Here is a 115343-nt window from a genome sequence, read left to right as displayed (position 1 = left end):
GCCACGTGGATGTAGTCGCGGACGCAGGTCCCGTCGGGGGTGGGGTAGTCGTCGCCGTAGACGGAGATGAACTCCCGCTCGCCCAGGGCCACTTGGAGCACCAGCGGGATCAGGTGGGATTCGGGGGCGTGGCGCTCCCCGCACCTTCCGTACGCGCCCGCCACGTTGAAGTAGCGCAGGGACACCGCGGCCAGGCCGTGGGCCGCGCACTCGCCGGCGATCATGTGGTCCACCGCCAGCTTGGAGGCGCCGTAGGGGCTGGTGGGGGCGGTGGGGGCGGTCTCGGTGATCGGGGTCGAGACGGGCTCGCCGTAGGTGGCCGCGGTGGAGGAGAACACCAGCGTGCGCACGTCCGCGTCGCGCATCGCGGCGAGCAGCGCCATCGTGCCGCCGACGTTGTTGCTCCAGTACTTCTCGGGGACCGCCACCGACTCGCCGACCTGGGAGAACGCCGCGAAGTGGAGGACGGCGTCGAAGGACGGGTCGAGCCACCGGGCGGCGTCCTGGATGCGGCCCTCGATGAAGGCGGCTCCGGCGGGGACGGCTTCGCGAAAGCCCGTGGAGAGGTCGTCGAGGACGGTCACGGCGTGGCCGGCCTCGACGAGGTGGGCCGCCACCACGCTGCCCACATATCCCGCACCGCCCGTCACCAGGTACTTGCTCACTTGCTGGCCACCTCTCGCAGTCGCTCGGCCGCGGCCTCCGGCGGCACGTCGTTGATGAACACGCTCATGCCGGACTCGGAACCCGCGAGGTACTTCAGCTTGCCGGAAGTGCGGCGGATGGTGAAAAGCTCAAGATGGAGCCCGAACTCGCCCCGCTCGGCGGCGCCCTCGCCCCGGAACGGCGCCTGGTGCCAGGCGGCGATGTAGGGGGTGGGCGGCTCGTCGGGGCCGAAGATCCGGTCGAAGCGGCGCAGGAGTTCCAGGTAGATCCGGGGGAACTCGGCGCGGGCGTCGTCGTCGAGGGCGCGCAGGTCGGGGACGCGGCGCTTGGGGTGGAGGTGTACCTCGTAGGGCCAGTGGGCGGCGTACGGCACGAAGGCCACCCAGTGCTCGCCCTCCAGGACCACCCGGTCGCCTTCGGTGAGCTCGCGCCGGACCACGTCGTCGAAGAGGTTGCGGCCGCCGGTGCGCTCGCGGTGTTCGGCGAGCGAGCGGAGCATGAGGGCGGTGCGCGGGGTGGTGAAGGGGTAGCCGTAGATCTGGCCGTGCGGGTGGCCGAGGGTGACGCCGATCTCGGCGCCCCGGTTCTCGAAGCAGAACACCTGCTGGACCTGCGGGAGTTCGGCGAGTTCGGCGGTGCGGTCGGTCCAGGCCTCCAGGACGAGGGCGGCCTGGTCCTCGGTGAGGTCGGCGAAGGACGCGTCGTGGTCGGGGGTGAAGCAGACGACCTCGCAGCGGCCGGAGTCGCCGGCGAGCGAGGGGAAGCGGTTCTCGAAGACGACGACGTCGTAGTCGGCGGCCGGGATCTCGCTGTCGCGGCCCGCACGCGAGGGGCACAGGGGGCAGGCGTCGGCGGGCGGCAGATAGGTGCGGCCCTGGCGGTGCGAGGCGACGACCACCGTGTCGCCGAGCAGCGGGTCGTGGCGCAGCTCGGACGCGGTGGAGACCGGGTCGAGGGGGCGGTGGTCGGTCTCGTCCCGGACGAGGTCGTCCCGCGCGTCGTAGTAGAGCAGCTCACGTCCGTCGGCGAGCCGGGTCGACGTCTTCTTCACCTGCAACCTCCACCATCCAACAGAATCGCACACAACAAACCACAAGCCAACAGCGTCCGTCAATGGGCGCGCAAGCGCTTGCCGCGCCCTGAACGATCACCGCCAGCGGCGATGCCGAAACGCACCCTCGATCACAATCAAACAAACAATCTCATCAAAACTGTTCAGTTTCTGAACACGGAGGCGTAGGTTCCCGTCCGGATCAGTAAGCGCGACGAAGCGAGTACGCATGCAATATCTGGCCGCGGGGCTCCGGCTCCCCACCAACGGGCTCGACTACACGATTCTGGCGATCTACTTCATCGTCGTCCTGGGCATCGGCTTCGCCGCCCGCGCCAGTGTGAAGACCAGCCTCGACTTCTTCCTGTCGGGCCGCTCACTGCCGGCCTGGGTCACCGGCCTCGCCTTCGTCGCGGCCAACCTCGGCGCCACCGAGATCCTCGGCATGTCCGCGACCAGCGCCCAGTACGGCGTGGCGGTCGTGCACTGGTACTGGATCGGCGCCATCCCGGCGATGGTCTTCCTCGGGCTCGTGATGATGCCCTTCTACTACGGCTCGAAGGTCCGCTCCGTACCGGAGTTCCTGCTCCAGCGCTTCGACAAGTCGGCGCATCTGCTCTCCTCGGCGCTGTTCGCGTTCGCCGCCGTGCTGATCGCGGGCGTCAACCTCTACGCCCTCTCGATCGTCGTGGAGGCCCTGCTCGGCTGGCCGCAGTGGGTGGCGATCGTGGTCGCCGGTCTCTTCGTGCTGGCCTACATCACCATCGGCGGCCTCTCCTCGGCGATCTACAACGAGGTGCTCCAGTTCTTCGTGATCCTGGCCGCGCTCATACCGCTGACCATCCTCGGCCTCAAGCGGGTCGGCGGCTGGGACGGCCTGACCAGCTCGCTCAAGAGCAGCCACGGCCACAACTTCCTGTCCGCGTGGGGCGGCACCGGCATCGGCCAGTCCAACCCGCTCGGCGCCAACTGGCTGACCATCGTGCTCGGCCTCGGCTTCGTGCTGTCCTTCGGCTACTGGACGACCAACTTCGCCGAGGTGCAGCGGGCACTGTCCGCGAAGAACCTCAGCGCGGCCCGGCGCACCCCGCTGATCGCGGCGTTCCCGAAGATGTTCATCGTGTTCCTGGTGATGATCCCGGGCCTGGTCGCGGCCGTCCTGGTGCCGAAGATCGGCACCCCCGGCTCGTCCCTCACCTACAACGACGCGATCCCGCTGCTCATGCAGGACCTGCTGCCCAACGGCGTGCTCGGCATCGCGGTGACCGGTCTGCTCGCCGCGTTCATGGCCGGCATGGCGGCCAACGTGTCGTCCTTCAACACCGTGTTCACGTACGACATCTGGGCCAAGTACGTGAAGAAGGACCAGCCCGACGGCTACTACCTGCGCTTCGGGCGGCTGATCACCGCGATCGGCGTGCTCGCCTCGATCGGCACGGCGTTCATCGCGTCCTCGTTCTCCAACATCATGGGCTACCTCCAGACCCTGTTCTCCTTCTTCAACGTGCCGATGTTCGTGGTGTTCGTGATCGGCATGTTCTGGAAGCGGGCCTCGGTGAAGTCGGGCGTGTGGGGCCTGCTCGCGGGCACCACGGCCGCGATGGTCAACTACTTCTGGATCTACAAGCAGGGCGTCATCTCGATCCCGACCGACCAGGGCGCCAACTTCGTCTCGGCGATCGTCGGCTTCGTGGCCGGCGCGGTGGTCATGGTGGCCGTCACCCTGTTCACGGCGCCCAAGCCCGCCGCCGAACTGGCCGGCCTGGTGTACGGGACGAAGTCGCCCGGCGTCGAGGAGCCGCCCGCCGAGGGCGACAGCGCCTGGTACCGCAAGCCCGCCCTGCTCGGCTGGGGCGCGATCGTGCTCGCCGCGCTCTGCTACGTCCCCTACTCGTTCTGACCGGAGGCCAAGACATGTCCGAACTGCACCGTGAAGTCTCCGAGTTGGAACAGAAGTCGGCGTCGGCCGCGCGGCTCTTCGACATCCGCCGGATCATCGGCGGCCTGTTCACCCTGTACGGGGTGATCGTCGGCGCGGCGGGGGTCTTCGCCTCCGACGCGGATCTGAAGAAGGCACAGGGCATCAACATCAACCTGTGGACCGGGCTCGGCATGCTGGTCCTCGGGGTGTTCTTCCTCGTCTGGCTGAAGCTGCGGCCCACCGCGCCCCCGGTCCCGGAGGAGGGCTGACGCAGCGGAGGCCGGCCGGGCGAGGGCGGGGCGCCGCGGCCGGGGCCCGAAGGGAGCCCGGCTAGGGCGCCTTGGCGTGGGCGGCCCGGTCGAGCAGGCCCGTCCGCGCGGCGAGGGCCGCCGCCTCAAGGCGGGAGCCCACCCCCAGCTTCATCAGGACCCGCTGGACGTGGGTGCGGGCGGTGGACGGCGCTATGCCCATGCCGGCCGCGATCAGCCGGGTGTCCTCGCCGTCCGCGACCCGCACCAGGACCTCCACCTCGCGCGGGGTCAGCAGATGCAGCAGCCGCTGGCCCTCGTCGTCGGGCTGGGCGGCGGGGTTGAGCAGTTCGGCGAAGGCGCCCTGGAGGAGCTGCGGGGCGACCGCCGCCTCCCCCGCCCTGGCCTTGACCATGGCCCGTTCGACACCCTCGATGCGCTCGTCGTGACGCACATAGCCGGACGCCCCGGCCGCGAACGCCGCCGCGATCCCGCGCGGGCTCGGCACCGGGCCGAGCACCACCACGGCGACCTGCGGCCGCTCCCGCTTGATCCGTACGATCGGGTCGAACACCCCGGGTTCGGCGGGCGCCGCCGTGCCGAGCAGGCACACCTCCGGCGCCCGGCTCACCACCAGATCGGCGGCCCCGGCGACCGGAGCCGTCGCGGCGAGCACCCGGTGGCCCCGCAGTTTCAGCGCCGAGGCGAGTGCCTCGGCGAGCAGCCGGTGGTCGTCGACCACCATGAGCCGCACGCCCATCGAGCTACCCCCATCCCCCCGGCCCCTCTTGCCCCGGCAAGCTACACGCTTGTTCGACGCCGCGCGCCGCTTACCTGTAAGAAGCCCCCAGAATGCCGAATTCTCCTGCACTCAGGCGTGGTTGAGGAAGTACGAGGGACGGCGAAACGACAATCTCGGCCGTTTTCCGGCCCGCCCCGCAGGCCCCCACCTGCGGCGCAGGACACCGGGAGGAGCCGTACGGAAGGGGCCGGAAAGGCGAAGGCCCCGGCGGCGGAGCGCGAACTCCGTCGGCGGGGCCTTCGTCGGGCGGCGGCTCAGTTCGTGCCGGTCGCCATGAACAGGAACTTCTTCGCGGCGTCGTTCGCCGAGTACGGCTTGCTCAGGAGCTGCGCGCCCAGGTAGAGGCGGCCGTTGCCGTACAGGATGTCGGCGTACTTCCCGGAGAACGACGTGATCGCGTCGCGGACCGTCCGGTCGGCCGGGTTCTCCAGGAGCAGCGTCGACTTGAGGCTGCCGCCGTCGATGCTGACGACCTGCGTGCCCTTGTCGTACGGGGCGTCCTTGTAGGCGATGACGTTGTTGCCGTCCATGCGCAGCGGGAACATCGTGTAGCCGTCGCCCGCGTCCGCCCTGCCGGGGACGGGCCGGCCGGTGGCCAGGTCGAAGGCGAGGATCTCGTTGGTGCGGCCGAGCGAACCGGTGGAGCCGCTCGCCGCGTTGTCGTGCTCCTCGGTCGGCACATACAGCTTGCCGCCCCCGGCCACGACCATCGTGCACTTCTCCACGGAGGTGCTGTCGCAGCTGGCCGAGTACTTGTCGCCGGGGGCCGGGATGCGCGCGAGGAGCTTGCCGGTCTTGTCGTCGACGGAGAAGAAGTCGGAGATGCCGCTGCCGTCGCCCGCGCTGTCGCCGACATCGGCGGCGAGCACCAGCGGCTTGGAGGAGACGATGTGGAGGTAGTCGATGCCGGGCAGCACCTTGTACGTGGAGAGCGGCTGGCCGCTCTTGGGGTCGAGGGGCTGCACGGTGATGGTGGGCTTGTCGTAGTCGCCGCACTTGCGGACGGCCACCAGCGCGTCACCGCCGCCGTAGCCGACGTCCTTGCACTGGTCGGCGGTGGTGGTCGGCTTCCACAGTTCCTTGCCGGTGTTCAGGTCCCAGGCCGCGCCGCCGTCGAGCCCGCCGGCCGCGACCGTGCCCGCGCCGACGGTGATCTCGTCGAACCGGGTCTTGCGGTCGCCGGTGGCGCCCTTGATGTCGGCCTGCCACAACAGCTTGCCGGTGTTGAGGTCGAGGCCCGCGGCCTCGGTGCAGGAGGCGTACTTGGAGCCGCCGTCCTGGCTCTCGAAGGCGAACGCGGTCTTGCCGTCGGCCGAAACGTGCGGGCTCGCCTCGCACACGTTGCCGGTCAGCGGGAGCTTCCAGACCTCGGTCCCCTTGGCGGGGTCGTAGCCGACGATCTCCTTGACACCGGCCTTGACGTACACCTTGTCGGTGAGCCAGGAGCCGTGCACCGAGGTGAGGTCGGTGACCTTGGGCTGGGGGGTCTGGAAGAGCACCCTGGCCGCGGTGTTGGCGGGCTTCTTCTCCTTGCCGCCGCCCCCGGTCGTGCTGCCGCCGTCGCCCTTGGCTCCGCCGGTGTCGCCCTGGGCGCTGTTCGTGCCGTCGTCCTTGCCGGAGGCGTACCAGATGCCGCCGCCGACGATCAGGGCCACCGCGACGACCGCCGCGATGATGATCGACAGCTGGGTGCTGGGCCTCTTGCCACCGGGCTGCCCACCGGGGCCGGGCGCGCCCGGCATCCCGTACTGCGGCTGCATCGGCTGGGTCGGCGGCTGCCCGGGATAGCCGTAGCCGGGCTGCGCGGGCTGGGTCGGGGGCTGGCCCGGGTAGCCGTAGCCCGGCTGCTGGGGCGGGGTCGCCGGGTAGCCGTAACCGGGCTGCTGGGGCGGGGTCGCCGGGTAGCCGTAACCGGGCTGCTGCGGAGGGGTCTGGGGGTAGCCGTAGGCCGGGGGCCCGGCCGGCGGCGGGGTGCCCGGCGGGCCGGCGGGCGGCGGCGGGGTGGGTGCGCCGAAGCCGCCGGCGGGCGGCTCCTGGGGCGTGCCGAACCCGGGGGCCGGGGGCTCCTGGGGCGCGCCGAAACCCGGGGGCGTGTCCTCGGGGCGTGGGGGCTGCTGGGGCTGCTGGGGTGGCTGGCTCATACCGGGGGGACCTCTGACTGGAAGGCGGGGAGGGGGAGTTGGGGCGTCACTTGCCGAAGGACAGGAGTGCGTGGTCCTTCTTGTCGCCCTTGGGGCTGTTCACCCGCCCGTTGAGGACGAACACGCGCCCGCCCGCCCAGGTGATGTGAGGGCTGTAGAAGTTCTGCTCGGTATCGACGGCGGCCGACGGGCTCTGGAGCGTGATCTGCGGCGTGCCTCCGCCGGTGGGCACGGTCGCGATCGCGGCCGCCTGCTCGTCGATGCCGGGCTCGACGTACAGCACGACCTTGCCGCCCTCGACGGCGATCGGCTCCATGGTGCGGCCCTTGGGCGCGGACGCGTGCCACTTCTCCTTGCCGGTGCCGAGGTCGATGGCGACCACGTCGTTGGTGCGGCCCACCCCGAGCTCGCCGCTGTCCTTGCCTTCGGTGGAGATGTAGAGGGTGTCGGCGTCCGCCGCGGTGCCCGAGCAGTCCTGGAGCTGCCGGTCGACGATGCCGAACCCGCTGCATTTCGCGGTCAGTTGGGACTTGGAGTCGACCTGTGAACGGATCTTGCCGTCAGCGGTGAACGTGGCGATGTTCCACGTCTTCTTGTCCTTGTTGGTGGCGTAGACGACGAGCGGGTCCATCGAGTAGATGCGCCGGATCGACCAGCCCTTCTCGTACTGGTAGTTCCACTTGGACTTGCCGGTGGCCGGGTCGAGCTCCTGGAGGAGTTCCGACTGGGGGGCGTCCGCGCCGCTGTTGTTCGGGTCGGTGCAGGTGCCCACCGAGATGAGCTTGGGGCCGCCCGCGAACGCGTCCGAGCGGCAGTTGCCGGTCTTCGGGGTCCCGTACAGCTTCTTGCCGTCGGTGACGGAGAACCCGCTCGCGCCGCCCATGCGGGCGAGCGCCACGGTGTTGCCGCTGATCGCCATGTCGAAGCTGACCATGATGTCGAAGGCGTTCTCGGACGGCACCGGCGCCTTCCAGCCCGCCTTGGCCGCGGCCAGGTCGACCATCTGGAGCTGATTGCACTTCGCGTTCTTGTCGTTGCTCTCCTCGACACCGAAGACGATCTTTCCGTCCGCCGTGGTGTCGTGCGGCGCGCCGCAGATGGGGGTGTCCAGGGGCACCTTCCACTTCTGCTTCCCGTCGGCGGCGCCGTAGCCGACGACCTCTTTGTACATGGCCTTCACGACGACGTCGCCGAGGCGCCAGGGGCCGTACTGCTCGGCGCCGTTCTGGGTCAGGGGCGTCTCGTTCTCCAGCAGCCAGACCGGTGCCTCGCCGGGCTTGATACCGCTGTTGATCCCGCCGTCGGACCCGGCGCGGCCGGTGCCCTTGCCGTCACCCTGGTCGACGGAGGGGGAGCCGGAGGGAGCCGCGCTGTGGCTCTTGTCGGCGACGGGCTTCTTGTCGTCACCGCCGCCGCTCGTCGCCAAGTACACGCCCCCGCCGATGACCAGGAGGCCCGCGACCGCCGCGGCCACGATCATCGCGGGCCTGCCCTTGAACGGGTTCTTGCCACCGCCCTGCGGGGGCGTCGGAGCACCGGGGTACTGCGCCTGACCGGGGTACGGCGGCTGACCGGGGTGGCCGTAGCCGGGCTGCGGGGTCCCCGCGTACGGGTTGGGCTGCGTGGGCGGCTGACCGGGATAGCCGTAGCCGGGCTGCGGGGGCGGGGCCGCGGGATAGCCGTAGCCGGGCTGCTGCCCGGGCGCCTGCGGATAGCCGTAGCCGGGCTGCCCGGCCGGCGGGGCCGGGGGTGCCTGCGGCGGCCGGGCCGGCGGGGTGGGCGGAGCGGCCGGCATCTGCGGCGGCTGCGCCGGCGGCCCGGGCGGCTGCGCGGGCGGTTGCTGGGGCTTGTCCTGCGGTGCTCCGAAGCCACCCTGCGGTGGCTGCGAACTGGGCGGCTGAGTCACAGCGAGATACCCCCGAATTTGCGTCTGTGCGTCTTTACGCCAGTCGAACGGAGCTACTTTCTATCACTCGGGGCAGAACAGGCCACGGGCCGGTCATCCCTGTTCCCAAGGGAGAACCGGCCCGTAATGCCGCCGTTACTGAGTTCCCACGCCGTCTCTACGCGAGCGCCGCAACACGCCCCCGGAGGTATGCGTCAGGCGTCCTCGGCCAGTTCGAGCCAGCGCATTTCCAACTCGTCGCGTTCGACGATCAGTTCGCGCAGTTCGGCATCCAGTTTCGCCACCTTCTCGAAGTCCGTGGCGTTATCGGCGATTTGCGCATGCAGATGCGTCTCACGCTCATTGATCTTGTTGAGCTGCCGCTCGACCTTCTGGAGTTCCTTCTTCGCGGCGCGGGCGTCCTGGGCCGAAACGGCGCTCGCGGGCCGGGCGGCGGGGGCCGCGCTCGGCGCGGGCGCGGACTCGATCATCCGCTGCCTGCGCTCCAGATACTCGTCGATGCCGCGCGGCAGCATCCGCAGCGCGGCGTCGCCGAGCAGCGCCCAGACGTGGTCGGTGGTGCGCTCGATGAAGAACCGGTCGTGCGAGATGACGACCATGGAGCCCGGCCAGCCGTCGAGGAGGTCTTCGAGCTGGGTCAGCGTCTCGATGTCGAGGTCGTTGGTGGGCTCGTCGAGGAAGAGGACGTTGGGCTCGTCCATGAGGAGCCGCAGCAGCTGGAGCCGCCTGCGCTCGCCGCCGGAGAGGTCACCGACCGGCGTCCACTGCTTCTCCTTCGAGAAGCCGAACTGCTCGCAGAGCTGACCGGCCGTCATCTCGCGGCCCTTGCCGAGGTCGACGCGGTCGCGGATCTGCTGGACGGCCTCCAACACCCGCAGCGCGGGCGGGAGTTCGGCCACGTCCTGGGAGAGGTAGGCGAGCCTGACGGTCTTGCCGACGACGACCTTGCCGGCGGCCGGCTGCGCCTCGCCCGCGGTGCGCCAGGCCTCGGTGAGCGTACGCAGCAGCGAGGTCTTGCCCGCGCCGTTCACGCCGACCAGGCCGATGCGGTCGCCGGGGCCGAGCTGCCAGGTGAGGTGCTTGAGCAGCAGCTTCTCGCCGGCCTGTACGGTCACGTCCTCCAGGTCGAAGACGGTCTTGCCGAGCCGGGCGTTGGCGAACTTCATCAGCTCGCTGGTGTCGCGCGGCGGCGGCACGTCCGCGATGAGCTCGTTGGCGGCCTCGATGCGGTAGCGCGGCTTGGAGGTGCGGGCCGGGGCGCCGCGGCGCAGCCAGGCCAGCTCCTTGCGCATCAGGTTCTGCCGCTTGACCTCTTCGGTGGCGGCGATGCGCTCGCGCTCGGCGCGGGCGAAGACGTAGTCGGAGTAGCCGCCCTCGTACTCGAAGACCGAGCCGCGCTGGACGTCCCACATCCGGGTGCAGACCTGGTCGAGGAACCAGCGGTCGTGGGTGACGCAGACGAGGGCCGAGCGCCGGGCCTGGAGGTGCCGGGCGAGCCAGGAGATGCCCTCGACGTCGAGGTGGTTGGTGGGCTCGTCGAGCACGATCAGGTCGGGCTCGCCGATGAGCAGCTTGGCGAGCGCGATGCGGCGGCGCTCGCCGCCGGACAGCGGCGCGATGACGGTGTCCAGGCCCTGCGCGAACCCGGGCAGGTCGAGCCCGCCGAACAGGCCGGTGAGCACATCGCGGATCTTGGCGTTGCCGGCCCACTCGTGGTCGGCGAGGTCGCCGATGACCTCGTGCCGCACGGTGGCCTGCGGGTCGAGCGAGTCGTGCTGGGTGAGCACGCCGAGCCGCAGCCCGCCCACGTGGGTGACGCGGCCGGTGTCCGGCTCCTCCAGCTGCGCGAGCATCCGGATCAGGGTGGTCTTGCCGTCGCCGTTGCGCCCGACGACACCGATCCGGTCCCCTTCGGAGACGCCGAGGGAGACTCCGTCGAGCAGGGCACGGGTCCCGTACACCTTGCTGACTGCCTCGACATTGACCAGGTTGACGGCCATTTCACTCCTGAGCAGGGGGATGGATCGTCGTCCAGAGTAGTCGCCGCGGCGGGGTGGCGGCGGGCGGCAACGATCAAGGGGGCGTCCGCGGGGTCATACGATGGTCAAATCCTCGAATTACGAGGTTTATGGGGCGGACGATGCATATAAGGGGCGGGATCTTGAAGCGGTATGTGGCGCGGGGCGCGGTCGCGGCGGCACTGGCGGGGGCGGCCCTGGTCGGGTGCGGCGAGCAGCAGGAGTCGGCGTCGCGGAACCCGTCCCCCGCCGCGGGCTCCACGAGCGGGACTTCGACGGCCGGGACCTCGCCCGCACCTGGCCGGACCGCGGTGACCAAGGACGGCAGGGTGGGCGCCCCGGGAACGGTCTGCGTCATGCCGGTCTCCTTCGAGCCGGCGCCGGACTGGAAGCCGAAGCCGGTGCCACGGTTGGCCGCCGACTCCCCGCTCGCCTCGTGGACCAAGCACGGCCCGTTCGATCTGGCCTGCGAGATCGACGCGAAGCCCGCGGGGCACCTCGGCTATCTGCGGGCCTGGGTCCAGAACTCCTCAACGGGCATGCCCCGTGCGGCACTTGAGTCCTTCGTCGGCGCCGACCGGACGGCGAGCAGGGCGACGTACCGGGAGACCAAGGCGGGTTCGCTGCCCGCGGCGGAGGTAGTCTACGAGACGTACAGCAAGCTGCTGGACGAGTCGAAGCAGGAACACGCCCTGGCGGTCGTCACCCCCAGGGGCACGCTGGTACTGCACCTGGGCGGCCTGGACACCCAGGAGCACCAGGACATGCTTCCGGCGTACGAGCTGGCCAAGCGGAGCATGCGGCTCGCGTCGTAGCGGGCGGGCGGCGCCCGGACACCGCTCGGGCGAGCCCCTCCCGAACACGCCATCCCCTCGTCACCCTTCGTAGTGACGAGATCGGAAAGCGGCGGCTACCGTGGACGGGCAGGCCCGAGAATCCCGTCCATGGGAGGAACCATGACCGCCGCCAAGTCCGTGGAGCACCGCCAGTCGTGGCCTGTGCCGCCCCTGGACGGCTACACCGTGGACGACCTGTTCACGCTGCCCGATCTCCCGTCTCACACCGAGTTGATCGACGGGAGCCTGATCATTGTGAGCCCGCAGCGATACTTCCACTTCCTCGTGATGGAGCTACTGATGAAGGGCATTCGCCAAGCCCTGCCGCCGGAGCTGAAGGTCGTACGGGAGATGGCCGTGGTGCTCGACCGGCAGAACGTTCCCGAGCCGGACATCAGTGTGGTCCATGCCTCCTCGATCAGCGGGCCGGATCTGACCCGCTTCGAGGCGGAGGACGTCCTGCTGGCCGTCGAGGTCGTGTCACCGGAATCCGAGTCCCGGGACCGCACGACCAAGCCGATGAAGTACGCCGCCGCCGGCATCCCGAACTACTGGCGGGTGGAGCGGGGCGGTGCGGACGACATTCGGCCGGTGGTTCACGTCTACGAGCTCGACCCGATGACGCACGCGTACGTCCACATGGGCTTGCAGCGCGAGCAGCTCAAGGTGGGTAAGCCGTACGCCATCGAGGTCGACCTCACCGCGATCGACGAGCTCTGACTCAGTCCGTCAGCACCGTCGCCCCCGGGGCCGGGGACGTGGTCGCGCGGGCGGTGCGGCAGGTGCCGGAGTCGGTGAGGGCGGCGGCCACCTGGTGGGCCGCTTCGGCGTCCGCGCACAGGAAGGCCGTGGTCGGGCCCGAGCCCGAGACCAGGGCGGCGAGCGCGCCCGCCGCCGTGCCCGCCGCGAGGGTGTCCGCGAGCGAGGGGCGCAGCGAGAGCGCGGCGGCCTGGAGGTCGTTGGCGAGGGTGGCCGCGAGAGCCTTGGCGTCGCCGGTGCGCAGCGCGTCGAGCAGGGCCGGGGCGGCGGCGGGTTCGGGGGCGTCCGGGGTGAGGCGGTCGAACTCGCGGTAGACGGCCGGGGTGGAGAGCCCGCCGTCGGCGACCGCGAACACCCAGTGGAAGGTGCCGCCGACCTCCAGCGCGGTGAGCTTCTCGCCGCGCCCGGTGCCGAGCGCCGCGCCGCCGACCAGGCCGAAGGGGACGTCGCTGCCCAACTCGGCGCAGATGTCGAGGAGTTGGCCCTGGCTCGCTCCCGTACCCCACAGCGTGTCGCAGGCCAGGAGCGCGCCCGCGGCGTCCGCGCTGCCGCCGGCCATGCCGCCCGCGACGGGGATGTCCTTGTCGATGTGGATGTGCACATGGGGCTGGATGCCGTGGCGTGCGGCGAGCAGTTCCGCGGCGCGGGCGGCCAGGTTCGTACGGTCCAGGGGGACCTGGGCGGCGTCCGGTCCTGTGCAGGTGATGCGGAGTTCGTCGGCGGGGGTGACCGTGACGGTGTCGTGGAGGGCGACCGCCAGGAAGACGTTGGCGAGGTCGTGGAAGCCGTCCGGGCGGGCGGGGCCCACGCTCAGCTGCGTGTTGACCTTGGCGGGGACGCGGACGGTGACGGTGCGGGGGCTCACGGGGGGCGGGGCTCCTTCGGCTGGGGCGCCCCCATTTTCCCCCACCCCGGGGGGTTGAACTGCCCTCGGCTCCGCCCCGGACCCCGTTCGCGCCTCAAGGGCGCTCGTCCTCGAACTCCCCCAAGGCCTCCAGGGACAGGGGGGACCCCCATGACGGGCTGAAATGCCCGGTGCGGGCCCGCACCGGGCATTCAGGGGCGCGGGGAACTGCGCGACCAGCCACGCACGGCCCGCAGCCGAACTGAAGGGGGCCCAGGCGACCGTCAGCTCGGCCGGTGCTCAGCGATCGCCGCGAACTCCTCCACCGTCAGCGCCTCGCCCCGCGCCTGGGGCGACACCCCGGCCGCGACCAGGGCCGCCTCGGCCGCCGCGGGCGAGCCCGCCCACCCGGACAGCGCGGCCCGCAGGGTCTTGCGGCGCTGCGCGAACGCCGCGTCGACCACCGCGAACACCTCCGCCTTGGCGGCGGTCGTCTCCACCGGGGCCGCGCGGCGGACCAGCGAGACGAGCCCGGAGTCGACGTTCGGCGCGGGCCAGAACACGTTCCGCCCGATCGATCCGGCCCGCTTGACGTCGGCGTACCAGTTCGCCTTGACCGACGGCACCCCGTACACCTTGTTGCCCGGCTTCGCCGCGAGCCGGTCGGCGACCTCCGCCTGGACCATGACCAGGGTGCGCTCGATGCTCGGGAAGCGGTCCAGCATGTGGAGGAGGACCGGGACGGCCACGTTGTACGGGAGGTTCGCGACCAGGGCCGTGGGGGCCGGGCCCGGCAGGTCCTGGACGAGCATCGCGTCGGAGTGGACCAGCGCGAAGCGGTCGGCCCGCGCGGGCATCCGCGCCTCGATCGTCGCGGGCAGCGCCGCCGCGAGCACGTCGTCGATCTCGACGGCCACCACCCGGTCCGCCGCCTCCAGGAGCGCGAGCGTCAGCGAGCCCAGACCCGGTCCCACCTCGACCGCGACGTCGTCGGGGCGGACCTCGGCGGTCCGCACGATCCGGCGGACCGTGTTGGCGTCGATGACGAAGTTCTGGCCGCGCTGCTTGGTGGGGCGTACGCCAAGCGCTGCGGCCAGTTCGCGGACATCGGCGGGGGTAAGGAGTGCGTCGGGCTCAGTGGTGCTCACCGATACAGCCTACGGCCGCAGTGCGGCCACGGGCTCGCCCCCCGGCTCACGAAGAGCTTCTTCGCCCGGAACGTCTGCTCGGCGGCCGGTGCCTGCTCGGCCCGCCCGCTGCCGCCGAGCGCGTGCCAGGTGCCGGGGTCGAACTGGTAGAGCCCGCCGTAGGTGCCCGACGGGTCGAGGGCGGCGGGCCGGCCGCCGGACTCGCAGTGGGCCAGGCCGCTCCAGTTGAGGTGCTCGGCGCCGCCCACCGAGGACGGCAGTGCCTTGGTGCCGATCCTGATCTGCTGGGTGACCGGCGCGCGGACGACCTCCTCGGCGATCTTCTTCGGCTTCTGCTTGACGCCGTTGACGGTCCGCAGCGCGTACGTGACCTTGCGGGCGCCCTTCTCGCCCTGCCGGACCACGACCTGGGTGCCCGCGAAGAGCGTCGCGTCCTTGGTCTTCTCGACCTTGAACGGGATGGGCTCCTCGCGCACCTCCTTGGTGCCGCTGATCCGCATCACGGTGACCGTCTGCCCGTCGCGCGGGAAGGAGGCGCCGGGCACGGACGTGGTGTCCTGGCCCTGGAGGGAGATCCCGGCCTCCTGGAGCGCCTCGGCGACGGTGGCCGCGTTGGTGCGCAGGGTGCGTTCGCGGCCGTCCGCGAGGAAGGTCACCGAGCGTTCGGTGCGTACGTCCAGGGCGAGGCCCGCGCGGCCGATCTCCGAGGAGCGGGACGCCGACAGATAGGCGCCCTCGGCGCGCACCCCGAGCTGGCGCAGGGCGCCCTCGACGGTGCGGGCCGTCGTCCACACCTGGCGGCGCTGTCCGTCGAGGGTGAGCTGGACCGGGCGGCCGTAGCGGACCACGACCTCGTCGCCGCCGGCCAGTGCGGCGTCGGGGCCGGGCGCCACGATGTCGTGCGTGCCGACCGGTACGTGTTCGTCGGCGAGGAGCTCCTCGACACTGCCGGCGAAGGTGTGCATGGTGCGGGGCACGCCGTCGACGGTGAGTTTGACCGCCTTGTCGGTGACCAGGAACGCGGAGGTGCCGCCGGCCAGGAACGCGACGACCAGGGCCTGCGGGATGAGCCGGCGCAGCTTGTCGGGGCCGCCCGACGACTTGCGGCGCCGCGCCGCCCGGCGCGCCCCGGCCCGCCCGCCGCCGTCCGCGTCCGGAGGGGGTGCCGGCTGGAACGCTTCGGGGCCACGCGGCTCGGGGACGGGGGCCACGGGCGCGGTCCGGGTCTCGTGGTCGGCGTACGCGGTGGCGTAGGGAGGCGGCGCCGTGACGGTGGCGGCGCGGTGGCCGCCGCGTGCGGCACGGTGACTGCCCTGCGAATTGCTCACGACGCTCCAGGGTCCGGTCCGGTGGTGCGGGCCGGGACATTAGCGGAGGGACGGTCACTCTCCAAAGCGACTCGACTACGCAGTGTCGTGGCATTACCCTGCGCGCCACCGCCGAACGGCGCCGAAGGGCCGGATTCGTTATCGCTCAGTAATCAAACGCCCGCGCGGTGTTGTCGGCGATCGCCGCGGCCAGCACGTCTTCGTGCACGCCCTTGACGGCGGCCATGGCGCGTACCGTGACCGGAATGAGATACGGCGCATTGGGCCGTCCGCGGTACGGCGCCGGCGTGAGGAACGGCGCATCCGTCTCGACGAGAACGAGTTCTTGCGGGGCGACCGCGAGAGCGTCCCGCAGCGGCTGGGCGTTCTTGAAGGTCACGTTTCCCGCGAAGGACATGAAGTACCCGTATTCGGCGCAGAGTTCGGCCATTTCCGCGTCGCCGGAATAACAGTGGAAGACGGTCCGTTCGGGGGCGCCTTCCTCGCGCAGAATACGCAGCACATCGGCGTGCGCCTCGCGATCGTGGATGACGAGCGCCTTGTTGTGGCGCTTGGCGATCTCGATGTGCGCCCGGAACGACCGCTCCTGGGCGCCCTTGCCCTCGGGCCCGGTCCGGAAGTGGTCGAGGCCGGTCTCGCCGACGGCCTTGACCCACGGCAGCGCGGCGAGGCGCTCGATCTCGGCGAGGGCCTCGTCCAGGGCCCCTTCGCCGCCGGGGCCGCGCGCGCCCTGGCGCGACCATCCGTCCGGATCCCCGTGGACGATCCGGGGCGCATCGTTGGGGTGCAGGGCGACGGCCGCGTGGACGGCCGCGTACGCCTCGGCGGTGTCCGCGGCCCATTGGGAGCCCTTCACGTCGCAGCCCACCTGGACCACAGTGGTGACGCCGACGGCCGCGGCCTTTTCCAGGGCCTGTTCGACCGTGCCGTCCTGCATGTCCAGGTGGGTGTGCGAATCGGCCACCGCCACGCCGAGGGGTTCGGGCAGCGGGGGCGGGGCGTCCTTCTTGGCGGCACTCATGCCGCCGATCCTACGAAAGGGCACGTGCCCCCTGCGCCCTGGTGCCTACTTGCGGTGGAAGGGGTGCAGGAGGTCGGACAGGTGCCAGTGGTGCTCCGGCTTCACGGTGGCGTCGGCCGCGTCCTGGGGTCCGGGCTGGGCCGGGGCGGACGCGCGGTGCTGGACCTGCTGCGCGGAGGACACCCGCCCGGCGCGCATGATGCGCACCACGTGTCCGCCGCAGTTGAGGCAGGTCGGGGCGGACAGCGGGGAAGGCACCCGGTCGCCGTTGGCCTTGTATATGACGAATGCCTGGCCGGAGGCGTCTACGTGGTGCTCTATTTCGTACGCCTGTTCCCAGCCGTATCCGCACCGCATGCACGCGAAGGCGTACGCCTCGTGTGCCGTGGTCTCAGCGATCTCACTCATGTGCCGGCTCCTCTTGTCCGCTGGACAAGCTCTTGCGAGCGCTCTTACGAGCGGGGGCGAAAGGTCCCCCGATCCAGGAGACGCCTTTCGCTGCCAAAACGCATCAGGTGCTGTCGAGAGTTGGCGCGGTCTTGGCCTTTCCTAGGGCTGCGTGCATTTCCCTGCCCCGGTGCGCGGCCTGCGTTTTACTTTTTACGATAGTCCTTTACCGTCCGCGGGGCTCTGACGTGCCGCGTTCTTTGCCGCGACCACCGCGTCGAAGACGTCCCGCTTGGGTAGACCGGTCTCGACGGCGACGGCCGCGATGGCCTCCTTGCGCCGCTCCCCCGCCTCCTCCCGCACCTGCACGCGCCGCACCAGCTCGGCCGCGTCCAGGTCGGCGGGCCCGCTGTCGGGCGCGCCCTCGACCACGACGGTGATCTCGCCGCGCACCCCCTCGGCCGCCCACACCGCGAGGTCCTTCAGGGGGCCGCGCTTGACCTCCTCGTACGTCTTGGTCAGCTCCCGGCACACCGCGGCGCGCCGCTCGGCGCCGAACACCTCGGCCATCGCGGCGAGGGTGTCGTCGAGGCGGTGCGGGGCCTCGAAGTAGACGAGGGTGCGCCGCTCCCCGGCGACCTCGCGCAGCCGCCCGAGGCGTTCGCCGGCCTTGCGCGGCAGGAAGCCCTCGAAGCAGAAGCGGTCCACCGGCAGCCCGGACAGGGCCAGCGCGGTGAGCACGGCGGAGGGGCCCGGCACCGCCGTGACCTTGATGTCCTTCTCGACACAGGCCGCGACCAGGCGGTAGCCGGGATCGGAGACCGAGGGCATGCCCGCGTCGGTGACGAGCAGCACCCGGGCGCCGCCTTCGAGCGCCTCGACCAGCTCGGGGGTGCGCGCCGACTCGTTGCCCTCGAAGTAGGACACGACCCGGCCCGTGGTGTGCACGCCGAGCGCCTGGGTGAGGCGGCGCAGACGCCTGGTGTCCTCGGCGGCGACGACGTCGGCCCGCTCCAGTTCGGCGGCGAGCCGGGGCGGGGCGTCCGCGGTGTCGCCGATGGGGGTGCCTGCGAGTACGAGTGTTCCGGTCACGCCGACCATCCTCGCAGCCCGCCGGGGCGGAGGCCGCCGGGCCCGGCCACGGGACTCCCATAGGCGAGTTCCCTACGATGGCGCGGTGACCAGTACTGCGCCACCGACCCTTCCGGGCCACGAAGCCGGGGACGAGCCGCCCTCCTGGGCGCACCGCATGCGCCGGTTCGGCCATGTCGTGCGGCCGAGAAGCGGGCTGCGCGAGCGCCTGGTGCCGCCCTTCGCCAAGCCCGCCGGGCAGCTGTGGACGGTGCTGGGCATCGGACCGGAGGCGGCGGCGCGCATCGTGCGCTGGTCGGCGTGGGTCGGGCCGCTCCTGGTGACCCTGGTCGCGGGCCTGATGCGGTTCTGGCACCTGGGCTCCCCGCACGCGGTGATATTCGACGAGACGTACTACGCCAAGGACGCCTGGGCGCTCATCAACCACGGCTACGAGGGCGACTGGCCGAAGGACATCGACAAGTCGATCCTCGCCAACCCGGACCTCATCTCGGTGCCCACCGCACCGGGTTACGTGGTGCATCCGCCGGTCGGCAAGTACCTGATCGGCATCGGCGAGAAGATGTTCGGCTTCACGCCGTTCGGCTGGCGCTTCATGGTCGCCGTGCTCGGCACCCTGTCGGTGCTGCTGATCTGCCGGATCGGGCGGCGCCTGTTCCGCTCGACGTTCCTGGGCTGCCTGGCGGGCGCGCTGCTCGCGGTCGACGGGCTGCACTTCGTGATGAGCCGCACCGCGCTGCTCGACACGGTCGTCATGTTCTTCGTCGTGGCCGCCTTCGGCTGCCTCCTGGTCGACCGCGACCGTACGAGAGCCAGGCTCGCGGCCGCGCTGCCCGAGGGCGAGGACGGGCAGCTGCGCCCGGACGCCGGGATCGCGGCGAGTCTGCGGTTCGGCTGGCGGCCCTGGCGGATCGGCGCCGGGATCATGCTGGGCCTGGCCTGCGGCACCAAGTGGAACGGCCTGTACATCCTGGTCTTCTTCTGTGTGATGGCCGTCCTGTGGGACGTGGGCGCGCGGCGCACGGCGGGCGCGGTCAGCCCCTACCGGGCGGTGCTCCGCCGGGACGCGTTCTGGGCGTTCGTGTCCACGGTGCCGGTGGCGATCGCCACGTACATGGTGTCGTGGACGGGCTGGTTCGCCACCGACAAGGGGTACGGGCGGCACTGGGCGGACGGCCGCGCGGGCCTGTCCCCCGACCACATCAAGCTCCCGGTCATCGGCACGATCAACCATCTGCCGCAGTTCGACCTGAGCTGGGTGCCGGCCTCGCTGCGCAGCTTCTGGCACTACGAGACCGAGGTCTACAGCTTCCATGTCGGCCTCACCGAGGGCCACACCTACCAGTCGAACCCGTGGAGCTGGCTGGTCCTCGGCCGGCCGGTCTCGTACTACTACGAGAGCCCCGGCCCCGGCACCGACGGCTGCCCCTCGGACGCGGGCGGCAAGTGCGCCGCCGAGGTCCTGGCGCTCGGCACTCCGCTCCTGTGGTGGGCCGCCTGCTTCGCCCTCCTGTACGTCCTGTGGCGCTGGATCTTCCGGCGCGACTGGCGGGCGGGCGCGATCGCCTGCGGCATCGCGGCCGGATACCTGCCCTGGTTCCTGTACCAGGAGCGGACGATCTTCTTCTTCTACGCGGTCGTCTTCGTGCCGTTCCTGTGTCTCGCGGTGGCGATGATGGTCGGCGCGATCATCGGGCCACCGGGCTCCGGGGAACGGCGGCGCGCGGTCGGGTCGATCGGGGCCGGCGTGCTCGTGCTGCTCATCATCTGGAACTTCGTGTACTTCTGGCCCATCTACACCGGTACGCCCATCCCGCTGGACTCCTGGCGCAGCCGGATGTGGCTGGACAGCTGGGTGTGAGGCCGGTCGCGTTCCGGTAACCGTTCGGACAACTGCGAGACCCGCTGTCACTCCTGTCCCGTAGAGTCGCTCCCAATCAACTCCTTGAACATGTTCAAGGAATTCGGGGGACTCCTGGGGAGGGGAACTGCGGGATGCGCAGCGGAGCGAAGGTCGCCATCGTGGGCGGGGTGTTCGTGGTGGTCGCCGGAGGTGTGGCGTACGGGGGGTACGCGCTGGTCGGCGGCAGCGACGACAAGGGCCCCGGCGGTACGCACACCCAGGGCGCTCCCGCCCGCACCGGGCCGCCGGGAGCGGACGAGATCAAGGAGACGTCGACCGCGTTCCTCCAGGCCTGGGCGAAGGGCGACGCGGCGGGGGCCGCCGCCCTCACCAACAACCAGGCGGACGCCTCGGCGGCCCTGTCCGGATTCAGCGAGCAGGCGCACATCACGAACGTGACGGTCACGCCGGGCGCGCCGAACGGCGCGGTCGTCCCGTACACGGTGAAGGCCGACGTCTCGTTCGGCGGAAAGACGGCTCCGCTGGCCTACGCCTCCCAACTCACCGTCGTACGCGGCCAGTCCACGCACAAGCCGCTGGTCGACTGGCAGCCCGCGGTGCTCCACCCGCAGCTGAAGAAGGGTGAGCGCCTGGTGACCGAACCGGCGCAGAACCCGGAGATCCAGGCGGTCGACTACAAGGACCGTCCGCTGACCAAGGAGAAGTACCCCTCGCTCGGGGCGATCCTGGACGGGCTGCGCGAGAAGTACGGCGCGAAGGTGAACGGCACGCCGGGCGTCGAGCTCCAGATCCAGGGCAACGGCACCCCGGCGCGCACTCTGATCACCCTCCAGAAGGGCACGCCGGGCAAGCTGAAGACGACCCTCGACGCGGATGTGCAGGCCGCCGCCGAGCAGGCCGTGAAGCGCTTCGGGGAGTCCTCGGTGGTCGCCGTCAAGCCGAGCACCGGCGAGATCCGGGCGGTCGCGGACAACCGGAACGACAAGTTCCCGGCCTCCCTCCAGGGCCGGGTGGCCCCCGGCTCCACGATGAAGATCGTCACGGCGACGATGCTGATCGAGAAGGGCAAGGTGTCCGCGGACAAGCCGGCCGTGTGCCCCGCGGACGTGCAGTGGGAGGGCGTCACCTTCCACAACCTGGACAACTTCTCGCTCCCCAGCAGCGAGCCCTTCTCGAAGAGCTTCGCCAAGTCCTGCAACACCGCCTTCATCAAGCACATCCACGAGGTGAACGACGACGGAGCGCTGGGCCGGGTCGCCGCCAACTACTTCGGCATCGGCCAGGACTGGAAGGTCGGCGTGCCGACCTTCGACGGCAGCGTGCCCGCGTCGGCCGGCGCCGAGACGGCCGCCGCCTACATCGGGCAGGGCAAGGTCCAGATGAGCCCGCTCGACATGGCGTCGGTCGCGGCGACCGCGAAGTCGGGCCGGTTCCGCCAGCCGGTGATCGTGCCGCAGTCCCTCGACGGCCGCGAGCTGGCCCAGGCCGACCCGCTGCCGTCGAACATCGCCGCCCAGCTGCGCGCGATGATGCACATCACCGCGACCGCCTCGTACGGAACCGCGACGGAGGCCATGGCGAGCGTCGGCGGGGAGAAGGGCGCGAAGACCGGCTCGGCGGAGAAGGACGGCCAGAACAAGTCCGACAGCTGGTTCACCGGCTACAGCGACGACCTCGCGGCCGCCGCGCTCGTGCAGTCCGGCGGCCACGGCGGGACGGCGGCGGGGCCCATCGTCGCGCAGGTCCTGCGGGCGGGCTGAGACCGGCTCGCGGGGGCGTCCCCGGCCGCGGCCGCCGGGGGCCTCACACGTCGTCGTCCGTGCGCCGGAAGCCGGTGTTGACGGCGAGGATGCCGCCGTCCACGCGCAGGGTGGTGCCGGTGATCCAGGACGCGTCGGACGAGGCCAGGAAGGCGACGGCCGCCGCGATGTCCTCGGGCCGGCCGACGCGGCCCAGCGGGTACAGCGCCGACAGCCGCTCCAACTGGGCCTCGCGGCCCTCCCACGCGGGGGTGCGGATGGTGCCGGGGTGCACGAGGTTGACCCGTACCCCGCGCGGCGCGGCGTGCCCGGCGAGCGTACGGGTCAGGGAGGCGAGGCCCGCCTTGGCGGCGCTGTAGGCGTGGTTGCCGAAGTCCTGCTCGCCGTTGACCGAACCGATGCTCACGATCGCGCCCCGGCCGGAGGCCGCCAGGTGCGGGAGGGCGGCGCGGGCGCAGCGGAAGGCGCCGGTGAGGGTGACGTCCAGATCGCGGGCCCACTCCTCGTCGTCCTCGTCCTCGAAGCGGTCGGCGTCCGGGGAGCAGGAGTACGCGTTGTTCACCAGGACGTCGAGCCGGCCGAACTCCTCGACGGCGAAGGCGACCGCGGCCTCCACCGAGGCGCGGTCGGAGACGTCGCAGTGCCGGGCGACGGCGCCCTTCAGCCCGGCGGCCGTCGCCTCCGCACTCGCCAAGTCGATGTCGGCGAGGAGGACTTGGGCGCCCTCGTCGGTCAGTCTGCGCGCGACGGCGGCACCGATGCCGCGTCCCGCGCCGGTGATCAGCACGGTGTGGCCCTCGAAACGTGCGGTGCGCGAAGGGAATTGAGGATGCGTCATACGGTCGAACGTAGCGCCCTCACCAGGGCCTGGGCACGGGGGTCCGCGGTGACGCCCTTCTGGAGCCCGTTGGTCACATAGCCGAACGCGAGGCCCGACTCCGGGTCGGCGAAGCCCAGCGAACCGCCGCGCCCGGGGTGCCCGAAGGAACCCGGGGCGAGCAGCGGGGCGGCGGGGCCGTGCAGCATGTAGCCGAGCCCGAAGCGGGTGTTCACGACCAGCACCCGGTCGGGCCCCGCGCTCTCCTCGGTGCGGGCCAGGGTGAGCGTGGCGGGCGCGAACAGGCGCCGCCCGCCGTCGACTTGACCGATGGTGGCGGCGTAGAAGCGGGCCAGCGCGCGGGCCGTGGAGATGCCGGCGGAGGCGGGCAGCTCGGCCGCGCGGTAGGCGGGGTCGTTCTCGTCGGGCATCGGGTCGATCGCGCCGAACGCGCGGCGGGTCGGCGAGTCGGGGTCCGCGTAGGCCTCGCTGACGTTCCGCTTGGGCCGCAGCCGCAGGCCGCCCTCGCCCTCGGGCGCCTCGACGGGGCCGATGCGGCCCACCCGGTGCGCCTCGGTGTCCGGTACGCCGAGCCAGAAGTCCAGGCCGAGCGGTCCCGCTATCTCCTCGGCGAGCCAGCGGCCGATGGTGCGCCCGGTGACCCGCCGGACCAGCTCGCCGAGCAGCCAGCTGTACGTCTGGGCGTGGTAGCCGTGTGCGGTACCGGGCTGCCAGAGCGGGGCCTGGGCGGCGACGGCCGCGGGGCCGCTCTCGCCGTCGGCGGCCTCGGCGGGGGTGAGCGGGCGGTCCAGCGCGGGCACGCCCGCCCGGTGCGCGAGCAGATGGCGTACGAGCGTGCGCTCCTTGCCGGCGGTCTTGAACTCCGGCCAGTACGTCGACACCGGGGCGTCCAGGTCGAGGCGGCCGCGCTGGTGCAGGAGCAGGGGGACGGCGGCGGCCACGCCCTTGGTGGCCGAGCGCACGATCTGGGCGGTGTCCAGCGCCCAGGGGGCGGGGCCGTCCACGTCCTTGGTGCCGGCCCACAGGTCGACGACCTTCTGGCCGTCGCGGTACACGGCTACGGCTGCGCCCCGGTCGCCGCGGTGCGTGAAGTTCCGCACGAACGCGTCCCTCACCGGTTCGTAGCCCGGTGTTACGGCGCCCTGTACGTCGACCACGATCCGCTCCCCACGCTGCCGGGCGCCCCACCGACCCCCACCCTCCCATGGTGCCCGACCCCCGACTCCCCCTGGGGCTCCGCCCCAGACCCCTGCGGGGGCTCCGCCCCCTGCACCCCCGTTCGCGCCTGAACGGCGCTCGTCCTCAATCGCCGGACGGGCTGGGTATGCCTGTACGGACCAGCACCGAGCCATTCGGGGCCACCTACAGGGGCGCGAGGAACTGCGCGAGAAGCAACCACGGCCCGCGCACGCAGACGGGGTTAGGGGCGCGAGGAACTGCGCGAAAAGCGACCACGGCCCGCAGACCAAAACGGGGTTAGGGGCGCGAGGAACTGCGCGAGAAGCGACCACGACCCGCAGACCGAAACGGGGTTAGGAGCGCGAGGAACTGCGCGAGGAGCGACCGCGGCCCGCAGGCGAACCGGGCGGGGCCCGGGGGCGCAGCCCCGGGAGCGCGCCCACCCACGCTCCGCCCCCGGAGGGTTTGGGGAAGGGGCGGGGAGGGGCGAAACCCCGGGGCCCGGGGCGGAGCCCCGGTGGGCCCCGTTACGCGCTCGCACCCCCCAGCGGAGCAACCGTCGACGACGGATCGAAACCGAACGGCAGCTCCAGGCGATGCGCACGCATCAGCGCCCCGTCCGACAGGACATCCACCGTGGCCCCGTCCGCCGCGATGACCCCGTCACTCAGGATCACCGACCGCCCGCACAACTCCAGCGCATAGGGAAGGTCATGGGTCACCATGAGCACCGTGACGTCCAACCCCCGCAGAACGTCCGCCAGTTCACGCCGCGACGCCGGATCGAGGTTGGACGACGGCTCGTCCAGGACCAGGATCTCCGGGGACATCGAAAGCACCGTCGCGACGGCGACCCGGCGCCGCTGCCCGAAGGACAGGTGGTGCGGCGGCCGGTCGGCGTACTCGGCCATCCCGACCTGGGCCAGCGCCCCCATCACCCGCTCCTCCAGCTCCGCACCCCGCATCCCGGAAGCGGCAGGGCCGAAGGCGACGTCCTCGCGCACGGTGGGCATGAAGAGCTGGTCGTCGGGGTCCTGGAAGACGATGCCGACCCGGCGCCGGATCTCGGCGAGGTTCTTCTTGGCGACGGGCAGCCCGGCCACCTGCACCGATCCGGCGCCCCCTTCGAGGATGCCGTTGAGGTGCAGGACGAGGGTGGTCTTGCCGGCGCCGTTGGGGCCGAGCAGCGCGACCCGCTCGCCGCGGGCCACCGTGAGGTCGACGCCGAAGAGCGCCTGGTGGCCGTCGGGGTAGGCGAAGGCGAGCCCGGACACTTCGAGGGAGGGAACGTTCATGGTGGCCTCAGGAGTAGGCGTGGGGGCAGGCACAGGAGCAGGCGAGGGAGCAGGCACGGAGGCAGGCGTGGGAGCCACCGGGTGCGGGGAGGTGCCGGGCGTCGTCACAGCGTCCAGCCGAGCAGGCAGACGGCCAGCGCCGCCACCGGCAGCGCGGCGGCCCGCGTCCACTGGGCGCGGGTGGCCGTCACCTCGTCGATCACCGGCATGGACCCGGCGTACCCGCGGCTGACCATCGCGAGGTGGACGCGTTCGCCGCGTTCGTAGGAGCGGATGAAGAGCGCGCCCGCCGATTTGGCGAGGACGCCCCAGGAGCGCACCCCGCGCGCTTCGAAGCCGCGCGAACGGCGGGCGATGGACATGCGCCGCATCTCGTCGGTGATGACGTCCCCGTACCGGATCATGAACGACGCGATCTGGACCAGCAGCGGCGGCAGCTTGAGGCGCTGGAGGCCGAGCAGCAGGGCACGCAGTTCGGTGGTGGAGGCGAGGATCACGGACGCGGCGACGCCGAGCGTGCCCTTGGCCAGGACGTTCCACGCGCCCCACAGCCCGTTCACGCTGAGCGGGAGGCCGAGGACGTGCACCTGCTCGCCGGGCACGACGAACGGCATGAGCACCGCGAACGCGACGAACGGGATCTCGATGAGCAGCCTCTTGAGGAGGTAGCCCGCCGGGATGCGGGCCGCTCCCGCCACCAGGGCGAGCAGCACGGCGTACAGCGCGAAGGCCCACATCGCCTCGCGCGGTGTGGACACCACCACGACCACGAAGAGGAACACCGCCGCGAGCTTGCAGTGCGGGGGCAGTTCGTGGACCGGCGAGTGCCCGTGCCGGTAGAGCCGGTGGGAGTGGCCCGCTCCCATGTCAGACCGTTTCCGGGGTGCGCTCGGGGGCGCTGTTGGTGCGGCGCCGGCGCACGGCCCAGAACACTCCGCTGCCCACGGCGACGGTGGCACCGACGCCGATCACCCCGGCGAGGCCGCCGGCCAGCCGGGCGTCGCCGACGTCCTTGACCGAGTAGTCGGCGAGCGGCGAGTCGGAGGACGCGTGCTGAGTGGTCTTGGTGTCGATGCCCTTGTCGTGGGCGACCTTCTCCAGGCCGTCGGGGCTGGCGGAGGCGTAGAACGAGACGAACCCGGCGAGCAGCAGGGCGGTGACGATGCCGAAGCCCCACACCTTGCGGGTGGACCCGGCGCGGGCGGCGGCCGGGGCGGCGGCGGGCGCGTCCACGAGTTCGCCGCCGACGCGCAGCTTGAGCGGCGCGGTCAGGCCGCGGGCGCCGTGCACCAGGTCGGGGCGCACCGCGATGACGGCGCCGACCGTGAGCGCGGTGATGGCGGCCTCGCCGATGCCGATGAGGATGTGCACGCCGACCATGGCGGTGAGCACCTTGCCGATCGGCACGTCGGTGGTGCCGCCGAGCGCGTAGATCGCGGTGAAGACGAGGGCGGCGGCCGGCACCGAGACGAGTGCGGCCACGAAGGAGGCGGCGGTCACCGAGCGGCGGGTGCGGGGCAGCACCTTGACCAGGGCGCGGAACAGGACGTAGGCGACGACCGTGGTCGTGATCGCCATGTCGGTGATGTTGACGCCGAGCGCGGTGAGGCCGCCGTCGGCGAAGAGGATGCCCTGCATGAGCAGGACCACGGAGACGCACAGCACGCCCGTATAGGGCCCGACGAGTATCGCGGCGAGCGCGCCGCCCAGGAGATGGCCGCTGGTGCCGGCCGCGACGGGGAAGTTCAGCATCTGCACGGCGAAGATGAACGCGGCGACCAGGCCGGCGAGCGGCGCCGTCTTTTCGTCCAATTCCCGCCGCGCCCCGCGCAGGCTGACGGCGATGGCGCCTGCGGCGACCACGCCTGTGACCGCCGATACAGGTGCGTTGATGAATCCGTCGGGTACATGCATGGGTGGACTCCGATTTCCCGTTGGCGCCCTCTTCCCTGCGCGGCATGCGCAGAACCGTTTGATGATAGTGCCCTGTTGCGAACCTCTTGCAAGAGCGGCCGAGTGACACATGCCAAGCCGACTCACCGAGGGCTTACCGAGAAATTATGGGACATTGGATAACAAATAACGCGTACTGATAGCCGCCAGCAGCACCCAGCGTGAGGAGCGATCGATGTCCCCCGCAGTCGAGGGCCACGCCGAGGACCACGCCGCCGCCGATCGGCCCTCCGCAGGGCCCTCCGTGCGCCCCTCCGTGGAGGATCACGCCCGCGCCAGAATCGTCACGGACGCCCCGCTCTCCAACCCGGTCCCGGTGGCGCTGCGCTACGACGCGGCCGGCTCGCCCGGCGCGGTCTGCTTCGCCTTCCCCGGCGGCAACGAGTGGATCTTCCCGCGCGACCTCCTGGAATCGGGCCTGCGCGCCCCGGCCCGCAAGGGCGATGTGAGCGTCTGGCCGTGCGGCCGGGCCCAGACGGTGCTCGAATTCCACTCGCCGGACGGGGTGGCGGTGGTCCAGTTCGACAGCTCGCCCCTGGTCCGCTTCCTGCGCCACACCTACGCCACCGACACCTCCGCCGCCCCCGCCCCGGCCGGCCCCCGGCGCTGAGCGCCGGTCACCCGAACGGCCCCATGCGAAGGCCCCCCGTGCGCATCGCGCACGGGGGGCCTTCGCGGCACTGGCGGTCCCGTCCCCACAGGCCGCCCGCACCGGCCGGGACCCACGGCCGCTCGGTTCGTGGGGCCCGGCGTTCAGGGGGCGGGGGTCAGACCCGCGCCAGCTCGCGGTCGCCGTCGGCGTCGCCGGACTCCTGGTGCTTGCGCAGCCCCTCGCCCTCGACATCGACGTTGGGCAGCACCCGGTCCAGCCAGCGCGGCAGCCACCAGGCCTTCGCGCCGAGCAGCGCGAGCACCGCCGGCACGATCGCCATCCGGACGATGAACGCGTCGAAGAAGACCGCGATCGCCAGGCCGAAGCCGATCATCTTGATCATTTGCTCGCTGGAGCCGATGAAGCCGGAGAAGACCGCGATCATGATCACGGCCGCCGCCGTCACCACCCGGGCGCCGTGCTTGAACCCGGTGACGATCGCCTGTCCGGGCCGCTCGCCGTGGACGTACGCCTCGCGCATCCGCGTGACCAGGAAGACCTCGTAGTCCATCGCGAGGCCGAAGACCACGCCCACCATGAAGATCGGCATCATCGACATGATCGGGCCGGTCTGCTGCACCCCGAACACCGAGCCGAGCCAGCCCCACTGGAACACCGCGACGACCGCGCCGAGGGCGGCGACCACCGAGAGCAGGAAGCCGAGGGCCGCCTTCAGCGGGACCAGGACCGAGCGGAAGACCACCATCAGGAGCAGGAAGGCGAGGCCGACGACGAGTGCCAGATAGGGCAGCAGGGCGTCGTTCATCTTCTGCGAGAAGTCGATGTTCATCGCGGTCGAACCGGTCACCAGGAGCTTGGCCCCGGTGTCGGCCTTGAGGGAGGCGCCGGTGTCCCGGATCGAGTGGACGAGGTCCTCGGTCTCGGTGGAGGACGGCTTGGACTTCGGGATGACCGTGATGGTCGCCGTGTCGTCGCCGGTGTCCTTGTTGTACGCGGGCGGCAGCACCGGACCCGCGTCCGGGAGCTTCTTGATCGCGGCAACCGTGGCGTCGGCCGCGCCCCGCACTCCGCTAGCGGCGCCCTTGCCGTCGACGACGACCATGAGCGGCCCGTTGAAGCCGGGCCCGAAGCCCTCGGAGAGGTTGTCGTAGGCGCGGCGCTGGGTGGTGGAGGTCGGCTGCGAGCCGTCGTCCGGCAGACCCATCTGGAGCGAGCTCGCCGGCAGCGCGATCGCGCCGAGGCCGATGACGCCGACGAGCAGCACCCACACCGGCTTGCGCAGGACGAAGCTCGCCCAGCGGGTGCCCATGTTGGGCTTGCCCTCGGCGGCCTTCTCGCCCTGCACATGCGCCTTGCGCGCCTTGCGGCCGAGCACCCGCTTGCCGGCGAAGCCGAGCAGGGCGGGAATCAGGGTGAGCGCGATGAGCACGGCGATGACGACGGTGCCGGCGGCGGCCGCGCCCATCTTGGTGAGCATCGGGATGTTGACGACGGCGAGGCCGACGAGCGCGATGACCACGGTCAGACCGGCGAAGACGACCGCGGATCCGGCCGTGCCCACGGCCCGCCCGGCGGCCTCCTCGCGCTCCCGTCCCTCGGCGAGTTCGGCCCGGTAGCGGGAGACGATGAACAGGGCGTAGTCGATGCCGACCGCGAGCCCGATCATCATCGCGAGCGTGGACGTGGTCGAGCCGAGGTCGAGCACATTGGCGAGGGCCGTGATGGTGGAGACACCGATGCCGACGCCGATCAGGGCGGTGAGCAGCGGAAGCCCCGCGGCCACCAGCGAGCCGAAGGTGATCACCAGGACGAGGCCCGCGAGGACCACACCGACGATCTCGCCGGAGCCGGTCTCCGGCATGGCCTGGAGCGCGTCACCGCCGATCTCGACCGTGAGCCCGGACTTCTTCGCCTCGTCGCCGCTCTTCTTGAGCGCGTCGCGGGTGCTGTCGGTCAGCTCCATCGCGTTGGTCTTGTACGAGACCTGGATGTACGCGATGGAACCCTTGCCGTTCCCGGAGACGGCGTTGGCCTTGAAGGGGTCCGTGACCGAGCCGACCTGGTTGGAGCCCGTCTCAAGGCTCTTGACGGTCTTCTCGACCGCGGCCTTGTTGGCGGGGTCGGCCATCTTCTGGCCGTCGGGCGCCTTGAAGACGATCCGGGCGGTGGCGCCGTCGGCGGCCTGGTTCGGGAACCGCTCCTTGAGCAGGTCGAAGGCGCGCTGCGCCTCGGTGCCCGGGATCGAGAAGGAGGAGGAGGTGGCGGTGGTGGCGGAGGCCGCGCCGAACCCGGCGAGGGCGAGCAGCGCCACCCACACCAGGGCGACATAGCGGCGGCGCCGGAAGGCGAACCTGCCTAGGCGGTAGAGGAACGTGGCCACGAGGGCGTACTCCCGGTCAAGTCGTATGGAACCAGCAGGGCATGGGGAACCAGCCCGACGACGAGAGCGGCGTGCGTCAGGTGGAGCGGGTACTGCGCGGGGAGCCGGGCGGGGTGGGTGCCTAGCGGGGGTCGCCGAGGGCGGGGAGGACCACGGCGTCGAAGTAGTCGGCGAGGAAGGCCTGGTCGACCGGGCGGTCCTCGATGAACTGCCGGGCGGCGAAGGCGCCGACCATCATGTGTACGACATAGGGGAGGGCGCGATTGTCCGCGGCGACCTCACCGCGTTCCACCGCGCGCCGCAGCACTGTGCCGAGACCGGTGATCTCCGGCTCGATCAGTACCTCGCGCAGCGCCTTGTGGAGCTCGGGATTGTCATGGACGGCCCGCATCAGACCCCGCATCAGCGCGGAGTCCTTCTCCATCTGGCAGTCGTCCTCGCGGGCGACCATCGCCTGGAAGTCGCCGCGCAGCGAACCGGTGTCGATCTCGGCGAGACTGACCGGCTTGTTGTGCCGCAGCGCCCGTGCGACCAGCTCGGGCTTGCTCCCCCACTGGCGGTAGAGGGTGGCCTTGCTGGAGCGGGTGCGGGTGGCGACGGCGTCCATGGTGAGGGCGTCGTAACCGACCTCGCGCAGCAGGTCGAGCACGGCTTCGTAGAGCTCCGCCTCGCGTTCCGGGGTGAGCCTGCCCGCCATGATCGACCTCCTCTCCTTCTTCGTACCGTACGAAGGTAACTCCGCCCCGAAGCGAAACGGAACCGTTTCGCTTGTGTCGTCGACCACAGGTGTCGGAACGGGATAAGTACGCGTCAAACGCGTGCCCGGGAAGCGCGCACCGGAGCGCGCGGAAAGCGACAGGAACAGAATCGGGAGCGGAATAAACCCCTCCCACAAGTTGCCGCGCCCCCTCCCCGCGGAAAGCATTGGGGGGTGAGTGACGACGCCGCGTACCTCCGGTTCCCGCATCTGCACGACGACTTGCTCTGCTTCGCCGCCGAGGACGACCTGTGGGTCGCCCCGCTGGTGCCGGCCGGGCACAGCCCCTCGCGCGCCTGGCGGGTCACGGTCGACCGCACCAAGGTCGGCCATCCCCGCTTCTCGCCCGACGGCAGCCGCATCGCGTACACGACCTGGCGCAGCCTCGACCCGGAGATCCATCTGGCCCCGGTGGCCGGCGGTCCTGCCCGCCGGCTCACCTACTGGGGGTCCTCCGACGCCCGGGTGTGCGGCTGGACGCCCGACGGCGACATCCTCGCGGTGTCCTCGCACGGCCAGCCGTTCTCGTACTTCTCCTGGGCCTACAGCGTGCCCACCGACGGCTCCCCCGGCGGAAAGCTGCCCTGGGGCCCGGTCTCCGACATCGCCGTCACCGATGTCGAGGGCGAGCGGCGCACTCTGCTGCTCACCGGAAAACCCCCGCACGAGCCGGCCGCCTGGAAGCGCTACCGCGGCGGCGCGACCGGGCGCCTGTGGCTGCACGGCGAGCGGCTGCTCCCCGACATCGGCGGCCACCTCGACTCACCGATGTTCGTCGGCGGCCGCATCGCCTTCCTCTCCGACCACGAGGGCGTCGGCAACCTGTACTCCTGCCTGCCCGACGGCGGCGACCTGACCCGGCACACCGACCACGACGCCTTCTACGCCCGGCACGCCTCCAGCGACGGCCGCCGGGTGGTCTACCAGTGCGCGGGCGACCTGTGGATCGTGGACGCGCTCACCCCGGACTCGGTGCCGCGCAGGCTGGACGTACGGCTCGGCGGGCCGCGCGCCGGGCGGCGCAGCTACCAGGTGCCGGCCGCCAACCACGTCGACGCGCTGTCCGTGGACACCACCGGCCGGGCCAGTGCCGTCGTGGTGCGCGGCAGCCTGTACTGGCTCACCCACCGCGACGGCCCGGCCCGCACCATCGCCGACACCCCGGGGGTGCGGGTGCGGCTGCCGGAGATGCTGGGCGGCAACGGCCAGGTCGCCTACGTCACGGACGCGGACGGCGAGGACGCGGTCGAGATCGCCTTCCTGCCGCGCGCCAGCGGCGAGCGCGAGCCGCGGCGCCTGGCGGCGGGCGAGCTCGGCCGGGTGCAGGAGATGGTGTCCGACCCGGAGGGCGAGCGCCTGGCGATCGCCGCGAACGACGGCCGGCTGCTGCTCATCGATGTGACGGAGGAGTCCACCGGCGAGGTCACCGAGCTGATCCGCTCGGTCAACGGACCCGTCCGCGACCTCGCCTTCTCGCCCGACGGGGCCTGGCTGACCTGGTCGCACCCGGGCATCGGGCGCTCGCTGCGCCAGATCAAGATGGCCCGGATCGCGGGGCCCGGCGGCCGCACGGTCGTGGACGTCACCAACGGCCGCTTCGAGGACGAGAACCCGGTGTTCACCAGCGACGGCCGCTATCTGGCGTTCCTGTCCTGGCGCGGCTTCGACCCGGTCTACGACGTGCACACCGGCGACCTGTCCTTCCCGCTCGGCTGCCGCCCCTATCTGGTGCCGCTCTCCTCGGCGACGCCCTCACCGTTCGCGCTCTCACCGGACGGCCGGCCGGCGGCGGGCGGTATGGACCCGCTGGACGACTCGGGCGACGGCACGGTCACGGTGGAGGTGGAGGGCCTGGAGAGCCGGGTCACCCCGTTCCCGGTCTCCGCCTCCAAGTACTCGGCCCTCTGCCCGGTCTCGGGCGGCGGCCTGGTCTGGCTGCGCTGGCCCATCTCGGGCGCGCTCGGCGAGACCTTCGCCAACCCGGCCGACACCTCGGGCCGCCCCACCCTGGAGCACTTCAACATCGCCAAGGCCCGCAGGACCGAACTCGTCGACCACCTCGACTACTTCGCGGTCAGCGGAGACGGCAGCCGGCTGGTCGTGGTGGACGAGGGCGAGCTGCGCGCGGTGCCCTCCACCGAATCCGGTGACGGCGACTCGACGGTCTACCTGGACCTGCGCCGCATCCTGCACGACGTCGACCCGGCCCTGGAGTGGCGCCAGGCCTTCGACGAGGCGGGCCGCGTCATCCGCGCGTACTTCTGGGAACCCCAGATGTGCGGCATCGACTGGCCGGCCGTCCTCGACCAGTACCGGCCGCTGGTCCAACGGGTCACCTCCCCCGACGAGTTCGCGGACCTGCTGCGCGAAGTACTGGGCGAACTGGGCACCTCGCACGCGTACGTCACCGCCGCCCGCCGCAACGAGGGCCCCCCGCACTACCAGCGCGCCCAGGGGCTTCTCGGAGCCAACCTGGTCTGCCGGGACGGGAGTTGGCAGATCCGCCGCATCCTGCCGGGCGACTCGTCCGACTCCAAGGCCCGCTCCCCGCTGGCGGGCGCCGGCATCCGCGAGGGCGCGGTCCTGACCCATGTGGACGGCCGCCCGGTCGACCCGGTCGCCGGCCCCTTCCCGCTGCTCGCGGGCGCGGGCGGCACGACGGTCGAGCTGACCTTCCGCCCCAGCGAGGGCGAGGGCCGCTCGCGCCGGGTGGCGGTGGTCCCCCTCGTGGACGAACGCCCGCTGCGCTACCAGGACTGGGTGGCCAAACGGCGAGAGGTGGTAAGGGAGTTGAGCGGCGGAAAGTGCGGCTATCTGCACATCCCCGACATGGGCGGCTCGGGCTGGGCCCAGTTCAACCGCGATCTGCGCCTGGAGGTCAGCCGCCCCGCCCTGATCGTGGACGTACGCGGCAACGCGGGCGGCCACATCAGCGAGCTGGTGGTGGAGAAGCTGACCCGCCGCATCCTCGGCTGGGACCTGACGCGCAACGCGGCGCCGGTCTCGTACGCGTCAAGTGCCCCACGGGGGCCGGTGGTTGCCCTCGCCGACGAGGCGACGTCGTCGGACGGCGACATGATCACGGCGGCGTTCCGGCTCCTGAAGCTCGGCCCCGTGGTGGGCCAGCGCACGTGGGGCGGGGTGGTCGGCATGACGGGCCGTCATGTCCTCGGCGACGGCACGGTCATCACCGTCCCGATGAACGCGGCGTGGTTCGACGAGTACGGGTGGGGGGTGGAGAACCACGGGGTGGAGCCGGATCTGGAGATCCTGCGCACCCCCCTGGACTGGGCGGAGGGCCGGCACGCCCAGCTGGACGACGCGGTCCAACTGGCCCTGGACCTGCTGGCCCTGCACCCCGCGTCGACCCCACCCGGCTACACCACAACCCCCAACCGCCAACGCCCCAAACTCCCCCCGAGAGCCTTCTGACCCGGGGCCACCCCGGTTCCCCTTTCCCGCCGGCGGCGGGGCGGGACCCTTGGCAGCGCCGCGTTCGGGTGCGGGCCCCCGGGGCGTCCGCGCAGTTCCCCGCGCCCCCTGAAACCCGTTCTCGCCTGCGGACCGTGCTCGCTTCTCGCGCAGTTCCCCGCGCCCCTAGCGGTACTGGTGCCGGCCCGCACCGGGCATTTCAGCCCGTCATGGGGGTCCCCCCTGGCCCTTGAGGCCTTGGGGGAGTTTGAGGACGAGCGCCGTTCAGGCGCGAACGGGGGTCTGGGGGCGGAGCCCCCAAGGGCCCGGAACCAACCAACCCCGGGCAAGGGGCGGGCGGGTGGGCAAATCCCCCGGGGTCGGGGAGCTCAGGGCCGCGCCGGGCGGGTGGCCCGGGACTGTTCGTCGGCGGAGCCCCCCGCCCCGACAAGACCCCGCGACACCGACCCGAGCCGCGGCTCGAACCGCCGCATCTCCCGCTGCCCCACCGCCCCGATCACCCCCGGCAAATACCCCCGCACGGACTGCATCCCGCGCAACCACCACTGCGCGTACACGTGCGAGGACCGCCGCTCGATCCCCGCCACGATGCGGTCGACCGCGGGCCCGAGCGGATACGTCCGGTTCGAGGGCCACGGCAGCCGCGAGCGCAGCTCGCGCATCACCTCGTCCTGGTCCGCCCCCCGCACCATGTCCGTGTCGGTCCACGACAGATACCCGACCCCGACCCGCACCCCCTTGTAGCCGACCTCCGCGCGCAGGCTGTGCGCGAACGCCTCGACCCCGGACTTGGACGCGCAGTACGCCGTCATCATCGGCGCCGGCGTGATCGCCGCGAGCGAGGCGATCTGGAGGAAGTAGCCGCGGGACTCCATCAGGACCGGCAGGAACGCCCGCGCGGTGACCGCGCCGCCGATGAGGTTGACCTCGATGACCCGGCGCCAGGCCTCGGGGTCGGAGTCGACGAACGGCCCCCCGGAGGCGACCCCCGCGTTGGCGACGACGATGTCGACCTTCCCGAACCGCTCCTTCACCTCGACCGCGACCCGCGCCATCGCCTCGTGGTCGGTGACGTCCGCATACCAGGACTCGGCCTCGCTGTGCAGCCGCGCCGCGACCCGCTTCAGCTCGTCCGGTTCGAGGCCGACGAGCGCGACCTTGGCGCCGCGCGCCGACAGCTTGCGCGCGAGGAGTTCCCCGACACCACGGGCCGCGCCCGTGACGACCGCGACCTGTCCCTCAAGACTGACCCTGCTCATACGGCACGCTCCTCGGCGTCGACGGCGGCCGGGGCGGCGAGATGCTCGGCCACCAGCGCGCGGATCTTCTCGGTGATGAATGCGGGTGCCTCGATGGGCGTCATGTGCCCGACGCCGGTGAGCACGTCGAGCGAGCGGCAGTCGGGCAGCACGGCCGCGAGCCGGCGCGCGTGCACGGGCGGCGTGAGCCGGTCCGCACTGCCGCACACCACAGCCGTCGGCATTGCCAACTCCCTCACCCTTACGCCCAGTTCGAGCTCGGCCAGGACATGGGACCAGGCCTGGCGGACATCGCGCGGGCAGGCGTGCACGATGCGGGCGCACGCCTCGACCTTGTCCGGGGCGGCCCCGGGCCCCATCGTCGCGTACCGCAGGACCTTCTTGGCGAGTGGCGTGACCGGCCCGAGCGGCGCGCCGGATCCCAGGACCCGCCGGGTGAGCCCGGTCCGCAGCCGCCCGGCCCGTATCGGCACCACCCGCGAGTCGGCGACGAGCTGGGACGCGCCGGTGCTGCACAGCAGGACGGCCGCCGCGTGCTCACGCAGGCCCGGGCGTCCGGCGGCCGCCATGAGGGTCATGCCGCCCATGGAGTGTCCGGCGAGCACGGCCCGCTCCCCGGGCGCCAGCGTCGCGGCGAGCACCGCTTCGAGGTCGTCGGCGAGCGCGTCGGTGGAACAGACCTCGGCCGCGGCCGTACGCCCGTGGCCGCGCTGGTCGTAGGCGATGACCCGGCACTCCCCGGCAAGGGCCCGGATCTGCGCGGCCCAGAACGCGGTCGAGCAGGTCCAGCCGTGCGCGAGGACGACGGCGGGCGCGTCGGTGGGCCCGTGCACCTCGACGTGCAGGGGGCTGCCGTCGGCGGAGCGCGCGGTCAGGACCCGGTCGGGCGCGGGCGGCGCGTACACGCCGTGCCGCACGGCCCCGGCCCCGGCCCGGCTCACGCGGACACCGCCGCTTCCTCGGCCGCGGCGCCGAGCGCGGACGCCGCCTCGGCCGCCCGGGCCCGTACGACCTCGTACTCCCCCAGGTCCACCTCGCGCGTCAGCCGGCGGAACTCGCCGGTGGTGCCCGGCCAGGCGGTGGTGTTGCGGCCGTTGGCGTCGAGGTACCAGCTGGTGCAGCCGCCGGTGTTCCACACGGTCCGCTTCATGCGCTCCTGCACCTGCCGGTTCCAGGCGCCGACGGCGGACGGGCGGGGGGCGAGCGCGGTGCGCCCGCCGAGCACGTTCAACTGCCGCAGGTAGTCGGCCATGTAGTTGAGCTGGGACTCGATCATCAGGATCATCGAGGAGTTCCCGAGGCCCGTGTTGGGGCCGATGATGGTCATCCAGTTGGGGAACCCGGCGGCGGTCGCGCCGCGCAGCGACTGCATGCCGTCCTTCCACGACTCGGCGAGCGTGTGCCCCTCGGCGCCGACGACCCGGTCGGCGATCGGCATGTCCGTGACGTGGAACCCGGTGCCGAAGATGATCGCGTCGACCTCGGTCTCGGTGCCGTCGGCGGCGACGACGGTCGAGCCGCGCGCCTCGGCGAGCCCGGAGGCGACGACGTCCACGTTGCTCTTGGCGAGCGCCGGATAGTACGTGCTGGACAGCAGGATCCGCTTGCAGCCGATGCGGTAGTCCGGGGTCAGCTTCGCCCGCAGCGCCGGATCCTTGATGGCACGGGCCATGTTGGACTTGGCAAGGGACTCGACGAGACCTAGCTCGTTCGGCCGCTTGGTGAACGCGCTGACCTGCAACTCCCTGATGCCCCACAGGAGTCCGCGGCGGGCGGCGCCGGTGAAGGGCAGCTGGCGGTGCAGCCAGCGTTCAACTCCCGTGATTCCACGGTCCATTCGGGGCATGACCCACGGCGGCGTGCGCTGGAGGAGGGTGAGCTTCGCGACCTCGGGCTGGATGGCGGGCACGATCTGGATGGCCGAGGCGCCGGTGCCGACCATCGCGACGCGCTTGCCGCGCAGGTCGTAGTCGTGGTCCCAGCGCGCGGAGTGGAAGACCTTGCCGGGGAAGGTGTCGAGCCCGGGGATCTGCGGCATCTTGGGGTCGGAGAGCGGCCCGGTGGCGGAGACGACGACATCGGCGGTCAGCGTCCTGCCGCCCGCGATCTCGATCTCCCACCACAGCTGCTCGGTGTCCCAGCGCATCATCAGCACCTCGTGGTCGAGGCGGATGTGCGGGCGCAGCCGGAAGGTGTCGGTGACGTGTTCGAGGTAGGCGCGGATGTGCTCCTGGCCGGAGAAGGTGCGCGGCCAGTCGGGGTTCGGCGCGAAGGAGAAGGAGTACAGGTGCGAGGGCACGTCGCAGGCGCACCCCGGGTAGCTGTTGTCGCGCCAGGTGCCGCCGACCGAGCCGGCCCGCTCCAGGACGACGAAGTCGGTGATCCCCTCGCGGCGCAGCCGCACCGCCGCGCCGAGGCCGCCGAACCCCGAGCCGATCACCGCCACACGTACATGCTCGTGCTTGGCCATGCCACCGCCTCCACGGTCGGTCCCGCAATGTTGCCAGCAATCACTGGCACTGTTGGGAGCGTAGAGCAGTCGCATACCGAGCGGTAGGGGTGCGGACGGGGAAAGTTACCGCCGGTACAAGCCCTCGGGCACCGCATAGGCTGAGGCCCGTGGCAGCAGACCAGGCAGGTAACGGCGATCCGGGCGTCCGCGAGTACCGCATGGCGGAGCTGGCCCGGGAGGCCGGCATCACCGAACGCACCCTGCGCTTCTACCGCGAGCGCGGACTGATCCCGCCGCCGCGCCGCCAGGGCCGGATCGCCTGGTACGACGACCACCACCTGGCCCGGCTCCGGACGATCTCGGCGCTGCTTGAGCGCGGCCACACCCTGTCCGGCATCGCCGACCTGACCTCCGCCTTCGAGTCGGGCCGCGACGCCGGCGAAGAGCTCGGCCTGGTCGAGCCCACCGAGGAGACCCCGGTGCGCCTGACCCCGCAGGCGCTCGCGGACCACTTCGCGGGCGAGGTCACCCCGGAGAATCTGGCGGCGGCCCTCGACCTCGGCTATCTCGCCGTGTCGGGCGAGGAGATCGTCCACATCAGCCGCCGCCTCCTGGACGTCTCGGCCTCACTGGTCCGCGCGGGGGTGCCGCTGGCGGCGGTGCTCGCGGCGGCACGCGAGGTCCGCGAGCACGCGGACGCCCTGGCCGCCCTGTTCACCGACCTGCTGCACACGCACACCTCGGAGAAGGACGCCGAACGCATGCGCCCGCTGGCCAAGGCCGTGGTGGACGCGGAACTGTCCCTGGCCCTGGACCGCCGCCTGTCCCAGGAGCCCTGAGCCCTGGTCCTGGACCCTAAGCCCTGGCCCTGGCCCTGACCCTGACCCTGGCCCTGGCCCTGACCCTGGCCCTGGCCCTGGCCCGAACGCTCGCGGGGCTAGAGCTCGTAGACCACCGTGACCGGCGCGTGGTCGCTCCACCGCTCGCCGTGCGTCGCGGCCCGCTCTACGAACCCCTTCACCGCCCGCCCGGCCAGCCCCGCAGTGGCGACCTGGTAGTCGATCCGCCAGCCCGCGTCGTTGTCGAAGGCACGGCCGCGGTAGGACCACCACGAGTACGGCCCCTCCACGTCCGGGTGCAGCGCGCGCATCACGTCGACGTAGCCGCCGTCCGCCGCGTCGAAGACCCGGGTCATCCACTCCCGCTCCTCGGGCAGGAAGCCGGAGTTCTTCTTGTTGCCCTTCCAGTTCTTAAGGTCCGCCTCCTGGTGGGCGATGTTCCAGTCGCCGCAGACCACGACCTCGCGCCCGTCGGCGGCGGCCCGCACCCTCAGCTCCTTGAGGTACTCCAGGAACTCCGCCATGAAGCGGATCTTCTCGTCCTGCCGCTCGGTGCCGACCTCGCCGGAGGGCAGATAGAGGGAGGCCACGGTCACGCCGGGCAGATCCGCCTCGACATAGCGCCCGCTGCCGTCGAACTCCGCGCTCCCGAATCCGGTCCGCACCCGGTCCGGCTCGCGCCGGGTGAGCAGGGACACCCCGGCCCGGCCCTTGGCGGCGGCCGGCGCGTGCACGGCGAACCAGCCCTCGGGGGCGCCGGCCTCGGCGGGCAGCTGGTGCGGCTCGGCCCGTACTTCCTGGAGGCAGATCACATCCGCCCCGGTCTCCGCGAGCCACTCCACGAAGCCCTTCTTGGCGGCGGCGCGCAGCCCGTTTACATTCACAGAGGTCACAGTGAGCATCCCGGCACCCTACCGACCGGGCATCACCCACCGCCCGCATAGAAGTACGCTATATCGCATGATTATCCAGCAACGCGGCTACGACCATCCCGATGCCGTCACCCTCAACGACCAGGTCCAGCTCGAATACGCCGAGCGCTACGGGGACGAGGGCGACATCACACCCCTGGACGCCGCGATGTTCGCACCCCCGCGCGGCCTGTACCTGATCGCCTACGACCCCGCCGGCCGCCCCGTGGCGACCGGCGGCTGGCGCAGCCAGGACGCCAACGAGGAGAACTACCGCGACGGCGACGCCGAACTGAAGCGGATGTACGTCGTCCCCGACGCCAGAGGCCGGGGCCTCGCCCGCCGCATCCTGGCCGCCCTGGAAGCCGACGCCCGCGCGGCCGGCCGCACCCGCATGGTCCTGGAGACGGGCATCAAACAGCCCGAGGCCATCACCCTGTACGCCTCGACGGGCTACGAACCCTGCGAGAAGTTCGGCCACTACCGCACCTACGACACGAGCCGCTGCTTCGCGAAGCGGCTCGCCCACTCCTGAAACGACGAAGATCCCGCCCGATCGTGATGATCGGACGGGATCTCGTTGTTGTTGTGGACCTGAGGGGATTCGAACCCCTGACCCCCTCGATGCGAACGAGGTGCGCTACCGGACTGCGCCACAGGCCCTTGCAACGAGTGAAACCTTAGCACCCGGAAGAGGGTGCTCGGAAATCGGTTCCTCGCTGGTCAGTGAGAGGGGGTCATTCGTTGGCCGCGCGGGGCCGGTCGTCGTCCGCGTACTGGTCGAAGAGCGGCGTACGACGGCTACTTGGGCCCGAGCGCTGTCTGGGCGGCGGCTCCGCGGTGGGCGGGGCCGGGGTGGGCTCCGCCGTCGAGGAGCGCGCCGAGGACCAGGTGTCCGGGGCGCCAAGGTCGATGCTGCCGGTGGCACGCGGGGCGACCGGCGCGGTGACGTACGTCGGCAGCGGGACCGGCACCGGCTCCCAGCTCGCGCCGCGTTCGGGACCGCGCTCGCGCTGCTGGTCCACCCACTCCTGGTGGTCGGTCTGCTCGACGAGCGCGCGCCGCCCGGCCTCCTGCGGGGACAGTGCGGGAGCCGGTACGGGTTCGGGCACGGGGGCCGGGTGGTGGGCGTCGGGTTCGTCGTCGGCCTCGACGCCCGGCGCGGTGGCCCGGGCGCGCGGCCGGCTCTCGCGCAGCCGCTGGGCGGCGGCCTCCGCGCGGCGGCGGTCCATGGTGAAGGCGAAGCGCCGCCGCTCCTGGACGCGCAGATGCACGATGTACGCGCTGAGCAGGGCGGCCGGCACGGCCGGTGCCCACAGGAAGCCGAGCCCGCCGACCGCCGCGACGACCGCGCCGAGCGTGAAGGCGAGGAAGAGCACGACGGTGGTGCGCCGGCGCCGGGCGAGCACCGCGCTGCGCTGGGCGCGCCGGGCGCGCTCCGCGGAGGCCGCGTTCGTGGGGCGCGGGCGCTCCTGGCGCTCGGCCGGCTGCTCGGGGTGCGGCTCCGGGCGCGCGGGGCGCTGGGAGCGGGCCGGGGGCACGACGGAGTGCCGGGCGCCGGTGGACTCCCCCGGGGTGTCGAGGGGTTCGGTCAAGGCGTCCGGAGGGGTCCCGGGTCCCGCCTCGGCGGATGCCTCCTCGGTGGCCCGCTGGCGCAGCTCCTTGGCGTACCGGCGCTCCATGGCCGACCGTCCGGACAGGAGCCGGATGGCGGTGCTGAAGCGTTCCGTCGGACGCGCCTCGTTGAGCTCGTCCTGCCTGCGGAGCCACATCGGCACCAAGTAGGCGGCCCAGGCCCCGACGATGACTGCGTAAATGAGGCCGCTGCTGCTCACACACCACACCGTAGAGGGATGGGCGCGCGGGGATACGCCAATTGAGCCGGTGTGTCGCACGATCTGGCTGATATCACCGGCTTTTTTTGTGATTTCTCAGATCGTTCGATGGTCGTTCGACGTCCTGTCGTCGATAGACGGCGAGCCAATCGCGATCAAATTCGAACGTTTATTTTATTTTCCGTGATGGGACTGCCGGGCCCGCCGCCACCGGGCGAGCAGCCCGTCGGGGACTTCCTCCGCGGTGAGCGCGTACACCAGGTGATCGCGCCAGGCACCGTCGATGTGGAGATAGCGCGGGCGCAGCCCTTCCTCGCGGAAACCGAGCTTTTCCACCACCCGCCGGCTCGGCCCGTTCTCCGGGCGAATGCACACCTCCATGCGGTGCATACCGACCGCGCGGAAGCAGTGGTCGACGGCGAGCGCGACGGCGGTCGGCATCACCCCGCGGCCCGCCACCTCGCGGTCCACCCAGTACCCGACGTGGCCCGAGCACATCGAGCCCCAGGTGATCCCGGCGACCGTCAACTGGCCCACCAGCTGCCCCTGGTACTCGATGACGAACGGCAGCATGCGGCCCGCGTTGGCCTCGCCGCGCAGATGGCGGACCATCTGCCGGTAGGTGGGGCGCTGTGCGAAGGGCGCGCCGGGCGCGGGCGGCGGGATGGTCGCCTCCCAGGGCCGCAGCCAGTCGCGGTTGCGCCGGTTGACCTCGCGCCAGGCCCGTTGGTCGCGCAGCTTTATGGGGCGGAGGACCACATCGCCCTCCGCCAGCTCGACCGGCCAGGAAGGAACGTTCAGCTCGGGCTCCCCGCGGGTCTGGGGTGGTCGCCGCCGCGGATCTGGTCCACGGCGTGCCGCAGGATCCGCTCCAGGACGGCGATTCCGTCGCGTACGCCGCCGGTGGATCCCGGCAGGTTGACGATCAGGGTGCGGCCGGCCACTCCGGCCAGGCCCCGGGAGAGGGCGGCGGTGGGGACCTTGGCGAGGCCCTCGGCACGGATGGCCTCGGGGATGCCGGGGACCTCGTAGTCGATGACGGACCGGGTCGCGTCGGGCGTGCGGTCGGTGGGCGAAAGGCCCGTGCCGCCGGTGGTGACGATCACGTCGTATCCGGCTGCCGTCCCGGCCCGCAGCGCCTGCTCCACGGGAGCGCCGTCCGGCACCACGAGCGGCCCGTCCACGGCGAAGCCGATCGAGGCGAGGCCGCCCGCGAGCAGCGGCCCGCCGGTGTCGGCGTACACCCCGGCCGAGGCCCGGTTGGAGGCGGTCACGACGAGCGCCGCGTACGGCGCGCGCAGTGCGTCGCCGAGCGCTTCGCCGCCCGGCGGGAACGGCACCGCGGCCTGCGGTCCGGGCCGCGGCGGGGTCGCGGCGGGCTGAGGGGGCGTCATGCTCCGGCCGCCTCGGGCCGGTTGCGGTCGCCGGACTCGCCGCCGGCCGCCCCCTCGGGCCGGTTCCAGTCGCCGGACTTGCCGCCGGTCTTCTCCTCGACCCGGATGTCGGTGATGACGGCGGCCTTGTCGACGGCCTTGACCATGTCGACGACGGTGAGCGCCGCCACCGACACCGCGGTCAGGGCCTCCATCTCGACGCCCGTGCGGTCGGTGGTCCTCACCGTCGCGAGGATCTCCACCGCGTCGTCGGCGACCGCCAGGTCGAGCTTCACTCCGGACACGGCGAGGGGGTGGCAGAGCGGGATGAGGTCGGGCGTGCGCTTGGCTCCCATGATCCCGGCGATCCGGGCGGTGGCCAGCGCGTCGCCCTTCGGTACGCCCTCGCCGCGCAGGAGTTCCACCACGCGCGGCGAGACGAGGACGCGTCCGCTCGCGCGGGCGGTGCGTGCGGTGACGTCCTTCTCGGAGACGTCGACCATGCGGGCCGCACCCGCCTCGTCGATGTGCGTGAGCCTGCCTTGCGTCGAACTCATTCGGTGGCGCTCCCGGTACGGCTTCTGTGGGCAGACACCGTACCCCCACCGGCCGCCGGTCAGCCGAGCAGGACCACTTCCACCTCGCTGTCGGGCTCCGCGGAGGTGGCTTCCTCGGGGATCACGATGAGACAGTCGGCCAGCGCGAGCGCCGCGATCAGATGCGATCCGGAGCCGCCCACGGGGCTGACGGTGCCTGCCTCCGCGTCGTAGCTGCCGCGCAGGAACTGGCGCCGGTCGGCGGGCGAGGACAGCGCCTTGTCGGCCTTCAGGACGGCGCGCGCGGTGGGCCGGTTGACGTCGGGCAGGCCCATCAGGGTGCGGATCGCGGGGCGTACGAACAGCTCGAAGGAGACGTAGGAGGACACCGGGTTGCCGGGCAGGGCGAGCAGCGGGGTGTGGTCGGGGCCGATCGAGCCGAAGCCCTGGGGCTTGCCGGGCTGCATCTTCAGCTTGCGGAAGTCGATGCCGCTGCCCGGCACGTCCGCGTCGCCCACCGAGGACAGCGCCTCCTTGACGACGTCGTACGCCCCGACGCTGACCCCACCGGTGGTGACCAGGAGGTCGGCGCGGATCAGCTGATCCTCGATGGTGTCGCGCAGCACCGCCGCGTCGTCGGTGACCGCGCCGACCCGGTAGGCGATGGCACCCGCGTCCTTGGCGGCGGCCGCCAGGGCGAAGCTGTTGGAGTCGTAGATCTGGCCCTGGCCCAACTGCTCGCCGGGCTGCACCAGTTCGCTTCCGGTGGAGAGCACCACCACGCGCGGGCGCGGCCGTACGGTCACGGTGCCGCGGCCGATCGCGGCGAGCAGCCCGATCTGGGGCGGTCCGAGCACGGTGCCGGCCCGCAACGCGAGGTCGCCCGCCCGGACGTCGCTGCCGCGCGCCCGGACATGGGCGCGGGACTCGGCGCCCCGGTGCACCCGCACCTCGCCGCTGGCCCCCTCGGGGGCCTGGCCCGCCGGACGCATGCCGGTGGCGGCGCCCCGGCCGGTCCCGCCGTCGGTCCACTCGACCGGGACGACGGCCTCGGCGCCGGGCGGCAGCGGGGCACCCGTCATGATCCGGGCGGCCTGGCCGGGGCCCACGGTGGGCAGCTCTTCGGTGCCCGCCGCCACATCACCGATCACGGTGAGCACGGCGGGGAACTCCTCGCTGGCCCCCGCGACATCGGCGACGCGCACCGCGTACCCGTCCATCGAGCTGTTGTCGAAGGGCGGCAGGGCGACCGGCACCGTGACGTCCTCGACCAGGACGCAGCCCTGGGCGTCGGGCAGTTGCAGCTCGATGGGATCGAGCGGCCGGACCGCGGCGAGGATGTCGTCCAGGTGCTCGTCCACCGACCAGATCGTGTTGCTCACGGGGGGCCTACATCTCCTCGGTGACGTACCGGCGAAGCCAGGCCTTGAAGTCGGGGCCCAGGTCTTCACGTTCGCACGCCAGTCTGACAATGGCTCGGAGATAGTCTCCGCGATCGCCGGTGTCATAGCGACGGCCCTTGAAGACGACGCCGTGCACGGGGCCGCCGATCGACTCGTCCGCGGCCATCTGCTGGAGCGCGTCGGTCAGCTGGATCTCGCCGCCGCGGCCGGGCGCGGTGGTGCGCAGCACGTCGAAGACGGCCGGGTCCAGGACGTAACGGCCGATCACGGCGAGGTGGGAGGGCGCCTCGGACGCCTCGGGCTTCTCGACGAGCCCGGTGACCCGTACGACATCGCTCTCGGCGGTGGTTTCGACGGCCGCGCAGCCGTAGAGGTGGATCTGCTCGGGGTCGACCTCCATGAGCGCGATCACGCTGCCACCCTCGTGCTCCTGGATCTCCACCATCCGCGAGAGCAGCTGGTCGCGGGCGTCGATCAGGTCGTCGCCGAGGAGCACCGCGAAGGGCTGGCTGCCCACGTGCGGGGCCGCGCACAGGACCGCGTGCCCGAGGCCCTTGGGGTCGCCCTGGCGCACGTAGTGCATGGTCGCGAGGTCGCTGGACTCCTGCACCTTGGCGAGCCGGTCCGCGTCGCCCTTGCGGGTCAGCGCCGACTCCAGCTCGTAGTTGCGGTCGAAGTGGTCCTCCAGGGGACGCTTGTTGCGCCCGGTGACCATCAGGACGTCCGACAGGCCCGCCGCCACCGCCTCCTCCACCACGTACTGAATGGCCGGCTTGTCCACCACCGGCAGCATCTCCTTCGGGGTGGCCTTCGTGGCCGGAAGGAACCGGGTGCCGAGCCCGGCGGCGGGGATGACAGCCTTGGTGATCCGTGGGGGCGACTGAGTCATGCGGGCACCCTATCCGCTGCGTATGTGCGGGAGATTGTCCTCCGGTGAATTCGTTCTCTTTCGCACACATTTGAGGGGTCGGCAGAAGTACGGTGAGTGATCACATGTCCGAAAAGGCGGTCTTGCGGCGGACCCTGCTCGACGCCAGGAAGCGGCTGACCGCCGACGAGCTCCTGACCGCGTCGCTCGCGCTGGCCGACCGCGCCCTGGCCCTGCCCGAACTCGCCGCCGCCGGCACGGTGGCCGCCTATGTCTCGGTGGGCAGCGAACCCGGCACCCGCGCCCTGGTGCACGCCCTGCACGCCCGGGGCGTCCGCGTGCTGCTCCCCGTGCTGCTCCCGGACAACGACCTGGACTGGGCCCCCTACGCCGGCCCCGAACACCTGCGTCCGGCCGGGCGCGGGCTGCTCGAACCGGACGGCGAACGCCTGGGCCCGGACGCCGTGACGGCCGCGGACGCGGTGCTCCTGCCCGGCCTCGCCGTGGACGCGCGCGGTATGCGCCTGGGCCGGGGCGGCGGCTCCTACGACCGGGTCCTGGCCCGCGTCGAGGCGTCGGGGCGCGCACCATCGCTCGTGGTGCTCCTGTACGCGAACGAGGTGGTCGCGCGGGTCCCGGAGGAACCGCACGACCACCCCGTACAGGCTGTCGTCACCCCCTACGGGGTGACGCGCCTTCCCGCGTGAGCGGCTGTCCTACGGCGTGAGCCCCGCTCGGCTACGGCGTGAGCTTCAGCGTGTCGACGGTCGAGCCGTCGACCGCCTTGCCGGTGAACGACCAGTCGAGCAGCTCGCCCTTGGCCCACTTCTCGGTCTGGTCCGAGTAGTGCGCGCTGTAGGCGTGGCCCGAGGCGCCGGTGAGGTTGATCCACTTGGACTTGTCGAAGTCCTTGAGGTTGACGACCATCCGCATCGAGGGCACCCAGGTGACGCCGTAGTCGCCGCTCGCCGCGTTCCAGCCGGTCGCGTCCACCGCCGCCTCGCCGCCGCCCAGGTTCCACGGGCCCCGGTTGAGCATGTACTGGAGCACGCCCGGACCCTCCTTGCCGAGGGTCTGGTTCTTCAGCATCAGCTGGTGCAGCCGGCCCCACGACCAGGTCGTGGTGTCCTTGCCGAGCTTGGCGGTCAGCTCCCAGCGGGCGTCCTTCATGGCTCGTGCGAGCAGCTGGTCACGCGTCGTGGTGGCCTTGTCGAGCCGGGTGGCGGGCGCCTTCCACCAGCTGTTGTTCTGGTCGTTGAAGATCTTGCGCACGACCTCGAACCACCGGTCGCCGCCGTCGGGCTGCGCCGAGTCGCCGTCGCGCTCGCCGCACTCCCAGACCTTCTTGTCGGGGTCGTCGACCGGGCCGGTGCCGGCCGGCGGCGTCACGTACAGGCACTCGCCCTTGGGACGCAGTTCCTTGGGCAGCTTGTTGCCGAACGCCAGCTTCAGGACGTTGCGCCACACCGAGTTGAAGTAGGCGGCGGCCGCCGAGTCGTTCTCCTGGGTGTAGTCCCAGCCTTCGAGCAGCTTCTGCGCCTCGCGCACCGAGGGGTCGGACACGTCGATCTTCAGCAGCGCGGGCGTCAGCAGCGCGGCGATCTCGCTGCTGTTGTCCATCTGCATCTTCTGCATGTCCTCGGTGGAGATCTTCCCGCCGCCCTTGATCTTCGACTCGATGAGGTCGTTGATCCGCTGGCTGCGGGTGCCGTAGCCCCAGTCCTTGGTGAGCAGGTACGGGTACTTCTTCTCGTCGATCACGGCCTGGTTGGCGGTGACGATGAAGCCCCGCTTGGGGTTGTACTCGTAGGGCAGCGCCTCGAACGGGACGTAGTTCTTCTTCCAGGTGTACTTCGGGTCCCAGCCCGGGGCCGGCATGGTGCCGTCGACGCCGTCCGCGCGCACCGGGATCCTGCCCGGCGCCTGGTAGCCGATGTTGCCCTTGGTGTCGGCGTAGATCAGGTTCTGCGAGGGCACCTCGAAGTCCTTGGCGGCGGCCCGGAAGGACTTGAAGTCGCTTGCCCGGTTGAGCTCGAAGACGGCGTCCATGGACTTGCCGGGCTCCAGGGCCGTCCACTTCAGGGCGACCGCGTAGCCGGTGCCCCGGTCGGGGGCCGCCGAGTTGACGGGCGCCTTCTGGCCGACCTTGCCCAGTTCGTCGTCCCGGTCGGAGACGAGCGGGCCGTTGTTGGTCTCGCGGATGGTGATGGTCTTGCTGGCCCCGCCGGCCACCTTGATGACCTCCTCGCGCGTCGCGAGGGGCTTCTCCTGGTTGTCGTAGAGGTAGTTGGAGCCGGAGATCTTCTCCAGGTACAGGTCGGTCACGTCGGCGCCGAGGTTGGTGAAGCCCCAGGAGACGTCCTGGTTGTGGCCGATGACCACGCCGGGCATGCCGGAGAAGGTGTAACCCGCCACGTCGTAGGTGCACTTGCTGGAGACCGTCCGGCAGTGCAGGCCCATCTGGTACCAGAGCGAGGGCATCATCGGCGCGAGGTGGGGGTCGTTGGCGAGCAGCGGCATGCCGGTCGTCGTGTACTGGCCCGACACCACCCAGGAGTTGGAGCCGATGCCGCTGCCGTTGGGGCCGAGCAGCGAGGGGATCTTGTCGAGGGTGTCGGACAGCGCGCCGAGCTGGCTCTGCATGCCCTGCAGCGCGCCCTGCGCGGTGTTCGAGGTCCCGTCGGAGGCGCTGGCGGCCCGGTTGGGGTCGAACTTCCCCGACGCCTTGCTGTACGAGCCCTCGTCGACGATGGGGCGGTGGGTGGCCGTCGGGTAGGCCGGATACAGGTCCTTGATCTGCTGCGGGCTGAGCCGGCTCGTCATCAGGGAGCGGTCGATCTCGTCCTGCATGTTGCCGCGCAGGTCCCAGGCCATCGCCTTGAGCCAGGCCACCGAGTCGACCGGCGACCAGGCCTCGGGCTTGTAGTCGTTGGTGAGGTTGAGGGCCGCGTACTCGACGGAGATGTCCTTGCCGTCCTTGCCCTTGAGGTACGCGTTCACCCCCGCCGAGTAGGCCTGGAGGTACTTCTTCGTCGCCGGCGACAGCTTGGTGTCGTACTCCTGCTGCGCCACCTTGCGCCAGCCGAGCGTGCGCAGGAAGGCGTCGGTGTCGACCTGGCCGCTGCCGAACATCTCCGAGAGCCGGCCCGAGGTCATGTGCCGGCGGACGTCCATCTCGTAGAACCGGTCCTGCGCCTGGACGTAGCCCTGGGCCATGAAGAGGTCGGCGTCGCTGTCGGCGTAGATCTGCGGGACGCCGTAGTCGTCGCGCTTGACCTCGACCTGACCGGTGAGGCCGGGGACCTTGAGGGTGCCGGTGGTCTGCGGGAAGGAGGCGCGCACGGTACTGACTCCCCAGTACGCGCCGTAGGCGACGCCCGCGACCAGCGCCAGCACCAGGACGAGGACGAACAGCCTCAGGCGGCGTCCCCTCTTCCTGCTCGTCTTGCCGGCCGTCGTACCGGCGGAAGGGGCGGTTGTGGTGGCGGGCATCGCTGTCCTTCGAGGGGCAGGGTGGTCCAGGAGTGCTGGGAGCAACCATAGGCGCAGCCGCTGAGAGCCCCTGACGCGGTGTCTGCGTTCACGTACCGGGACGGTGTTCAGAGGAGCCTTCGCGTAAAGAAAGCGTCAAAGATTAGGTAAGGTAACGAAGTACCTTGGGGTGCCGGAACGTTTCATTCGTGGTGCCCCGGGAGTCCCCGGATGCGCACCAGGCGCTTGGGGATGCACGATTTTCAGGGGGTGCCTGGCGGCACCTGAGGGGAAGGATCGGCCACTGACTGTCCACCAGCTCAACGAACTCCTGCTCATCTGCTCGCTCGTCCTGCTCATCGCCGTCGCGGCGGTGCGCATCTCCTCCCGCAGCGGGCTCCCCAGCCTGCTCCTGTATCTCGGCATCGGGATCGCCATCGGGCAGGACGGCATCTTCAACGTCACGTTCAACGACGCCGAACTGACGCAGGTGATCGGCTATGCCGCACTCGTGGTGATCCTGGCCGAGGGCGGCCTGGGCACGAAGTGGAAGGAGATCAAACCGGCGTTGCCGGCGGCCGTGGTGCTGTCGCTCGCCGGCGTCGCGGTGAGCGTGGGCGTCACGGCGGCGGGGGCCCATTACCTGGTGGGCCTGGAGTGGCGGCAGGCGCTGATCATCGGCGCGGTGGTGTCGTCCACCGATGCCGCGGCCGTCTTCTCGGTCCTGCGCAAGGTGCCGCTGCCCTCGCGCATCACCGGCGTGCTGGAGGCCGAGTCCGGCTTCAACGACGCCCCCGTGGTGATCCTGGTCGTCGCCTTCTCGACGCCGGGGCCGGTCGACTCCTGGTACATGCTGGTCGGGAAGATAGCCCTGGAGCTGGCCATCGGCGCGTCCATCGGGCTCGCGGTGGGCTGGCTCGGCTCGTACGGACTGCGCCACGTGGCGCTGCCCGCCTCCGGCCTCTACCCGATCGCGGTGATGGCGATCGCCGTGTCCGCCTACGCGGCCGGCGCGATGGCCCACGGCTCCGGATTCCTCGCGGTCTACCTCGCCTCCATGGTGCTCGGCAACGCCAAGCTGCCGCACTGGCCGGCCACCCGCGGCTTCGCGGACGGACTCGGCTGGCTCGCCCAGATCGGCATGTTCGTCCTGCTCGGCCTGCTGGTCACCCCGCACAACCTGGCCGCCGACTTCTGGCCGGCCGTCATCATCGGACTCGTCCTGACCATGGTGGCGCGGCCGCTGGAAGTACTGCTGAGCCTGCTGCCGTTCCGCATCCCGTGGCAGGAGAAGGCCCTGATGTCCTGGGCGGGCCTGCGCGGCGCCGTGCCCATCATTCTCGCCACCATCCCCATGGTCTCCGGGGTCGACGGCAGCGAGAAGGTCTTCAACATCGTCTTCATCCTGGTCGTCGTCTACACCCTGATCCAGGGCCCGACGCTGCCGTGGCTGGCCCGCAAGCTCCAGCTCTCGGACTCCGACGAGGCCGCCGACCTCGGCGTCGAATCGGCGCCCCTGGAGCGGCTGCGCGGCCATCTGCTGTCGGTGGCGATCCCGCCGAAGTCGCGGATGCACGGCGTCGAGGTGCACGAGCTGCGGCTGCCGCCCGGCGCGGCCGTCACCCTGGTCGTACGGGACGGCAAGAGCTTCGTCCCCGGGCCCACCACGGTGCTGCGCCAGGGCGACGAACTCCTGGTGGTCGCCACCGATCCGGTACGGGACGCGGCCGAGGCCCGGCTCCGCGCGGTCGGCCAGGGCGGCAAGCTCGCGGGCTGGCTGGGCACCGGCGGCACGCGGGAGCCGGCCAAGAACGGGACCGGGAACGCCGGCAAGAAGGCGAAGCCCGGAAGAACGGCGCATTAAGCCGCGTTGCACGGCGTTAAACCGTATGTCGGCCGCATAAACACAGGCTGAAAGTTGGCACTCCGTGCGGAATCGTAGGCACGGAGTGCCAGGACTCTGTATCATGAAGGCACACCACTGATCGACCAACTCTGCCTGACGCAGAGCTGGCGCGACCGTATGGCGGTCGGGGGCTCCCCGCAGCACCCCGGCATCTACCGCAGATCCGCGCAAGAGGACAGCTCTCGGCAACGCCCGCACCCACAGATCTGTGCATGGGGCGCGCTACCAGGCGGCAGAAAGGCAAGGGGCCGTGGCATCCACGGTCACTTCTGACAAGCGGCCCGGTTACGGCCGGCTGCTGCGCACACCCGGCGCACTGTCCTTCCTCCTGCCCGGCTTCGCCGCCCGGCAGCCCTTCGCGATGCTCACCATCGGCATCCTGCTCCTGGTCCAGCACACGACCGGCTCGTACGGCGGCGCCGGTGCGGTGGCCGCCTTCACGGGCGTGTCCATGGCGCTGTTCGCCCCGCAGAGCGGCAAGCTCGCCGACCGCTTCGGCCAGCGCGCCGTCCTGGTGCCCGGCGTCCTGGTCCACGCGGCCTCGGTCTCGACGCTGACCGCGCTGGCCCTGGCCGGCGCGCCCCTGTGGGCACTGTTCATCGCCGCCGTGCCCACCGGCGCCTCGGTCCCGCAGGTCGGGCCCATGGTGCGGGCCCGCTGGGCGAACAAGCTCGACGGCTCGCCCCTGATGGCGACCGCCGCCGCCTTCGAGTCCGTGACGGACGAGTTCACCTTCGTCATCGGCCCGGTCCTCGCCACCGCCCTGTGCACCGGCGTGCACCCGGCGGCCGGCCTGATCGCCGAGGCCTCGCTCACCCTGGTCGGCGGCCTGCTGTTCGCGGCCCGCCGCGCCACCCAGCCGCCGGTGCGCAGCGCCGCCGAGTTGGAGCAGGCCGAACACACCTCCGCGCTGTCCATCCCGGGCGTACGCGTCCTGGCGATGGCCTTCCTCGGCATCGGCGCGGTCTTCGGCGGCATGCAGGTCTCGCTCACCGCGTTCGCCGAGGAGATCGGCAACCCGGGCATCAACGGCGTCCTCTACGGCATCTTCGCCGCCGGCAACATGCTGGCGGGCATCGCCTGCGGAGCCATCGCCTGGAAGTCCGCTCCCCGCACCCGGCTGATCGCCGGTTACGCGGCGCTGACCATCGCGGCCTCCGGCCTGTGGGCGGCGCAGTCCGCGCTGCTGCTCGGCGGCCTCGGCCTGATCGTCGGCCTGTGCATCGCCCCGGCGCTGATCACCGGCTACACGCTGGTCGAGTCGCTGGTCCCGTCGACCTCGCGCACCGAGGCGTTCACCTGGCTGACGGGCGCCGTCGCGCTCGGCCAGGCCGCCGCGGTCACGGTGGCCGGCCGGCTGACCGACGCCCATGGCTCGACGGCCGGATTCCTGGTGCCGATGGCGGGCACCGCGCTGGCCCTGGTGACGCTCCTCGCCCTGCGCTCGCGGCTCACTCCGCGCCCGGCGGCACGTACCGTGGCGCGTGGCGTCGGTCACCGTGTTCCCGTCACGGTGGACTGATCCCGGGGAATACGTCACTATGGACCGTCGTTAGCACTCATCGAGTGAGAGTGCCAGGAGGAAGACAAGTGCCGACCTACCAGTACCAGTGCACCGCGTGCGGCGAGGGCCTTGAGGCGGTGCAGAAGTTCACCGATGACGCCCTGACCGTGTGCCCGAACTGCGAGGGACGCCTGAAGAAGGTGTTCTCGGCGGTCGGCATCGTCTTCAAGGGCTCCGGCTTCTACCGCAACGACAGTCGCGGCGCGTCGTCGAGCAGCTCGCCCGCCTCGTCGTCGGCGTCGAAGACCTCGACGTCGTCCGGCTCGGACGCCAAGCCCGCGGCCTCCTCCTCGTCGTCGGGCTCCGGCTCGTCCTCGTCGAGCGCCAGCCCGGCCGCCTGACCCAGCCTTCCCGTGAGGACCCCGCCGCACCACGGCGGGGTCCTCGCGTTTTCGACCCCCGCCCCACACCGGCGGGGGTTCGCGCGTTTTCGACCCCGTTAGTGTGACCGCCATGGTTAACGCAGAGATCGGCGTCATCGGCGGCTCGGGGTTCTACTCCTTCCTTGAGGACGTCACCGAGGTCCAGGTCGACACCCCCTACGGCTCCCCCAGCGACTCGCTCTTCGTCGGCGAGATCGCCGGCCGGCGCGTGGCCTTCCTGCCCCGCCACGGCCGCGGCCACCACCTGCCCCCGCACCGCATCAACTACCGCGCCAACCTGTGGGCGCTCCGCTCGGTCGGGGTGCGCCAGGTGCTCGGCCCGTGCGCGGTCGGCGGGCTGCGCCCCGAGTACGGGCCGGGCACGCTGCTCGTACCGGACCAGCTGGTGGACCGCACGAAGGCGCGCGTACAGACCTTTTTCGACGGGCTGCCGCTGCCGGACGGCTCCGTCCCCAACGTCGTGCACACCACGTTCGCCGACCCTTACTGCCCCAGCGGCCGCCAGGCGGCCCTGACCGCCGCGGACGGGCGGGGCTGGCAGGCCGTGGACGGCGGGACGATGGTCGTCATCGAGGGCCCTCGCTTCTCGACCCGCGCCGAGTCCACGTGGCACGCGGCGATGGGCTGGTCGGTGGTCGGCATGACCGGGCACCCCGAGGCCGTCCTGGCCCGCGAACTCGGGCTCTGCTACACCTCGTTGAGCCTGGTCACCGATCTGGACGCGGGCGCCGAGACCGGCGAGGGCGTCTCGCACGCCGAGGTCCTGAAGGTGTTCGGCGAGAACGTGGCCCGCCTGCGCGAGGTCCTCTTCGACGCGGTCGGCGCACTGCCGGCCACCGAGGACCGGGACTGCCTGTGCACCCACGCGCACGACGGCTGGGAGCTCGGCATCGAACTGCCGTGACCTGACGGGGGGACGGTGAGCTCACCGCCTGGCCGGGGACTGCGAACCCACCGCCTGGCGGGACGGTGAACTCCCCATCCGGGTGAGCGAGTTGTCCACAAGCGGGGCGCCGTCCACAGGCCCCGGCGAGATCCCGCGGGGCAGGGGATCGTGAGGAGCGACCGAGCAGCACAGGCTCTCCACGATCGGCAGTGATCACCATGTCCGCAGACCTCGCAGGCCCCGCGAACTCCGTAGGCCAGGCAGGCCCCGCGAACCCTGTAGGCCAGACAGGCCCCGCAGGCCACGTCCCCGCGGCAACCTCCTCGCCCGCTCCCCGCCCCCGCCCCTTCCTGCCTCCCGCGCCCGCGCCCGAGCCCTGCGGGGTGCCGTTCTTCCCGCCGCTTCGGGTGCGCGGCGGGCAGCACGCCCTGCGGCGCGCGATGCGCAGGCGCCGCCGTGCGGTGGCCGCGGGCCTCGCCGTCACGGCGGCCGCCCTCGCGGTGTCCAGCCCGCAGGCGGCCGAGCGTACGCATCCGCCCGCGGCCCCGGCACCACGGGAACGCGGACCGGCGCGGGAGGCCCGGGAGGCCCGGGTGGTGTCCGCTCCGGTACGGATCGCGGACGCGGAGACCGTACGGCTGCTGAGGCCCGGCGATCTCGTCGATGTGATCGCCGCCGCCGACCCGCCCTCGCCGAGCGGCGGGGAGGCCCGGGTGCTGGCAACGGGCGCCCGGGTCGAGCGAGTCCCGGGAGCGGGTACCGGCACGCCGGAGGCCGGAGCGCTGATCGTGCTCGCCGTGCCGCGCGAGACCGCCCGGGTGCTGGTGGGCACCGGCCCCTCGTCCCGCCTGGCGGTGACACTGTGCTGATTCGCACGGGCGAACGGTCAAGTCACCAGTACGCGTGCATGGATTGGACAGCGCGACGCTGCGCTGTCCAAGGTGGCGCAGGAGTTTGCCCCACCCCCTGCACATGCGAAGAAAGGCTCATTGGTGAGCGAGGAGAAGACAGGCGTACTGGCCGGCTTCAAGGCCTTCCTGATGCGCGGGAACGTGATCGACCTGGCCGTCGCCGTGGTGATCGGCGCCGCGTTCACCAACATCGTGAACTCGATCGTGAAGGGCGTGATCAACCCTCTGGTCGGCGCGCTCGGCACCAAGGACCTGGACCACTACAGCTCCTGCTTCAAGGCCCCCTGCACCGGCGACTCGGGCATTCAGATCCTCTGGGGCGGAGTGCTCAGCGCCCTGCTGAGCTTCCTCGTCACCGCCGCGGTCGTGTACTTCCTGATGGTGCTGCCGATGGCCAAGTACCTGGCCCGGCGGGCCCAGCAGCAGGGAGTGAAGGAGACGATGGAGGTCAGCGAGCTGGAGGTGCTCAAGGAGATCCGCGACGCCCTGATCTCCCAGCGCGGCCCCGGTACGGGCCCCGGCACGGGTGCCGGTCCCGGCACCGGTCCGGGAGCGGGCCCCGGATCCGGCCCGGGCGTGGAGTTCTAGAACCGGTACCGGCTTCGACCGCTCAGATGTGGTGGGGCGGCTTCTCGTCGAGGAAGCGTGCCAGGTCGGCTGCGCTGCCCGCGGACGCCGGTCGTTCGCCCCACCCGCGGTCGGTGTCGTCCGCCGACTGCTGGTCCAGCGGATCGTCGAAGACCAGCCGCGGCTTGGGCTTCGGCCGCTCCTTGGGCGCTGAATCCGGCGCTGAAGTCGGCGCTGAAGTCGGCGCTGGTGTGGACGCTGCTTCCGGGTCGCGCGGTCCGGGGGTGGGGGCGGTGCTCATGGCTCCAGGGTACGGCGGGTTGCGCGAGCGCCCGCGGCCCGGCCGCCGGGCCGGAGCCCAGGGGCCCCGCGACCGACAGGGCTCGCACCCACGTTCCCGGGGCCACGGCGGGGGCCCGGTCCGGGCCAGGGTCCGGGCCACGATCCGAGCCAGGGTCCGTCCGGGCCCGGGTCAGCGGTCCTTCGGGTCGAGGGCCCAGATGCCCAGGACCACCAGGAACGAAAGGCAGAGGAAACCCGCGCCCCACCAGGCGGTGCCGGTGTTGCCCCGCATCCATTCGTTGACCACCACGGTGAGCCCCCACAGCTGGCCGATGACCACGGTGATCGCGAGCGTGAGACGGGCCGTCAGCTTGGCGGAGCGCTCCGGCTCCTGCTCGGTGCCCGCACCCGGTCCGGGCCCGGTGTGCCGGGTCCGGGGGTCGCCGTAGCCGCTGGTCGCGCGGATCTGCGGGTAGCGCTCGCGGACCGGCCGGTTGAGCCGCCGCTGCGCGGAGCCGGGGGTGTACGCGGGCCGCGGGGGAACGTCGGGGCCATCGCCCGGCCGGGAGCCTCCGGCGGGACCGGAGTGCCCGCCGGGTGCTGGCAGGCCGTCGGGGCCCGGCGCACCGCCGAAGCCGCCGTGCCCGCCGGAGCTGGGGGAGCTGCCGTGCGGGCCGGGCCGCCCGTCGAAGCCGGGGGTCGGGTTGCCGTCGGGGATCCCGGGGCGATCGGGGTGATCGGGGCGATCGGTGGGACCGGTGGAATCGGCGGGTCCGGGGGTCATGTCCGCTCGCTCCTCTCGGCCGGCTCGGATTTGGCGGCGGGGCAGCCGAGGCGGGCTGCCAGGTCGGGCCGCTTGTCGGCGAACTGCCGGCACATGGCGGCTTCCTCGCTCTCGCCGGAGCGTGCCGTGGCCACCGCCCACACGGCCCCGTCGGCCTCCTCGACGAGCAGCACCTTGGGCAGCGGACGCGGCGGCGGCCCCGCGGTGACCTCGCCGGTACGGGCGTCGAAGACGCCCTCGTGGCAGGGGCAGTACAGCTCGCCCTCGGTGCCGCGGTCCTCGCGCCACAGCACCCCGCAGGCCAGATGCGTACAGACGGCGGAGTAGCCCACGAGGGTTCCGTCCTTGAGCCGGACGGCGACCGCGCGGTCGTCCTCGCCGGGGAAGCGGAAGGCCACGGACTCACCGGGAGCGAGCACCTGCGCGACGCGCTTGGCGTCGGGCGGGCTGTCGCCGTCGCCGTGCCGGTGCAGCACTCCCCCGGCCACGGCGAGGCCGCCGACCGCGAGACCGCCCGAGACGGTGGCGACGATGCGGAGGTAGTCGCGGCGGGTGGTGAGGGAGTCCGCGGCGATGCGGTCGTGGAGGGCGGCCTGGGCCGGGTCGGCGCCCGGGTCGGGAGCGACGGGGGACTGGTCGGTGACGCTCATCGGGTCACGTCCTTCCCGTTGACCTCCACGATCGGGAGCCCGCCGGGCACCGGCCACTGGACCTTGTCGGCGGGCACGACCATGGCCACTCCGGTGGAGACGACGACATCGCCGAACGTGAAGGAGTCGGCGACCTGGACCCCGGGGCGCTCGGCGCGCAGCTCCTCGACGGTCCCGTAGAACAGCGCACCGGTCGGGCAGACCGTGGCGCACATGGGAGCCAGACCGTAGGCGGTGCGGTCGTAGCAGAGGTTGCACTTCATCTGCAGCTTCGCCTGGAGGTCGATCTTCGGTACGCCGAAGGGGCAGGCGTTGACGCAGTTCGCGCAGCCGATGCAGCGGGTGGTGTCGGCCTGCTGCACCACACCGTCCGCGGTCACCAGGATCGCGTCGGCGGGACACACCTCGGCGCACGGGGCGACCGGGTCCTCGCAGTGCATACAGACGGTCGGAAGGGAGGCGACGGAATGACCCTCGTCGGGATAGTCGAGATGGATCATGGACTTGCCGCGGTGCGAGTCGCACTCGCGGCAGGCGGACACACAGGCCTGGCAGCCGATGCAGCGCCCCGGGTCGATGAAGATCGTTCTGCCCATCATGGGACGTCAGCTCCTCTCCGCGGTGCCACGGCCCTGCGGGGACGTGGGCGGCAGGGGGTCGGTGCGCGAGACCTGCGCCGCCGGATACGCCACCTGCCCCGGCGCGGTCGGCGGCGCCGGCACCTCGTCGATCCGCTCGGCGGCCTCGATGCGGCAGGCGCACACCTTGTACTCGGGGATCTTGGAACGCGGGTCGAGGGCGTCGATGGTGAGCGCGTTGGCGGCCGTCGGAACGGGCCAGTGGTACGGGATGAACACGGTGTCGGGCCGGATGGCCTCGGTCACCAGCGCCGGGAAGACCTCGCTGCCGCGCCGGGTCACCACCCGCACCGGGTCACCGTTGCGGAAGCCGTGCGAGGGATGGACCTCCACCCACGGGCGCGGCGTCTGCTCGACGAGCGCGCCGAGCCGGCGGGTCTGGTTGCCGGACAGGAAGTGCGCCACGGTACGGCCCGTGGTCAGCGACATCGGGTGCTCTTCGTCGTACGGGTCCATCGGCGGGTGCCACTCGACGACCTGCATATGGATCTTGCCGTCCGGGTGCGAGGTCCTGCCGCCCTCGAAGAGGCGGGGCGTGCCCGGATGGTCGGTGGAGGGGCAGGGCCAGGCGATACCGCCGGTCTCCTCCAGGCGTTCGTAGGTGATGCCGTAGTAGTCGTTGACCGTCCCGGCCGACGCGATGCGCAGCTCCTCGAACACTTCGCGGGAGCCCGGATAGTCGAACTTGTCGCCCACCCCCAGGCGCCCGGCCAGCTGGCACATCACCCAGGTGTCGGTGCGCACCCCGGGCGGGGGCTCCTGCGCCTTGTTGTGCTTGACCACCCTCGCCTCGGCGTTGGCCATCACGCCCTCGTCCTCGGCCCAGGTGGTGACGGGGAAGACGACGTGCGCGTTGGCCGCGGTCTCGGAAAGGAAGAAGTCGAATTGAGCGTGGAACTCCAGGGTGTCGTACCCGTTCTTGACCGTCGCGTAGTTGGGCAGCGAGACGAACGGGTTGTTGCAGATGCCGATCAGGCCGCGGATCTCCTGGCGCTGCATCTGCCAGACCATTTCCATCATCGAGGTTCCCGCGGGCGGGAGTTCGCTCTCCTCGATGCCCCAGATCTCGCAGATCTGCCGACGGTGTTCCGGGTTCGAGATGGAACGCCCGCCGGGCAGCAGATCGGACTTCTGGCCGTGCTCGCGTCCGCCCTGCCCGTTGCCCTGGCCGGTGATGGTGCCGTAACCGGCGCCGGGCTTGCCGAGGTGGCCGGTGGCGGTGCACAGATTGATGACGGTCAGACAGTTCTCGACGCCCTGCGAATGGTGCTCGATCCCCCGGGCGTGCCAGGCCATCGCCCGCTTGGCGCCCGCGAAGGCCCGGGCCACCTGGACGACCTGCGACGCGGGGATTCCGCAGATGTCGGCGGCCGTCTCGGGCGTGCAGTCGGCGACGGCGGCACGCACCTCGTCCCAGCCGGTGGTGTGCTCGGCGACGAACTCCTTGTCGACGAGGTTCTCCTCGATGACGACGTGGAGTACGGCGTTGAAGAAGGCCGCGTCGGTGCCGGGGCGAAGGGCGACGTGGATGTCGGCGGTCCGGGCGATGGCCGTCTCGCGCGGGTCGACCACGATGAGACTGGCCCCGCGGTCCCGCGCGCCCCACAGGTACTGGGTCATGACGGGGAAGCACTCCCCCACGTTCGACCCGGCGATCAGCAGGCAGTCGGTGAGCAGGATGTCGGAGAACGGATTGCCCGCCCGGTCGATGCCGAAGGCCAGCTTGTTGGCGCCGGCCGCGGACACCATGCACAGCCGGCCGTTGTAGTCGACGTGCCGTGTCTTGAGCGCGACCCGGCCGAACTTGCCGACCAGGTACGTCTTCTCGGAGAACAGGCTCGCCCCGCCGAGCAGCCCGAACGCGTCATTGCCGTACGCGCCCTGGATGCGGCGGATCTCGGCGACCGTGAAATCCAGCGCCTCCTCCCAGGATGCCTCCCGGAACGGCTCGTCTCGGGAGCGGCGCATCAGCGGCGCGGTCAGCCGGTCGGGGTGGTTGACCTGCTGGTAGGCGTTGATGCCCTTGGGGCACAGGCGCATCCGGTTGATGTCGTGATTGCGGGGCTCGACGCCGAACACCTTGCCCGCGCGGTCGACCCGCAGATACATGCCGCACTGCACCCCGCAGAAGCAGCAGTGGGTGGGCACCAGGGTTTCGCCGTTCTGGTCGGCGTGCCACTGGTCGGCGGGGATTCCGCCCGCGTCCCGGAAGTTGCGGGTGCCGGGCGGCGCGATCGAAGGGTCCAGCGGAATGGGGCTGCTCACTTGAAGCCCTTCTTGACGTGGCTGAGGTAGGCGGTGCCGCGCAGCACCCGCTTGCAGCGCGGGCAGTACTGGGCCCATGCGTCGAAGTCGAGCTTCAGATCGCGCATGGTGCCGCGCAGGTTCTCGACGTAGGGCGCGGTGTCGATCGGCTCACCGCAGCGCTTGCACGGGAAGACCTGCTCGTCCTGGCGGGTCGTGTACTTGAAGAGCTGCATGCCGACCGCGGCCGGCCGCTGCACGATGTGGAAGAACTTCCCGAACGGGATGTAGATGAGCGTGAACACCACCGACACCATGTGCAGGATCGCCAGGAACTCGTAGCCGCCACCGTGCAGGAAGATCGACGAGAAGGTGAGGAGGAGCCCCGTCACGGAGATGACGATCAGCGCGATCAGCGGGACGAGGTCGTAGCCGAAGCGCTGCCCGGTGATGGCGCCGCGGTCCTTCATCCGCCGCCACAGGAAATACGAGGCGCCGGGGATCACCAGGACGGCGGCGATGTCCAGACCGTGGAACATCAGCCAGCCGACCACGCTCAGCGCGTCGAACCCGAGGATCTTGAACCCCCAGATCCGCATCTCGTACCCGGGGCCCGCACCTGACCCCGAGGTGAAGGTGAACCAGCCCCAGGTCAGCGGGAACGTGATCGCGGCGGCCAGGATGCAGCCCCAGAAGATGAGCTGGTGGGCGGCCCAGCGGGCGTGCGAGCGGGCGCCGAGGAACTTCTGGAAGCCGAGATAGGTGGCGATCATCTTCGGCAGGGCGGTGGGGGCCTTGCGGAAGTTGGCGACCGAGAACAGGCTGCGCCATCCCTGCTTGAACAGGCGGCGCGCGCCGGGAGAGGAGATCCACACGGTGTAGCGGTAGGCGACACCGAAGGCCAGGAAGACCGTGGCGACCGCGTACGGAAGGAGGGCGGAGTCGAAGTCCTTGAGCAGCCGGCTGCCGAAGACGATGGCCAGGATCAGCAGCAGGGACACGGCCACACCGGCCAGGGTCGCGCGCAGCGCCACGGAACGCGGGGCACGCGCGACGGCAACGGCCACCACCGGTGGCGGCGGCCCGCCCGGGGAGGACGCGTCCGGGGGTGCGGCGGGAGGCGCGGGGGGCTCGGTCACGTCCTCACGGTAGAGACAGGAAGGGGTGAATCACCTGTTTTAGGGATCAACAGGGTGAGTCGTCGGCCCCGGCGAGAACTCAGACCGCGTTCAGACCGTGCGAGGTGAAGATCTCGCGGGCCGCCGTCAGCGCGGCCGGGGCCGGTGACGGGGTGTCGTGCAGGGTGAAGTTCATGTCGAGGGCCTGCCACTTGCTCTCGCCCAGCTTGTGGAAGGGCAGGACGTCGACGCGGGACACATTGCCGAGGGAGGCGGCGAAGGAGGCGACGCCGTCGATGTTGGCGGGGTCGTCGGTCAGCCCCGGCACCAGAACGAAGCGGACGTGGACTTCCTTGCCGAGGTCCGCCAGGCGGTGGGCGAAGTCCAGAGTCGGCTGCAACGGGCGCCCGGTCACCTTCTGGTACGTCTCCCCGTCCCAGGACTTGATGTCGAGCAGCACCAGGTCGACGTCGCGCAGCAGCGCGTCGGTCGCCCGGGTGCCGAGGAAACCGGAGGTGTCCAGGGCGGTGTGCAGGCCCAGGTCGTGCTTGTAGCGGTGCAGCAGTTCGCCGGTGAAGACGGGCTGGAGCAGCGGTTCGCCACCGCTGACGGTGGCGCCGCCGCCCGCCGCCCGGATGAACGTCGTGTACTTGGCGGCCTCGGCGACCACGTCGTCCGCGCTGGTGCGCTTGCCGTTGCGCATCCGCCAGGTGTCGGGGTTGTGGCAGTACAGGCAGGTCAGCGGGCAGCCCGAAAGGAAGGTGACGAAGCGCGTGCCCGGGCCGTCGACGCCGGTCGACAGGTCCCAGGAGTGGACCGAGCCCACGATCGGCCGGCGGGTGGCCGCCCCGGCGGGCGTGGTCGCGTCCTCGTCGCAGCCGAAACGGGCCGGCCGGCCGACGGGGATCTCCGGGCTGAGCAGAACGGCCATGGCAGGACCTTCCTGGACGAGGGCTGAACGGGGGTGCGGGTGGGGTGGGTGGGCGAGGGGGGTGGGGGGGGAGGGGGACCCCCTCCCCCGCCGGCCCGACCTCTCAAAGCCCCCCGTGGAACGTCCGGTTGATGACGTCCAGCTGCTGTTCCCGGGTGAGGCGGACGAAGTTGACCGCGTAGCCGGAGACCCGGATGGTGAGCTGGGGGTAGTTCTCCGGGTGCTGCATGGCGTCTTCGAGGGTGGCCTTGTCGAGGACGTTGACGTTCATGTGGAAGCCGTTGCTGGCCATGAAGCCGTCCAGGACGCCGGACAGGTTGTCGATGCGCTCGCGCGGGGTGCGGCCGAGGGCGTCGGGAGTGATGGTGTTGGTGAGTGAGATGCCGTCCTCGGCGTCGTCGTAGGGCAGCTTGGCGACGGACAGCGCGGAGGCGATGTAGCCGTGCTGGTCGCGGCCGTTCATCGGGTTGGCGCCGGGCGCGAACGGGGTGCCGGCGCGGCGGCCGTCGGGGGTGTTGCCGGTCTTCTTGCCGTAGACGACGTTGGAGGTGATGGTCAGCACGGACTGGGTGTGGACGGCGTCGCGGTAGGTGGGGTGCTTGCGCACCTTCTCCATGAAGTCGTGCACGATCTTGGTGGCGATCTCGTCGGCGCGGTCGTCGTTGTTGCCGTAGGCCGGGTAGTCGCCCTCGATCTCGTAGTCGACGGCGAGGCCGGTCTCGTCGCGGACGACCTTGACCTTGGCGTGCTTGATGGCGGACAGCGAGTCGGCGGCGACCGAGAGCCCGGCGATGCCGCAGGCCATGGTGCGCAGGATCTGCTGGTCGTGCAGCGCCATCTCGATGCGCTCGTAGGCGTACTTGTCGTGCATGTAGTGGATGACGTTGAGCGCGTGGACGTACGTCTTGGCCAGCCAGTCCAGCATCGCGTCGTACTGGGCGGCGACGGTCCCGTGGTCGAGGTACTCGCCCTCGATGGGGGTGAAGCCCTCGACGACGAGCTTGCCGCTCTTCTCGTCGCGGCCGCCGTTGATCGCGTAGAGCAGGGCCTTGGCGACGTTGACCCGGGCACCGAAGAACTGCATCTGCTTGCCGACGGCCATGGCCGAGACACAGCAGGCGATGGCGGTGTCGTCGCCGTACTTGGGACGCATCAGCGCGTCGGACTCGAACTGGATGGCCGAGGTGTCGATGGCGACCTTGGACGCGAAGTCCTTGAATCCGAGCGGGAGTTCACTGTCCCAGAAGACGGTGAGGTTGGGCTCGGGGGCGGGGCCGAGGTTGTAGAGGGTCTGGAGGGCGCGGAAGGTGGTGCGGGAGACGAGCGGGCGGCCGTCCTCGCCGATGCCGGCCATGGACCAGGTGACCCAGGTGGGGTCGCCGGAGTACAGCTCGTTGTATTCGGGGGTGCGCAGGAAGCGGACGATGCGGAGCTTGATGACGAAGTCGTCGATGAACTCCTGGGCCTGCTCCTCGGTGATGAGGCCGGCCTCGATGTCGCGCTGGAGGTAGATGTCGAGGAAGTTGTCGATGCGGCCGATCGACATGGCCGCGCCGTTCTGCTCCTTCACGGCGGCGAGGTAGGCGAAGTACAGCCACTGGACGGCTTCGCGGCCGGTGGTGGCGGGGCCGGAGATGTCGTAGCCGTAGGAGAGGGCCATGGCCTTGAGCTCGCCGAGCGCCTTGATCTGCTCGGAGATTTCCTCGCGGTCGCGGATGACGGTCTCCGTCGCCCAGGCCTCGCCGAGGCGCGCCTTGTCGGCCTCCTTGGCGGCGATGAGGCGGTCGACGCCGTAGAGGGCGACGCGGCGGTAGTCGCCGATGATGCGGCCGCGCCCGTAGGCGTCGGGCAGGCCGGTGATGATGCCGGAGGAGCGGCAGGCGCGGATCTCGGGGGTGTAGGCGTCGAACACGCCCTCGTTGTGGGTCTTGCGCAGGTGGGTGTAGACGTCGCGGATCTCGGGGTCGGCCTCGTAGCCGTAGGCGTTGAGGGCGCCTTCGACCATGCGCCAGCCGCCATTGGGCATGATGGCGCGCTTGAGGGCGCCGTCGGTCTGGAGGCCGACGATGAGGTCGTTGTGGTCGGCCGGGGTGCCGTCGATGTAGCCGGGCTTGAAGGCGTCGATGCGGGACGGGGTCTTCACGTCCACGTCGTAGATGCCCTGCTCGATCTCCTGCGGGAACATCGACAGGAGCTTGTTCCAGACGGCGGTGGTGCGTTCGGTGGGGCCGGCCAGGAAGTCGGCGTCGCCCTCGTAGGGCGTGTAGTTCTGCTGGACGAAGTCGCGGACGTCGATGGCGTCGCGCCACAGTCCGCCCTTGAAGCCGTCCCAGGCTGCGCCGTTCTTCGTTGCCTCTGCGGGGGTCGCGGTCATGGCGGGCACCCTTCCGAATCGCCGTTGACGTGTCCTTCTCCGTCGTTGAGCGGTAGCTCTTCGACTGCTTCCATTCCACTCCTTTTGATCGATCAATTGCGGCGGCAGAGGTCACCAAATCCGGGCCGAAAGCCCCCTCCCTCCCCTCCCTCATTTCTTGACACGGACGCTGACCTGCACATTTAGTCAGGACTTTGGGCCCTAGTTCGCTTGTGAACACATTCACAAGAATTTTCCCGATGAACCCGAGGGGCGACGGAGATGCGCACCGGAAGAAACGCGAAGGGGCCCGCACGGAAGGTGCGGGCCCCTTCGCCGTCGACCGAGAAGTCGACCGAGAATCTGCGGCCTAGCTGGGCGCCTCCGCGCCCTTGCGGGCGTAGAACCACCAGGCGACCACGATGCAGCTGACGTAGAAGGCCACGAAGCCCCACATCGCGCTGGTGACCGCGAAGTTGGCGAACATCGCCGGGATGAAGAAGAAGCCGTAGGCGGCGATCGCGGAGGTGAAGCCGGTGACCGCGCCCGCCTCCATCTCGGACTGCTTGAGCGCCTTGGCGTACTCGGGGGTGCCCTCGGTCAGGCCCTTGAGGTGCTGGTTGCGGAAGATCACCGGGATCTGCCGGAAGGTCGAGCCGTTGCCCACGCCGGAGAAGAAGAACGCGGCGAGGAAGCAGGCGAAGAAGCCGTAGAAGTTGCCCGAATCGCCGCCCGCCGGAAGGAAGTTGATGACGCCGATGATCGCGAGCGCCATGCCGACGAAGGAGATGATGGTGACCTTCGCGCCGCCGAGCTTGTCGGCGATCCAGCCGCCGGCCCAGCGGGCCAGTGCGCCGAGCGCCGGACCCATCCAGGCGTAGGTGGCGACGGAGTAGGCCGGGAACGTCGTCTTGATCAGCAACGGCAGGGCGGCGGCGAAGCCGATGAAGGAGCCGAAGGTGCCGACGTACAGCCAGGTCATCAGCCAGTTGTGCTTGCGCTTGAAGATGACCTTCTGGCGGCTGAAGGGGGTGGAGGCGACCTTCAGGTCGTTCTGGCCGAACCAGGCGATCAGGGCGAGGACGATCAGGACCGGCACCCACAGGAACGCGGCGTTCTGGAGGTAGACCGGGGTGCCGTCCTTCTTGTGCTGGGCGGAGCCGATCGCGATGGTCGAGAAGGTGATGACGATCGGCGTGAGCAGCTGGACGACGGAGACGCCGAGGTTGCCGAGGCCGCCGTTGATGCCGGTGGCGTTGCCCTTCTCCTTCTTCGGGAAGAAGAAGCCGATGTTGGCGAGCGAGGAGGCGAAGTTGGCGCCGCCGATGCCGCAGAGCGCGGCGATGATCACCATGACGCCGTACGGGGTCGAGGTGTTCTGGATGGCGATACCGAGCCAGATCAGCGGCACGATCAGCACCACCGTCGACAGCGCGGTGAAGCGGCGCTGGCCGATCATCGGGCCGAGGAAGGTGTAGAGGATGCGGGCGGTGCCGCCGGTCAGGCCCGGTATGGCGGTGAGCCAGAACAGCTGGGAGGTGGAGAAGGTGAAGCCGACGTCCTTGAGGTTGGTCGCGGTGACGGACCAGACCTGCCAGACCACGAAGGCGACGAGCAGGGCGGGGACGGCGATCCACAGGTTCCGGGTGGCCACCTTGCGCCCGACCGAGCGCCAGAAGACCTCGTTCTCCGGCTCCCATTCGGTGATGGTGCGTCCGGGACGATAGTCCGCCGGGTCGTACGAGCCTGTGGCGTCGGGGCCGGCGTCGTGCCGGGTGGATGGCTGGAGCGCGGAACTCATGGTGCTTCCCAGGGGGTTGAGACGAGTCCTGACATATCCAGACTGCGCCTCGCGCGCCGCCCGGGTGAGAGGCGAATGCCATCAGTGCGGGCGGCCCTAGGTCCCCGCCGGCGCCGCCGTACGGCCCGGCCGGTCGCCGCGGGCCGGGGACCTTACGGCCCGGCCGGTCGCGCCCGTACGAACCCGGCCGGTCGCCGCAGGCCGCGCGCGTACCACCCGGCCGGTGCCCCGGGCCGCGCTAGAACCGGGTCGCGGGGACGTCGGCGAGGTCGACGACGGGGAGGCGGACGTCCGGGTCGTCCAGGCACTGGCCGGTGCGCAGGTCGAACTCCTGCTTGTGCATGGGCGAGGCGACGACGGGAACGCCGTCGCGGCTGCCCATGATGCCGCCCGCGATGACGTCGGCGCCGGAGAACGGGTCGCGGTTGGAGACCGCGTACACCTGGCCCGTGGGGGACTTGAACAGGGCCGCCTCGCCGCCGTCGGGGAGCCTGGCGGGACGGCCCCGGCCGGGTTCGAGGTCCTCGTGGGCGCCGAAGTCGACATGGCCGAAGCGGTCGAGGGCGGCGGGGTCGGCGAGGACGGCGGCCCATTCGTCGCGGTACGCGGCGACATGGCGGTCCATCTGGGCTTCGAGCTCGTCGCAGATGCCGAGGGAGTCGGCGAGCAGGACGTCCTTGAGGTGGTCGAGCCCGCCGTCGATGCGCTCGATCCAGGCGGCGGTGCGCTCCAGGCGTTCGGCGGTGCGCACGTAGTACATGAGGAACCGGTCGATCGTCCTGAAGAGGTCGGCGGTGGACAGGTCGGAGGCGAGCAGATCGGCGTGGCGGGGCTGGGCGCCGCCGTTGCCGCAGACGTACAGGTTCCAGCCGCCGGCGGTGGCGATGACGCCGATGTCCTTGCCGCGTGCCTCGGCGCATTCGCGCAGGCAGCCGGAGACGCCGCCCTTGAACTTGTGCGGGGTGCGCAGGCCCCGGTAGCGGTTCTCCAGGTCGATGGCGAGCTGGATCGAGTCGCCCTGCCCGAAGCGGCAGAACCGGGCGCCCACACAGGACTTGACGGCCCGCAGCGACTTTCCGTACGCCTGCCCGGACTCGAAGCCGGCCGTGCCGAGGCGGCGCCAGATGTCGGGGAGCTGGTCGGCGCGGGCGCCGAAGAGGCCGATCCGCTGGGCGCCGGTGATCTTGGTGTAGAGGCCGTAGTCGCGGGCGACCTCGCCGAGCGCGATGACCTGCTCGGGGGTGACCTCGCCGCCGGGGACGCGCGGGATGACGGAGTAGGTGCCGTCCTTCTGGAGGTTGGCGAGGAAGAGGTCGTTGGAGTCCTGGAGGGTGGCCTGCTCGCCGTCGAGGACGTGGCCGATGCCGAGTTCGGGGGCGAGGGTGCCCAGCACGTTGCCGACGACGGGCTTGCAGACGGTGCAGCCGTCCCCTCCCCTGCCGTGACGCTCCATCAACTCGCTGAAGGAGCGGATGTGTTCGTCCTTCACGACGGCGTAGATCTCGGAGCGGGACAGCTCGAAGTGTTCGCACAGGCCGCGCGCCTTCACGACGCCGGCGGCGGCGAGTTCGGCGTCGAGGACGGCCTGGAGCGAGCCGAGGCAGCCGCCGCAGCCGGTCCCGGCCTTGGTGCACCGCTTGATGCCGCCGATGTCGGTGAGCCCGTGTTCGGCGACGGCGTCGCGCACCCGGCCCTTGGTGACGTTGTGGCAGGAGCAGACGACGGCGTCGTCGGGCAGCGCGTCGGCGCCGGGCGCCTCACCGCCGGCCGGGGCGATGAACGCCGAAGCGGGTCCCGGGAGTTGGCGTCCGGTGTGCGGCTGGAGCGAGCCGTACGCGGCGGCGTCGCCGACCAGGATGCCGCCGAGGAGACGGCCGTCCGGACCGAGCAGCAGCTTCTTGTAGACGCCCTCGCGCCCGTCGGAGAAGAGCACCTCCACGGCGCCGCTCCCGGAGGTGGCGAAGGGGTCGCCGAACGAGGCGACGTCGGCGCCCATCAGCTTGAGCTTGGTGGAGGTGTCGGCGCCGGTGAAGGTGAGGTCCCCGCCGCCCGCGAGGCGCTCGGCGACCGTCTCGGCCATCTGGTAGCCGGGCGCGACCAGACCGTACACACGGCCGTCGACGGTCTGGGCGCACTCGCCGATGGCGTAGATGTACGGGTCGGTGGTGCGGCAGTGCGCGTCGACGGCCACGCCGCCCCGGTCGCCGACGGCGAGCCCGCACTCGCGGGCGAGGCGGTCGCGGGGGCGCACCCCCGCGGAGAAGACCACGACGTCGGCGCCGATGCGGCGGCCGTCGCTGAGCCGCAGCTCGCGCACCCGGCCGGTGTCGTCGACCTCGACCTCGTGGGCGCCGACGCCGGTGTGCACGGCGACGCCCATGGACTCGATGGTGGTGCGCAGGGCTGCGGCGCCGCCGTCGTCGACCTGGAGCGGCATGAGCCGGGGCGCGAATTCGACGACGTGCGTGCTCAGGCCGAGGGTGCGCAGCGCACCGGCGGCCTCCAGGCCGAGCAGCCCGCCGCCGATGACGACGCCGGTGCGGGCACCGCCGCCGGCGTACTGGGTGAGCTGTTCCACGTCGTAGAGGGTGCGGTAGGTGAAGCAGCCGGTGGCGTCCGCGCCGGGGATGGGCGGCACGAAGGGGTAGGAGCCGGTGGCCAGGACGAGCGCGTCGTAGGGGACGACGGTGCCGGAGGTGGTGGTGACCGTGCGGGCCGCCGGGTCGACGGCCTCGGCCGGGTCGCCGAGCCGCAGGTCGATGCCGTGCTGTTCCATGAACTCGCCCCCGGACAGGGCGAGTTGCTCGGAGTCGGCGCCGGTGAAGGCGGACGACAGATGGACGCGGTCGTAGGCGGGAACGTCCTCCTCGGCGAGGACGGTGACGTGCCAGCCGGGGGCGCCGGGCCGGGCCAGGGCCCCGCGCTCGGCGAGGGCCTCCAGGAGGCGGTGGCCGACCATGCCGTGGCCGATCAGCACGAGATTCTGCGCGGGCTGCGACATGGCTTCGCTCCGGGGGCTCGGGCCCTGCCCCTTCGGCGGTGCTGGTGATCCGCACGCCGGGGACCGGGTGGTCTACCCCTTCGAGGGTGCGGAGGTCCACTCGACGGGGACTGGCGGTCTACCCCTTCGACGCTAGACCGCCCGCGCCCGCCCGAGCCCCGGAAAAAGCCCTCGCCACCAGGGCCTTGTGGCCCCCCGGGGCGGGCGGTTGGACCCGCCGTGGGGGACGCGCTAGGCGGGCGGGTTGAGCTTGCGGAAGTAGGTCCAGCTGGTCTCGTTGGGCTCGCTCCACTTCTCCGGGGCGTTGGCGTACTCGGGGTGGTGCGCGGCGATGTACGCACGGGTGCGCTCGGGCACCTCCTCGTACGAGCCGAGCTTGCGGCCCCGGCAGTGGTAGGTGAGCCCGCCGGGCCGCTGGCCGCGCGCCATCCAGGGCAGCCACGGCGACATCCGGGTCCAGGACATGGTGGCCGGGACGCTGTCCGCGTCGCCCGCGAGGTCGGCTCGGTCGGCGAAGAACTGGAACAGCTCCAGCGCCTTGTAGGTGTCGCCGGCCGAGTGCAGCGGGTACTGGGCGACGGGCAGCGGCGAGGGGTAGGCGAGCGGGATCTCCAGACTGAAGCAGACCTGCCCGCCGAGCTCGGTGGTCGGCACCGGGAAGGGGCGCCAGCGCTGGTTGGCCGGGTCGTTCCAGATGTGCACGACGGGCAGGTCCTGCCAGCTCTCCAGGATGTCCCGGCTGACCGGGTCGAGGTAGAACGCGGCCTCACGGGTGAGCAGTTGATACGCGTCCGGGCCTGCCTCCTCGTCCCGGACGAGGCGGGCGACGTTGACCCCCTCGAACCCGAAGAGCCGCGTGTACGGCTCGTCCGGGGCCCAGGAGTACACGTCCCCCGACCACCAGTAGGTGACCTCCTCACCGCCGAGGGAGGCGCGGGTGCGGGCGAGGTCGCGGAGCTGCTGCACGGGTGTGGTCATACCCCCACTCTGCGCGGCTTCCCCACCCCCGGGGAACCCCCGGCCCCTTCCGGCTACGGACCGGCAGCTGCCGGGGCTCCGCCCCAGACCCCGTTTCGCGCAGTTCCCCGCGCCCCTGAACCCCGTTTTCGTCCGTCCGTCGCACGTGGCCGTTCGCGCAGTTCCCCGCGCCCCTGGCAGCGCCGGGTGCTGGGGCATCCTCAGCCCGTCATGGGGGTCCCCCCCCTGGCCCTTAAGGCCTTGGGGGAGTTTGAGGACGAGCGCCCTTAAGGCGCGAACGGGGGTCTGGGGGCGGAGCCCCCAGGGTCCTTCAACCCCCGGAGGGTTGCGGGAAGGGGCGGGGTGGGGCGACTCCCGGGGTCTGGGGCGGAGCCCCAGGGAGCCGAGCCCCAGGGCGCCGAGCCCAAAGGCCCCCCACCAGGGGACTTTGGCGGGCCCCGCCCAACCCCGCCCCGCGCTAGCGTGGAGACGCCGGGGTGCCACGACACCACCCCGGCACCCCACCACCCACCCCCCGGGAGGCCCGCGATGCTCGTGATCGCCGTACACGGCAGCTCCGCCCCGGGCGCGGGCGCCACCATCGCCCGTCTGGTGAGGGCACTGGACCGGCCCGCCCTGATCGCACACCTGGACGTGCAGCGCCCCAGCCTCGCCGACGTCCTCGCGAAGAACCCCGGCGCCGTGGTCGTGCCGCTCCTCCTCGGCGAGGGCTACCACCGCCGCGTGGACGTCCCCGCCGTCGCCCGCCGCTTCCACTGCACCGTCACCGCCGGACTCGCGGGCGAGCCCGACGTGGCCCGAGCCGTGCACGACCGGCTGCTCGCGGCCGGCGGCCCCGGCGACGCGATCGTCGTCGCGGGCGCGGGCTCGACCCGCCCGCACGGAAACGACGGAACCCGGGCCGTGACACGGGAGTTGAGCGCGGCCCACCCCGACATCCCGGTACTCGACGCGTACTGCTCCGCCGCACATCCCAGCGTCCGCGACCGCGTCGAACAGCTGCACCGCGCCGGGTTCCGGCGGATCACGATCGCCACCCACCTCCTGGCCCCGGGCCGCTTCACCCACGCGCTCGACGCGATCCGCGAGACGACCCCCGGCGTGCACGCCGTATCGACCCCGATCGCCGATCACCCGCTGCTCGCGCGCCTTGTGCTGAACCGGTACGAATCCGTACGCCCGGAAGTGTTGGCCGCCTAGCGCACCCGCCCGTCTGCTGTGCTGTGCGCATGCCCCGCATGACCGCACGCAGCCGCCACGAGGACCACCGCGCCTCGACCCCGCTGGAACTGTTCTTCGACCTGTGTTTCGTCGTCGCCGTCGCCCAGGCCGGTGCCCGCCTCGTCCACTCCCTGGCCGAGGGCCACGTGGGAGCGGGCCTGGCCGGGTACGCCGCCGTGTTCTTCGCGATCTGGTGGGCCTGGATGAACTTCTCGTGGTTCGCCTCCGCCTACGACACCGACGACGCCCTGTACCGCGTGGTGACCCTGATCCAGATCACCGGCGTCCTGATCCTCGCGGCGGGCGTACCGCGCGCGTTCGACGACGGCGACTTCACGATCGGCGTCATCGGCTACATCGTGATGCGGCTCGCGCTGACCAGCCAGTGGCTGCGGGCCGCGTACAGCTGCGGGGACCCGGCCGAGCGCCGGGTGTGCCTGCGGTACGCGGCCGGGCTCGTGGTGTGCCAAGTCGGCTGGGTCGTCATGCTGTTCGTGCCGGACTCGTCCCGCGCGTGGCTGTTCCCGCTGCTCGCCCTCGCCGAGCTGAGCGTGCCGCTCTTCGCCGAGCGCGACCACTCCACGAGCTGGCATCCGCACCACATCGCCGAGCGGTACGGCCTGTTCACCCTGATCGTGCTCGGCGAGACGGTGTCGGCGGCCACCATCGCCGTACAGGAGGCGCTGGACGAGCACGACGAACTCGGCGACCTGCTGCCGCTCGCGGCGGGCGGCCTGCTCATCGTGTTCGCGGCCTGGTGGATCTACTTCGCGGTCCCCATCCACAACCACCTCACCTCCAACCGGCAGGCGTTCGCGTGGGGTTACGGCCACTTCGCGGTCCTCGCGTCGGCGGCGGCGATCGGCGCGGGCATGGAGGTCGCGATCGAGCAGACGGTCGGCAAGGCCCACATCTCGGCGAACGCGGGCGCGGCCGCCGTGACGGTCCCGGCGGCCCTGTTCCTGCTGACGGTGTGGCTCCTGCACTCCCGCCACTTCAAGCGCGGCACGTCCCAGCAACTAGTGCTGCCCATCTCGGCGTTGGCGATCCTGGCGTGCACGTTCGCGGGCCACACGGCGGTCCCCCTGGCGGGGGCGGTGGCCGCCCTGACGGTCGCGGTCGGCTGGACCCTGAACCGCGCCCGCCCCGAGATCCCAGGGCCCGCCACCGCCCGGCCGTGAAACCGGCCGACGTCAAACGGGCGGCCGGGCGGAGGGCCTCCTGCGCGCAGGCAGGTTCTGGGACCAGCCCAGCCGCCTGAGCTCCGCCATGAACGCATACGGGCCCACCGTCATCGCCGTGTCGGGGACATGTGCCCCGTGCTCCTCCGCGATGGCCAGCGCCAGGCGGTACAGCGCGGCCGCCGACTCCTCCTGCGACAGGAATCCGGCGGCGCTCACCTCTCCCCCGCGCGGCTCGGCCCCGCCGGGTGGTCCGGGTGCGCCCGCACATCCCGAGATGCCTCGTACCGCCCCGTCTGATCGCCCGCCCTCTCCGCCCCGGCGAGCCGCCGCATGGCCCGCGCGCAGCCGTCGCACCCCGCCACGGGGTCGGCCTGGTACAGCCACGCGTCCAGACTCGCCGAGGGCTGCACGGCCCACATCAGCGCTCACCCCCGACCGGGGTGCCGTAGATCTCGGCCCGCCGACGTTCGGGCTCGGTGAGCGGCCGAAGCCGGTCCGGGGCCACGGCCCATTCCCTGCCGCCGCCGGGTGGCCGCAGCAACACGGATCCGGCGTGCCGGCTGACGATTTCCCCGACCCTGCCCGTGTCCATGTCGACCGCGTACCGTCCCTGCTTCATGTCGCCCGCCTTCCCGCGCGCTCAACTTCCCTTCCATGCAGCAGAGTCACACCGTCGCCGCTACCATCTGAAGCGTTCCAGCGCCCGACCAGGCATTTGGTCGCGAGGGCATATGCCTGCACAACTGACCTGTGTTGAGGCGATGTTGACGGCGGCGCCCATGACCATGGGAACGGGGACGGGATGACTGCTGAGCACGAGTCGGAAAGCCAAGATGCGCGTCGGTGTTTTGCCGAGGAACTGAAGAGCGCTCGGGAGCTGTACTCGGACAGCGCGCTCACGCAGACGGAAGTCGGCCGGCTCACCCGCACTTCCAAGAGCACCATCAGCCGAGTCGAGTCAGGAACAGGGCGCATTCCCGACGAGCTTCCGGCCGCCCTTGACCGGCTGTTCGGAACCGACGGACGGTTCAAGCGCCTGTACGAGGAGGCAATGGCCTCCACCTTCCCCGTCCTGTATCAGCGCCGCATGGCGATCGAGCGGACCGCCATCGAAGTGCGGGAGTGGTCCCAGACGGTCGTTCCAGGACTGCTTCAGACCGCCGGGTACGCGCGCGCCATCCTGCGCAAGGGTGACCCGAGGGCAAGCGACACCGAGATCGCCAAGTCCGTCCATCTGCGCATGGCCCGGCAGGAAGTACTGAACGGAGCCGCGCCGCCGGTACTGCGTGTGGTGCTGTGCGAATCGGTGCTCCGACGACGACTGGCCCCTCGGGAGGTCATGAGGGCCCAGTTCGCGGCTCTCCTGGCTCAGGCCGCTCGGCCCACCACCAGCGTGCGCGTGTTGCCCCTGGACGCCGAGGCCCATCTGCTGCTGGAAGGCTCGGCCAGCTTTCTGACGACCCCAAACCATGTGACCTTGGTCTGTGTCGAGGCATACCGTACGGCGGGAATCATCGACGATCCGGAACATGTCCGAAGGGCTGAGCACGCCTACGACGAGATCACGGGTGAAGCCCTCAGCAGACGGCAGAGCATGCAACTCATCCAGGCGCAGATGGAGAAGCTGACGTGAACAACCACACCCCCACCAAGTGGGTCAGGTCCAGCCACAGCGGCCCCGAGGGCGGCAACTGCCTGGAATGGGAGCCCACTTACGCGGCAGCGACCGGCATCGTCCCCATACGCGACAGCAAGCACGGCCCGCAGGGCGGCCCCACCATGACCACCACCCCCGCCGCCTGGGCGACCTTCGTAACCGGGCTCAAGGCATAGCCCGGCCCCGCACCGCCGGCATCGGGGGTCGCGGCGGGGTAGGGATGGCCCCATGACGAACCCCGCACCCACGAACAACTCCCTCACGGACGTGCCCGGCTTTCGCGTCGGCCACGCCGCCGTCGCCGGGCCCGGCGCGCTGAGCGGTACGACCGTCGTGCTCGCCCCGCCCGGCGGCGCGGTCGCCGCCGTCGACGTGCGCGGGGGCGGCCCCGGCACCCGTGAGACCGACGCGCTCGATCCGCGGAACGTCGTCGAGCGGATCGACGCCGTGGTCCTCACGGGCGGCAGCGCGTTCGGGCTGGACGCGGCAACCGGCGTCATGGCCTGGCTGGAGGAGCAGGGCCGCGGCGTACGCGTGGGGCCCGAGCCGCACCACGTCGTGCCCGTCGTGCCCGCGGCCTGCGTGTTCGACCTGGGGCGCGGCGGCGACTGGCGGCCCAGGCCCGACGCGGACGTCGGCCGGGCCGCGGCGGAGGCGGCCGGGGCCGCCGGGACCGAGGTCGCCGAGGGCAATGTCGGGGCCGGGACGGGCGCGGTGGTCGGCGGCGTCAAGGGCGGCGTCGGCACGGCGAGCGTCCGGCTCGCCTCGGGGGCGACGGTCGCGGCGCTGGCCGTCGTCAACGCCCTCGGCTCGGCGATCGACCCGCACACCGGGGTGCTGTACGGGGAGTACGGAGAGAGTGGCCTCCAACTCCCGCCCACGGACGTGCACTTGGCCGCCCAGGAGCAGATCGCCCGGTCCCGCGGGCGGATGGGGATCCCTCCCCTCAACACCACCCTCGCCGTCGTGGCCACCGACGCCCCGCTCAGCCGGCCGCAGGCGCAGAAGCTCGCCGGGACCTCGCACGACGGCCTGGCCCGCGCCCTGCGCCCCGTCCATCTGATGCACGACGGGGACACCGTGTTCGCCCTGGCGACCGGGGCGCACGGCGACCCCGCGGACGGCCCGCTCGGCGCCCTGGAGTTGAACCACGTCCTGGCCGCCGGGGCGGACGTCGTCGCGCGGGCGATCGCGAGGGGCGTGCGGGCGGCCGAGAGCATCGACGGGCCCGGGGGGACATTCCCTTCTTATCAGGATCTGTACGGGAGTTGAGCCCCCGAAACCCTTCATTGTGACGGCCGTCACATTTGAATCTCGCAACCGGTTGGCCCATTTGGGTTCTCTATGCCCGTACTGGATTCAATTCGCAGTACATAACGCAGACATGGAGCAGCCCGTGACACCGCCGGCGTCGGACAACGCAGCGCAGCCTCAGCAGTTCAGCACCCCGCGCACCGCGCGTCCGCTCGCCCGGCGTCGTGTCCGCCTCGTCGCGGCAGCGGCCGGCCTGCTGGTCGGCGCGCTCGCGCTGACCGCCTGCGGCGGCGACGCCAAGGCCAACGACGACGGCAAGAGCGGCCAGAGCGGCAAGGGCGCCGACGCCTCGGCCGCCAAGGACGCCTCCACGCTGAAGATCACCATCTCGGCGAAGGACGGCTCCACCAACGCCTCCATCAACGACGTCACCGTCAAGGCCGAGGGCGGCAAGCTCTCCGACGTGACGATGACCGAGGCGCAGGGCGGCAAGGTCGTGCCCGGCACGCTCGCCGCCGACGGCCTGTCCTGGAAGCCGACCGGCAAGGTCGAGCGCGGCACCCAGTACAAGATCGCCGCGAACGGCAAGGACGACAAGGGCCGGGCCGCGACGGAGAACTCGCAGTTCACCACCGTCTCCGCCAAGGACAGCTTCATCGGCACCTACACCCCCGACGACGGCTCCACGGTCGGCGTCGGCATGCCGGTGTCGTTCACCTTCAACAAGGCGATCACCAACAAGAAGGACGTCCTCTCCCACATCACGGTGACCAGCAGCAGCGGGCAGCAGGTCGTCGGGCACTGGTTCAACTCCCAGCGCCTGGACTTCCGCCCGGAGCAGTACTGGAAGGCCGGGTCCAAGGTGACGATGAAGATCGACCTGGACAAGGTCGAGGGCGCCAAGGGCGTCTACGGCGTGCAGAAGAAGAACGTCACCTTCACCATCGGCCGCAACCAGGTCTCCACCGTCGACGTGAAGACGCAGGAGATGACCGTCCAGCAGGACGGCAAGACCATCAAGACGATCCCGGTCTCCACCGGAAGCGCCGAACACCCCACGTACAACGGGCAGATGGTGATCTCCGAGAAGTTCACGCAGACCCGCATGAACGGCGACAGCGTGGGCTTCGGCGGCGAGTACGACATCAAGGACGTGCCGCACGCGATGCGCCTGTCCACCTCGGGCACCTTCATCCACGGCAACTACTGGGGCGACCCGTCGGTGTTCGGCAACGAGGGCACCAGCCACGGCTGCGTCGGCATGCGGGACGTGAAGGGTGCCGCGGGTGACACCTCGGCCAAGTGGATGTTCGACCACAGCATGATCGGCGACGTCGTCGTCGTGAAGGGCTCGCCCGACAAGACCATCGCCCCGGACAACGGCCTCAACGGCTGGAACCTGCCGTGGGCTCAGTGGACGGCGGACAGCACCTCCTGACCAACTCCCCTTCTTTTGAAGGAACTTCACCGGCCGGTAACCCATATGTGGGCTGCCGGCCGGAAAAGTTTCGGCCATGCCCGCTGCGCGGAACGCCCTCAGGGGCTACGTTGAGCACCTTCTACGTGACCAACAGCGACGGCCAGGAGAAGCCTTGGTGCTCCATGTGCCCCACCCGCTCGACGGCGAGCGCGGCCCCCACGAGGAATCGGCCCAGGATCAGCTGGCCGCACTTCTGGGGCGGGCCCTGAACTCCTTCGATCTGCCGGACGAACTCGTCGAGCGCCTCGACCTGGCGATGGCCCACACCACCTCGCTCCACTCCTCGCTGCACACCTCGGCGGCGGGGGCGGGCGGCCACCGGCTGAGCCGCGAGACGTGGCGGCACTGTTATCTGCTCCTGGACGGCAGCACCGTCACCCTGTGGGAGCTGACCCACCACGACGGCCGGGTGTACACGCACGAGGTGTACGCGAACGAGGACGAGGCCCGTCTGGCCGCCGCCCGGCTGCGCCGCAAGGCGCTCCCGGCGACCGGCGCGGACGACGAACTGGAGGCCCTGGTCACCGAGCTGAACGGCATCGGGCTCGGCATCGGGGGCCCCTGCGAGCCCCGACAGGACGTCGAGGGCTTAGCCGGCGGCTGGGAGGCCGGGCTCGGCCCCGACGCCGTCATCGGCCGGGACCACGCCGCTCCGCCCTCCGGCCGCGCCCCGTACGCCCACGACGACTCTGCGGACCACGCGCGCCGGCTGCTGCGCCGCGCCGAGAACCCGGACCGGCCCGGCGAGCGCGTCGCGCTGCGGCTGCGGTCCGCGCACGGGCACCGCATCACCCAGGCCTTCGGCCGGCACTGCCGCACGGGCGGCCGCGACGCCGCGTTCACGCTGTACGAGCACGCGTTCCGGCTGCTGGACGGCGGCGAGCTGAGCCTGTGGGAGGTCGAGCACACGGCGACGCCGGACGGCCGCCACATGTGCGAGGTGTACGCCACCGAGCAGGCGGCCCGAGCCGCCATGAAGCGCCGCGCACACGTGGGTTGAGCCCCGCGCGGGGTCTGGGCGCAGGGCCGGGGAAGCGGGTGCGGGACGGTTCAGGAACTGCGCGGGTCGAGCTGGCGGATCAGGCCCGCGAAGGCGTCCCGCTCGGCCTCGGTGAGGGCCACCGCCTCCCGGGCGGGCGGCCCGGCCTGGCGGCCCACCGCGCGCAGTCCGCGCAGCGCATGCCATTCGGCCCGGTCGGCGCGCTCCCGGCGCAGTATGCGGACAAGACCGACGACCCAGGCGACACTCGCCGCAGCGAGGACGGAAAGGCCTATCTGCTGAATGATCGTGATGTTCTGAGCCACGCGCCCCAGTAGACAACACCGCCCGGGACTTGCGGCAGGGCCTGAAGGGACTTTGGTCCTCAAGTGGTACATGTCACGTCATGACAGCCGAAGACGCCCGGCCCCCTGAGGGCCGGGCGTCCCGTGCGGGAGGGCGTGCGGGGCAGCGTCTCAGGCGACCACCGCCACCTCCCGCTTCTCGGCGGAGCCGATCGCCGCGTCCTCCGGCTCCGGCCGCTGCTTGCGCAGGCCCTTGAGCAGGACGACCAGGGCCGCGCTGACCACCGTGCCGGCCGCGATGGCGACCAGGTACAGCAGGGCGTTGCCGATCAGCGGGACCACGAAGATTCCGCCGTGCGGGGCCCGCAGCGTGCAGCCGAAGGCCATCGACAGGGCGCCGGTGACCGCGCCGCCCGCCATCGCGGAGGGGATGACCCGCAGCGGGTCGACCGCGGCGAACGGGATCGCGCCCTCGGTGACGAAGGAGGCCCCGAGCACCCAGGCCGCCTTGCCGTTCTCGCGCTCGGTGCGGGTGAACAGGCGGCCCCGCACGGTCGTGGCCAGGGCCATCGACAGCGGCGGGATCATGCCCGCGGCCATCACGGCCGCCATCACCTTGAAGCTGCCCGCGGTGCCGTCCGCGAGCCCGCCGATCGCGAAGGTGTAGGCCACCTTGTTGAGCGGGCCGCCCAGGTCGAAGCACATCATGAGGCCGAGGATCACACCGAGGACGATCACGTTGGCGCCGTTGAGCCCGTTGAGCCAACTGGTCAGCGCGGACTGGAGTTTGGAGATCGGCTCGCCGATGACGAGGAACATCAGGAAGCCGACCACCGCCGAGGAGATCAGCGGGATCACCACGACCGGCATGATGCCGCGCAGCGAGACGGGGATCTTCACCTTCTGGATCGCCATCACCACGGCGCCCGCGATCAGACCGGCCGCGAGGCCGCCGAGGAAGCCGGCCTTGATGTCGAGGGCGATCGCGCCGCCGACGAAGCCCGGCACCAGACCCGGCCGGTCGGCCATTCCGTACGCGATGTACCCGGCCAGGACCGGGACGAGGAACTTGAAGGCGACGCCGCCGACCTGGAAGAGCAGCGCGCCCCAGCTGCTCGTGTCCGTCCACAGGAAGTGGTCCATGACCGAGGGCGCGTCGCTGACCTTGTAGCCGCCGAGGGCGAAGCCGAGCGCGATGAGCAGTCCGCCCGCCGCGACGAACGGAACCATGTAACTGACGCCGGACATCAGCCACTTGCGCAGCTTGGTGCCGTATCCCTCGCCGGGCTCGCCGGCCGCCTCCACGGGAGACGGCTTGGCGCCCGACTCGGTGATCTCGCCGCGGGCGGCCTTGTCGCGGACCTCGGCGATCAGCTCGGCGGGCCGGTTGACCCCGGCCTTGACGCCGACGTCGACCGTGGCCTTCCCGGCGAAGCGCTCCTTGTCGCGTACGGGTACGTCGTGCGCGAAGATCACGCCGTCGGCCGCCGCGATGACGTCCGGGTCGAGCCGGGTGAACCCGGACGAGCCCTGCGTCTCGACGCTGACCTCGACACCCTCGGCGCGCCCGGCCCGCTCCAGGGACTCGGCCGCCATGTAGGTGTGGGCGATGCCGGTCGGACAGGAGGTGACGGCCACGATCCGGAAGGGCCGGTCCGCGGCTGCGGGCGCGGGGGCCTGCGGGGCGGCCTCCTGCGGTGCCTGCGGTGCCGTGTCCGGGGTGGACGTGTCCGGGGTGGCCGCCTCCTCGCCGCCGATCAGGGCCGCCGCCTCGCCGGCCGTCTTCGCGGCGCGCAGTGCCGCGGTGAAGTCGCCGTCCATCAGCTGGCGGGCCAGGTTGGACAGGATGGAGAGGTGGGCGTCGTCCGCGCCCGCCGGCGCCGCGATGAGGAAGATGAGGTCGGCCGGCCCGTCCGGCGCCCCGAAGTCGATCCCGGCGGCGCTGCGCCCGAAGGCCAGCGTCGGCTCGGTGACATGGGCGCTGCGGCAGTGCGGGATGCCGATGCCGCCGTCGAGGCCGGTGGGCATCTGGGCCTCGCGGGCCGCCACGTCGGCGAGGAAGCCGTCGAGGTCGGTGACGCGGCCGAGCGCGACCATCCGCTCGGCGAGCGAACGGGCGGCGGCTGCCTTGGAGTCGGCGGCCCGGTCGAGTTCGAGGTCGACCAGTTCCGCGCTGATCATCTGGCTCATCGCGGGCTCCTTTGCGGGCGGTGAGGGCGGGCGGGGGTCATGGCGCCGGTTCGCGACGGCTCCGTCGGGCGGCGGTCCGGCGAGGCCGGGGTCATGGCGCCGGCTCCGTCAGGGGACGGTCCAGCGGTACGGCGTCGGTGACGGTCACGGATGCCGGGTCGAGGTCACCGGGGGTGGGCATCACACTGCCGGGCAGCTGGACGGCGGCGGCGCCGTGCGCGACGGCCGCGGCGAGCGCGCCGGGCCCTTCGCCGCCCGCCGCGAGGAACCCGGCGAGCGAGGCGTCACCGGCTCCCACGTTGCTGCGTACGGTCGCCACGGGGGCCGAGGCGAAGTAGGTGCCGGCGGCGGTGACCAGGAGCTGGCCGTCGGCGCCGAGGCTGGCGAGCACGGCGCCCGCCCCCAACTCCCGTACTTCTTCAGCTGCCTTGACCGCGTCTCCGATGGTGGCGAGGGGGCGGCCGACGGCCTGGGCGAGCTCCTCGGCGTTGGGCTTGACCACGTCGGGGCGTTCGCGCAGCGCGGCGATGAGGGAGGGCCCGGAGGTGTCGAGGGCGACCTTGGCACCCGCGGCGTGCGCGCGGGCCACGAGATCGGCGTACCACTGGGGTGCGAGGCCGCGCGGGAGGCTGCCGCAGCAGGCGATCCAGTCGACCCGGCCGGAGTGCTCGCGCACGGTGTCGAGCAGCAACTCGCTTTCGGCGGCGCTCAGTTCGGGCCCCGGCGCGTTGATCTTCGTGAGGGTGCCGTCGGGTTCGGCGACGGAGATGTTGGAGCGGGTGTGCCCGGCGACCGGCACGGGCGCGACCTCGATGCCCTCGGCGCCGAGCAGTTCGGCCACCAGGGCGCCGGGTGCGCCGCCGAGCGGCATGACGGCGACCGTGCGGTGTCCGGCCGCGGCGACGGCGCGCGAGACGTTGACGCCCTTGCCGCCCGGGTCCATGCGTTCGCCGGTGGCCCGCAGCACCTCGCCGCGAGCGAGCCCGGGGACCTCGTAGGTGCGGTCCAGGCTGGGGTTGGGGGTGACGGTGAGGATGTTCATACGGTGATCACGTCCGTGCCGGCGGCCTCGATGGCGGCGATGTCGTCGGGCGCGAGCCCGCTGTCGGTGATGAGGAGGTCCACGTCGGCCATGTCCGCGAAGCGGGCGAAGTGTTCCTGGCCGTGCTTGGCGGAGTCGGCGAGCAGCACCACGCGCCGGGCGGCCCCGATCGCGGCCCGCTTGACGGCGGCCTCGGCGAGGTCGGGGGTGGTGAGGCCGTGGGCGGCGGAGAACCCGTTGGTGCCGAGGAACACGACGTCGGCGCGGATCTCGCCGTAGGCGCGCAGCGCCCAGGCGTCGACCGCGGCCCGGGTGCGGTGGCGGATCCGGCCGCCGACGAGGTGCAGGTCGATGGAGGGGTGGTCGGCCAGCCGCGCGGCGACGGGCAGCGCGTGCGTGACCAGGGTCAGCCCGCTCTCCAGCGGGAGCTCGGCGGCCAGGCGCGCGATGGTCGACCCGGCGTCGAGGACGACGCTGCCCTCGGCGGGGAGTTCGGCGAGCGCGGCGTGGACGATGCGGTCCTTCTCGTCGGCGGCGGTGGACTCCCGCTCGGCGAGGTCGGGCTCGAAGTCGAGCCGCCCGGCCGGGATGGCCCCGCCGTGCACCCGGCGGACCAGACCGGCCCGGTCGAGGGCCTTCAGGTCGCGCCGTACGGTCTCGGCGGTGACCTGGAACGTCTCGGCGAGCGAGAGCACGTCGACGCGGCCGCTCTCCCGCGCGATCCGCAGCATTTCCTGCTGGCGCTCCGGTGCATACATGTCTGGTTACGTCCGTTTCCCTGCCCGAACCGGTGGTTACATGGCCAGAGTACGACCGCCCTGGAGCCATGTAAACCAATTCGGGCACCACCCGGACACAAACGGGCTTTGGTCCCGCCCCCGGGGAGCCCCCCGACCCGGGCCCGACGACCCGGCCCCCTCGGGGCTCCGCCCCGAACCCCGTTCGCGCCTGAAGGGCGCTCGTCCTCAATCTCCCCCAAGGCCTTAAGGGCCAGGGGGGACCCCCATGACGGGCTGAAGATGCCCATGCGGGCCGGCACCGAGTCTTCAGGGGCGCGAGGAACTGCGCGAGAAGCGACCACGGCCCGCAGACCGAGACGGGTTTAGGGGCGCGGGGAACTGCGCGACCAGCCCCGCACGGCCCGAGGCCGAGAACGGGTTTTGGGGGCGCGGGGAACTGCGCGAAAAGCCACACACGACCCGCACCCAAAAGGGGGTTAGGGGCGCGGGGAACTGCGCAACCAGCCACGCACCGCCGCACCCGACGGACCGGGGTCCGGGGCGCAGCCCCCGGGCACAGCAGGGTCCGGGGCCCATGCCACCCAGGCACACCGGGGTCCCGGGCAGCCCCGGCCGGGGTGGGGTGCCCTCAGCTCGCAAGGGGCCGGGCACGCCTCGCCAGGGCCCGGGCAAACCGATGGCCCCGCACCTCGGAAGGTACGGGGCCATCACACACGAGGGATCAGACCGGCTGAGCCGACTTCGTGAGGTCGAGCAGCTCGGCCTCGTCCACCCCGCCCTCGACATGCTGCCGAGGCCGCGCCGGCAGCGCGAACATCACCACGAAGATCACCGCAAGCACCCCCGCCACGTACCAGAGCGAGTGCTCGAAGCCGTCCACGAACGCCTGGTTCAACTGCGGCGGCACCAGGCCGTCGCCGATCGAGCCGAAGAAGACCACCGACACCAGCCCGAGCCCGAGCGCGTTGCCCATCTGCTGCACGGTGTTGATCAGGCCGGAGGCCGAACCCGAGTGCTCCTTGGGGACCTCGGAGAGCACCGCGTCGGTGAGCGGGGCGACGATGAGGCCCATGCCGAGGCCCATCACGACCAGCGGGAGCGCCATCTGCCAGGAGGCGATGGCCATGCCGTAGTGGTCGGCCTCCCAGATGTAGATCAGGAGTCCGGCGACCATCGTCAGGGCGCCCGCCTGGAGGACCTTGCGCCCGAAGCGCGGGACGAGCTTCTGCACCGACAGACCGGCCGCCACCGACACCGCGATCGAGAAGGGCACGCCGGTCAGGCCCGCGCGCAGGGCGCTCCAGCCGAGGCCTATCTGCATGTAGAGCGTCCACACCAGGAAGAAGATGCCGAGCCCGATGCCGAACGTGGCCTGCACGGCGATGCCCGCGGCGAAGCTCTTCACCTTGAACAGCGACAGCTCGATGAGCGGGGAGCCGTCCCGCCGCGCCTTCATCCGCTCGTACGCGATCAGACCGGCGAAGACCACGACACTGCCGGCCATCGAGAGGTAGCCCCACAGCGGCCAGCCGAGCTCGCGGCCACGGGTCAGCGGGTAGAGGAGCATGAGCAGGCCGAGCGTCACCAGGACCACGCCCGCGATGTCGAGCCTGAGGGCCCGGGGTGCCTTGGACTCGCTGATGAACTTGGTGCCGAGGATCAGGCCCGCGATGCCGACCGGCAGGTTGATCAGGAAGATCGGGCGCCATTCCAGACCGAACAGGTTCCACTCGGTGAGCAGTGCGCCGAGCAGCGGCCCGGACACCGCGCCGAGGCCGACGACCGCGCCGAACAGGCCGAACACCTTGCCGCGCTCGTGCGCGGGGAAGGTGGCGTGCACGATCGAGAGGACCTGCGGCACCATCATCGCCGCCATCGCGCCCTGGAGGATGCGGGAGGCGACGAGCATCTCGGGGTTGGCGGCGAAGCCGCACAGCGCCGAGGCGAGCGTGAAGCCGCCGATGCCGAGCAGGAAGAGCTTCTTGCGGCCGTGGATGTCGCCGAGGCGCCCGCCGGTGATCAGGCCCGCGGCGAACGCGAGCGCGTAGCCGGCGGTTATCCACTGGATCGAGGAGAAGCTCGCCCCGGTGTCCTTCTGGATGGAGGGGATGGCGATGTTGACGATGGTGACGTCGACCAGGTCCATGAAGGCCGCGGTCATGACGATGGCCAGGGCGAACCACCGGCGGCGGTCTGCTGCGGCGCTCGCCGCGGTCTCTGGGGTGGTGCTGCTGGTCGGTGTGGAGGTCATGGGAAGAAAGTTAGGCCCCCTATAGGACAGACCGTGTCCTCTTTGGCCGGGCATCCTGGATGGCATGACCGACACCCCGGCACGGCTGCTGCAACTGCTCTCCCTGCTCCAGACCCCGCGCGAGTGGCCCGGCGGCGAGCTCGCCGACCGGCTCGGGGTCTCGCGGCGCACGGTGCGGCGCGACATCGACCGGCTGCGCGAGCTCGGCTATCCCGTCCAGGCGGCCCGCGGCGCCGACGGCGGCTACCGGCTCGTCGCGGGCAAGGCGATGCCGCCGCTGGTCCTGGACGACGAGGAGGCGGTGGCCATCGCGGTGGGGCTGCGCGCGGGCGCGGGCCACGCCGTGGACGGCGTGGACGAGGCCTCGGTGCGGGCGCTCGCCAAGCTGGAGCAGGTCCTGCCCTCGCGCCTGCGCCACCGCGTGGCCAGCCTCCAGGCGGCCACGATGCCGCTGGCCGGGCCCTGGCGCGGGGACGGCGCCACGGTGGACCCGCGCACCCTGACCACGCTCGCCTCCGCCGTCACCGGCGAGGAGCGGCTGCGCTTCGGCTATGTCTCGGGCGACGGCACCGCCACCAAGCGCCTGGTCGAGCCGTACCGCCTGGTGTCGACGGGGCGCCGGTGGTACCTGGTGGCGTACGACGTGGAACGCGGGGACTGGCGTACGTTCCGGGTCGACCGGGTCGCCGAGCCGTTCGCGACCGGCGCCCGCTTCGCGCCGCGCGAGCTGCCCGAGGCGAACGCGGCGGAGTTCGTGCGCACCTCCATGAACCGGCTCCAGCCCGTCCTGGACGTGGACGTCACCTTCGAGGCGCCGGCCGACTTCGTGACCGCCCGCCTGCCCTCGACGCTCGGCGCGCCCGAGCCCCTGGACGCAGGGCGCTGCCGCCTGCGCACCTCGTGCACCGACTCGCTGGAGTGGGTGGCGCTGCGGCTCGCCCTGGTCGACTGCGAGTTCACCGTCAACGGGCCGCCCGCCATGACGGGCTATCTGCACGAGCTGGGCGAGCGCCTCACCCGGGCCACCGCGGGCGCCGGCGAGGAGTGAGCGGCGCGGGACCGGAATGCCGGAGGGGCCGGACCGGAAAAGAGAGGGGCCCCGACACCAGGGGGGAAGGTGCCGGGGCCGGGAGCCCCAGCACCAGGGGGGGGAGGGTGCCGGAGCTCGTCTTGGGGGCGGAGGCCTAGGCCGCCGCGTCGAAGCCCGTGTCGCGGGCCATCTTCTTCAGTTCGAGCAAGGCGTGCTTCTCGATCTGACGAATCCTCTCGCGGGTCAGACCGTGTTCCTTGCCCACCTCTGTCAGCGTACGCTCCCGACCGTCGTCGATGCCGTAACGCATCTTGATGATCGAGGCGGTGCGCTGGTCGAGCTTGCCGATCAGGTCGTCCAGCTCCTCGCTGCGCAGCAGCGTCAGCACGGACTGCTCGGGCGAGACGGCGGAGGTGTCCTCCAGGAGGTCGCCGAACTGGGTCTCGCCCTGGTCGTCGACCGGCATGTTGAGCGAGACCGGGTCACGCGCCCAGTCCAGCACGTCACCGACGCGCTCGGGCGTGGAGCCCAGCTCGGCGGCGATCTCCGTGTGCTCGGGGTCGCGCCCGTTCTCCCGGTTGAACTCGCGCTGGACCCGGCGGATGCGGCCCAGCTCCTCCACCAGGTGCACGGGCAGCCGGATGGTGCGGGACTGATCGGCGATGGAGCGGGTGATGGCCTGGCGGATCCACCAGGTGGCGTACGTGGAGAACTTGAAGCCCTTGGCGTAGTCGAACTTCTCGACCGCGCGCACCAGGCCCGCGTTGCCCTCCTGGATGAGGTCGAGGAGCGGCAGACCGGCCCTCGGGTACCGCCGGGCGACGGCTACGACCAGGCGGAGGTTGGATCGGATGAACAGGTCCTTGGCGCGCTCACCGGCGGCGTACAGCGCCTCCAGCTCCTCGCGCGAGGCTCCTGCCGCCTTGCTCTCCCCCGCCGCGCAAGCGGCTGACGTCACAGTGCCGTCGAGGATCTGACGTGCGTACACACCGGCCTCGATGGTCTGGGAGAGCTCGACCTCCTTGGCGGCATCGAGCAGCGGCGTACGCGCGATTTCGTCGAGGTACATACCGACCAGGTCGCGGTCGGCGATCTCACCGCTGACTGCGCGGACCCTGCTTCCCGATTCTGAACCGCCGGTGGCGGACTGTCGGCGGGCGACGGCGCGGGTTGCCATGCGTGCTCCCTTACTGAGTGGTCGCGACACCCTCCCGGGTGCCCTGCATCCGATGGAAACAACGGCTGGAATCCGGACAGAATTCCCGACCCGCCCATCGATTTTCGTGATCATGCAGTACCCTGTGCCGCCACGGGAGGGGGTCAGGTGCCGCAGGAACGTACAGAGGTGCAGGTCAGAGCGGGTGTGGAGGACGACCTGGGGGCTCTCACGGACCTTTACAACCACTTCATCCGTGAGACCGCCATCACATTCGACACGGTCGCCTTCACCGCCGAACAGCGCCGTCCGTGGCTGCACTCCCATCCTGAAGACGGCCCGCACCGCCTTCTGGTTGCTCGCGATGACCGATTTGTCGGACCGCGGGGCATCCTGGGCTACGCGACCAGCAGCCCGTTCCGGGCGAAGCCCGCGTACGCGACCTCCGTGGAGGTGAGCGTGTACTGCGCGCCGGAGGCGACCGGCCGGGGCGTGGGCAGTCTCCTCTACCGCTCGCTCTTCCAAGCCCTGGCCGCCGAGGACGTGCACCGCGCCTACGCGGGGATCGCGCTGCCGAACGAGGCCTCGGTCCGGCTGCACGAGCGCTTCGGCTTCGCGCACGTGGGCACCTACCGCGAGGTGGGCCGCAAGTTCGGCCGCTACTGGGACGTGGCCTGGTACGAGAAGGAGCTGGGGCAGCACTAGGTGCTGCCCGGGGGCCCATCAGGGACGCGCCCGCCGGGCCCGCGCCGCCGACCCGCACCCAGGAGCCGCACCCCGGCCCCGCATCCCCGGACGCGCGCGAGGGGCGCAACCGCCTTGGTCCGCGCCCCCGTTCACCCCGGCCCGCCCTCAGCCGTACTGCACCGACCGCTTGGCGAGCCCCATCCAGAACCCGTCGATGACGCTGCGCGCCCCGCCCGGCTCACCCTCGCCCGCGCCCATCGTCACGAACAGCGGGGCGAAGTGCTCGGTACGGGGGTGGGCGAGGCGCCCGGCCGGCGCCTTGTGCTCGAAGTCGAGCAGCGCGTCCACATCGGCCGCGGCCAGCGCCCGCGCCCCCCAGTCGTCGAACTCGGCCGACCAGCTGGGCACTTGGCCGCCGGTCTGGCGCAGCGCGGCCAGGTTGTGGGTGAAGAAACCGCTGCCGATGATCAGCACGCCCTCGTCGCGCAGGGGCGCCAACGTGCGGCCGATCTCGTAGAGCCGTCGCGGGTCGAGCGTCGGCAGGGAGATCTGGAGCACCGGAATGTCGGCGTCGGGGAACATCTCGACGAGCGGGACATAGGCGCCGTGGTCGAGCCCGCGGTCCGGGATGTCCTGCACGGGCATACCGGGCGCGCGCAGCAACTTGCGTACGGAGTCGGCGAGTTGGGGCGCGCCGGGTGCGGCGTACCGCACCTGGTAATAGTGCTCGGGGAAGCCCCAGAAGTCGTACACGAGGGGCACGGTCCCGGTGGCGCCGAGCGCCAGCGGGGCCTCCTCCCAGTGCGCGGAGACCATCAGGACGGCCGTCGGCCGGGGCAGGTCCGCCGACCAGGCCGCCAGCTCGGCGGGCCACAGCGGGTCGTCGGCGAGCGGCGGGGCGCCGTGCGAGAGGTACAGGGCGGGCATGCGCTCGGGGCGGGCGACGGTCATGGCGGACTCTCCGGCTCACTCACGGGCCGGCCGGCAGATCCGACGGCCGACTCTTGCTTGAAGTCTCAAGCTTCAGACCTCAGGGTAACTCCAGCTAGTTCAACTTTCAAGAAAGGTTTGTAGAGTGGATGCATGACCTCGGCACCTAATTGGCTCAGCGACGAGGAGCAGCGCACCTGGCGCGCCTATCTCCACGCGACCCGGCTCCTCGAAGACCACCTCGACCGCCAGCTCCAGCGCGACGCCGGGATGCCGCACGTCTATTACGGGCTGCTCGTGCAGCTCTCGCAGGCCCCGCGCCGCCGTATGCGGATGACCGAGCTGGCCAAGAACTCCAAGATCACCCGGTCCCGGCTCTCGCACGCCGTGACGCGCCTGGAGAAGAACGGGTGGATCCGGCGCGAGGACTGTCCCTCGGACAAGCGGGGCCAGCTCGCGATCCTCACCGACGCGGGCTACGAGGTCCTGGAGCGGACCGCGCCCGGGCATGTGGCCGCCGTGCGGCAGGCGATGTTCGACCGGCTCTCGCCGGCCCAGGTGGACCAGCTCGGCGAGATCATGCGCGTGATGGCCCAGGGCCTCCAGCCGACCGACGTCAAAGCGGACCTGCCCTGGCTCCGCTGAGAACAGCGGGGCCAGGGCAGGTCGTTGCGTCCGGGGTGCTACCGCGGGGTCAGTGCGCGATCACCGGGATGCGCACCTCGTCCTCGGCGTCCTCGCCGGTGCCCGATCCGGCGACCGGACTCCCGCCGGGGCGACCGGTGTTGATGAGCGTGACGGCGATGACGGCGGCGGCCGCCAGGATGCCGACGGCCCACCAGATGGCGGCCGTGAAGCCGTGCACCATCGCCTGGAGCTTGAGCAGCTCCGGGTTGGTGGCGCCGAGGGCCATGTGTCCGGTGACGTAGGCCGTGGTCGCCGAGGCGGCGATGGTGTTGAGCAGGGCCGTGCCGATGGCGCCGCCGACCTGCTGCGAGGTGTTGACCATCGCGGAGGCCACACCCGCGTCACGCGGCTCGACACCGATGGTGGCGAGCGACATGGCGGGCATGAAGGCGGTGCCCATGCCGAGGCCGAGCAGGATCTGCGCGGGCAGGATCACACCGGCGTACGACGTGTGGATGTCCAGCTGGGTGAGCAGCAGCATGCCGACCGCGGCGGTCAGGAAGCCGGGGCCCATGAGCAGCCGCGGCGGCACACGGGTCATCAGGCGGGCACCGATCTGGGTGGACCCGGTGATCATGCCCGCGATCATGGGCAGGAACGCGAAGCCCGTCTTGACCGGCGAGAAGCCCTGCACGACCTGGAGGTAGTAGGTGAGGAAGAGGAACAGGCCGAACATCGCGATGATCGCGAGGCCGAGCGAGAGGTAGACGCCACCGCGGTTGCGGTTGGTGATGACGCGCAGCGGCAGCAGCGGGTGGCGCACCTTGGACTCGACGGCGACGAAGGTCGCGAGCAGCACCGCGGAGGCGATGAACATGGAGATGGTCAGCGCGTCCGACCAGCCGGCCGACTCGGCGCGGGTGAAGCCGTAGACGAGGGCGACGAGGCCGGTGGTCGACAGGATCACGCCGGGGACGTCGAGCGGCGAGCGGTTGCGGGTGCCGGCCGGCTCGCGGATGACGAGGTAGGCGCCGACGGCCGCGACGATCGCGAACGGGATGTTGACGAAGAAGGTCCAGCGCCAGTTCAGGTACTCGGTGAGGAAGCCGCCGAGGATCAGGCCCACGGCGCCGCCGCCACCGGCGATCGCACCGTAGATGCCGAACGCCTTGGCGCGCTCCTTGGCGTCGGTGAACATCACCGCGAGCAGCGAGAGGGCGGCCGGCGCGAGCAGTGCGCCGAAGGCGCCCTGGAGCGCGCGCGAGCCGAGCAGCATCGCCTCACCGGTGGCGGCGCCACCGAGCGCGGAGGCCGCGGCGAAGCCGAGCAGGCCGACGACGAAGGTGCGCTTGCGGCCCCACAGGTCGGCGATGCGCCCGCCGAACAGCAGGAGGCCGCCGAAGGCGAGCGCGTAGGCCGTGATGACCCACTGCTTGTTGGCGTCACTGATGTGCAGCGCGTGCTGCGCGGAGGGCAGCGCGATGTTCACGATGGTCGCGTCGAGGACGACCATCAGCTGGGCCAGGGCTATGAAGGCGAGCGCCTTCCAGCGACTGGGATCCGGGGCGAGGGAGAACTGGTCCGGCTTGTCCAGACCGACTGTTTTTGACATGGGGGTAGCCACCTTGGGACGCGGATTACCGACAAAAGTGTTCTAACGGGACTGCAACTACGGTGCGTTAACGGCGCGTTGAGCGCAGTTGAGGAATGAGGGCGATCAACACTTCCGGAGATCTTCGAGGGTCGCCGCACTGCCCGGCAGCTCGGACCGCGCCGGGGCCTGAAGCCCGTCGAGGAACAGCTGGAGATGACGGTGGACGAACTGGTCGATGTTCGGGCACGGGGTGCCCGGCAGCGGCCTGGTCAGCTGGGAGAGGGCGACCATGAGGTCGCCGACGGCCACATCGGTGCGGAGCCGGCCCGCCGCGCGGGCCCGCGCCATCAGCCCCTCGACATCGCGTTCGAGGCGCTCGCGGGCCGCGTTCAGTTCGGTGTGGTCCTGGTTGAAGGTGTCGGAGAGCATCGGGCAGAGCGCCCCGATCCGCTCGTCGGCCGCCGCGTGCACGAAGCGGCGCAGCGCGTCGAAGGGGTCGGCCTCCTCGGCCGCGGCGGCCTCGGCCTGCGCCGAGACCCGGTCCATGACGGAGAGCACCACGCTGGTGACGAGCTCCGTGCGATCGGTGAAGTGCCGGTAGATCGTGGCGTTGCCGACACCGGCCCGGCGCGCGATCTCGTCCAGCGGGCGCTCGGCGCCGTACTCGACGAACATCTCGCGCGCGGCGGCGATGATCCGCTCCCGGTTGCGCAGGGCGTCGGCCCGCGGACGCGGGGCGCGGCGGGGCTCTGCGGCGACGGAGGCGGCGGCACTCTGCACGGCTCTGCTCCTTCTTGTACGTGATCAAGCTTGGGTGGGACGGATCGTGTGCGCAATCGGTTTTTACGTGACCGGTTCGCCGCCCGGGACCTGACCCAAGCGGGGAAGCTCTCCCCGTTTAGCGGCGACGAAGGTGCAAACGGGGAAACCTTCCCCGGTTATTTCCCGCCCGGTGTGTGACCTGAGCCACATCGCCACCCCTGCGTTGGATGTCCCGAAAAACGCACATTTGGTCCACTCAGCGAGCGCACGCGACACGCCCGACACAGGGTGATCAGACGAGCGCAGCCAGGAACCGGCCTGCTGTCGCGTCCCCGAAGGCGAGCGCGTGCGCATGCAGGACGTCAGCCAGTCCCGCCCGGCTCGGGCACCAGGACGCCGGATACGCGGTCGGCGCCGGAACAGCTTCCTCGGCGCCGCCCTCGCGTCGATCGCCCTCGCGGCGCTGACCACCGGTTCCACCACCCTGTCCATAGCCAGCCGCGCCTCCGCGGGCCCGGTGGCCGCCCCCGGCGAGAACGCGCTGGGCCCCTGCCGGATCCCGGCCGGCCTCGGCGTCCAGATGTCGGAGGGCCTGCCGACCGCACCCGGGTACGCGCACTCCACCGGCACGGTCCGCGCGCTCACCCTCATGATCGACTTCCCGGACGCCGTCGGCTCGGGCTCGGCGCTCAGCCGGTACAAGGAGTTCTTCCCGCAGACCAGCAACTGGTTCCGCAACGCCTCCTACGGCCGGCTCGACTACCGTGCCGAGGCCCCGATCCCGAACTGGCTGCGGATGCCGAAGTCGTTCGCGGCGTACGGGATCGAGCGGGGCTCTCCCTACGAGCCCGGCTATCACCGCCTGGTCCAGGACATGATCGCGGCGGCCGGGACGCGGGTGAACTTCTCGCAGTACGACCTGGTGAACGTCCTGGTCACCCCGAACGCGGGCCCCTCCGCGCTGGACACGGTCCTGTCGGTGACGTTCTCCGGCAACGAGGACGCGCCCTACGCCGACGGGGTCCCGCTCTCCAACACCTCGTTCGTCTACAGCCGCCAGGACGACGGCTCGGGCTCCTACGGGGAGACCGGCTACCGCGTACTGCCGCACGAGAACGGCCACGTCTTCGGGCTGCCCGACCTCTACACCGCGCAGGGCGGCGGGGCCGTCGGGCACTGGGACATCATGTCCGAGGACTGGGGCGCCAACAACGACATGCTGGGCTGGCACAAGTGGAAGCTGGGCTGGCTCGACAACAGCCAGGTGTCCTGTGCGACGGGAAGCGGGCCCGAGAGTTACGTCCTGAGCCCGCTGGCCACGGAGGGCGGCCCGAAGCTGGTCTTCGTGCCGGTGTCGAAGGACAGCGGTTACGCGATCGAGGTCCGCACCCGGGCCGGCAACGACGAGGCGGTCTGCAAGCCGGGCGTGCTGATCTACCGGGTGGACGCGACGGTCGACACCGGCCGCGGCCCGGTCAACGTCTCCGACAGCACCCCCAACACGGGCGGCTGCACCCGCCGCCCCAACGTCAACGCCGAACTCTCGGACGCCCCCTACGCGACGGGCGAGACGTTCGTGGACCGGGCGAGCGGGGTGCGGGTCGCGGTGACGGGGGTGGACGGGATGGGCAACTACCACGTACGCGTGAGCAAGTCCTGACGCCCCGTCAGGGCTCAGGGCCGGAGGGGCCCGCCGGGCTGGTCGCGCAGTTCCCCGCGCCCCTGAAACCCGATTCCACCTGCGGACCGTGCGTGGCCGTTCGCGCAGTTCCCCGCGCCCCTGTAGGCGGCCCGGCGCCCCCCGGTCGCGCCCACCGCGGCGAAGCCGCGCACATGTCACAGCCCCGCGCCCCCAAATGCCTTGGTGCGGGCCCGCACCGGCATCCTCCCGTCATGGGCGTCCCCCCTGGCCCTCAAGGCCTTGGGGGAGTTTGAGGACGAGCGCCCTCAAGGCGCGAACGGGGTCTGGGGCGGAGCCCCAGGGGGCCCGGAACCAACCAACCCGGGGTCACGGGCGGGAAGGCGGGAAAACATCCCGGAGCTCTCGCTTCAGCACCTTCCCCGTCGCGTTCCGCGGCAGAGCCACCTCCCGCACAACCACCCGCGCCGGCACCTTGAACCCCGCGAGCACCGCACGCACGTGGTCCCGGAGCTCCTCCGGGGACACCGCGGCCCCCGGCCGCACCTGGACCACCGCCGCCACCTCCTCCCCGAGCACCGGATGCGGAACCCCGAGCACCGCCGCGTCGAGCACCGCGGGGTGGTCGTGGAGGACCCCCTCCACCTCCACGCAGTACACGTTCTCGCCGCCCCGGATCACCATGTCCTTGATCCGGTCGACGATCCCGACCCGCCCCGCGTCGTCCCGCACCGCGAGGTCCCCCGTCCTGAACCATCCGTCCTGGAAGGCGAGTTGCGTACCGGCCCGATCGTTCCAGTACCCCCGCACCAGGGACTGGCCGCGCAGCCACAGCTCGCCCACCTCGCCGTCGGCGAGCGGCGCTCCGCCCGGACCGGCGATGCGCACCTCCGTCACCGGCGTGGGCCGCCCGACGCTCTCCGGCCAACTCCGGTACTCCGCACCGTAGTTGGCCAGCACTCCCCCGCTCGTCTCGGTCAGCCCGTACCCGTTGCGCGGTTCGATGCGCGAGCCGTGGCGCGCGGTGAGGCCCCCGACGAGTCCGGGCGGCGCCGCCGCGCCACCCGTGTTGAGCGCGGCCAGGCTTTCCAGTGCGTCCCCCGACTCCTCGGCCGCGTCCAGGAGTTGGAGGGCCGTCGAGGGCACCCCGGCATAGTGCGTGACCCCGTGCTCGCGGATCAGCGCGAGCGCCCGCCCCGCGTCCCATTTGCGCATCAGGACGAGCGTGCCGCCCGCCCCCATCGCCGCGTACACCGAGGTGAACGCCGCGACATGGAAGAACGGGAAGGTCATGAGGGTGACGGGGGCGGGGCCCTGCCCCGGAATCACACCGCGCCCCAGCATCGAGGCGGCCGCCTGGAAGCGGGGGTTCATGGCCGCCCCGGCCTGCGCGAGCTGAGTGGCGACGGCGCCCTTGGGGCGGCCGGTGGTGCCGGAGGTGTAGATGACGGTGGCGTCCGCGCCGGGGGCGACCTCCACGTCGGGCGGGCCGGCCGCCGGATCGGGCGAGGTCAGCTCGTCGAGGTCGGCGAACCGCTCGAACCCCTCGGGCAGCCCGCCCTCCCGCCGAGGGCCCTCGTGGAAGACCATGCCCCGCACCCCGTGCGCTCCGGCCCACCCGGCCACCCGCTCAAGACGCTCACCGTCCACGAGCAGCACCCGCGGAGTGCAGTCGTCGAGGGCGTACGCGAACTCCTCCGCCGTCCACCAAGCGTTCAGCGGTACCGCGACAAGCCCCGCCAACTGGGCTGCCCAGAAGGCGACTTGCCACTCCGGATGGTTGCGCATGGCGATGGCGGCGCGGTCGCCCGGACGCAGCCCGTAGACGTCGACGAGGCGCCGGGCCAGCGCGCAGGACGCGGCGAGGAACTCCCCGTAGGAGTAGCCGCCGCTCTCGGCCACCAGGAACGGCCGCTCCCCGAAGGCCCACACCGTCTCGACGAACTCGCGCAGGGTGCGCGGCCCGGTCGCGTACTCCAGGACGCCCGCCTCACCGCGTACGACGGCGAACGGCGCACCCGGTGCGGTGAGCAGCGCCTCGGCACGGCCGGGATCGACACCCGGTCCGCCCGACGGCGGACGCCCGCCCGGCACCGGCCCACCCGGCGTCCGGCCCAGCCGCTCCCCGCTCGGCACCGGCCCACCCGATCGCGGCCCGCCCGACCGCGCCGCCGCACCGCCCTGCGCCCCTGTCGTCGCCACGGGTAGCCCTCCTAAGCGTTCGCTCAGTCCAGTGCTCCCCGACGCTATGCCGCGACCCCTCCCCGGTCAAGGTCGATGTAGAACGCAACCGCTCCCTGGGTCAGCCGGGCTGCACGATCCGGCCGATTCCGTTCGGCCCCGACGCCGTACCGGTCAGCGCGTCGTCCGGCACCGCCCGGTCCGCCTTGAGCGCCGCCCAGAGCTTCGCCCCCTTGGCCTCGTCCGGCACCAGGCGGTCCTCGTCGCCCTGCTCCAGCTGCGCCGGCAGCGTGACCATCTGCACGCTCCCGGCGCCGATCCCCTTCAGCGAGTACGCGAGCGAGGCGAGGCTGTCGACGCGGGCCAGGGAGGAGTCCGTGGTCAGGGACTTCGTCGCGGCGTCGGCGGCCGTGAACAGCCTGGCCGGATCGGTGAGCACGTTCTGGCCCGACACCTTGCTGATCAGCGCGGTGAGGAACTGGTGCTGGAGCTGGATCCTGCCGAGGTCGCTGCCGTTGCCCACGCCGTGCCGGGTGCGGACGAGGTCGAGCGCCTGCTGGCCGTTCAAGTGGTGCTTCCCGGCTGCCAGATGGATCCCGCTCTGCTTGTCGTCGATCGGCTTGACCAGGGTGATGTCGGTGCCGCCGACCGCGTCCATCAGCTCGGCGAAGCCGTCGAAGCCGACCTCGACGTAGTGGTTGACGCGCAGTCCGCCGCTCAGCGACTCGACCGCGGCCACCGTGCAGCGGGCACCGCCCGTCTCGTACACGGAGTTGAACATGACCCCCTCGCGGGCCGTCACCTTCTGGCCGGAAGCGGTCGCACAGGCCGGGCGGTTCACGATGGTGTCGCGCGGAATGCTGACGAGCGCCGCCTTCTTGCGGCCGCCGTACACATGGAGCAGCAGGGTGGTGTCGGAGCGCCCGGTGTCGTCACCGCCGCCCGCGCGCGAGGCGTTCTTCCCGGCCCGCGAGTCCGAGCCCACGACCAGGATGTTGAGGTCGGAGGTGGCGGAGGCCGCCGGGGTGAGCAGCGAGCCGAGCTCGACGCTGCTGATGTTGTGGTTGAGGCGGTGCCAGGTGTACGCGGCGCCGCCGCCGGCGAGCAGCAGAACCCCGAGGAGCGAGCAGACCAGGATCCTGGCCCTGCGCGATATCCGGTACGTCCGGAACATCCGGGATCTCCGCGACGCCCGCGGCACCCGGGACGTCCGCGACGCCCGCGATATCCGCCCCCGGCGGGGTCCGTACGTCATCCTTCGACTCCGTCCGTCGGCGGTCATCGGCGACCCAGAACTCCGCATGCGTACAAACAGGGCGTTACCGCACACTACAAGAAAGGTGCATAACCCCGCATAACGGGCACCCAGGTCGACAGGCCGCCAGAGGGGAGACCTCCAGGTGAGGACCACGTCCACAGTCAAGGGCCGCACGGGCCCGAAGGGCGCCCGCCGCCCCCGCGCCACCCCGCTCCTCGCCCTGTGCGCGTCCGCCGCGCTGGCACTGGCCGGCTGCTCGTCGGGCGGCGGCGGCAAGGACGCGCCGAGCCCGAGCCCGACGGTCTCGAAGGCGCAGATCACCACCCGGCCCCAGGACGGCGCGGATCACGTCGGCATCGGCGTGAAGGACGTCGGGGCGAGCGTCACCCGGGGCACCTTCACCTCCGTCACCCTGACGGCCCAAGGCGGGCAGGCGATACCCGGCGACCTCGACGCGGCCCGCCGCACCTGGCGCCCCGCGGCGAACCTGACCCGCGGCACGGCGTACGTCCTGACGGCCCAGGCGAAGGACGCGGACGGCCGGAGCGCCACCCGGATCGCGCACTTCACGACGGTCTCCCCGAGCAACTCGGCGGTCGCCTTCTACACCCCCGAGGACGCCTCCACGGTCGGCGTCGGCATGGAGGTGTCGTTCAAGTTCGACAAGCCCGTCACCGACCGCGGGGCCGCCGAGTCCGCCGTGCGGATCACCTCCACCGGCGGGCAGCAGGCGGTCGGCCACTGGTTCGGCGCTCAGCGCCTCGACTTCCGCCCCCAGGAATTCTGGCGGCCCGGCTCCCGGGTGACCGTGTCCTTCGACTTCGACGGGATCGAACTGGCCAAGGGAATATACGGAGTTCAGGACAAGTCCTTCTCCTTCACGGTGGGCCGCGAGCAGATCTCCACGGTGGACGCGGCCACCCAGGAGATGACCGTCCAGCAGAACGGCGCCGTCCTCAGGAAGCTGCCCGTCTCCACCGGCCAGCCGCAGTACGCCACGTACAACGGCACGATGGTCATCAGCGAGCAGGACCGGCAGACGAAGATGAACAGCACCACAGTGGGCCTCGGCGACGAGTACAACATCCCCGACGTGCCGCACGCCCAACGCCTCACCAACTCCGGCACGTTCATCCACGGCAACTACTGGGCCTCGCCGTCCACCTTCGGCGGCGCGGCCACCAGCCACGGCTGCATCGGCCTCCAGGACACCCAGGGCGGCGGCGACCCGCAGTCCCCCGCCGCCTGGTTCTACGCCAACTCCCTCCTCGGCGACGTGGTGATCGTGCGGAACTCCACGGGCGGCGGCACGGTCGCCCCCGACAACGGCCTCAACGGCTGGAACCTGCCGTGGCCGGCCTGGACGGCCGGGTGAAGCCCGGCCCCGCGCCGGAGGTCGCTCGCGAGGCCGCCGGCCCGAGGCCACTGATCCGAAACCGCTAGTCCGAGGCCGGAGTCCAGGCCGCGACAAGGTCGAGGAGGCCGGGAAAGCGCGTGTTGAGGTCGTCGACGCGCACGTGGCTGCGCCGTTCGAGGCCGTACTGGCGCTGCCTGGTGATCCCCGCCTCGCGCAGGGCCTTGAAGTGGTGGGTGAGCGAGGACTTGGGCCGGTCCAGGCCGAACCAGCCGCAAGAGTGGTCGAAGTCCTCCGACTCCAGGAGGAGTTTGCGCACGATCCCCAGCCGCAGGGGGTCGCTCAGCGCCCCGAGCACCGTCTCCAACCGCAGCTCCTCGATGGCCGGTTCGGCCAGGGGCGCCGGCAGCCCGGCAGGTTTCGGCTGCGCCTTGATGGCGGTCACTGATCGCGTCGTCGCCGGCATAGGCCACTCCTCATAACCCGAATCCTATGTACGAGTTTTATCGTACAGCCTGCTAAGTTCGACTCAACTCGTACTGATCGCGACGGAGGGAACGGACATGCCGGAAAGTCGAACGGTGCCCGCGCACGCTGCTGGAGTGCGGCAGCCGGCGGCGCAGGACTCGGGGCCGGTGGTCGCGACCGCACCCCTGGCACCCACCTGGTGGGTCTGGCTGGCCGCCTGGCCGGTCACCGCCGTGTTCATTCTGTCCAATGCGGCGACCCCGCTGTATGTGCTGTGGCAGCGGGACATCGGCTTCTCCAAGGGCACGCTGACCGTGATCTTCGCGTTCTACATCGTGGGGCTGCTCGGATCCCTGCTCGTCTCGGGCGTGGTCTCCGACCGGATCGGCCGCAAGCCCGTGCTCCTGCCCGCACTCGGCCTCGCCGTCGCGGCCTGCGTGATCTTCGCGACCGCTTCGTCGGTGCCCGCACTGATCGTGGCCCGCCTGTTCACCGGCATCGCCGTGGGCGCGGTCGTCTCCGCCGGCATGGCCGCCGTCACCGATGTGGCCGGGCAGGCCCGCAAGCGACTCGCCGCCCTGCTGGCCTCGTGCGCGATGGTGTTCGGCGCGGGCCTGGGCCCGCTGCTCGCGGGAGTTCTGTCCGAGACGCTCCCCGGCCCCACCGTGACCGTCTTCGTCGTGGAGACCGTGCTGCTCGCCACCGCGATCCTCGCCGTGCTCCGCATGCCGGTGCGGCGACCCGTCGCACCCCCCAAGGGCGCCTGGGTGCGCGTTCCCGGGGTGCCGCGGGGCAACGGCATTCAACTCGCCCTGGGCATCGCGGTGTTCGCTCCCGGAATCACCGCCACCTCGTTCGTCCTCTCGCTCGGCCCCTCGCTCCTGTCCGGACTGCTCGGCACCACCAGCCGGGTGGTGGCCGGGGCCATGGCCTTCGCCATGTTCCTCGCGGCCACCGGCGTGCAGTTCGCCGTCCAGAAGCTGCGCCGTCGCGTCATCCTGATCACTGGGGCGGTCAGCACCACCCTGAGCATGGCCACCCTCGCCATCGCCGTGCACACCTCATCGGTCACCGTCCTCATCGCCTCCGCGCTGCTGGCCGGCGCCGGGCAGGGCATGGGCCAGCTGGGCGGCCTGTCCCTGCTCAACTCCACGGTCCCCCCGCAGCGGCTTGCCGAGGCGAACGCGGCGCTCAACGTGGGCGGTTACATCCTCGCCGGCATCCTTCCGGTGTCCGCTGGCTATCTCAGCGACGCCGTGGGCCTGACGAACGGGGCGACCATCTTCGCCGGCGTCCTCATGGCCCTGGCGATCATCGGCGCCCTCGTGGTCATCACCACCCGCCGCCGGGCCCCCGAGCCCGCCTGAGGAAGGCGGCGTTTCGCGACGCCGACAGCGCTACGACGGTGCACCGCAGCCCGGCTGCGGTGCACCGTCGTAGCGCTGTGCCGTGCTGTGGCGCCGGTCCGGCGCGGTGCCCGAGGGCGTCGAAAAGGCCGGACCCCGACCGGCGGAGCAAACCGCCATCGGAAGGATCCAGCCCTTTCGGCGTGGCGCCGTCGGCCCGCGCTTTCCGCCTCGGGCTCGTAACACCCAACAGAACCCGGCTCCTCATTCCCTCATGGGCAATGGGTTTCTCCCATACCCACAGACCCGGTCCTCATTGAGCGGGACACCGCTCCTGCGAACGAGGCTTGATCCCATGAAGGGTGATCGCGCAGACCGCGTTCAACTCCGTCCGCAAGTCCCTTTCCCCATCCTGATCCTGCGACCAGCGGTAGAGCGTCCCCAGATAGGCGTCCCGCAGCAGCAGACCGACGCGCAACGAGTCGACCCCCTCGGGAATCTCCCCGCGCTTCTGCGCCAGGCCGATCATGTTCGCGAATATCTCGCTGGCGAACGGTTCCTCCTGAAGCGGACGTCCGGCCTTCACCCATGCCATCAGCATGGCCCGAGTCACGTCCCGCTCCTCCTCGTTGATCTCGCAAAGGACGTCCACACATCGCTCCAGCATGGATTGCAGACACTCTGGCGGGTCGGCCTCCGTGGTCTCCAGACCGTGCTTGAGGCGCACTCGACGACGCGCCCCCCACATCGTGATGAGATCCTCCTTCCGCTGAAAATGGTTGAAGAAGGTCCCACGAGCCACATCGGCCTCTTCGGCGATTTCGTCGACGGAGGTGTGCTCATACCCCTTCACCGTGATCAATTTGATCGCAGACGCGTAGAGGTGATTCCTGACCCTCTGCTTATTTCGCTCGCGCCGTCCGGGTAGGGCCTGGGAAGAGGTGAGTGAGTCGGTCATTATTTCCCTGCTTACTGAAAAGACACGAGCCTCGAAACCGCGCAGTGCGGTGCGCGGAGGCACGGCGGAACTCGACACATTGAGCCCACCCGAACTACGTGTACCACGATCCATGTTTGGTTACCAGTACACGAATAGGGTTCGTGGCGAGAAGCCGACTTCGGCCGGGCAAGGCCCCCTCAGGCGGCGTCGTCCGGGTCCTCACGAGCCTGGGCGAGGAGTGCCGCCGTCAGATGCGCGGCACTCTCCTTCCCGAGCAACCGGTCGACCGGCAGGTCCACGCCGTACTCCTTCCACAGTTGCACCTTCAGGCGCGTGGCCATGAGGGAGTCGAGACCATAGGAGCTCAACGGCCGTCGTCTGTCGATCCGTTCGGGCGAGGTGCCCAAAATTCTCGCCGCGTTCCGGACGAGCACGTCGCTCATGTCGGGTAGCCGCGAGACCCGTTCCTCGCTCCTGGAGGCCGCGGATTCGTAGCGCTCCGCGGCGGGAGCCACGAGGTGCATCGGCGTCGCCTCATCCGCCGCGGTCAGGGATCGCAGCGCGTCGTTCATGGCGGAGGCGATCCAACGGGGCAGTCGGCTGCCGTCCTTCACCAAGCGAACCGCCAACTCGGGCGCCTTCAGGGCGAGTCGGAGCGGGTCCGCCACCGAACGCTGCCGTGCCACCCGACGCATACGGACGCCGCGGAACTCGACGAGAAGCTGCCCCTCGTCGTCGAAGGCGACCACGTCGGCACGCACCGTGCCGTCCTGCGTCCCCGGGACGTGACGCGCGTGGACCCAGAAGGTCTCCGGCAGCTCGGCCCGGAACCGGACCAGGTCGTAGCCGACCGGAAGGTATGTGTCCGTCGCGGGCAGCGCGGCCAGCAGGGGGTGTAGACACACTTCCCAGCTCGCCTGGTGGAAGCCGTCCGGGCGCCGCAGCCTGGCGACCGCCTCGCCGCTCCGGGACCAGATGTGGCGTACGGCCCGGAACAGGGGATCGATCTCATAGCCGCGCGAGGCGAGTTCGGCGATGAACTCGGACTCCGAGTGATGGTCGCGGCACTGGGCAAGGGCGGCGTCCAACGCCTCACGCAGCAAGGCGGGTTCGTCCTGGGAGAGGCTGCGGACGGAAGCCGTCATGCACGGCTCGGCCTCTTGGTGCGAATCGTCGGGCAGGGCGTGCACGGAGGCGGGCCGCACCTCTCCGACCGCCTCCCCCAGGACCGCCCGGAACGTGATCGTCCGGTCACGGCGGGCCGTGATGTCCACGAACACCTCGGCGATGCGAGCGTCCTCGACGACCACGTCCTCCAGACCGGCCGAGACGGCCGCGTCATGCAGGATGCGCAGGTGAGCGGCGGGCGGTACGGGGGCAAGGCCGTGCAGCCTGACGCCCGCCGCACTGGCATCGAGCACGACCTGCTCGCTGTGGCGGCTCGGGGCGGATCCCACCAGGCCGCCCGAGGCCCGGCGCAGATGCTCGTCGTCCCAGGCATAGGTGGGCAACACGACGGCCGGAGTCTCCCCGCGGAACCAGCGGCTCCAGCGCACCTGCCCTCCGTGGGCGAAGTACCGGCCGAGCGACTGCGCGAGACTCAGGCCTTCGTCCTGGTGGCGCCGGGTCGACGCCACCACAGCCGCCTCGCTTCCCACACCGATGAGGGTCTCGCGCAAGGGGCTCTCCAGTACGGGGTGCGGGCTCACTTCGACGAAGACGCAGGACCCGCTCCCGGTCACCCGCTCGACGGTCTGGCGGAACCGCACGGGTTCGCGCAGGTTGTCCATCCAATACGCGGCGTCGAGTTCCGCCCCCTCGACCGGCGCGGAGCGCACGGTGGAGTACATCGTGGTGTGGGGCGTCGCCGGCACGAGGTCAGCCAGCGCGTCCAGCAGATCGGCCCGGATCTCCTCCATTGCGGGCGAATGGGAGGCGACGTTCACCTGCACCGACCTGTTGAACACGCCTTCCCGGTCCAGCAGTTGGCCGATACTCTTCAGAGCCCCGACCTCACCGGCGAGTACCGTCGAAGCGGGGCCGTTCTCGACCGCGACACAGACCGCTCCCCCGGTGGACTCGGCGGCCCGGCGGGCCAGTTCGCCCGAGAGTTCGGTAGCCAGCATGGCGCCCCGGCCCGCCAGCCCCTGCATCAGTCGGCTCCGCCTGCTGATCACGGCCGCCGCATCCCGCAGCGTCAGCGCTCCTGACATCCACGCCGCCGCGGTCTCCCCCATGCTGTGGCCGAGGCAGACGTCGGGCTCGACCCCCATGTCCTGCCAGTGGGCGGCCAGCGCCACCTCCATGGCCCACAACACCGGCTGGACCTTCTCCACCTCGACCGGCACCTCCTGGTGGAGTGAGGTGAGCAGACCGATCACCGACCAGCCGGACTCGTCCGCGATCGCGGCGTCACACCGCCGCAGGGCGTCGCGGAACGCGGACGAGGTCTCCATGAGCCCCCGCCCCATGCCCGCCCACTGGGATCCCTGCCCCGGAAAGACGAAGGCGGTACGGGGCGGTGGGCCGAACCCGGCGTCACCGATGCCGCCGCGGTCGGTCTCCCGGCCGTCGGCGAGTGCACGGAGCGCGGTGGTGAGTTCCTGATGGTCCGCGCCGGTCACCCACAGCCGGTACGGGTGGTGCTCGCGCCGCAGCACGGCCGAGGCGCAGACGTCCCACAGGGGTTGGCCGCGGCCCGCCCCGCCCGGGCCCAGGAAATCGGCGTACGCGCCCGCGAGTCCGCGCAGGGACCTCTCCGAGCGGGCGCTCAGGACGAGCAGGTGAGTGGGGCGCTCCGGTGGAAGCTCGGTCGCTCCATGGGGCGTGCCGGGCGCGTCCGGAACGTACTCGGCGACGACCACATGGGCGTTGGTGCCGGACAGACCGAACGAGCTGACCCCGACGACCGCCCGCTCGCCGGCCTTGACGAGCGGAGCGTTGCGGGTCACGAGCTCGACCGGGCAGTCGGCCTCGGCGAGGAGCGGATTCGGCGTGGTGACGTGGAGCGAAGCCGGGACGACGCCCTCACGGACGACGAGGACCGACTTGATCAGCCCCGCGATGCCCGCGGCGGCTTCGGCGTGACCGATGTTGCTCTTGACCGACCCGGTCCTCGTACGCCGCCTTCTTCCAGGGCCACTGCGCCGCAAGGCCTGGGCCAGGGAGCGCAGTTCCACGCCGTCCCCCACCACCGTGCCCGTGCCGTGGGCCTCCACGTAGTCGAGGTCGGCCGGGCTCAGACCGGCGCTCCGGCAGGCGTCCTCGATCATCTGCACCTGCCCGGCCACGGCCGGCTGGAGGAGCAGTCCGCTGGCCCGGCCGTCATTGGTGACGGCGCTTCCCGGCAGGAGTGCCTGGACCCGTTCTCCGTCGCGAACGTCGTCGAGCCGCTTCAGCACGACCACGCCCACGCCTTCGCTGCGTACGAATCCGTTCGCCTTGGCGTCGCCGAACTTGCAGCGCCCCTCCGGCGAGAGCATCCCGGCCTGCGAGTAGGCAATGGCGTCCTGTGGCGACAGGATCACGTTCACTCCCCCGGCGATGACCACATCGCTCTCTCCGGTGAGCAGGCTCTGCCGGGCCGCGTGGACCGCGACCAGGGAGGAGGAACAGGCCGTGTCCACGGTGAGGCTCGGGCCGCGCAGGTCGAGCGCGTAGGAGATGCGTCCGGCGGCCATGGCCCGCAGATGGCTTCCCGTCGTCTCCCTCAGGGAGGGTTCGGGAACGTCCTCGCGGGCGTAGTCGGAGGTCGCCTGGCCGATGAAAACGCCGCACCTGCTGCCCGCGAGGGACGACGCGGTGATGCCCGCGTCTTCGAGGGCTTCCCAGACCACGGGCAGCAGCAGGCGGTGCTGTGGATCCATCGACGCCGCTTCCGCGGGAGATATGCCGAAGAACGCCGCGTCGAAGGCGAACGGATCGTCCAGGAAGCCACCGTGGCGCGAGACGGTCCGCCCGGGCACCCCCGGCGTGGGGGAGTGCAGTGGTTCGACGTCGAATCGTGCGGCCGGCACGGGGACGACGGAGTCCGTGTTCGCAAGGAGGTTCTGCCAGAACCCGCCGACGTCGGCGGCCTGCGGGAACCGACATCCTAGGCCGACAACGGCGACCGATGTGTCCAAATTCAAGGCATTCATAAAAACCACACCTTCAGGATGAAGTAGGCAAAAGCACTGCGGCATGGATGAGGGTTCAACGAGATCGGATTCTGATCCAAGATTGGACTCTGGGTCAATATTTATATTCGGCCGCCCGCCCGATCGGGGCCGGTACACATCACCCCAAACCGTCCGGCCGGTGTGGCATACGTCATAGACCATGGATCAAAAATGGTTGCTGGTATAACTTTGGCCCAGCGTGGACACAGGGGGGTGGCCACCTCGTTTCGGGAGCGATCCGACGGCGTGCGTGAGGGCACGGCCGCCGGATGCGGAGCGAGGAGGCGGCGTCCACGCCCACGCCTAGGGCCCCCTGGCACCACCACAGCCAGCGCATCCCCAGAAGACTCCTCCGAAAGGGCGTGTGAAGCCGATGAGCATGCTGGACGAAGGAATCGCCCCGCTCCCGCTGAAACACTCGGCGGCCGGAGCAGACCCGGAGTATGACGGATTCATTCAGGCCGTCACGCACGCCGAGGACATAGACGACTTCGATATGCGTCACCTCCGGTATTTCTTGACCGTGGTACGGGCAGGTACCGTTTCCGCTGCCGCCCAGGATCTCCGCATATCCCAGCCGAGCCTCAGTCAGCAGATCAGGCGACTTGAGCGGAGGATTGGGGCTTCCCTTTTCATAAGGAGCTCTCGCGGGGTCGAATTGACGGCCGGCGGACGGGCGTTCCTACGAGAAATACAGAGCATCCCGGGACAGTTGCGGTCCGCCATCGCGGCCGCCGCCCCGGCCCCGCGGACCTGGCCCGTCGGCGTGTGCGGCGGAGTGCCGGCGGAGGTGCTCGCCCAAGTGCAAAACGGTCTGGTCGGAACCGCCCAGGGGCGCCAGGACCCGGCCCAGCCTCGGCTGCGCATGCGCTCCGTCAGCACCGTGGACCAGCTCGAACTCCTGCAGCACGGCGAGATCGAGTTCGGCATCGTTCGACTGCCCTGCCCGGCACCCCGTCTGGTCCGCGCCGTGGTCTGGGACGAACCACTGGGCATCGTGGTGCGCCCGGACCACCCCCTGGCCTCCCGACCCAGGATGACCTGGGAGGACCTCGCCACGCAACGACTGCTCTGGTATGAGCGCGGATGTGCACCGGGCTACGCGGAGACGGTGCCCGCGCAGCTCGCCGCGCTGGGCTGGAACGCCCAGCTGCACCCGATCGACCACGACCAGCAGGCCCTGTTCGTGCATGCCCTGCAAACCACCGGCGACCTCGTGGCCCTGCGCCCCAGACTGGCGGTCCAGGGTGACCCGCAGCTGGCTTGGCGCCCCCTGCCGGCCGGCGTCGCGCCACGCGAGCGACTGGCCGTGACGGCCCTTGCGGGCAGCCGCGCCGCCCACATCCTCAGCCGGGTCGCCACCCGGCACGACTGGCCCTACCTCCCCTGACACCAGGCGGATTCCCCCGCCCGCGGATGGCCCGGAACTTCACGGTTCCGGGCCATCCGCTTTTCTGCTGCCCGGCGGTCACCCACCTCTTTCTGTCGCCCGACGGCACGGAACCTCTCTCCTCGGTTCGGTAGATCCGGAAGCATAGGTTCCACACTATGACGGCCACGCCCTTTCCGTCTTGGACGCCAATGGGCTCCGCTCCTTAGGCTCTGACATGTGAAAGCGACCCGGTTTTGCCGCACGACAGGAAAAGCAAACCTCGTGTGAATGCGGCGTTAATTCGGGACGCAATCGAGCGTCCAGCTCCGATCGCCACATCGGAGAGACCGAAAGGAATCAGGGGACAAAGTGATTTCGACCAAGCTGACAGAACTCCTGGGCATCGACCATCCGGTCGTGTCCGCACCGATGGGTTCCGTCTCCGGCGGAGGCCTCGCGGCGGCCGTCACACAGGCCGGCGGGCTCGGCCTCGTGGGCGTCAGCTACGGAGACGCGGCCTTCATCGACGAGCACGTCGGGTACGCCGCCGAGCGGGGCGGCGTCTGGGGCGTCGGCTGCGTCATGTTCACCTTCGACGAGCGGCCCGGTCTGTGGGACAAGGTCCTCGGCTACGCACCCCCGGTGATCGCCCTCTCCTTCGGCGACGCGTCCCAGGTGCGGCGCTACGTCGAATCCGCAGTGCACAGCGGGGCCCAGGTGGTGGTGCAGGTCCACGACACCGAGCAGGCGGCCGTGGCCGCCCGGGCCGGCGCCTCCGTCCTGGTGGCCCAGGGGGCCGAGGCCGGGGGTCACCACAAGACGCAGTCGACGCTGCCGCTCATTCCCGCCGTCCTCGACGTCACCCAGGGCGCCGTCCCCCTGGTCGCCGCCGGCGGATTCGCGGACGGCCGGGGCCTGGCGGCTGCGCTGGCGCTCGGCGCCGACGGAGTGATGATGGGCACCCGGTTCGCCGCCACCGAAGAGTCCCTGGCCACCGCGGGCTTCAAGGCCACGCTGGTCTCGGCGGCCACCACCGACACCGTCAACACGCGCTCGTTCGACGTGGTCCGGGGCATCCCCTGGGACACCGCGTACACAGCCCGGTCGGTGGGCAACTCCTTCACCCGCACCTGGAGCGGGCGGGACGCCGAACTCGCCGCCGCCCGGGCGGAGGTCGAGCCCGAGTGGGTCGCAGCGGTCGCGCGCGACGACACCAGCCAGCGCGCGATGTTCGCGGGCGAAGTCCTCGACCTGGTCCACGACATCCGGTCGGCCGCGGACGTGGTGCGCTCCACCGTCACCGAGGCCGAGACGGCGCTCGCGCGCCTCGGCCCGCTCCTGCACACCTCCTGAACAGACCCCGAGCACAGAGCATTTGGCCCCACTTCTCCTCAACCACCTGCGGAGTCCCGATGATTCACGTCCTGACCCTCACCTACCTCGCCGCGCCGGATGTCGTCGCCTCCCACCTGCCCGCACACCAGGCATGGGTGCGCGAACACGCAGACGGCGGTCGCATCCTGCTGGCCGGCCCCCGCCCGGAGGGCGGCGCCGTCGTCGTGACGGCCGACCTCGACGACGCCCAGGCGCAGCAACTCATCGAAAGCGACCCGTGGCACGTCCAGGGCCTCGTGTCGTACGAGCGGAACTCGTTCGAGACGCGTCGGACCAGCCCCGGCATCGTGACGGCACCCGAGCCGGACGCCGGCGTACTGCTCATCAATGTGGCCACCACGAACGACGCGGCCAAGTCGGTCGACTCGCTCGCCTCCGCCGTCGAGCACGTCGCCGCCACCGCCGAAGGCTTCCTCGGCTCCCGCCTGCTGACCAGCGTCGATGGTGACGCCGTGGTCAACATCGCGGCCTGGTCGGACGAGGAGCGGTTCGCCGCCATCTTCGACGACTCCGAGTTCAGCAGCCGCTACAAGACCTTCGCCGAGACGACGACCGGCGCCAAGTTCCGCCTGTACCGCACCAGCCGGGTCATCACCCCCGCCCGCTGAGCGTCGCCGTACCGGCGCCCTCGCCCCTGCACCACCTCACCCGCCACTTACCCAGGAGCAATCTTGTCCACTTCAGCCACCCCCGACACCTACGACCTCGTCGTCGTCGGATTCGGTGCCGCCGGTCTCTCCGCCGCCCTGTCCTTCGCCGAGGCCACGGAGAGCCACGAGGTCCCCACCCGGATCGCCGTCCTCGAACGTGCCACCAGGGAGGAGCGCGGCGGCGCCACCCGCTGGACCGGTGCCTTCCTGCGTATCACGCAGGACCGGCGCCTGGACACCGACTGGCCGGAGCACATGGACCGGGTCTCGGGCGGCCTCGCCGACATCGAGTACTGCCGCACCGTCGAGCGGGAAACGCCGCAGACCCTGAGCTTCGTGGAGAAGCACGGCGTCGAGATCGCCTTCGAGGACTTCCCGCTGCCGCACACGTTCGACGGCGGCACCCCGTCGATGGTCCCGCCCGCCAGCCCCCGAGGAGGCGGCGCCTCGATCGTCGAGCACCTGGGCTCGGCCCTGGAGAACGACGCACGCGTCGAGATTCGTTACGAGACGGAGGCGCTGCGCCTGACCACCACCGAGGACGGCACCGTCGACGGCGTCGTGGTGCGCGACGCCGAGGGCCGCACCCAGCGGCTGCGGGCCCGCTCGGTGATCCTGGCCTGCGGTGGCTTCCAGGGCAATACCGAGATGCTCACCCGGTACGTGGGCGACCGCGCCTGCGACCTGCCGCTGATCGCACCCGGCATCGCGAACAACCGCGGTGACGCCCTGCGCATGGCCCTTGAGCTCGGCGCCGACACCGCCGGCCAGTTCGACGGCATCCACGCCGAGCCGGTCGACCGCCGCACCCAGCAGGCCGACGCCGTGCTCTACGGCTTCAGCACCGGCATCTTCGTCAACAGCCGTTTGCAGCGCTTCTTCGACGAGGGCCGTGACACCTGGGACAACACGTTCGAGCACGTCGGATACGAGATCTGGCGGAACCAGGACCAGGAGGCGTACTGGATCGCCGACGGCAAGACCCTGGCCATCCCCGGCATCATGAACTCGCTGCTCAGCGATCTGCCGCCGGAGCAGGCGGACACCCTGGAGGGCCTCGCCGAGAAGCTGGGCATCGATGCGGAGGGTCTGGAGAAGACCGTCGCGGAGTTCAATGGCGCCGTCGGCCCCGGGGAGTTCGACCCGACCCGTCTCGACGGGAAGGCCACCGTCGGCATCGAGCCGCAGAAGTCCAACTGGGCCACGGCGCTGGACACCCCGCCGTTCATCGGCGTCCCGGTGACCGCTGCCATCTGCTTCACCTACGGCGGAGTCCGCACCGACCTCGACGGCCGCGTCGTCACCCCGTCGGGTGCCGCCATCCCCGGCTTGTACGCCGCCGGTGAAGCCACCGGGCTCTTCTACCACGCCTACCCGCCGGCCACGTCCGTGCTGCGCTCGCTCATCTTCGGCCGGCTCGCGGCCGCACACGCCGCCGCCCGGCTCTCCAGCTGACCCGAACTCCCGCCCGTTCTCCGGAGGTTCCATGCGTACCGTCAACATTGATGTCACCCTGCGCGACGGGGGATATCGCAACGGCTTCGACTTCCCGCTCGCCTATGCCCTCCAGCACGCGAAGCTGAGCGTGGAAGCAGGCTTCGACTGGATCGAAATCGCCTACCGCAAGGGCTCGCTCCTGCCGATACCGAACCTGGGGCTCACGGGCCGCGGCGACGACGACTACATCGCGGCGATGGCGCGGGAGGTCGGCCCCGAGCACATCGCGATGATCCTCCACCCGAGGAACATCACCCACGAGGACTTGCCCGCGATGTACGCGGCCGGCGCCCGTCTCGTACGGATCATCCTGCCGGCCGAGGGGTACGAGGCCGGTCTGGGCCATGTCCGCCAGGCTAAGGACCTCGGTTTCACGGTGGGCGTCAACTTCGCCCGGATCAGCCAGTGGTCGGGCCGGGACGTGGTCGAGGTGGCCACCGCCGCCACGGACGCGGGCGCCGAGTTCGTCTACCTCGCCGACTCCAACGGCAGCCTCTCGCCCGTCGACACCGTGGACCTCACCACCTTGACCAAATCGGTCACCGGTCGGCCAGTGGGACTGCACGCCCACAACAATCTGGGGCTCGCCCTGGCCAACGCCATCAGCGCCGTCGCCGCAGGCGCGACCTGGATGGACTCCTCGATCCAGGGCATGGGCAAGGGGCCCGGCAACCTGATCGCCGAACAGTGGCTGGCCCATCTCGACAGAACCGAGCCCGAAGCCGCAGCCCGGCTCCACCTCGGGCCCGTGCTGGAGCTGGCGGACCTGCTGCTCGCCACGATCCCTGAAGGCACGCCTTCGCTCCCGCTGCCCGATCTCGTGCTCGGCCGCTACGACCTGTCCGTGGAACACCGCAAGACCCTGCTCGGCTGCCACCGGGAGGGCGTCGCCACCGCGCGCACCCTCGCCGCCGTCCAGTGACGCACACCGCACCCCCCGCAGCGACGGCGGCCTTCGGACCGCGTGCCGCCGTCGCTGTGGGGCATGCCCTCGTCCTGTCGCCGGTCACGCCCCGCTGGGACGAAGGCGCGTTCTTCACCCCCGTCATCGAGGCGCTGACCGGGAACGGGCTCCGGGTGACCGTGGTGGACACCCTCTCCCTGTGGGACGAGGAGGTGGACTCGATGGCCGCCTTCACCGCCCGCTGGCGCGAACTGCTGCCGCACTTCGGCCCCGTCGACCTGCTCTGCGGGAACGCGCTCGGCGGCGCGGTGGCGCAGGCCCTGCTCCCCGGCGTCGATCCGGCCACCGCCGTCCTGCTCGTCTCCGGGCCCAGCCGCACGGACGCACTGCTGGAGGCCAGGCTCGGGGAGATCGCCGACCTGGCCACGGCCGGCCGGCCGGGCGAGGCCCTGACCCTGCTCAACCGGCGGGTGCTGCCGCACGGGGCGGTCGCGGCGCAGGAGAGCGTTCCGCCGGCGGACGCTGATGCGAGCGCCGGCCGTCGTCTGGCAGCAGGAATGCGCCTGCTGTGCGGCATCGATCTCTCGCCCCAAGTACTGGCCCATCCGGGCCCGTTGCTCCACATCGTCGGAAGCGACTCCCAACTCGTCGCACGGCGGCACACCGCGACCGCTGCCCACCATGACGTGCAGGTCGTCGCCGGGTCCGGCATGCGCCCCCATTTCGAAAACACCGCACACGTGTCCGGCCTGATCGACGCGTTCCTGCGGCAGAAGGGACTCCAATGAAGAGCGTCGCCGTCCTTCCGGGCGACGGGATCGGCCCCGAGGTCGTCTCCGCCGCCCTCGACACCGTCGAACGGCTCGGCCTCCCGCTCGACTTCCGCTTCGGCGAGATCGGCTGGGAGTGCTGGCGCCAGGAGGGCGACCCGGTGCCGGAGCGCACCTGGAAGCTCCTCGAAGAGACCGACACCTGCCTGCTCGGCGCCATCACGAGCAAGCCGCTGCGCGAGGCGGAGGCCGAACTCGCTCCGCCGCTGCAGGGCACGGGGTTGACCTTCGTCTCGCCGGTCCTCCAACTGCGCCAGCGCCTCGGGCTCTACGCCAACATCCGCCCCGTCACCGACCTCGACCACGGCCGCTTCGACTTCACCGTCATCCGTGAGAACACCGAGGGGCTCTACGCCGGCCTCGACTTCCACGGTCTGGACACGGAACTGTGGAACGCGGTGCGCGAACATCCCAACGCACAGGCGTCCGGAGCCGAGGACACCAGCGTCACGCTGCGTCTGCAGACCCGGGTCGGCATCGATCGCCTGCTGCGGTTCGGCTTCGAGTACGCCCAGGCACACGGGCACCGCCTGTTGACCCTGGTGGACAAGCCCAACGTCCTGCGCAACAGCAGCGACCATCTGCGCAGGCGCCTGGAGACCATCGCACCGCAGTACCCCGGGATCGAGACCGAGATCCTCAACGTCGACGCCGTCGCCCTGTGGATGGTCCGTCGGCCCGAGCGGTTCGGCGTTCTGGTCGCCGAGAACATGTTCGGCGACATCCTCTCCGATCTCGGCGCGGGCGTCATGGGCGGGCTCGGCCTCGCGCCGAGCGGCAACATCGGCGACCAGGGCAGCTACTTCGAGCCGGTGCACGGTAGCGCGCCCGGCATGGCCGGCCAGGGCCGCGCCAATCCGATGGCCATGTTGCTGACCATCTCCCAGATGCTCGACCATCTGGGTATGCCCGTACCGGGAGAGGAACTGCGCAGCGCGGTACGGGCCGTCGCCCGCGCCCGTACCACCGTCACCTACGACCTGGGCGGCAGCGCGAAAACGCGCCAGGTCGCGGGCGCCATTGGCGACCAACTGGCCTACAGCACAACGCAGTTGAGCCAGGGCGACGATCCGTCCGCGGGTCCTGATCCGGTCGTCGACCGACTGGCCGGCCTGGACACCGCGTCGATCTCGGACGCCCTGGACAGCCTCGGCGTCGGCGGCGTCCTCGCCGGTATCGCTCCCCGGGTGCCCGGACAGAAGGCGGCGGGACGTGCCTTCACCGTCACCTACCAGCCCGTGGACCAGACCGCGGAGCCGGGCTTTCGCAACGCGGCCAACTACCTCGACGACGTGCCCGCGGGATCGTTCGTCGTCGTCGACAACGCGGGCAGCACCACCTGCACCAACTGGGGCTCCCTGCTGACGACGCTCGCCCAGCGGCGGGGTGTGCGCGGCACCGCGCTGCACGGCTCGGCGCGTGACATCGGCGAGATCCGGGCAGCCGGTTACCCCCTGTTCAGCACGGGCGCGACCATGGTGAGCGGCAAGAACCGGGTGGAGCTGGCCGCGACCGGCCGCGAGGTCCCCATCGGCGCCGTCACCGTACGGCCCGGCGACATCGTCGTCGCTGACGACAACGGCGTGCTGGTCGTGCCCGCCGACCATGCCGAGGAGGTCGCGAACCGGGCCGAGAACGTCGAACGGACCGAAACGGCGATCGCCGACGCCGTCAACGGCGGGCTGCGCCTCGACGAGGCCCGTCGGCGGTTCGGCTACGCCAAACCGTGGGGCGACGGCCACCAGCCCTCCCCGTCCCGTGCGTGATCTCGCGGGCCGGCGTTTCGTGGACGTCCACTACCACGCCGGGCCCGACCTCTACGGACGACGTCTCACGTCCGCGGCCGCCGGACGGGCGTACGCACGGGCCGACGGCTGGGTCGTCCTCAAGAGCCACCTCGGCTCTACGGCGGCCCGCGCCTGGGAAGCGCGCCAGGAAGGGCTTCCCGTCTCCGGCTCAGTCGTGCTCAACGACCTGGCCGGGGGCGTGCGGCCACGCGTCGTGGAACAGGCCGTCTACGCCCACGGCCCGGACGGCCCCGCCCGGCTGGTGGTCCACCTCCCCACACTGGTCGGCCCGCCGCACCGCTCGCCGCTGCGGAGGACCTCCTTCCATCCCCGTCTCGATCCCGACCAGTGGCGGGGCGAACCGGTGGTGAACGCCGACGGACGCCTCAGCCGCGAGGCGCGCGAGGTCCTGCGCGCGTCCCGCGACCTGCCGGTCGTCGTAGCGACCGGCCACTGCGACCGGACGGCGGCCCTGCGGGTGATCGACGAAGCGGTACGCATCGGCACACCACGCCTGCTGCTGACCCACGCGACGCACCCCATGTCGGGCTTCACCCCCGCCGACCTGGCGGAACTGGCCGCCGTTCCCGGCCTCTACGCCGAACTCACCGCGCTGACACTCCTGTTGGGCCACCGCGATGCCCAGCACCTCGGCGAGGTGGTGCGTGCCCACCCGCGCCTGGTGTTCAGTTCGGACCTCGGCCAGCCGGATCAGCCGGACGTGACGGGCTGGCTGGCGGCGAGCGAGGGATGGTTCACTGCCGCCGGCCTGACCGATCAGGAGGTCGCAGCCATCACCCGGGACCGCCCCGCGGACCTGCTGGCTCCGTAGCCGGAGCTGAGGCACCACACCCGAAACCCGTAGCCGGACGTCCGGCATCGCGCCCGCGCGCACCGACACAGCGCACCCAGGTCGAAGTCGACCACCGCCGACCGTTGTTGTCGGCGCCCCGCCCCCCGCAGCAACCCTGGAGTTTCCCCGTGACCGAAGACCCGGCCCACCTGCCCCCCGTCGGCCGCTCGCGCCGAGCATGGCTGCGCACCACGCTCGCCACCACGGCGGCCGTGGCGATGCCCTGGTCCGGTGTCGCCTCGGGTGTCGCACAGGCCGCGGCGGACCGGCGCCCCGGTGGTGTGGAACACCCGCACGGGGAGCGGAAATCGGTCCGCCGTTCGCGATGGCTCGGGGAGCTGCGGGACCAATCGGCCGTGCGCACGCTCACCATCGGGGACACCCGGCTCACCTATGTCGTCGACGCGGCCATGGAACTGGACCCCGTCGGCTTCTTCCCCGCCGTCCCGGACTCCTACTGGAGGGACCGCCCCGAGGCGCTGACCCGCTCCGGCCGCGTCGCCGCCTCGGCGGGCGGTGTCCTGGTCGAGCGTGGCGGGCGGCGGCTGCTGATCGACGTCGGCCTCGGCAGCAACGTTCTGTCCGCGCCCCTCGGTGTCTCCCGGGGCGGCGCCCTGCTGCGCACCCTCCGGGCGCTGCGGGTCCCGCCGGAGTCCATCGACACCGTGGCCTTCACCCACCTGCACACCGACCACACCGGCCTCGGCTTCATCAGGGACCGCCACCCCGTGCCGCGCAAGGCGTTCCCGCGCGCCGACTACCTCGTCGCCGGTGCCGAATGGGCACCCTTCTGGCGGGGCGACGTACTTGTGGGAGCACCGTCGTGGGATGACTTCATGGTGCCGATGTCCCGTGTGCTGCGGCGCTTCGACGACCACGCCGAGGTATGGCCCGGCGTCACCGCGCTGATCACTCCGGGCCACAGCCCCGGGCACACCACGTACGTCGTCTCCGCCTCCGACGGCCGACGGATCGTGGTGTTCGGCGACGCCTTCCACACCCCGGCCCAGCTGACCCGTCCCGACTGGCCCTCCGGCCCGGACGTGGACACCACCGGCGTGATCGAGGCCCGCACCACCCTCCTCGCACAGCTGCGCGCGCCCCGCACCTACGGCTTCGGGTTCCATTTCGGGGACCAGGCCTTCGGCCGTCTGGTCCGTGACCACACCGGCGACGGCGAACAGTGGCAGCCGGTGCCCGCCCGCAAGCTCCTGCCCACCCCCATCCGTCTGCCCTGACCACGCCCGGTACCCCAGTCGCTCCCCCGGCAACACACGACCGTCCTCCCACCGCGCCGCCTCCATCCGCTAACCTGTCCAGGTCTGCCCTTGGCAGCACGCCTCCGTAGCTCAGGGGATAGAGCACCGCTCTCCTAAAGCGGGTGTCGCAGGTTCGAATCCTGCCGGGGGCACCGAGAAAGCAGCAGGTCGCAAGCCC

Annotated in this window: 96 protein-coding genes, 2 tRNA genes and 1 pseudogene (1 of these 99 cut by a window edge); 41 read left to right on the top strand and 58 right to left on the bottom strand. The window is 71.3% G+C overall.

The annotated features are described in order from the left end of the window. Nucleotides 1-665, bottom strand: partial view of a UDP-glucose 4-epimerase GalE gene (gene galE, locus CG740_RS07285; protein ID WP_100574115.1) — the 5' portion only. The gene continues 304 nt to the left of window position 1, outside the view; only the first 665 of its 969 coding nucleotides appear in the window; its start codon is at nucleotides 663-665; its stop codon lies off the left edge, out of view. After that, nucleotides 662-1717, bottom strand: coding sequence for a galactose-1-phosphate uridylyltransferase (gene galT / locus CG740_RS07280; RefSeq protein ID WP_100574114.1), 1056 nt, complete (start codon nucleotides 1715-1717; stop codon nucleotides 662-664). The genes galE and galT overlap by 4 nt, the downstream gene beginning before the upstream one ends. A 229-nt stretch (nucleotides 1718-1946) precedes the next feature. On the opposite strand from galT, the gene CG740_RS07275 reads away from it, so the two are divergent. Together CG740_RS07275 and CG740_RS07270 are read left to right on the top strand one after the other, a co-directional pair. Next, complete coding sequence (locus tag CG740_RS07275) at nucleotides 1947-3617, top strand: sodium:solute symporter family protein (protein WP_100574113.1); 1671 nt, start codon at nucleotides 1947-1949, stop codon at nucleotides 3615-3617. Between the two features lie 14 nt (nucleotides 3618-3631). Continuing rightward, nucleotides 3632-3907 carry a hypothetical protein gene (locus CG740_RS07270; RefSeq protein ID WP_100574112.1) on the top strand — a complete coding sequence of 92 codons (276 nt, stop codon included), beginning with the start codon at nucleotides 3632-3634 and terminating at the stop codon, nucleotides 3905-3907. A gap of 61 nt (nucleotides 3908-3968) precedes the next feature. On the opposite strand, the gene CG740_RS07265 is transcribed toward CG740_RS07270, so the two are convergent. The 4 genes from CG740_RS07265 to CG740_RS07250 all read right to left on the bottom strand — a co-directional run bounded on the left by CG740_RS07265 (nucleotide 3969) and on the right by CG740_RS07250 (nucleotide 10735). Continuing rightward, entirely contained in the window at nucleotides 3969-4646 is a 678-nt protein-coding gene (locus CG740_RS07265) for a helix-turn-helix transcriptional regulator (RefSeq protein WP_100574111.1), read from the bottom strand. A 296-nt stretch (nucleotides 4647-4942) separates the two neighbouring features. Continuing rightward, nucleotides 4943-6829 (bottom strand): outer membrane protein assembly factor BamB family protein, encoded by a 1887-nt coding sequence (locus CG740_RS07260; protein ID WP_100574110.1) that lies wholly within the window; start codon nucleotides 6827-6829, stop codon nucleotides 4943-4945. 46 nt (nucleotides 6830-6875) lie between these two features. Beyond that, nucleotides 6876-8735 (bottom strand): outer membrane protein assembly factor BamB family protein, encoded by a 1860-nt coding sequence (locus CG740_RS07255; protein WP_100574109.1) that lies wholly within the window; start codon nucleotides 8733-8735, stop codon nucleotides 6876-6878. 194 nt (nucleotides 8736-8929) lie between these two features. Then, nucleotides 8930-10735: an ABC-F family ATP-binding cassette domain-containing protein gene (locus CG740_RS07250; protein ID WP_100574108.1), complete on the bottom strand. Its 1806-nt coding sequence runs from the start codon at nucleotides 10733-10735 to the stop codon at nucleotides 8930-8932. Between the two features lie 161 nt (nucleotides 10736-10896). Here CG740_RS07250 and CG740_RS07245 point away from each other — a divergent pair, with 161 nt between their 5' ends. Then, complete coding sequence (locus CG740_RS07245) at nucleotides 10897-11568, top strand: lipoprotein (protein WP_159030250.1); 672 nt, start codon at nucleotides 10897-10899, stop codon at nucleotides 11566-11568. Between the two features lie 129 nt (nucleotides 11569-11697). After that, nucleotides 11698-12309 carry a Uma2 family endonuclease gene (locus CG740_RS07240; protein ID WP_100574106.1) on the top strand — a complete coding sequence of 204 codons (612 nt, stop codon included), beginning with the start codon at nucleotides 11698-11700 and terminating at the stop codon, nucleotides 12307-12309. 1 nt (nucleotide 12310) lies between these two features. On the opposite strand, the gene CG740_RS07235 is transcribed toward CG740_RS07240, so the two are convergent. The 6 genes from CG740_RS07235 to rsmI all read right to left on the bottom strand — a co-directional run bounded on the left by CG740_RS07235 (nucleotide 12311) and on the right by rsmI (nucleotide 18177). Then, entirely contained in the window at nucleotides 12311-13213 is a 903-nt protein-coding gene (locus tag CG740_RS07235; protein WP_100574105.1) for a 4-(cytidine 5'-diphospho)-2-C-methyl-D-erythritol kinase, read from the bottom strand. Nucleotides 13214-13476: 263 nt separating this feature from the next. Continuing rightward, complete coding sequence (gene rsmA, locus CG740_RS07230; RefSeq protein WP_100574104.1) at nucleotides 13477-14340, bottom strand: 16S rRNA (adenine(1518)-N(6)/adenine(1519)-N(6))-dimethyltransferase RsmA; 864 nt, start codon at nucleotides 14338-14340, stop codon at nucleotides 13477-13479. Continuing rightward, a complete protein-coding gene (locus CG740_RS07225; RefSeq protein WP_100574103.1) occupies nucleotides 14337-15668 on the bottom strand; it encodes a resuscitation-promoting factor in 1332 nt (443 codons plus the stop codon). The genes rsmA and CG740_RS07225 overlap by 4 nt, the downstream gene beginning before the upstream one ends. 145 nt (nucleotides 15669-15813) lie before the next feature. Beyond that, nucleotides 15814-16689 (bottom strand): TatD family hydrolase, encoded by an 876-nt coding sequence (locus CG740_RS07220; RefSeq protein WP_100574102.1) that lies wholly within the window; start codon nucleotides 16687-16689, stop codon nucleotides 15814-15816. A 45-nt stretch (nucleotides 16690-16734) separates the two neighbouring features. After that, the gene (locus CG740_RS07215) at nucleotides 16735-17097 is read right to left on the bottom strand and encodes a hypothetical protein (protein WP_100574101.1); all 363 of its coding nucleotides are present in this window, start codon (nucleotides 17095-17097) and stop codon (nucleotides 16735-16737) included. Between the two features lie 192 nt (nucleotides 17098-17289). Further along, on the bottom strand, nucleotides 17290-18177 hold the full coding sequence (gene rsmI, locus CG740_RS07210) for a 16S rRNA (cytidine(1402)-2'-O)-methyltransferase (RefSeq protein ID WP_100574100.1): 888 nt from the start codon (nucleotides 18175-18177) through the stop codon (nucleotides 17290-17292). 76 nt (nucleotides 18178-18253) lie between these two features. On the opposite strand from rsmI, the gene CG740_RS07205 reads away from it, so the two are divergent. Then, nucleotides 18254-20029, top strand: a complete 1776-nt coding sequence (locus tag CG740_RS07205) for a dolichyl-phosphate-mannose--protein mannosyltransferase (protein WP_100574099.1) — start codon at nucleotides 18254-18256, stop codon at nucleotides 20027-20029. Nucleotides 20030-20163: 134 nt separating this feature from the next. Then, a complete protein-coding gene (locus tag CG740_RS07200) occupies nucleotides 20164-21792 on the top strand; it encodes a penicillin-binding transpeptidase domain-containing protein (protein WP_100574098.1) in 1629 nt (542 codons plus the stop codon). A gap of 43 nt (nucleotides 21793-21835) precedes the next feature. Here CG740_RS07200 and CG740_RS07195 read toward each other — a convergent pair whose 3' ends face one another. The 5 genes from CG740_RS07195 to CG740_RS07175 form a co-directional block, all read right to left on the bottom strand. Continuing rightward, nucleotides 21836-22630 carry an SDR family NAD(P)-dependent oxidoreductase gene (locus CG740_RS07195; protein WP_100574097.1) on the bottom strand — a complete coding sequence of 265 codons (795 nt, stop codon included), beginning with the start codon at nucleotides 22628-22630 and terminating at the stop codon, nucleotides 21836-21838. After that, a complete protein-coding gene (locus tag CG740_RS07190) occupies nucleotides 22627-23790 on the bottom strand; it encodes a serine hydrolase domain-containing protein (RefSeq protein ID WP_100574287.1) in 1164 nt (387 codons plus the stop codon). The genes CG740_RS07195 and CG740_RS07190 overlap by 4 nt, the downstream gene beginning before the upstream one ends. 546 nt (nucleotides 23791-24336) lie before the next feature. Beyond that, nucleotides 24337-25104, bottom strand: coding sequence for an energy-coupling factor ABC transporter ATP-binding protein (locus CG740_RS07185; RefSeq protein WP_100574096.1), 768 nt, complete (start codon nucleotides 25102-25104; stop codon nucleotides 24337-24339). 104 nt (nucleotides 25105-25208) lie between these two features. After that, a complete protein-coding gene (gene cbiQ / locus CG740_RS07180; RefSeq protein ID WP_100574095.1) occupies nucleotides 25209-25970 on the bottom strand; it encodes a cobalt ECF transporter T component CbiQ in 762 nt (253 codons plus the stop codon). Nucleotide 25971: 1 nt separating this feature from the next. After that, complete coding sequence (locus CG740_RS07175) at nucleotides 25972-27018, bottom strand: energy-coupling factor ABC transporter permease (protein WP_100574094.1); 1047 nt, start codon at nucleotides 27016-27018, stop codon at nucleotides 25972-25974. A 214-nt stretch (nucleotides 27019-27232) separates the two neighbouring features. On the opposite strand from CG740_RS07175, the gene CG740_RS07170 reads away from it, so the two are divergent. Next, nucleotides 27233-27667 carry an SsgA family sporulation/cell division regulator gene (locus CG740_RS07170; protein ID WP_100574093.1) on the top strand — a complete coding sequence of 145 codons (435 nt, stop codon included), beginning with the start codon at nucleotides 27233-27235 and terminating at the stop codon, nucleotides 27665-27667. Nucleotides 27668-27824: 157 nt separating this feature from the next. On the opposite strand, the gene CG740_RS07165 is transcribed toward CG740_RS07170, so the two are convergent. After that, a complete protein-coding gene (locus tag CG740_RS07165; protein WP_100574092.1) occupies nucleotides 27825-30050 on the bottom strand; it encodes an MMPL family transporter in 2226 nt (741 codons plus the stop codon). Between the two features lie 121 nt (nucleotides 30051-30171). Further along, nucleotides 30172-30747 (bottom strand): TetR/AcrR family transcriptional regulator, encoded by a 576-nt coding sequence (locus CG740_RS07160; protein ID WP_376215362.1) that lies wholly within the window; start codon nucleotides 30745-30747, stop codon nucleotides 30172-30174. A gap of 234 nt (nucleotides 30748-30981) precedes the next feature. On the opposite strand from CG740_RS07160, the gene CG740_RS07155 reads away from it, so the two are divergent. Next, on the top strand, nucleotides 30982-34239 hold the full coding sequence (locus CG740_RS07155) for a S41 family peptidase (protein ID WP_100574091.1): 3258 nt from the start codon (nucleotides 30982-30984) through the stop codon (nucleotides 34237-34239). A 368-nt stretch (nucleotides 34240-34607) separates the two neighbouring features. Here CG740_RS07155 and CG740_RS07150 read toward each other — a convergent pair whose 3' ends face one another. Genes CG740_RS07150 through CG740_RS07140 form a run of 3 tightly spaced genes read right to left on the bottom strand, consistent with a single transcriptional unit; the run spans nucleotide 34608 to nucleotide 37968 of the window. Next, entirely contained in the window at nucleotides 34608-35498 is an 891-nt protein-coding gene (locus CG740_RS07150) for an SDR family oxidoreductase (protein WP_100574090.1), read from the bottom strand. Next, a complete protein-coding gene (locus CG740_RS07145) occupies nucleotides 35495-36439 on the bottom strand; it encodes an alpha/beta fold hydrolase (RefSeq protein WP_100574089.1) in 945 nt (314 codons plus the stop codon). Before CG740_RS07145 ends, CG740_RS07150 begins: the two co-directional genes overlap by 4 nt. Beyond that, nucleotides 36436-37968 (bottom strand): flavin-containing monooxygenase, encoded by a 1533-nt coding sequence (locus CG740_RS07140; RefSeq protein WP_100574088.1) that lies wholly within the window; start codon nucleotides 37966-37968, stop codon nucleotides 36436-36438. Before CG740_RS07140 ends, CG740_RS07145 begins: the two co-directional genes overlap by 4 nt. Nucleotides 37969-38168: 200 nt before the next feature. Here CG740_RS07140 and CG740_RS07135 point away from each other — a divergent pair, with 200 nt between their 5' ends. Continuing rightward, the gene (locus CG740_RS07135) at nucleotides 38169-38789 is read left to right on the top strand and encodes a MerR family transcriptional regulator (RefSeq protein WP_100574087.1); all 621 of its coding nucleotides are present in this window, start codon (nucleotides 38169-38171) and stop codon (nucleotides 38787-38789) included. A 98-nt stretch (nucleotides 38790-38887) separates the two neighbouring features. On the opposite strand, the gene CG740_RS07125 is transcribed toward CG740_RS07135, so the two are convergent. Continuing rightward, on the bottom strand, nucleotides 38888-39691 hold the full coding sequence (locus tag CG740_RS07125) for an exodeoxyribonuclease III (protein WP_100574086.1): 804 nt from the start codon (nucleotides 39689-39691) through the stop codon (nucleotides 38888-38890). Between the two features lie 58 nt (nucleotides 39692-39749). On the opposite strand from CG740_RS07125, the gene CG740_RS07120 reads away from it, so the two are divergent. After that, complete coding sequence (locus CG740_RS07120) at nucleotides 39750-40235, top strand: GNAT family N-acetyltransferase (protein WP_100574085.1); 486 nt, start codon at nucleotides 39750-39752, stop codon at nucleotides 40233-40235. A gap of 54 nt (nucleotides 40236-40289) precedes the next feature. Here CG740_RS07120 and CG740_RS07115 read toward each other — a convergent pair. From CG740_RS07115 to galU, 7 genes are all read right to left on the bottom strand, one after another. Further along, nucleotides 40290-40363: transfer RNA gene (locus tag CG740_RS07115), tRNA-Ala, on the bottom strand. Nucleotides 40364-40437: 74 nt separating this feature from the next. Continuing rightward, nucleotides 40438-41535, bottom strand: a complete 1098-nt coding sequence (sepX, locus tag CG740_RS07110; protein ID WP_100574084.1) for a divisome protein SepX/GlpR — start codon at nucleotides 41533-41535, stop codon at nucleotides 40438-40440. A gap of 174 nt (nucleotides 41536-41709) precedes the next feature. Further along, nucleotides 41710-42336 (bottom strand): GNAT family N-acetyltransferase, encoded by a 627-nt coding sequence (locus CG740_RS07105; protein ID WP_100574083.1) that lies wholly within the window; start codon nucleotides 42334-42336, stop codon nucleotides 41710-41712. Continuing rightward, nucleotides 42333-42929 carry a MogA/MoaB family molybdenum cofactor biosynthesis protein gene (locus tag CG740_RS07100; RefSeq protein ID WP_100574082.1) on the bottom strand — a complete coding sequence of 199 codons (597 nt, stop codon included), beginning with the start codon at nucleotides 42927-42929 and terminating at the stop codon, nucleotides 42333-42335. Before CG740_RS07100 ends, CG740_RS07105 begins: the two co-directional genes overlap by 4 nt. Next, nucleotides 42926-43465 (bottom strand): cyclic pyranopterin monophosphate synthase MoaC, encoded by a 540-nt coding sequence (gene moaC, locus CG740_RS07095; protein ID WP_100574081.1) that lies wholly within the window; start codon nucleotides 43463-43465, stop codon nucleotides 42926-42928. Before moaC ends, CG740_RS07100 begins: the two co-directional genes overlap by 4 nt. A gap of 59 nt (nucleotides 43466-43524) precedes the next feature. Next, nucleotides 43525-44826 (bottom strand): molybdotransferase-like divisome protein Glp, encoded by a 1302-nt coding sequence (glp, locus tag CG740_RS07090; RefSeq protein WP_100574080.1) that lies wholly within the window; start codon nucleotides 44824-44826, stop codon nucleotides 43525-43527. 7 nt (nucleotides 44827-44833) lie between these two features. Beyond that, nucleotides 44834-45736, bottom strand: a complete 903-nt coding sequence (galU, locus tag CG740_RS07085; RefSeq protein WP_100574079.1) for a UTP--glucose-1-phosphate uridylyltransferase GalU — start codon at nucleotides 45734-45736, stop codon at nucleotides 44834-44836. A gap of 104 nt (nucleotides 45737-45840) precedes the next feature. Here galU and CG740_RS07080 point away from each other — a divergent pair, with 104 nt between their 5' ends. Beyond that, nucleotides 45841-46422, top strand: coding sequence for a 5-formyltetrahydrofolate cyclo-ligase (locus tag CG740_RS07080; protein WP_100574078.1), 582 nt, complete (start codon nucleotides 45841-45843; stop codon nucleotides 46420-46422). Nucleotides 46423-46453: 31 nt separating this feature from the next. Here the strand turns inward: CG740_RS07080 and CG740_RS07075 are convergent, their stop codons facing one another. Further along, on the bottom strand, nucleotides 46454-49207 hold the full coding sequence (locus CG740_RS07075; protein ID WP_100574077.1) for a penicillin acylase family protein: 2754 nt from the start codon (nucleotides 49205-49207) through the stop codon (nucleotides 46454-46456). Between the two features lie 283 nt (nucleotides 49208-49490). Between CG740_RS07075 and CG740_RS07070 the strand changes: the two genes are divergently transcribed. The 6 genes from CG740_RS07070 to mscL all read left to right on the top strand — a co-directional run bounded on the left by CG740_RS07070 (nucleotide 49491) and on the right by mscL (nucleotide 55424). Further along, on the top strand, nucleotides 49491-51050 hold the full coding sequence (locus tag CG740_RS07070; RefSeq protein WP_324901071.1) for a potassium/proton antiporter: 1560 nt from the start codon (nucleotides 49491-49493) through the stop codon (nucleotides 51048-51050). Nucleotides 51051-51342: 292 nt separating this feature from the next. Beyond that, complete coding sequence (locus tag CG740_RS07060) at nucleotides 51343-52614, top strand: MFS transporter (protein WP_100574076.1); 1272 nt, start codon at nucleotides 51343-51345, stop codon at nucleotides 52612-52614. Between the two features lie 68 nt (nucleotides 52615-52682). After that, on the top strand, nucleotides 52683-52997 hold the full coding sequence (locus CG740_RS07055; RefSeq protein WP_100574075.1) for an FmdB family zinc ribbon protein: 315 nt from the start codon (nucleotides 52683-52685) through the stop codon (nucleotides 52995-52997). A 112-nt stretch (nucleotides 52998-53109) separates the two neighbouring features. Further along, on the top strand, nucleotides 53110-53943 hold the full coding sequence (locus CG740_RS07050; RefSeq protein ID WP_100574074.1) for an S-methyl-5'-thioadenosine phosphorylase: 834 nt from the start codon (nucleotides 53110-53112) through the stop codon (nucleotides 53941-53943). A gap of 365 nt (nucleotides 53944-54308) precedes the next feature. Continuing rightward, nucleotides 54309-54794 (top strand): hypothetical protein, encoded by a 486-nt coding sequence (locus CG740_RS07045; protein ID WP_324901066.1) that lies wholly within the window; start codon nucleotides 54309-54311, stop codon nucleotides 54792-54794. Nucleotides 54795-54917: 123 nt separating this feature from the next. Continuing rightward, the gene (mscL, locus tag CG740_RS07040; protein ID WP_100574073.1) at nucleotides 54918-55424 is read left to right on the top strand and encodes a large conductance mechanosensitive channel protein MscL; all 507 of its coding nucleotides are present in this window, start codon (nucleotides 54918-54920) and stop codon (nucleotides 55422-55424) included. Between the two features lie 22 nt (nucleotides 55425-55446). On the opposite strand, the gene CG740_RS07035 is transcribed toward mscL, so the two are convergent. The 11 genes from CG740_RS07035 to CG740_RS06985 all read right to left on the bottom strand — a co-directional run bounded on the left by CG740_RS07035 (nucleotide 55447) and on the right by CG740_RS06985 (nucleotide 70183). Continuing rightward, a complete protein-coding gene (locus CG740_RS07035) occupies nucleotides 55447-55704 on the bottom strand; it encodes a hypothetical protein (RefSeq protein WP_100574072.1) in 258 nt (85 codons plus the stop codon). Nucleotides 55705-55875: 171 nt separating this feature from the next. Beyond that, on the bottom strand, nucleotides 55876-56292 hold the full coding sequence (locus tag CG740_RS07030) for a hypothetical protein (RefSeq protein ID WP_100574283.1): 417 nt from the start codon (nucleotides 56290-56292) through the stop codon (nucleotides 55876-55878). A 173-nt stretch (nucleotides 56293-56465) separates the two neighbouring features. Next, on the bottom strand, nucleotides 56466-57119 hold the full coding sequence (locus CG740_RS07025; RefSeq protein ID WP_100574071.1) for a QcrA and Rieske domain-containing protein: 654 nt from the start codon (nucleotides 57117-57119) through the stop codon (nucleotides 56466-56468). After that, nucleotides 57116-57718: a 4Fe-4S dicluster domain-containing protein gene (locus CG740_RS07020; RefSeq protein WP_100574070.1), complete on the bottom strand. Its 603-nt coding sequence runs from the start codon at nucleotides 57716-57718 to the stop codon at nucleotides 57116-57118. The genes CG740_RS07025 and CG740_RS07020 overlap by 4 nt, the downstream gene beginning before the upstream one ends. Nucleotides 57719-57724: 6 nt before the next feature. Then, nucleotides 57725-60022: a molybdopterin oxidoreductase family protein gene (locus tag CG740_RS07015; protein WP_234376107.1), complete on the bottom strand. Its 2298-nt coding sequence runs from the start codon at nucleotides 60020-60022 to the stop codon at nucleotides 57725-57727. Next, nucleotides 60019-61140 (bottom strand): MFS transporter, encoded by a 1122-nt coding sequence (locus CG740_RS07010; RefSeq protein ID WP_376215332.1) that lies wholly within the window; start codon nucleotides 61138-61140, stop codon nucleotides 60019-60021. Before CG740_RS07010 ends, CG740_RS07015 begins: the two co-directional genes overlap by 4 nt. Nucleotides 61141-61219: 79 nt before the next feature. Next, entirely contained in the window at nucleotides 61220-62050 is an 831-nt protein-coding gene (gene pflA, locus CG740_RS07005; protein WP_100574068.1) for a pyruvate formate-lyase-activating protein, read from the bottom strand. 103 nt (nucleotides 62051-62153) lie between these two features. Continuing rightward, nucleotides 62154-64424, bottom strand: coding sequence for a formate C-acetyltransferase (gene pflB, locus CG740_RS07000; protein WP_100574067.1), 2271 nt, complete (start codon nucleotides 64422-64424; stop codon nucleotides 62154-62156). 349 nt (nucleotides 64425-64773) lie between these two features. Continuing rightward, a complete protein-coding gene (locus CG740_RS06995; protein ID WP_100574066.1) occupies nucleotides 64774-66204 on the bottom strand; it encodes an MFS transporter in 1431 nt (476 codons plus the stop codon). Between the two features lie 238 nt (nucleotides 66205-66442). After that, on the bottom strand, nucleotides 66443-69205 hold the full coding sequence (gene nirB / locus CG740_RS06990) for a nitrite reductase large subunit NirB (RefSeq protein ID WP_100574065.1): 2763 nt from the start codon (nucleotides 69203-69205) through the stop codon (nucleotides 66443-66445). Nucleotides 69206-69436: 231 nt separating this feature from the next. After that, a complete protein-coding gene (locus tag CG740_RS06985; protein ID WP_100574064.1) occupies nucleotides 69437-70183 on the bottom strand; it encodes a DUF1838 family protein in 747 nt (248 codons plus the stop codon). 528 nt (nucleotides 70184-70711) lie between these two features. Here CG740_RS06985 and CG740_RS06980 point away from each other — a divergent pair. Together CG740_RS06980 and CG740_RS06975 are read left to right on the top strand one after the other, a co-directional pair. Continuing rightward, entirely contained in the window at nucleotides 70712-71383 is a 672-nt protein-coding gene (locus CG740_RS06980; RefSeq protein WP_100574063.1) for a sirohydrochlorin chelatase, read from the top strand. 29 nt (nucleotides 71384-71412) lie between these two features. Next, a complete protein-coding gene (locus CG740_RS06975; RefSeq protein WP_100574062.1) occupies nucleotides 71413-72585 on the top strand; it encodes a low temperature requirement protein A in 1173 nt (390 codons plus the stop codon). Between the two features lie 12 nt (nucleotides 72586-72597). Here CG740_RS06975 and CG740_RS06970 read toward each other — a convergent pair whose 3' ends face one another. Both CG740_RS06970 and CG740_RS06960 read right to left on the bottom strand, forming a co-directional pair. Then, entirely contained in the window at nucleotides 72598-72804 is a 207-nt protein-coding gene (locus tag CG740_RS06970) for a hypothetical protein (RefSeq protein ID WP_100574061.1), read from the bottom strand. A gap of 202 nt (nucleotides 72805-73006) precedes the next feature. Further along, nucleotides 73007-73207: a hypothetical protein gene (locus tag CG740_RS06960; protein WP_100574059.1), complete on the bottom strand. Its 201-nt coding sequence runs from the start codon at nucleotides 73205-73207 to the stop codon at nucleotides 73007-73009. A 183-nt stretch (nucleotides 73208-73390) separates the two neighbouring features. Between CG740_RS06960 and CG740_RS06955 the strand changes: the two genes are divergently transcribed. The 5 genes from CG740_RS06955 (at nucleotide 73391) to CG740_RS06935 (ending at nucleotide 77979) form a co-directional block, all read left to right on the top strand. Further along, nucleotides 73391-74221, top strand: coding sequence for a helix-turn-helix domain-containing protein (locus CG740_RS06955; RefSeq protein ID WP_100574058.1), 831 nt, complete (start codon nucleotides 73391-73393; stop codon nucleotides 74219-74221). Continuing rightward, entirely contained in the window at nucleotides 74218-74421 is a 204-nt protein-coding gene (locus tag CG740_RS06950) for a DUF397 domain-containing protein (RefSeq protein ID WP_100574057.1), read from the top strand. Before CG740_RS06955 ends, CG740_RS06950 begins: the two co-directional genes overlap by 4 nt. A 52-nt stretch (nucleotides 74422-74473) precedes the next feature. Next, nucleotides 74474-75517, top strand: a complete 1044-nt coding sequence (locus CG740_RS06945; protein ID WP_100574056.1) for a P1 family peptidase — start codon at nucleotides 74474-74476, stop codon at nucleotides 75515-75517. Between the two features lie 112 nt (nucleotides 75518-75629). Then, nucleotides 75630-76937, top strand: coding sequence for a L,D-transpeptidase (locus CG740_RS06940; RefSeq protein ID WP_100574055.1), 1308 nt, complete (start codon nucleotides 75630-75632; stop codon nucleotides 76935-76937). 166 nt (nucleotides 76938-77103) lie between these two features. After that, the gene (locus CG740_RS06935; protein WP_267895395.1) at nucleotides 77104-77979 is read left to right on the top strand and encodes a DUF6227 family protein; all 876 of its coding nucleotides are present in this window, start codon (nucleotides 77104-77106) and stop codon (nucleotides 77977-77979) included. A gap of 50 nt (nucleotides 77980-78029) precedes the next feature. Here CG740_RS06935 and CG740_RS06930 read toward each other — a convergent pair whose 3' ends face one another. The 5 genes from CG740_RS06930 to CG740_RS06910 form a co-directional block, all read right to left on the bottom strand. Further along, nucleotides 78030-78284 carry a hypothetical protein gene (locus CG740_RS06930; protein ID WP_100574054.1) on the bottom strand — a complete coding sequence of 85 codons (255 nt, stop codon included), beginning with the start codon at nucleotides 78282-78284 and terminating at the stop codon, nucleotides 78030-78032. Between the two features lie 150 nt (nucleotides 78285-78434). After that, nucleotides 78435-80453 (bottom strand): PTS fructose transporter subunit IIABC, encoded by a 2019-nt coding sequence (locus tag CG740_RS06925; RefSeq protein ID WP_100574053.1) that lies wholly within the window; start codon nucleotides 80451-80453, stop codon nucleotides 78435-78437. A gap of 91 nt (nucleotides 80454-80544) precedes the next feature. Then, nucleotides 80545-81495, bottom strand: a complete 951-nt coding sequence (gene pfkB / locus CG740_RS06920; RefSeq protein WP_100574052.1) for a 1-phosphofructokinase — start codon at nucleotides 81493-81495, stop codon at nucleotides 80545-80547. Further along, nucleotides 81492-82253, bottom strand: a complete 762-nt coding sequence (locus tag CG740_RS06915; RefSeq protein WP_100574051.1) for a DeoR/GlpR family DNA-binding transcription regulator — start codon at nucleotides 82251-82253, stop codon at nucleotides 81492-81494. Before CG740_RS06915 ends, pfkB begins: the two co-directional genes overlap by 4 nt. A 703-nt stretch (nucleotides 82254-82956) precedes the next feature. Further along, entirely contained in the window at nucleotides 82957-84486 is a 1530-nt protein-coding gene (locus tag CG740_RS06910; protein ID WP_100574050.1) for an MFS transporter, read from the bottom strand. 64 nt (nucleotides 84487-84550) lie between these two features. Between CG740_RS06910 and CG740_RS06905 the strand changes: the two genes are divergently transcribed. After that, nucleotides 84551-85534: a helix-turn-helix transcriptional regulator gene (locus CG740_RS06905; protein ID WP_100574049.1), complete on the top strand. Its 984-nt coding sequence runs from the start codon at nucleotides 84551-84553 to the stop codon at nucleotides 85532-85534. Between the two features lie 136 nt (nucleotides 85535-85670). On the opposite strand, the gene CG740_RS06900 is transcribed toward CG740_RS06905, so the two are convergent. Beyond that, a complete protein-coding gene (locus CG740_RS06900; RefSeq protein WP_100574048.1) occupies nucleotides 85671-86693 on the bottom strand; it encodes a sigma-70 family RNA polymerase sigma factor in 1023 nt (340 codons plus the stop codon). Between the two features lie 147 nt (nucleotides 86694-86840). Between CG740_RS06900 and CG740_RS06895 the strand changes: the two genes are divergently transcribed. After that, the gene (locus CG740_RS06895) at nucleotides 86841-87377 is read left to right on the top strand and encodes a GNAT family N-acetyltransferase (protein ID WP_100574047.1); all 537 of its coding nucleotides are present in this window, start codon (nucleotides 86841-86843) and stop codon (nucleotides 87375-87377) included. A 147-nt stretch (nucleotides 87378-87524) separates the two neighbouring features. Here the strand turns inward: CG740_RS06895 and CG740_RS06890 are convergent, their stop codons facing one another. Then, nucleotides 87525-88310: a dioxygenase family protein gene (locus tag CG740_RS06890; protein WP_100574046.1), complete on the bottom strand. Its 786-nt coding sequence runs from the start codon at nucleotides 88308-88310 to the stop codon at nucleotides 87525-87527. 132 nt (nucleotides 88311-88442) lie between these two features. Here CG740_RS06890 and CG740_RS06885 point away from each other — a divergent pair, with 132 nt between their 5' ends. Beyond that, nucleotides 88443-88934, top strand: coding sequence for a MarR family winged helix-turn-helix transcriptional regulator (locus tag CG740_RS06885; RefSeq protein WP_100574045.1), 492 nt, complete (start codon nucleotides 88443-88445; stop codon nucleotides 88932-88934). A 49-nt stretch (nucleotides 88935-88983) separates the two neighbouring features. On the opposite strand, the gene CG740_RS06880 is transcribed toward CG740_RS06885, so the two are convergent. Both CG740_RS06880 and CG740_RS06875 read right to left on the bottom strand, forming a co-directional pair. After that, nucleotides 88984-90528, bottom strand: a complete 1545-nt coding sequence (locus CG740_RS06880) for an MFS transporter (RefSeq protein ID WP_100574044.1) — start codon at nucleotides 90526-90528, stop codon at nucleotides 88984-88986. Nucleotides 90529-90633: 105 nt separating this feature from the next. After that, the gene (locus CG740_RS06875; RefSeq protein ID WP_100574043.1) at nucleotides 90634-91290 is read right to left on the bottom strand and encodes a TetR/AcrR family transcriptional regulator; all 657 of its coding nucleotides are present in this window, start codon (nucleotides 91288-91290) and stop codon (nucleotides 90634-90636) included. 334 nt (nucleotides 91291-91624) lie between these two features. Here CG740_RS06875 and CG740_RS06870 point away from each other — a divergent pair, with 334 nt between their 5' ends. After that, nucleotides 91625-92932, top strand: coding sequence for a M6 family metalloprotease domain-containing protein (locus tag CG740_RS06870; RefSeq protein ID WP_100574280.1), 1308 nt, complete (start codon nucleotides 91625-91627; stop codon nucleotides 92930-92932). Nucleotides 92933-93280: 348 nt separating this feature from the next. On the opposite strand, the gene CG740_RS06865 is transcribed toward CG740_RS06870, so the two are convergent. Continuing rightward, a complete protein-coding gene (locus CG740_RS06865) occupies nucleotides 93281-95005 on the bottom strand; it encodes a class I adenylate-forming enzyme family protein (RefSeq protein ID WP_199846372.1) in 1725 nt (574 codons plus the stop codon). A 208-nt stretch (nucleotides 95006-95213) separates the two neighbouring features. Continuing rightward, complete coding sequence (locus tag CG740_RS06860) at nucleotides 95214-96266, bottom strand: LCP family protein (protein ID WP_100574042.1); 1053 nt, start codon at nucleotides 96264-96266, stop codon at nucleotides 95214-95216. Between the two features lie 226 nt (nucleotides 96267-96492). Here CG740_RS06860 and CG740_RS06855 point away from each other — a divergent pair, with 226 nt between their 5' ends. Further along, nucleotides 96493-97725 carry a L,D-transpeptidase gene (locus CG740_RS06855; protein ID WP_234376106.1) on the top strand — a complete coding sequence of 411 codons (1233 nt, stop codon included), beginning with the start codon at nucleotides 96493-96495 and terminating at the stop codon, nucleotides 97723-97725. Between the two features lie 64 nt (nucleotides 97726-97789). On the opposite strand, the gene CG740_RS06850 is transcribed toward CG740_RS06855, so the two are convergent. Continuing rightward, a complete protein-coding gene (locus CG740_RS06850) occupies nucleotides 97790-98170 on the bottom strand; it encodes an ArsR/SmtB family transcription factor (RefSeq protein WP_100574041.1) in 381 nt (126 codons plus the stop codon). Nucleotides 98171-98267: 97 nt separating this feature from the next. Between CG740_RS06850 and CG740_RS06845 the strand changes: the two genes are divergently transcribed. Beyond that, nucleotides 98268-99539 carry an MFS transporter gene (locus tag CG740_RS06845; protein ID WP_100574040.1) on the top strand — a complete coding sequence of 424 codons (1272 nt, stop codon included), beginning with the start codon at nucleotides 98268-98270 and terminating at the stop codon, nucleotides 99537-99539. Between the two features lie 292 nt (nucleotides 99540-99831). Here the strand turns inward: CG740_RS06845 and CG740_RS06840 are convergent, their stop codons facing one another. Beyond that, nucleotides 99832-100476: a TetR/AcrR family transcriptional regulator gene (locus CG740_RS06840; protein ID WP_159030249.1), complete on the bottom strand. Its 645-nt coding sequence runs from the start codon at nucleotides 100474-100476 to the stop codon at nucleotides 99832-99834. A gap of 179 nt (nucleotides 100477-100655) precedes the next feature. After that, on the bottom strand, nucleotides 100656-104597 hold the full coding sequence (locus CG740_RS06835) for a type I polyketide synthase (protein ID WP_159030248.1): 3942 nt from the start codon (nucleotides 104595-104597) through the stop codon (nucleotides 100656-100658). Nucleotides 104598-104991: 394 nt separating this feature from the next. On the opposite strand from CG740_RS06835, the pseudogene CG740_RS41845 reads away from it, so the two are divergent. The 11 genes and pseudogenes from CG740_RS41845 to CG740_RS06785 form a co-directional block, all read left to right on the top strand. Beyond that, nucleotides 104992-105282: pseudogene (locus CG740_RS41845) on the top strand (helix-turn-helix domain-containing protein); the annotation flags it as partial. Between the two features lie 48 nt (nucleotides 105283-105330). After that, nucleotides 105331-106008 (top strand): LysR family transcriptional regulator substrate-binding protein, encoded by a 678-nt coding sequence (locus tag CG740_RS06830; protein ID WP_234376105.1) that lies wholly within the window; start codon nucleotides 105331-105333, stop codon nucleotides 106006-106008. A 351-nt stretch (nucleotides 106009-106359) separates the two neighbouring features. Next, entirely contained in the window at nucleotides 106360-107343 is a 984-nt protein-coding gene (locus CG740_RS06825) for an NAD(P)H-dependent flavin oxidoreductase (protein ID WP_100574036.1), read from the top strand. 59 nt (nucleotides 107344-107402) lie between these two features. Further along, a complete protein-coding gene (locus CG740_RS06820) occupies nucleotides 107403-107993 on the top strand; it encodes an antibiotic biosynthesis monooxygenase (RefSeq protein ID WP_100574035.1) in 591 nt (196 codons plus the stop codon). A gap of 63 nt (nucleotides 107994-108056) precedes the next feature. Beyond that, nucleotides 108057-109490 (top strand): FAD-binding protein, encoded by a 1434-nt coding sequence (locus CG740_RS06815; protein ID WP_100574034.1) that lies wholly within the window; start codon nucleotides 108057-108059, stop codon nucleotides 109488-109490. A 31-nt stretch (nucleotides 109491-109521) separates the two neighbouring features. Then, complete coding sequence (locus CG740_RS06810; protein WP_100574033.1) at nucleotides 109522-110454, top strand: 3-hydroxy-3-methylglutaryl-CoA lyase; 933 nt, start codon at nucleotides 109522-109524, stop codon at nucleotides 110452-110454. Continuing rightward, nucleotides 110451-111224 carry an alpha/beta fold hydrolase gene (locus CG740_RS06805; protein ID WP_199846361.1) on the top strand — a complete coding sequence of 258 codons (774 nt, stop codon included), beginning with the start codon at nucleotides 110451-110453 and terminating at the stop codon, nucleotides 111222-111224. The genes CG740_RS06810 and CG740_RS06805 overlap by 4 nt, the downstream gene beginning before the upstream one ends. After that, nucleotides 111221-113032, top strand: a complete 1812-nt coding sequence (locus CG740_RS40800; RefSeq protein ID WP_100574031.1) for an isocitrate/isopropylmalate family dehydrogenase — start codon at nucleotides 111221-111223, stop codon at nucleotides 113030-113032. Before CG740_RS06805 ends, CG740_RS40800 begins: the two co-directional genes overlap by 4 nt. Then, a complete protein-coding gene (locus CG740_RS06795; protein ID WP_100574030.1) occupies nucleotides 113025-113885 on the top strand; it encodes a DUF6282 family protein in 861 nt (286 codons plus the stop codon). The genes CG740_RS40800 and CG740_RS06795 overlap by 8 nt, the downstream gene beginning before the upstream one ends. Nucleotides 113886-114034: 149 nt before the next feature. Continuing rightward, nucleotides 114035-115144, top strand: a complete 1110-nt coding sequence (locus tag CG740_RS06790; protein WP_234376104.1) for an MBL fold metallo-hydrolase — start codon at nucleotides 114035-114037, stop codon at nucleotides 115142-115144. Nucleotides 115145-115244: 100 nt separating this feature from the next. Then, a tRNA-Arg gene (locus CG740_RS06785) sits at nucleotides 115245-115317 on the top strand. The last annotated feature ends 26 nt before the right edge of the window (nucleotides 115318-115343 follow it).

The sequence above is a fragment of the Streptomyces sp. CB01201 genome (assembly GCF_002803085.1).
Classification (GTDB): domain Bacteria; phylum Actinomycetota; class Actinomycetes; order Streptomycetales; family Streptomycetaceae; genus Streptomyces; species Streptomyces hundungensis.
The sequence above is the reverse complement of the archived record's forward strand: the minus strand, read 5'-3'. Positions and strand labels throughout refer to the sequence as shown.

What these genes read in the sequence shown, in the direction of transcription:
- CG740_RS07275 (WP_100574113.1), top strand. Translation starts at nt 1,947, where the DNA reads ATGCAATATCTGGCCGCGGGGCTCCGGCTCCCCACCAACGGGCTCGAC.
- CG740_RS07270 (WP_100574112.1), top strand. Translation starts at nt 3,632, where the DNA reads ATGTCCGAACTGCACCGTGAAGTCTCCGAGTTGGAACAGAAGTCGGCG.
- CG740_RS07265 (WP_100574111.1), bottom strand. Translation starts at nt 4,646, where the DNA reads ATGGGCGTGCGGCTCATGGTGGTCGACGACCACCGGCTGCTCGCCGAG.
- CG740_RS07260 (WP_100574110.1), bottom strand. Translation starts at nt 6,829, where the DNA reads ATGAGCCAGCCACCCCAGCAGCCCCAGCAGCCCCCACGCCCCGAGGAC.
- CG740_RS07250 (WP_100574108.1), bottom strand. Translation starts at nt 10,735, where the DNA reads ATGGCCGTCAACCTGGTCAATGTCGAGGCAGTCAGCAAGGTGTACGGG.
- CG740_RS07240 (WP_100574106.1), top strand. Translation starts at nt 11,698, where the DNA reads ATGGGAGGAACCATGACCGCCGCCAAGTCCGTGGAGCACCGCCAGTCG.
- CG740_RS07220 (WP_100574102.1), bottom strand. Translation starts at nt 16,689, where the DNA reads ATGAGTGCCGCCAAGAAGGACGCCCCGCCCCCGCTGCCCGAACCCCTC.
- CG740_RS07215 (WP_100574101.1), bottom strand. Translation starts at nt 17,097, where the DNA reads ATGAGTGAGATCGCTGAGACCACGGCACACGAGGCGTACGCCTTCGCG.
- rsmI (WP_100574100.1), bottom strand. Translation starts at nt 18,177, where the DNA reads ATGGTCGGCGTGACCGGAACACTCGTACTCGCAGGCACCCCCATCGGC.
- CG740_RS07200 (WP_100574098.1), top strand. Translation starts at nt 20,164, where the DNA reads ATGCGCAGCGGAGCGAAGGTCGCCATCGTGGGCGGGGTGTTCGTGGTG.
- CG740_RS07195 (WP_100574097.1), bottom strand. Translation starts at nt 22,630, where the DNA reads ATGACGCATCCTCAATTCCCTTCGCGCACCGCACGTTTCGAGGGCCAC.
- CG740_RS07185 (WP_100574096.1), bottom strand. Translation starts at nt 25,104, where the DNA reads ATGAACGTTCCCTCCCTCGAAGTGTCCGGGCTCGCCTTCGCCTACCCC.
- cbiQ (WP_100574095.1), bottom strand. Translation starts at nt 25,970, where the DNA reads ATGGGAGCGGGCCACTCCCACCGGCTCTACCGGCACGGGCACTCGCCG.
- CG740_RS07175 (WP_100574094.1), bottom strand. Translation starts at nt 27,018, where the DNA reads ATGCATGTACCCGACGGATTCATCAACGCACCTGTATCGGCGGTCACA.
- CG740_RS07170 (WP_100574093.1), top strand. Translation starts at nt 27,233, where the DNA reads ATGTCCCCCGCAGTCGAGGGCCACGCCGAGGACCACGCCGCCGCCGAT.
- CG740_RS07160 (WP_376215362.1), bottom strand. Translation starts at nt 30,747, where the DNA reads ATGGCGGGCAGGCTCACCCCGGAACGCGAGGCGGAGCTCTACGAAGCC.
- CG740_RS07150 (WP_100574090.1), bottom strand. Translation starts at nt 35,498, where the DNA reads ATGAGCAGGGTCAGTCTTGAGGGACAGGTCGCGGTCGTCACGGGCGCG.
- CG740_RS07140 (WP_100574088.1), bottom strand. Translation starts at nt 37,968, where the DNA reads ATGGCCAAGCACGAGCATGTACGTGTGGCGGTGATCGGCTCGGGGTTC.
- CG740_RS07135 (WP_100574087.1), top strand. Translation starts at nt 38,169, where the DNA reads ATGGCGGAGCTGGCCCGGGAGGCCGGCATCACCGAACGCACCCTGCGC.
- CG740_RS07125 (WP_100574086.1), bottom strand. Translation starts at nt 39,691, where the DNA reads ATGCTCACTGTGACCTCTGTGAATGTAAACGGGCTGCGCGCCGCCGCC.
- CG740_RS07120 (WP_100574085.1), top strand. Translation starts at nt 39,750, where the DNA reads ATGATTATCCAGCAACGCGGCTACGACCATCCCGATGCCGTCACCCTC.
- CG740_RS07100 (WP_100574082.1), bottom strand. Translation starts at nt 42,929, where the DNA reads ATGACGCCCCCTCAGCCCGCCGCGACCCCGCCGCGGCCCGGACCGCAG.
- moaC (WP_100574081.1), bottom strand. Translation starts at nt 43,465, where the DNA reads ATGAGTTCGACGCAAGGCAGGCTCACGCACATCGACGAGGCGGGTGCG.
- galU (WP_100574079.1), bottom strand. Translation starts at nt 45,736, where the DNA reads ATGACTCAGTCGCCCCCACGGATCACCAAGGCTGTCATCCCCGCCGCC.
- CG740_RS07080 (WP_100574078.1), top strand. Translation starts at nt 45,841, where the DNA reads ATGTCCGAAAAGGCGGTCTTGCGGCGGACCCTGCTCGACGCCAGGAAG.
- CG740_RS07075 (WP_100574077.1), bottom strand. Translation starts at nt 49,207, where the DNA reads ATGCCCGCCACCACAACCGCCCCTTCCGCCGGTACGACGGCCGGCAAG.
- CG740_RS07050 (WP_100574074.1), top strand. Translation starts at nt 53,110, where the DNA reads ATGGTTAACGCAGAGATCGGCGTCATCGGCGGCTCGGGGTTCTACTCC.
- CG740_RS07035 (WP_100574072.1), bottom strand. Translation starts at nt 55,704, where the DNA reads ATGAGCACCGCCCCCACCCCCGGACCGCGCGACCCGGAAGCAGCGTCC.
- CG740_RS07025 (WP_100574071.1), bottom strand. Translation starts at nt 57,119, where the DNA reads ATGAGCGTCACCGACCAGTCCCCCGTCGCTCCCGACCCGGGCGCCGAC.
- CG740_RS07020 (WP_100574070.1), bottom strand. Translation starts at nt 57,718, where the DNA reads ATGATGGGCAGAACGATCTTCATCGACCCGGGGCGCTGCATCGGCTGC.
- pflA (WP_100574068.1), bottom strand. Translation starts at nt 62,050, where the DNA reads ATGGCCGTTCTGCTCAGCCCGGAGATCCCCGTCGGCCGGCCGGCCCGT.
- pflB (WP_100574067.1), bottom strand. Translation starts at nt 64,424, where the DNA reads ATGACCGCGACCCCCGCAGAGGCAACGAAGAACGGCGCAGCCTGGGAC.
- CG740_RS06995 (WP_100574066.1), bottom strand. Translation starts at nt 66,204, where the DNA reads ATGAGTTCCGCGCTCCAGCCATCCACCCGGCACGACGCCGGCCCCGAC.
- nirB (WP_100574065.1), bottom strand. Translation starts at nt 69,205, where the DNA reads ATGTCGCAGCCCGCGCAGAATCTCGTGCTGATCGGCCACGGCATGGTC.
- CG740_RS06985 (WP_100574064.1), bottom strand. Translation starts at nt 70,183, where the DNA reads ATGACCACACCCGTGCAGCAGCTCCGCGACCTCGCCCGCACCCGCGCC.
- CG740_RS06980 (WP_100574063.1), top strand. Translation starts at nt 70,712, where the DNA reads ATGCTCGTGATCGCCGTACACGGCAGCTCCGCCCCGGGCGCGGGCGCC.
- CG740_RS06975 (WP_100574062.1), top strand. Translation starts at nt 71,413, where the DNA reads ATGCCCCGCATGACCGCACGCAGCCGCCACGAGGACCACCGCGCCTCG.
- CG740_RS06960 (WP_100574059.1), bottom strand. Translation starts at nt 73,207, where the DNA reads ATGAAGCAGGGACGGTACGCGGTCGACATGGACACGGGCAGGGTCGGG.
- CG740_RS06955 (WP_100574058.1), top strand. Translation starts at nt 73,391, where the DNA reads ATGACTGCTGAGCACGAGTCGGAAAGCCAAGATGCGCGTCGGTGTTTT.
- CG740_RS06945 (WP_100574056.1), top strand. Translation starts at nt 74,474, where the DNA reads ATGACGAACCCCGCACCCACGAACAACTCCCTCACGGACGTGCCCGGC.
- CG740_RS06940 (WP_100574055.1), top strand. Translation starts at nt 75,630, where the DNA reads ATGGAGCAGCCCGTGACACCGCCGGCGTCGGACAACGCAGCGCAGCCT.
- CG740_RS06925 (WP_100574053.1), bottom strand. Translation starts at nt 80,453, where the DNA reads ATGAGCCAGATGATCAGCGCGGAACTGGTCGACCTCGAACTCGACCGG.
- pfkB (WP_100574052.1), bottom strand. Translation starts at nt 81,495, where the DNA reads ATGAACATCCTCACCGTCACCCCCAACCCCAGCCTGGACCGCACCTAC.
- CG740_RS06915 (WP_100574051.1), bottom strand. Translation starts at nt 82,253, where the DNA reads ATGTATGCACCGGAGCGCCAGCAGGAAATGCTGCGGATCGCGCGGGAG.
- CG740_RS06910 (WP_100574050.1), bottom strand. Translation starts at nt 84,486, where the DNA reads ATGACCTCCACACCGACCAGCAGCACCACCCCAGAGACCGCGGCGAGC.
- CG740_RS06905 (WP_100574049.1), top strand. Translation starts at nt 84,551, where the DNA reads ATGACCGACACCCCGGCACGGCTGCTGCAACTGCTCTCCCTGCTCCAG.
- CG740_RS06900 (WP_100574048.1), bottom strand. Translation starts at nt 86,693, where the DNA reads ATGGCAACCCGCGCCGTCGCCCGCCGACAGTCCGCCACCGGCGGTTCA.
- CG740_RS06890 (WP_100574046.1), bottom strand. Translation starts at nt 88,310, where the DNA reads ATGACCGTCGCCCGCCCCGAGCGCATGCCCGCCCTGTACCTCTCGCAC.
- CG740_RS06885 (WP_100574045.1), top strand. Translation starts at nt 88,443, where the DNA reads ATGACCTCGGCACCTAATTGGCTCAGCGACGAGGAGCAGCGCACCTGG.
- CG740_RS06880 (WP_100574044.1), bottom strand. Translation starts at nt 90,528, where the DNA reads ATGTCAAAAACAGTCGGTCTGGACAAGCCGGACCAGTTCTCCCTCGCC.
- CG740_RS06870 (WP_100574280.1), top strand. Translation starts at nt 91,625, where the DNA reads ATGCAGGACGTCAGCCAGTCCCGCCCGGCTCGGGCACCAGGACGCCGG.
- CG740_RS06860 (WP_100574042.1), bottom strand. Translation starts at nt 96,266, where the DNA reads ATGTTCCGGACGTACCGGATATCGCGCAGGGCCAGGATCCTGGTCTGC.
- CG740_RS06850 (WP_100574041.1), bottom strand. Translation starts at nt 98,170, where the DNA reads ATGCCGGCGACGACGCGATCAGTGACCGCCATCAAGGCGCAGCCGAAA.
- CG740_RS06845 (WP_100574040.1), top strand. Translation starts at nt 98,268, where the DNA reads ATGCCGGAAAGTCGAACGGTGCCCGCGCACGCTGCTGGAGTGCGGCAG.
- CG740_RS06840 (WP_159030249.1), bottom strand. Translation starts at nt 100,476, where the DNA reads ATGACCGACTCACTCACCTCTTCCCAGGCCCTACCCGGACGGCGCGAG.
- CG740_RS06835 (WP_159030248.1), bottom strand. Translation starts at nt 104,597, where the DNA reads ATGAATGCCTTGAATTTGGACACATCGGTCGCCGTTGTCGGCCTAGGA.
- CG740_RS06820 (WP_100574035.1), top strand. Translation starts at nt 107,403, where the DNA reads ATGATTCACGTCCTGACCCTCACCTACCTCGCCGCGCCGGATGTCGTC.
- CG740_RS06810 (WP_100574033.1), top strand. Translation starts at nt 109,522, where the DNA reads ATGCGTACCGTCAACATTGATGTCACCCTGCGCGACGGGGGATATCGC.
- CG740_RS40800 (WP_100574031.1), top strand. Translation starts at nt 111,221, where the DNA reads ATGAAGAGCGTCGCCGTCCTTCCGGGCGACGGGATCGGCCCCGAGGTC.